This window comes from Emticicia fontis, assembly GCF_054779675.1.
The window spans coordinates 1-115343 of the sequence record NZ_BAAGXU010000008.1 but is presented as its reverse complement, the minus strand read 5'-3'; the positions used below and the strand labels follow the sequence as shown (position 1 = coordinate 115343).

The following is a 115343-nucleotide window of genomic DNA, read 5'->3' as shown; positions in this document are numbered from 1 at the left end:
AGGCCGCTTTCAAAACATTCTGAATAGTATCAGACCGACTTTTCCCTCTCGCCAAAGGGATTGTACAATAGGCACAAGGATAATCGCACCCATCCTGTACTTTCAGGAAAGTGCGGGTACGTTCATTTAAAGAATAAGAAGTATGGTAATCGATCGCTTCTTCAATTTTTGAATTATAAACTTTAGTGCTCGGCTCTTTGGGCTCTTTTACAAAATCACCGATTATATCAATCAATCTGAATTTCTCAGCTGCACCTAAGACAGCATCAACACCCTCAATCTCGGAAATTTCCTTTGGCTTTAACTGGGCATAACACCCAATTATTGCCACATAGCCATCAGGGTTGATTTTATTTGCTTCCTTGACAATCTTCTTGCATTTCTTATTTGCATTTTCAGTAACAGAGCAAGTATTAATTATAAAAATATCAGGTTGCTGATTAAACTCTACTTTCTGGTACCCTCGTTCTTCGAACATACGTCCGATAGTAGAGGTTTCTGAATAGTTAAGCTTACAACCTAATGTATAAAAGGCTACTTTTTTCATAAAAACAAATTTGAAGATGCAAATTTAATGAAATTTAATAGATTTGCCCTTATTCCATTGAAAACCAGTGTGATTAAAATTTCATCACTTCTAAAAACAATTCCATTTTATGTTAAAAAGTTCAAGATTTGATTTTCTGAAAGTAAAAGAAACTTCGATCCATAAATTTGATGAGACACGGTTTACTTATAATGTAATGAAGTATATTACTGGTTATGCGCTTACAAATGAGGAGGCGATTGAACGTTATTTAAGATATACTGATGACCCAATCTTTGGTAATTATTTTGTGATTGATAATACCAGTAAAAAAGTTATTGGATTGATAAAATTTGTAGAAGAACCTAAAGGTGTTATTGAAATTGGTTATAGTGTTTTTGAAGAGCATTGGGGAAAAGGTTATGCAACTGAAATGGCTGAAACAATGGTGGCTTATGCTTTGGAAAACCTGAACCCTGATAAAATCATTGGATATGTTGATGCCAGAAATCCTGCGTCAATGCGAGTGCTGGAAAAGATGGGATTAACAAAGGAAAGCCAGGAGATTGAGCGGAATGGTAATACTGTTTATCTATTTACAAGAAATATCAAGCACTAAAAAACAAAAACCTCATAACAGGGTCATGAGGCTTTGTAAACAAAATATTATTCGAAAAAATCTTAAACTTCTGCTGTTTTTACGGTTTTGATGATACGAGCAGCTACTTTGTAAGGATCTGCCGCTGAGTTTGGACGACGGTCTTCTAACCATCCTTTCCAACCTTTCTGAACCGCTGCAATCGGGATACGGATTGATGCACCACGGTCAGAAACACCGTAAGAGAATTTGTCAATTGATTGAGTTTCGTGCTTACCAGTTAAACGTAGGTGGTTATCAGCACCGTAAACTGCAATGTGTTCTTTCACGAATGGAGCGAACGCTTGACAAATGATATCATAAGTTTCTTTTTTGCCTGCAGTTCTCAAGATAGTGTTTGAGAAGTTAGCATGCATACCAGAACCATTCCAATCTGTTGCACCTAGTGGTTTACAATGCCAGTTGATAGCAACATTATATTTTTCACCTAATCTTTCTAAGAAATAACGTGCAATCCAGGTTTCATCACCTGCTTGTTTTGCACCTTTTGCGAATACCTGAAATTCCCATTGACCAGCAGCTACCTCAGCGTTGATACCTTCAACGTTCAAGCCTGCTTGTAAACAGATTTCAAGGTGTTCTTCAATAATTTCACGTCCGAAAGCATTGTTAGCACCTACTGAACAATAGTATTGTCCTTGTGGAGCAGGGTAACCGTTTGCAGGGAAACCAAGAGGTTTGTTAGTTTCAGGATTCCACAAGAAGTATTCTTGCTCAAAACCAAACCAGAAATCATTGTCATCATCTTCGATTGTAGCACGACCGTTAGATTCATGCGGAGTACCATCTGCATTCAATACCTCACACATTACTAAATAACCGGTTCCTAAACGAGCTGGATCTGGACAGATATACACAGGTTTCAATAAGCAGTCAGATGAACCACCTGGTGCTTGTTCTGTAGATGAACCGTCAAACGACCACATATCACAATCTTCCAATTTACCACTGAAATTTTTTTCTATTTTGGTTTTGCTGCGAAGGCTTTGTGTTGGTTTGTAACCATCAAGCCAAATGTACTCTAATTTAGCTACTGCCATTGTTGTAATTTTTTAAGATGTTTCGGTTATTAATCAAAGAATATGATACAAATATATACTCAAAAAACAATATAAGATTCTGTAAAGTCTAATTATTTTAGATTAAAATTGCATATTCTTTAAATAATACAATTAATTATCGAAATAATAAGATTGATCACTGGTTGGTAAATAAACAATATTCTTATTTTGTTATAAAAGTAAAAAAAAATGAATCACCACTACCTTTTTGAAACCTCATTTTTCAGAAAAAATAAAAAACTTCTATCATTTAACGCAAAATTGCACAAATAATTGTGAAAATTGTATTTTTGTTGGATTTGATTTTTTTAAGAATTAATACCTGTTTCAGGAATTACGATTTTAGGTAGAAATAACTATTTGCATAAGTGTTTTTTTATAGTTGTAAAGTATATTTTTGCCACTTATTCAAAAATGTGTTCGCCATAATGCTATCTAGTCTGAGTCTCTTTTCAATTGCTCGGTACTTCTACAGACTGACCTCTTAAAAAGGTAGTCACCGTAGTGACTACCTTTTTGATGCCGCTTGCCAACAGGGCATATAACGGTTAGTTTTACCTGTGTTATCTGTATTGATATTCTTTTTTTCTTCAGCCATAAATTTGTAATTATTCGAATCATAATCTATGGAATTTCCAACTTTACATCGGATTTTCAAAGACTTTAGGATGGTATTTCAAAAAATCATACTGATAAGAAGGAAGTTTAGTGGTCGCTTTGGTAATTGAACTTATTTAAACTTTTTGCTGAAGTGTTCTCGAAAATTGCAAATAATATAGATTTATAAAGTTTCTACAATAAAGAGACGACTGATATTTAATCTATTTAGACCCGTTCCAAATAAATTATAATTAAATTTGGATTTATTCTAAACAAGCCATACTTTTGTATCATTGTATTAAAGTCTTACTAAGTCAATTAGAAATGGAGTACCCTCAAGTAATGGAATCTTCTCAAGTAGAATTATATAGAACTAATAGAGGCCAAGCTTATCAGTGTAATCTTACAAACAGAATCTTTTTAGAATTTGGTGGGATGACTACCGCTTTCAAGGTTCATAACTTTATTAATTTTAAAAGACTAATTGACGGCATAAATATCATTGATAAACTTTACGATTTATCAGATGAAGCAGACTTTGATATTATCAATGCTCCCAATTCAAATCAAACCTTTACGCTACATCTTTGCGACCTTATTCATCTAAGAGAATTACTATCAGGTGCCAAATTTGCCTTATATGTAAACTCAGTTTTAAATGAAGTTTTAGGCGAATATGAGGTTATTTAGGCCTAATTATATTTAGAATATCTCTAAATTCTGCTTCTTTGGGCTACATTTCGAACAATTATACTAATTGGTTTGTAATATTGTTATACATTTGAAAAAACAATATTATAGATATGAAAGATTTAGTAAGACTTCGCACCTCTTTAAAAGAAGAAATAGAAACTGCATTAAACGGACAGATAAAAATGGAAGCCGAGGCTTCTGCCAAATATTTATCAATGGCCTCATGGTGTGAAAGAAATGGCTATCTTAAAAGCGCCGCTTATTTATATAAACAATCAAATGAAGAACGTGAGCATATGCTCAAAATCTTCCACTATGTGGCATCTGTGGGTGGTACTGCAATCAGCCCGGAGGTTGCAACACCACAAGTAGAGTGGGGTACTTTCCAAAGCATTTTCGAAGATGCGCTTCAAAGCGAAATTAATGTAACACACGCCATAAACAAACTGGTTACTAAGGCTCGCAACGCTGAAGATTATGCAACAGAGCATTTCTTGCAATGGTTTGTGAACGAACAGGTTGAAGAAGAAGCAAACGCTCGTCGTGCAATCGAATTGTTTGATGTGATTGGCAAAGATGGTACTGGCCTTTTTGTTATCGACAAAGAAATCGGTAAAATTGGTAGTGGTGAAGTAGAATAATATTAGTTGTTATCAATGGAAGCACGGACCTTAGTCCGTGCTTTTTTTGTTCCTAAAGTGCTATATGTTTAAGTTTGTTTATCTATTATTTGAATGAATATTGGTTTTAATATCTAAATTATAATTTAATTAAAGAATTTTTAACTATTGATCATTTGAAATGTAGATAAAATACTTTATGTTTGCTCTGTCTTCGCAATACCTTTCAATCGGGTTAACGGTTTTTGTTTAAGATTGCTTAAATAAATTAAAAAGGAATCGTGTGCAAATCACGAACAGACGTGCTACTGTAAATGAATGTTCTTAATAGAACAAGTTTTGTCAATTGTGCCCATTGTTTTCTAGATGAGAAGGGCGACGGAATAATATTCATAAGTCAGGAGACTTGCCGTTAATCTTAATGACTATGCCTTCACGAATAAGGCTTTGGTCAAGCATTGATTTTATAGAAATGATTTTCGATTATCAACTGTTGAAAAACAGCTTGAATGGCATCGCTTTTTCATGACTGTAAAGATTCTCTTTCTGATAAGAGGATATTGGTAGGTTCGAGGTATTTAAAAACCTTTAACAAATCAATTAAAATGTTTACTCAAAATTTAGGTTACCCACGTATCGGTAACAAACGCGAATTAAAGAAAGCTTCGGAGGCTTTCTGGGCAGGTAAGGCTTCTCAGGCTGAATTATTAGAAACGGCTGCACAAATCAGGTTAAAAAACTGGCAAACCCAAAAAGATGCAGGAATTGACCTGATTCCATCAAACGATTTTTCCTTATATGATCAGGTACTGGATATGACATTGATGCTAGGTGCGATTCCGACAAGATACCAGGCTTTGCAAAATGATGAGCTAAGTCTGTATTTTGCTATAGCTCGTGGTGTACAAAAAGAGGGAATTGATATAAGTGCGATGGAAATGACCAAATGGTTTGATACTAATTACCATTATATCGTTCCTGAATTTGTAAAAGACCAACAATTCAGTTATTTCTCAAAAAAGGCAATTAACCAATTTAATGAAGCAAAATCAGTCGGTATTTTAACTAAACCGGTTTTAATTGGCCCTATTAGCTATTTATTATTAGGCAAGGAGAAAGAAACTGGTTTTAATAGAATTGATTTACTAGACCAAATTTTACCTGTTTATATCGAAATCTTAAAAGAACTTTCTGCCTCAGGCGCAGAGTGGATTCAATTAGATGAACCATTTTTAGTAATGGATTTTACTGGTTATCAGCAAATTGCTTTTCAAAAAGCTTATCAAACCATTAGAGAAGCTTTACCTCAGCAAAAAATCATTGTTACTACTTATTTCGAAGATTTAGGAAACAATACATCTTTAGCTCTTTCTTTGCCGGTTGATTGTCTGCATATTGATCTGGTAAGAGCTCCTCAACTATTGGATACTATTTTAGCGGATTCTTCTTTCAAGAATTCAAATAAGATTCTTTCTTTAGGTGTAATAGACGGGAGAAACATCTGGAAGAATGATTTTACTAATTCTTTAAATGTAATTGGAAAAGCAGCTAAAGCATTTGGAAACGATAGGGTTTGGATCGCTCCCTCCTGCTCTTTATTGCATACACCTTGCGACTTAGATTTAGAGAAAGACGAGGAAACTCTACCAACTGAAATCAAAAACTGGTTGGCTTTTGCCAAACAAAAACTTTCAGAGGTTGTAACGCTGGCAGGACTTTCAGACTCAACCAATGCTAAGCAATACTTTGCGCTGCTAAGTGAGAACCAAATAACGATTGAGCAAAGAAAAGTATCGGCAAAAATTCATAAGCCACAGGTAAAAGAAAGAGTGAAAGAATTAAAAGAAAGTGATTTTAATAGAATCAATACTTTTGAAATCAGACAAGAAACACAGGCAAAAGTATTAAGATTACCAGCTTTTCCTACAACTACAATAGGCTCTTTCCCTCAAACAACTGAAATCAGACAACTAAGAGCCAGATTAAAGAAAGGAGAGTTGACAACAGAGACATATGATCAGTTGATTGAAGCCGAAATCGAGAAATCAGTTCGCTGGCAGGAAGATTTAGGAATTGATGTATTAGTACACGGAGAATTTGAGCGGAATGATATGGTTGAATATTTTGGTGAACAACTCTCGGGCTACGTATTTACTCAAAATGGATGGGTACAAAGCTATGGTAGCCGTTGTGTAAAACCACCTGTTATTTATGGTGATGTTGAACGCCCTGAAGCGATGACAGTAAGATGGTCAGCCTTGGCACAATCAAAAACTAATAAATTGATGAAAGGGATGTTAACCGGCCCGGTAACTATCTTACAATGGTCGTTTGTCAGGGATGACCAACCCCGTTCTGAAACTGCCTTCCAGATTGGTCTGGCTATTCGTGATGAGGTACTGGATTTAGAAAAAGCAGGAATTAAAGTAATTCAGATTGATGAACCAGCCATCAGAGAAGGACTACCTTTAAGAAAATCCAAGTGGAATGAATATCTACGATGGGCAGTAAACGCTTTCAGGTTGAGCGCAGCAGGTGTAGCAGATGAAACGCAAATCCATACCCATATGTGTTATTCAGAATTTAATGATATCATCGAACATATTGCTGCTTTGGATGCTGACGTGATTACTATTGAAACTTCACGTTCGCAAATGGAATTACTATCAGCCTTCGCAGATTTTAAATATCCTAATGAAATCGGGCCAGGTGTATATGATATTCACTCGCCAAGAATTCCAAGCACTGAAGAAATGGTCGTTTTACTAGAAAAAGCATTAGAGGTAATTCCTGCCAGAAATCTATGGGTAAATCCTGATTGTGGATTAAAAACCAGAGGTTGGCATGAAACAGAAGAGGCTTTGAAACATATGATTCAAGCTGCCAAGTTTATCCGAAAATCTGTTCAGATAAATTCATAAGCATCAAGGGTAGGCATATGCCTACCCTTGATTTATTGTTCCAAAATAATTTTGTCAAAAAACCTTTCGGCTTTTTTCTCTGTCATTTCTCCATGCCATAGATTTTCTGGCTGGAAACTCACCACAGGAGCATGATCACAATTATCAGAACAGTCCATTTTTATAAGAACTACATCGCCTTTCAAATGATTTTCTTTGATTTTATCTTTAAAAACCCGACGGATTTCTTTGCTGTACTTGCCACATTTACTTCCATCACAAACGAAAATAGTATGCCTGGGTATTTCAATTTTGCTCATAGCTATTTATCTAAATAATCCTGAAACATTCTTTGCATAAGTGCTTTGCCCTTATCAATATCACGTGTATTTAATGATCCATTTAACTGAATCATTTTTTTACCTACATTATCAAAAACTAATTCTTGTTTAGGCTGAATAAAACCAAACCCATTATTAAACGAAAAGAATGCCCAGGGTTTTGTTTTTAAATCAAAAATATTTTTACTCCAGTTATACGCATAAGCATTTAAACCAACCTGGTTTAATAAAGTGGACGAAATATCAATTTGCGAAGCAATCTTTGGCATTTCTAAGCCTTGTTTGGCTAAAGCTCCACCCAACCACAGCATCGGAATCTTGAAGTCATCGGCTTTTTTTCCTGTTTCCGGGATTCTATGTCCGTGGTCTGCAATAATGACAACCAATGTATTAGGCCACCATGATTGCTTTTTTGCTGAATCGATAAAGTCTCCTAACGATTGGTCGGCATAATGCATGGCATTCATAAATTTAGAGCGTTCGTCATCCCCCTCAAATGTATTCTCAGTAGGAATCTCGAAAGGTTCATGACTGCTTAAAGTCAGTATTGTTGAGAAAAAAGGCTGATTGACTGTTGAATGGTCATTTAAGAACCTTTTAAAAACTATATCATCATGTGCTCCCCATTTCGAATTCCAGTATTTTGAATCAAAATCCTGTTTACTGATAATTTTCTGAAAGTTGGCTGAATAGAGGTATGATTTAATATTGGCAAATTCTACCTCGCCTCCATAATAAAAATCGGTTGAATATCCATTACTTTCAAAATCTTTACTAATAACTGGTAATTTTGAAGATTTGTTTGGCTCAGTAATAATGGAAGCAGTTGGCTGAGCAGGATATCCACTTAAAATGGCTGGAATACCCTTATCTGTTCTATCTCCGCTGGCATACATATTTGAGAAATAAATGCCCTCTTTTTTTAGGGCATTAAATCTTGGGGTTACTTCAAGCCCGTTAATTTTGAATTCAGTTGCCTTTTTAGTAAAACTTTCCCAAATGATTACCAATATATTTGGCTTTTTAAGATCACTTTTTAAAACCTTATTTGTAGCATTAGACCCTTCATAGAGTTCCTTAATATTATTGCTTAATTCTTCTTTAGGTAAATAAGTATAAGGATTGACTTTATCATATGAACCATTTACTAATGAACTAAAGAAATTCCAGGTTGGATTAACGGCAGAAATATTGGCAAAATTATTTGTAGAAAAATACACTGTGCTTTGGTTCATGGGAGAAATACCAAGGCTACCCCTGATCGGAACAAATAAAGCCAAAGTACATAAAATTGAGACTGGTATAAAAGGTAAATTATCAATATGATTCCAGTTATCAATATTTTTTGTAATAATTCTATAAACGATTAAAGACGCCACAATCAAGAGTATCAGAAAACTAATAAACAACTGCAAAAGTGGCGATGAACTTACAGATGCCCATGCCTCACGAGGTGTTTTCAGGTAACGTAACGGAGTAGCATCCAGATGATAACCCCAGGTATTAAATACCTGTAAGTCTATAACAATTATCAGATTGGCAATTAGAACTAAAAGAAAGGTATAAGTGAAAATCCAGTTTTCGAGCCTACTCTTTTTAATGAAATTAGAAAATGCAACCAGAAAAAATGGAATGACTGAAAGGTAGGCAGCCATTGAAAAGTCCATTCTTATTCCATGCCAGAAAATCCCCCATATAGTCTGGAGCGTTAATAACTTTGTGTCTTCAATATGATACCCCAAAAAAATTACTCTGGCAACCAGAAAAAAAATTACCCAAAAACCATAATAAATAAGTAAAAATTGTAAGCGTTCTTTCATTGAATCGGTTCAGTAAATTAGTGTCTATTCAGGTTCTCTTCTCAAATCAAAATTTACGAAAATTGCCCTGTTAGAAGTTTAAAGCCATATTTAATTAATTAGCAAAAGTTGTAAAAGTTTTTTTTATCAACGTTCTTTCCTATTTTTAACCCCAAATATAGGACATCTCAACAAAACTACTAATAAAAAATGGCAAGATTAAGATTTAAGGCGGTTGATGAAGCACAAAGCCGCCAAACTATTAAAGTAGATATACCTGCCGGTAAAGTAACAGAATATTATGGTGCCAATATTTTCAATGATGATGTAATGCGTGCCATGCTTTCTCCGGAAGCGTATATGAAAGTAACTACTGCCATTAAAAGTGGTGAGAAAATAGACAGAGAAATTGCAGACGAGGTAGCATCTGCTATGAAGTCCTGGGCAGTTTCAAAAGGTGCAACGCACTACACACACTGGTTTCAACCTTTGACTGGTGGGTCAGCTGAAAAACACGATGCTTTCTTCGATATTAATATCGATGGTAAAGCACTTGAAAAATTCAAAGGAAGTTCATTAGTACAACAAGAACCAGATGCTTCTTCTTTTCCGAGTGGTGGTATCAGAGCAACATTTGAAGCTCGTGGATATACCGCATGGGATCCAACTTCGCCGGCATTTATTATTTATAATGAAGCAGGCACAGGTACCCTTTGCGTACCATCCATCTTTGTCTCATATACAGGTGAACTTTTAGATTCTAAGTCGCCTTTGCTCAAATCGTTACATGCTTTAGATAAAGCGGCTACTGATGTAGCGATTATTTTCGACCGTCATGTCGAAAAAGTTTCAGCTACTTTAGGAGCAGAGCAGGAGTATTTCTTGGTAGATAAAGCCTTGTTTAATGCTCGTCCTGACTTGATGATGTCAGGAAGAACCGTTTTTGGTCATGCTCCTGCTAAAGGCCAACAATTGGAAGATCATTACTTTGGAAGTATTGCTCCACGTGTGAATGCTTTCATGGTTGATTTTGAATTTGAATGTTTGAAATTAGGTATTCCGATAAGAACGCGTCATAATGAAGTGGCCCCTGCGCAATTTGAAGCAGCTCCAACTTTTGAAGAGGTAAATCTGGCCTGCGACCATAACATTCTGTTGATGGATGTAATGCGTAAAGTATCTAAAAAACACAATTTCGAGGTGCTTTTCCACGAGAAACCATTTGCAGGTATCAATGGTAGTGGTAAGCATAACAACTGGTCGATGGGTACAGATACGGGTGTTAACCTATTAGGGCCAAGTACTAAACCAAAGGAGAGTCTTCGTTTTGTAACATTCCTGGTTAATGTTATTAAGGCTGTGCATGACAACGCAGATTTATTAAGGGCTAGTATTGCAACAGCAGGTAACGAACACCGCTTGGGTGCCAACGAGGCACCTCCGGCCATTGTTTCCATTTTCTTAGGTTCTCAAATGATTAAAGTACTTGAGGATATTGAAAACAAAGAAATAGTTTCGATTGAAAAAGGCGAGAATGCCTATATCAAATTGGGTTTAAATAGAATTCCATCTATTCTTTTAGACAATACAGATAGAAATCGTACCTCTCCATTTGCCTTTACCGGAAATAAGTTTGAGTATCGCGCTGTTGGTAGTTCAGCCAATTCTGCCCAGCCAATGATGGTGTTGAATACGATTGTAGCTGATCAATTACTTAAATTCAGAGCGGCCTATGATGCTGAAATGACAGAACACGAAGGCAAGAAAGAAGAGGTAATCGTAAAAATTCTGAAAGGATATATTAAAGAATCTAAAAAGATTTTGTTTGAAGGAAATGGTTATTCTGATGAATGGAAAGAAGAAGCAGCCAGAAGAGGACTATCAAATGTAGCAAGCACACCTGAAGCCTTAAAAGCCTATTTAAGACCTGAATTTACAGAGATTTTTGAGAGATTAGGTGTATTAACTGAAAGAGAGATTCATGCCCGTTATGAAATTGAACTAGAGAATTATATCAAGAAAATTCAGATAGAATCTCGTTTAATTGGTGATTTAGCTATGAACCACGTGGTTTCAACAGCAATTAATTATCAGGCAAAATTGGTACAAACTGCCAAGTCTTTAAAAGATATGGAATTGCATCAGGAAGCTGAGCCGATTATTGATATCATAAAAGAGATTTCTGCGCGTGTTTCAGAAATTTCGAAAAAGGTAGATCAAATGACGGACGCCCGCAAGCATGCTAACGCAGTTGAGGATTTGGAGCAAAGAGCTAAATTGTATGGCAATGACATCAAAAACTTCTTTGAGGAAATCAGATACCCTGTCGATAAATTAGAGTTGCTGATAGATGACGAGGATTGGCCACTTGTAAAATACAGAGAATTGTTATATATTCGCTGATAATTTGTCAGCCATATTGAATGAATAAAATAACAATCTGCATATATAAAAAAGAGTTTGTCCGATTAAATAGAGTTGGACAAACTCTTTTTATTTTAGGTCTACTCTTTTTGGTTTCATGGTCTTCGTCCTTTGCACAAGCGATTATTTATGATGAGTTCCCCATTGCTGCGCAAATCTACCAGCGTGATGAATTAAACAGAGGAATGGTTACAATTAAAGGTCGGCTGTATACAGAAGGTTATACAGATGTTGCGGTGATTGGGAAAAAGGATAAAAAGGATATTTATTATAAAAAACAAAAGCTTGTATTTCAGGCTGGCGATTTATTAAATGCCCCTTTCTTATTCCAACCCATTATTACGGCAGGACTGGTTGAATATGAATTTGCTTTATATGCATTTAGAGGGCAGGATTCGGTATTGGTTCGGGAGTCTACACAAGTTCTTTGTGGAGACAATATTATTATTTATGGACAATCTAATGCAGAAGCCAATGATGCTGCTGAGTTAGCTAAATTTAAGGATGAGTTTAAATTTGGACGCACCACCTTTGCAAATTTTCAGACTAACGATTATTCATGGTTTCCGACTATGAAATGGAATTACTATATGTCTGGTTTGATAGGATTAGAAATACAAAGGCAGCTAATTGATAAGTTTAAAGTGCCCATTGGTATCATCAATGGTGCTGTGGGGAATAAAAGTATTGATGAATTAATGATTCGTAATGAGAAAAATCATGAAGATCTTCAATACTATTATGGGCAGATGCTAAAAAAAGCAAATAAGGTAGGATTGAGCAAAACAGCAAAAATATTTATCTGGCGACAGGGAGAAAGTGAGGCATTTGAAGCGAGCAGGGCTGAAGTTTATCCTGCGAAATTTGCTCAATTAAGAAACCAAATTCTTGAAGATTATCCCGCAGTAAAGAAGATTTATGTTTTCCAGAATAATATTTATTGGACAGATAACAACAAAGCCGGCGATTTAAGAGATTTTCAGAGAAAAGTGGGTCAGTTATACCCTGATTGTGAAGGTTTTACGACTATTGGTACGCCCGGATTTGATGGATTGCATTATAATCTTGAAGGCTATCAACTAAATGGAGCTGAAATATCAAGGCTTATTGCTAAAGATTTTTTGAAAAGTACTGATACGCTTGAGGTTCATTGCCCGAATATCAGAAAAGCTTATTTTTCAGATAGCAAAGATTCCCTTATTCTGGAATTTGATAAGTTTCAGAAAATGCAATATCCAAATTATACTGTCAATAAAAATAATGGAAGCCCGGTATTTTTTAAAGACTATATATATCTGGATGGTGTAGCTGGAAAAGTAACAGGAGGAATCAGTGAAGGGAATAAAATAGTGTTGAAATTATCTGAGCCAAGTAATGCTAAACAAGTAACCTATTGCCCGGATAATTTTGTGCTTAATACAGAGTCGCTGATGGGGATACCTTATATTAAAAATTCGAGAGGATTACGGGCTTTTACATTCAAGAATTTTCCTATTACTCAGCATGTCAATGCGCCTAGACCAGTGCTTACAGCCAAATGGACCGGAGGGGTGTTAAAACGTGTTTCTTTAGAATGGTTGACTCAAAGCAATTTTATATATGGTATTGAGAAATCGGTAGGGACGCCAGATAATTTTGTGAAAATTGCTACATTAACTCAAGGGCCATTCTTGGATTTGAAAGTGAAAAAAGGAGTTAAATACTATTATCGACTGAATATTGATGATGAGCTTTTCAGTAATGTTGTTGAGGTTTTTATACCTTTAGATGTTATGAGTTTATCAACTTCAAATGATGAACTGGTAGTATATCCTAATCCTGTTTCAAAAGGAGCAGATATAAATATCAATATCCACATGCCGATTCAGGAATTGATACTGACCAATAATCAAGGAACAATCATTCAGAAGATTCAGGTGAATAGTGAAAATGTTTTGATTCCAACTGCTAAACTTAGTTCAGGAATTTATCTGCTGGAGTGTTTAGATAACTCAGGGCAGAAAATTACTAAGAAACTCGTTATTGACTAATTTGCTTATTAAATTTTGTATTCAATGTTTTTAAAGTTTTTCAAGAAGATACTTATCTTTTTATCGCCTGTTATTGTACTAGGTATTGGTTATTTCATTTTTGACCCGTTTCAAATCCTGAATATCTATCAGGCCTATCCTGATAATTATGCCAAAAGCTTGAACAGAGACCGTATCAGCACACAGGTTTTTCTGAATAACAACACCAGATACGATTATAAGTCTTTTATATTCGGTAGTTCTCGGTCAAGTGTTTTCTATACAAAAGATTGGGGTAAACATATCAATGATGAGACCCCTTACCATTTTGATGCATCATGTGAGACGGTTTATGGTATTGCTACCAAATTGGAGTTTATCGAAAAACAGGGTAATAAAATAGATAATGCTTTATTGGTTTGGGATAGAAGTATTTTTGAATATGAGCAAGATACTTTAGGATGTGTTTTTATTCAGGATTATCGCGTTAGTCAGCTACCTTGGTTAAAATATCATACGATATTTCTGAATTCTTATTTTTCGCAAGGCTTTTTTACTGCTTTCTATGATTATATGATTTTCAAGAAGTTTCGTAATTACATGAAGACTTTTCTTGAATTCAGAAAAATCAATTATACTCCGGTAGTTAATGACTTTATTTTTACTAGTTATATTAATGAAATTAAACAAGACTCAGTAAAATACTATACTCAACCTAATTTCTTTTACGAGAGAAGTTCTGAAAAACAATTGGTTGCTAAAGTAGTGAAACCGTATCAACTACAATATCTGAAAAGAATCAAAGCTGTTTTAGAGCGAAACCACACTAATTTTAAAATTATCCTGGGTCCAACCTACGACCAGAAATATTTTAATGCTGATGATTTAAAAGTACTCCAAAGTTTCTTCGGTAAAGAAAGAATTTATGATTTCTCAGGTCAGAATGAGTACACGAATGATAAAACCAATTATTATGAGATTTATCATTATAAGCCTAATGTAGCCAGAGATATTATGAATAAAATTTATTAATGTCTATAGAGAGATTTCCGCAGAGAATTTAACTCCGAATTTTCTAATATCAGGCTTGTCTAAATAGGTAAGTCTGTGCATAGCTTCTATCCGGAAGAACTTGAAAATATTACTTATGCCATATCCTAATTCAATATAAGGAGCTGTACCGAGCCTTGAAAAATTCCTGAATTCTGTTTCGAGCTTTTGCGGAGTAATGTCATAATTTTTATCAGTCAATGTACCCCACAAGAATTTTCCGGTTGTAAACGTCCGCCATTTCCACTTTTTAATCAATGGGAAACGATTGAAGAGCAATCCTTCGAAATCATGCGTATACCTCATTGTAAAATAGCGATCACTTATAAACTCAAAATTATTCATCAGGTTAAATGAATTGCCTACGATAAAGATTGTTTCATTTCCTAAATGACTTTTCAAAAGTGGGTAGGGGACTGTTCCTAAAATAGCTCCTGCTTCTGCCCGATAATAGGTTTTACCAAAATAGCCTAAATTTAAAGTATGGCTATATTTGGCCATTATATTATGATAGGTGAAATCACTACCTAATAGATTTTTCGCCCCTAGAATGTATTTGACTGTAATAGTGGGCGATTTTATCGTACCAAAACTTAGACGCTCGTTATCATTTATTACTGCCAATTCATCTCTGGCAAAAGTTATTTCTGATAAAAATTCAGAGGTATTAAAGTGAGTGGTCATAGGAGAGGAATCTCCTAATTCAGGTCGAAGTCTGTATTCAAATGGATAAAGTGGGTCAAAACTTCTTGTTCTGAATCCAACGGTAGTAAAAATCCCTTTAGAAACTTCTCTCTGAAATTGAATCTTATTTTCGTTTTCATAATAAGGGCGCATCAGAGTAAAGAAACGCATATAGGCTGAATAAACCGCACCTAACCCTAAGTCTTCTTTTCTCAATCCAACTTGTTCAATATCATGCGTAAACTTAAGATTCAGGGTCGTCCAAGGCTTCCGTGAAAAAATCTTTGTGATTTCTCCACCCATTTTCCATGCATCATCTTTAGTACCATAAGCCAGATAACCCTCTAAAACCCATTTTCTGCTAAACTCATAATTAGTTCTTAAGCCTAGCCTTAGTCTTACTCCTTCAACATTATTATAGGCTCCTGAATAAACCAAAGGACCTAACTCAATACCTGTAAATAATCTTGTATATCCACTTGTTAATATTTTGGCAATTTCAGTATAGGTCTTAATCGCTGGAATAGTCTTGATTGTGTCAATCATGGTATAAGCCAATTGCTCCTTGTCCGTAAAAGGCTCTGGCCTTACCGATTGCCAATATCTTTTATCAGTTTCGCGGTAATCTGGCGCAATCTCAATACCTCTATCATAAAACTTTACATCTTTTGGCCTGTTAATGACTATATCTTCATTATAGTTGGTAAATTTCAACAACATCCCTGCCGAACCCTTTGTGATTTCAGATACATCAACCACAATTCTGTTCTTAACGGGTATCCATATACTATCAATGGGTTCTAGTTCTTGCTGTATTTTAATTCGCTCCACAAAATTCAGATTGGCGTCTTTGGTTATCGCTGCATCTATCTGCGCAATGGCCCACGAACCTTTGTTAATCCACATAGTACCGGCGAAGGCTAAGTCCTGCTTTCTTTTTGGCGTAAATTCAATTCGATAACAAAAATCTTCGCCTATATAACTGCTGTCAGCCAGGTAATAATCATAAATTAACCGCCAGTCATCCGCAATAGGAGAGGCAAAGGTTTTATTTAGCACATCAACCTGATTGACATAAAAATTGTATTGCTGAAAAGTAGAACCAATCAACTGTGCTGTTAAACTTCCATCAGTTACACCAATCCCTTTAATATTTGTTTTCTCTATAATTTCTTTTGAAAGCCGTGGGTCATTTCTGAAATAATAATGCGACATAGATTCCGAAATAAATGTAGGCACAAGGGCTTTGCCTTCATCATCTGTCAGTGTTCCTAAGTCTTCAATTGCCTTGTTGACTTTCTCAGCTAATTTGCGTTTTCTTAATTTATCGGTAATATTATTAATATCGACTTCAATCTTGTTATAACTGACATAATCGAACGCACTGATTTTTTTGAAGTTATTTTCAGATTTAGCAGAAACTGCCTTTCGGATGATTGTCCATGCAGGATTTTCTCCGGCATGAACAGTTACTTCATGCAATAATATATCAGCCGGTTTTAGTTGTATGGTAATAGTTTGAGTAAGAGAATCTCTGCGAATGAAGATGGTCTTTGTTGTATAACCCATACAACTGATTAAAAGGGAATCAGAGGCAAGGCTAGGTGCTTGAAGGACAAAATTTCCTTCAAAATCTGTATTTCTACCTATAGTTGTGTTCTTGATACTAACAGCAGCGAAAGGAACGGGATCGTGTGTGACAAAATCGGTAACTTTTCCTTTAATTGTATAAGTATTTTGTGCGAAAACTAAAGTGGAGGATAAGTATATAATTAAAAAATATAGTTGCTTCATTTCATAACTTTTCAGTTCACTATTACATATATAATAAAACGAATCAGACCAAAGAATGGTTGCTTCTTTTTATGAAATACGCAGTATGTTGATAGATATTGTTTGAAAAATGCAAAAAAAAAGTTGGCAGCGAAAAACTGTCAACAAAAAAATAGCTTATGAAATTGTTAAGAAAATATTTGAATCTTACAAAACCATAATCTTATTTATGATATTCATTAATAAAGTCTCCCTTAGGCATAAATTCCAGGTCTTCCACTGATTGATTGAAATAATAAACCCAGGCTTCATAAACTTGCTTGTCATTTTTAAGAATAACATTTGACTTCTTGCGCACATATTCTGAATGAGCAGGATCCATCGGATTGTATTCTTCATATTTATCTAATAAAGAGAACAATTTTTCGGGTTCTTTTAAGCGATATAATTCGCCTTTGACATAGTATTTTTCTCCACTCTGGCAAGGGACTATACCCGGATAATAATCAACCATATACATCTTGCCTTCCATCATAGCCTTTCCTAAAGGTTCGGCAAATTTATTTATCCATTCGTGCGATTCAATATTACCGTACTCACTCAATAGAGTACCGTAGACAAAAAGATATTCGTTTTCAGTCATTTCTTTGGTTTAACTTGATGCTTTTCTGATGTTGCCATAGAAAAGTGTTTGTAACAGAATATTAGATTTATTATCTCCTAAGTCAGCAGCTATTTTAAAGCTTTTTTCAGCATTTTCAAAGTCGGCTTTTCTGAATTCCAGTTCACCTATAAATCGCATCACCTCTGCATTTTTGTCTAAATACATTCTTGATGCCCGTTTTAATTCAAAAAGTGATAAGGTGTAATCCTCAAGTTGATAATGAGATAAGCCTTTCCAGTAAAAAGTTTCAGCTAAGGCATTATCTAATCTCATTGATTTTTCAAAATCTGCTAAAGCTGCCTCCCAGTTTTCAAAGTAATAATGGCATTTACCTCTATATAGGTAAGCCGTAGAGGATTTGGGATATTCATGTACTTCCGCATCAAAATATCTGAAAGCGGCTACGTAATTTTCGGATTTGTAAGCTTCAATTCCTTCTTTGAATACAATTTCATCGTATTCCTGTGGCGAAATATCGTTACCCAATCTGATTCTCAGAAAGATATACAATAAAAACGGTATGCCAATCACTAGCGCCTCCATGATATTATTGTTTGTTGAGTTCTTCTTGAATTTTCTTAGGTAAATTACTTACTACTATCTCATATGATTCGTCAATCCACTCTTTCAATAAGTTATCTTTTACTGTGCCATCCACAGATACAGTATTCCAGTGACGCTTATTCATATGATAGGCACCAGTTACACAAGCGTACTCTGCTCTTAATTCTTCATTTTTTTCAGGAGAATTTTTCAAGCTTATTTTAAATCGTTCAGAGTCGAGACCTGTAAGTGCAAACATTTTATTGATTACTTTATACACGAGTGTGTCTGGCCCAAAAGGCAATTCTTCTGTAACGCCTTTTTTTGATAAACAATATTCTCTGAAAGATTCAATATTCATAATTGCTGCTTATCTGGTTGCACAACGGGTTACCATCACAATCAAACAAATCAAAAACATGATGATTGAAATTTTGTTAATTCCGTGCATCATTTTCAAATTGAAACTATGCGGGTATTTGCCTTCTTTGTCTTTGCGAAATACTCTGATAAAGTAGGCAAAAACAGGCCCGATTGAAAGAAAGTGTTTAAGTTTTTGTAACATCGCTTTTATTTTATCACTCGTTCATCAGTTCCATCTCTAAAACTTCAGGTTCTAACCAACGACCATCTTCTTTAATTAATTCTATCAATTCATTTACGGCATTATCTGCATGCACAGATTTCTTGACAACATTTTGTCCTCGATAGAGAGCAATTTTATCTTTTCCTATGCCTACATATCCATAATCGGCATCAGCCATTTCACCTGGACCATTTACAATACAGCCCATAATACCAATTTTGACACCCTTTAAGTGGTCTGTATTTTTACGGATCAGCGCAGTAGTTTCCTGTAAATCGAATAAGGTTCTTCCACAAGATGGACAACTGATATATTCAGTTTTACTCATACGAGTACGAGCTGCCTGAAGTATACCAAATGAAGTACTATTAGCTATGGCTGGGTTTTCAAATGTCAGCATAATGCCATCTCCAAAACCATCAACCAATAATCCTCCGCAATCAGTTGCAGCGTATAATTGCCCATCGATTTCTGAAATACTTTTATAATTTCTTTTAATAACTACCGGGTTTTTAATTCCTGCATTGATCAAATCGAAATACAATTTTCTTAATTCAGGCATGGCTGCCTCATTATTTGTTTCCACAATCAAAACAACCGAAGTATTCTGACGAACCGTTTCAATAAAACCAGCCTTTAAATCATCAATCGTAATTTTAACAAAATTAATGGATTTATGAAGGTGATTTTGTGAACTTGCTTCAACAAAAGCATTGGCATCAAATAAAGGGATTTTATTAGCTGTATCTTCATGCAATGCCCACACTTCTGCATCGAGAATTTCTTTCAAACCATTTGGCAGCATAAAAGGTATCGGCTTTTTACCGCTGTAAATGTAATCTGCACCAATATCATTCATCCGCCATTTATCAGGCAAAGGCAAGTAGAAATGCCCGATTGGTTTCAAATCCTCATGTTTCTCAACTGAAATTTCCGAAAAATCGGCAATTACTCTTGGCACATTCAAACCCCCGAAATTTTCAACCTCAATCGTTTCTCTACGTTGGTATTGATACGGATTGATAGGGTTATAAGTAATTGTCGGAATAAAAGTAGTTTTCTCTTTTCGATAAGTATATCTATCAACTAATGCTTTGGCTACCGGTGCCTCAAATTCAGGGTCTTCAGTTAAGCTAACGCGTACTGTATCACCCAATCCATCTTCTAATAGGGTTCCAATACCCATAGAAGATTTGATTCTTCCGTCTTCACCTTCACCGGCTTCTGTAACGCCTAAATGCAAAGGATAAGGCTTTAATTGCTCTGCCTCAAGTCTTTGAACCAATAATCGATATGCTTCAACCATTACCTGCGGGTTAGAAGACTTCATCGAAATTACTATATTGAAATAGTTTTCATCTTCGCAGATTCTTAAAAATTCCAAAGCGGATTCGACCATCCCCAGCGGAGTATCTCCATATCTACTTAATATTCTATCCGATAAAGAACCATGATTGGTACCAATCCGCATGGCTGTACCATACTCTTTACAAATCTTTACCAAAGGCAAAAATCTTTCTCTGATTCTATTTAATTCCGACTGATAATTTTCTTCGGTATAATCAATAAACTCAAAGCGTTTTTTATCAGCATAATTGCCGGGATTAATACGCACTTTCTCTACTATTCGTGCGGCTAATTCTGCTGCATTCGGTGTAAAATGAATATCTGCTACTAAGGGTGTAGAATATCCTCTAATGCGAAGCTCTTTTTTTATATTTTCGAGGTTTTGTGCCTCTTTTACACTTGGGGCGGTAATCCTTACCAATTCACAACCACTCTCAATCATTCGGATAGTTTGCTCTACTGAGCCAATGGTATCCATCGTATCAATAGTAGTCATAGATTGAACCCTGATTGGATAATCAGAACCTATCCAGACGCCACCTACTTGTACTTGATTCGTTTTTCTTCTGGAATACTCGGTTAACGAATCGCAATATTTTTTTTCTGATTCAGACATTAAATGTTTCAGTTTTACACGCAAATCTAAACATGAATATAACGTCTTTTATGAAAAAATGGTTGAAAAATTTAATATAAATTAAATCCGGTATTTTTTCTTTCTAAGAAAAGTACAACGAATATGTCTAAATTGTGATTTTATTATAGAAAATGTCAATTTTTTGAGATTGTAAATGATGTAAACAGGCATTTATTCGAAAAGTGCGATAATATTGGTAATTTTGTTAAAAAAGATAGTTTGATGGTTACAGATGTAGTAAAACTGCCCGTAATGGAATCTTTCTATACCTTGCAAGGGGAAGGGTATCATTCAGGTAAGGCAGCATATTTTATTCGTTTAGGTGGTTGTGATGTTGGTTGTGTTTGGTGCGATGTAAAAGAATCGTGGGATGCTTCCATACATCCTACATTTACAATAGATGAAATAGTTGAAGGAGCAAGTGATTACAAAGGTAGAATGGCCGTGATTACTGGAGGCGAACCTTTAATGTATAATTTAGATGATTTAACTATTGCATTAAAGCAGGCAGGATTTCAGACAAATATTGAGACCTCTGGCGTGTACACAATGACAGGTGTTTGGGATTGGATATGTTTTTCTCCCAAAAAATTTAAAGAGCCACATGAAAGTATTTATGGGGTGGCCAATGAATTGAAGGTAATTGTATATAATAAATCAGATTTTGCCTTTGCCGAAAAATTTGCCGATTTGGTGAATGAAGATTGTATGTTATTGCTGCAACCTGAATGGAGCAAACAAAGCCAGATGCTGCCTTTAATAATTGATTATGTGAAAGAAAATCCTAAATGGAAGGTTAGTCTACAAACACATAAATTTATGAATATTCCATAATTTAACTTTGTCTCATATTGATTAATAGAAATGCCCATGCTTTTAATAACCATGGGCATTTCTATAAAAAAACACTCAGATTATCTTTGGCCATACATCACAATAGATGCTTTGGCAAGTGTATTTGCGTTAATATTGAAACCCACCATTGCAGGACTTGCATTTTTGTCTAAATCTAATTTAGTTTTTAATGCATAAACTGTAATCAGATACTCATGAGGAGCACCCGGAGGAGGACAAGGGCCGCCATAACCTGGTTTGCCAAAGTCTGTGATACTTTGTACGCATTCTTTAGGAGCAATTGATTTGCTTATGTCTCCTGCACCTGCTTTTAATTCTGTTACATTAGCCGGGATATTAAAAACTACCCAGTGCCACCACCCACTACCGGTAGGAGCATCTTTATCATAAATAGTAATAGCAAAACTTTGTGTGCCTTGTGGTACACCAGCCCATGATAATTGGGGAGAAATGTTTTGTCCGGTACAACCGAAACTATTGAAAAACTCTTTTTGCGTGGCCTGTCCACCCAGATCATTACTCTTTAAAGTGAAGTTTTGTGCAAAAGAAAAACTGCTGATTAATAAAATTGCAAACAACGATACACTTACTTTTTTCATACTTTCTTGGTTTTTGTTATTAATTAAATTTCAACTCTTTGCCATGTGTGCTCCTGATTACCAATGGCAAAAGTGCTGGCAAGCTGTTTAAGAAGGTAATGGCGAGTTCTGAGGTTTTTTCTTTGCCAAATAATTTCTGTAATTGTCTTCCTCTCCAAAGTTGATTTCTGAAATTATCATTCCAGTTTGATATATATAACTTCTCTAATTCGGTTCTGTTAATATTTCCATGTAAAAATTCTGTTATCAATTGTGCAGCTAAAAAACCAGACCTGATGGCAATTGACATACCATTGCCTGCCAAGGGTGTAATTAAACCTGCCGAATCGCCTATCATGATAATATTTTCATGAACCCGGCTTTTAGTGACAAACACCACTTCATTAATTACTTCAGGTTTTTTAAAAAGGAAGTCGGCCTTCGTGAAAATTTCTTTAAGGAAAGGATTTTTATACAAAACCTCTTCTTCCATTTGTTTGATTCCATTTTTATTTTTCAGGTTCGAGGTTACACTCAGATAACAAAGACAATATTTATTATCTTCAATTGCTGAAATACCACAATAGCCGCCATTAAAATTATGCAGTGAAATTAAATCTTTGGGGTAATCCAGTGAGATATGGTACTTAATTCCTAAATAACTTGTCTTTTGCTTGGGGATAGGTCTTTGAATAATTTTATCAACTTTAGCCCTTTTTCCATACGACCCGATAAGCATTTTAGCCTGAAAGGTTTTGTTGGTATTGGTATCAACAAAAAATGTATCATTAATACGTTGCGTATCTTCTACGCTGGCATTTAATTCGAACTGTACCCCTTGTTTAATAGCTATTTTATAGAGTTCATGATCTAAGGTATATCGACTAATTCCAAAGCCACCCATCTGTAAAGGTGAGTGTAGTACTGTTCCTCTGATAGACGTAAGTTGAAATTTATCAATAGTAGCTGCTCCTAATTTATTAATATCTAATCCTATGTGTTCAAGATAAGGTCTGACTTCATTGGATATGTATTCTCCACATACCTTATGAAAAGGGTAAGTGTATTTCTCAATTACAATCACAGAAAATCCCTTTCCGGCTAGTTCAATAGCAACGGTTAATCCTCCAAGTCCTCCTCCAATTATTATGGCGTCATACATAGGAACCAGATTTTAACTTACTTTTTGTAATGCAAACTTAAGGAATTTTTTCCAACAATTTTCCCAACTTCTGAGCCCTGATCAATACCATCTCTGAAATGAATGCCTCCATAAACTCTGGAAATACTACATTCTTTTGCCGCTGCCCAGAAAGAATCGAACTTTTTCGGTGGGCCTACAAAATATTTTGAATAGTCTGTATAGCCTACAGAATCTCCCATTTTTTCTGTAAGAATGGTTGCCATGGCAGCAGATTGCGCTGAATGGCCAGATGGAAATTCCGGAAATGGGGGAGTCAACAAAGCTGCTTCCCATTTGCTGTCAATATATCTTTTAATATACGCAATTGGCCGGATAAAGTTTTGCTCATATTTGATCTTCCAGGTAGCTATAAATGTATCATTTAAACCTATCGTCAGATTACTATACAATTCGGTAGCCTCATCTAAACTTTTGGGGTTTTGTTTAAGCACTTGGGTAAGTATAGAAACTGAATGACCGGGTGCTGAGTAGGTAAAAGTAGCGGCATCGTCCCAGAAATTAGCAATCTGTAATTTCTCACTATTGGGTTTTACCTCTCTTGAAATAATATAGACTTCCATCGCCATTTTATAAAAGGGCGAATTCGGATAAATAGAAAATTCTACTTTAGGTTTGATATCTATACCATTCTGATTTTCTTTCAGGAAAGTTCTATTCTTACCCCAATTTGGATGCAGAGGTCCTGTATTTTCTAAATCTGCCACACGGTTAATCTCAAAACACGAAGTACAGACAGGCATTTTATAATTCATATCATAAGTCCGCATAAATGTATTATGCCCGCCATCTGTCATGGAGTAATTGTAAATCCAGTTAGCAATTTTCTCCCCATATTTCCACGATTTTTCTATTGTTTCGTGAGGGATTTTAGTTACAAAATGATTATTGACACTATCTTTCAACGCATAAACCTTTTCCATCCAGATAAATGGAGATGAAATGAATAATTTATCTACCATGTTAAAAATCGCACTTGAAACAGCGACCGATGGATTAAAATCAGTGTTATCAGCAAAAAGACTATCTGGTTTTTTCAGACCTTGAAGCTGGCCTGAAAGTGAGAAATTATCAGGGTATGCAGGTAGTATAGCCTCATAAGCAGCTATATTAATATAAGCCATGTTTCTTGCCGCCACATTCGGGCTATATCCCTGCGTTTGTTCAACTAGGTCAAAAATTAACTCGTGCCACCTTACTACTATGTCAGACGAATCATAGTTATATTTTCTTTCAGGTTCAACTCTGATGAAGGTCGGAGTCCCAACTTGTTGCGAAAGTGTTGTATTTACTTCGTCAATTACAGTATCTTCTTGTGAATTTGCCTGTGGTTGAGTTACCTTTACAGAAGTTTTAGGAGTAGTCGTCTTTTTTGTAGTGGCAGCAGGTTTATTTTTAGGTGTCGTTTTTGTCGGAGTCTTTTGTTGCGCAAATACTCCCAAATACAATAGGAATAATATACTACTTAAAAAAGATTTCTTCATAGTTGAGAGATTATTATAATAAAAAGACGAATATTTGAATCTGGATTCTATTCAAAACAAAAGTCTGATTTAGAAAAGGATTTTGCAACATTTATACCGATAAATTACACAATGCCCGACAAAAAACTATTTCTTCTTGATGCCATGGCGCTAATATACCGAGCGCATTTTGCATTTCTTAAAGCTCCTCGAATCACCTCTAAGGGTCTTAATACAAGCTGTGTTTTCGGATTCGCCAATGCTTTATTGGAAGTTATTCAGAAAGAAAAACCTACACATTTAGGAGTTGCATTTGATTTACCGGGTGGAACTTTCAGAAATGAGAGATTTCCTGAGTATAAAGCTAACCGTCAGGAACAACCAGAGGATATTACGATAGCTATTCCGTACGTAAAGAAATTAGTGGAGGCAATGGATATACCGTGCCTTAGTTTAAAAGGATTTGAGGCCGATGATGTGATTGGTACATTGGCTAAAAAAGCTGCGCAGGAAGGTTTTGAGGTGTTTATGATGACACCAGACAAGGATTATGGACAATTGGTTGAGGAACATATTTATCTCTATAAACCTGCAATCGGTGGCAAGGACGTTGAAATAATGGGCGTCAATGAGGTATGTAGCAGATGGGGCATTAAGCGGGTAGATCAGGTAGTTGATATACTAGGCTTGATGGGTGATGCTGTTGACAATATTCCAGGAATTCAAGGAGTGGGAGAGAAGACCGCTGCCAAACTAATTGCAGAGTATGATACAGTTGAGAATCTAATTGCGAATAGTGATAAATTAACTGGGAAATTAGGGGAATCGGTTAGAAATAGTAAAGAAATTGCTTTATTATCAAAAGAATTAGCAAAAATAGAACTAAACGTTCCGATTGACTTTGATGGGGATAAACTGAAAATAATGCCTCCGCATGTAGATATATTATCATCATTGTTGGATGAATTGGAATTCAGGACCTTAAGAAAAAGATTATTACCTGATGAACTATCAAGTACTCCGACTTCTGCTCCTGTAAGCAGAACAGCAGTATCAGGTGGAGATAAAAAATCGGCTATTGGTGCGAAATCAGGCCAACAAATATCTATGTTTGAGGCCGATACTTCAACTAATACTGTTTTGCCAGATGATTTGGGCGAAGAAACTTCATTCGGCCATCATTCATCTTCAAAAGAAACGATTGAGTCTTTAGTTCATGAATATCACCTCATGAATACACCAGAGCTTAGAAAAAGCCTGATATATTATTTATCAAAACAGGATGAATTCTGTTTTGATACCGAAACTACTTCAGTAGATGCCGTTGATGCTGAAATTGTTGGTATGTCATTCGCTTATCGCAAAGGTGAAGCCTATTATATCCCATTTCCTGAAAATCAACAGGAGGCATTTGAGATTGTTCAGGAGTTCAAAGAAATTTTTGAAAATGAATCTATCATGAAAATCGGACAGAACATCAAGTATGATATGATGATTCTGCAAAATTATGGGGTAGCAGTAAAAGGAAAAATGTATGATACCATGTTGGCGCATTATATCATTGAGCCAGAGCAAAGACATGGGATGGATTATCTGGCAAATGTTTATCTCAATTATGAGCCTGTTTCAATCGAAACCCTAATCGGCAAAAAAGGCAAAGGTCAACTGACCATGCGTCAGGCAGATGTTGAAAAAGTAAAAGAATATGCAGCTGAAGATGCTGATATTACGCTACAATTAAAAACTGTATTGCAGCCAAGATTGAGTGCCAGTGGACAACAGGAAAAACTATTAATGGATGTTGAAATGCCATTAGTTGAGGTATTGGCCGATATGGAAATGTCTGGTGTGAAAGTGAGTGTTGATACCCTGCATGAAATGTCCAGAGTTTTAGATACTGATATTCAGGAGATTCAGAGAAGCATTTATAGTCTTGCGGGTGGAGAATTTAATGTTTCTTCTCCTAAACAATTAGGTGAGATTCTATTTGAGAGACTTAAAATAGATAAAGGTGCCAAAAAAACTAAAACAGGGCAATATGCCACCGGTGAAGATGTTCTGTCAAAACTAGAAGGTGAACATGAGATTGTAAGAAAAATCCTTGATTTCAGAGAGTTAATAAAGCTGAAAAGTACTTATGTAGATGCTTTGCCTGCATTGATTTCGAAAAAGACCGGAAGAATTCATACTTCATACAATCAGGCGGTAGCAGCCACTGGTCGATTAAGTTCAACCAATCCGAACTTACAGAATATTCCAATCAGAACTGTTCGTGGTCGTGAAATTCGAAAAGCTTTTATTCCACGTGATGAAAACCATGTCATTCTTTCTGCTGATTACTCTCAGATTGAATTACGTATTATGGCTGCTTTTAGTGAAGACGAAAGTATGCTGAATGCCTTTAATCAAGGAATTGACATTCACTCAACTACGGCTTCAAAAGTTTTTAAAGTTCCTATTGGTGAAGTAACCGGTGATATGCGTAGAAAAGCTAAAATGGTCAACTTTGGTATTATTTATGGTATTTCTGCTTTTGGATTAGCCCAAAGATTAAGCATTCCTCGCGGAGAAGCCAAAGAAATCATTGATGCCTATTGGATGGAATTCCCAAGAATTAAAATTTTTATGGATTCTGCCATCAATAAAGCCAGAGAAACGAAATATGTTGAAACCATTTTAGGGCGTAGAAGATATTTAAGAGATATTAACTCTCAAAATCTGGTTGACAGAGGTTTTGCTGAACGAAACGCCATTAATGCCCCGATACAAGGTTCTGCGGCAGATATGATTAAGGTGGCTATGATTAACATTCATGAATTCCTGAAAAAGGAAAAATTGCAGTCAAAAATGATTTTGCAGGTGCATGATGAGTTAGTTTTTGATGCGCATCATAGTGAAGTTGATTATCTGAAGCAAAGAGTAGATGAACTAATGTGTACGGCTATTCCGTTACCAGTTAAGATGGAAACAGGAATGGGTGTGGGCAATAACTGGTTAGAAGCACATTAATGCTTCAAGAGTTTCGGTTTCAAGAATTTAAATAAGTATATTTTTAATAATTTATATACTTCCATCTGAACTCCGATTCAGATGGAAGTATCCTTTTTAAATGAATGTTGGTCTTGTAATTCTGGCAGCAGGTGGGTCTTCACGAATGGGTGTTCCCAAACAATTGCTGCATATTGATGGCAAATCTTTAATTAAACGCATGGCCGAAATGGCTATGGATACTAAAACTTATCCGATTGTTGTAGTTTTAGGTGCTAATCGTCCGATGATTCGTAAAGAATTAGAGCGTATGCCTATTACAGTTATTAATAATCCACAGTGGGAAAATGGTATGTCAAGTTCTATCAGAATGGGTTTGGTGGGTGCTTACATGACTTATAAAGAACTTGAAGCTGTTATATTTATTACGGCTGATATGCCATTGGTATCGGCCGAATTAATTGATAAAATAGTAAAGAGAGCAGAGGTACTCAATGATAACGGAGAATCTCCAGATATTGTGGCTTGTAAATATAATGGACAAGTAGGTATACCAGTATTGTTTAAAAGAAAATTGTTTAATGATTTATTGGAATTAAGCGGCGATAGTGGAGCAAAAAAAGTAATATTAGCCAATAAAGAACAAACAGCTACAATTGATTTTCCGGAAGGAAATGTTGACCTGGATACGATAGAGGAGTATAGGAATTTTTTGTCTAATTACAATCAGAACTAATGCGAGCAGTTGGTTATTATATAGCGTTACCCTTTTTATATTTTATTTCCATTTTACCTTTCCCGATTCTTTATCTGCTTTCAGATTTTGTCTATGTAATTATTTATTATGTAGTTGGTTATAGGAAATCAGTAGTTCGAACTAACCTGAGAAATAGTTTTCCCGAAAAAAGTGAGGCAGAGTTAATAAAAATTGAAAAAGCCTTTTTTCAGTATATCATTGATTTTTTTCTGGAAATGCTCAAATGTCTGACCATTTCTAAAGAGGCATTATTAAAACGAGTAAGTATTGAGAACCCTGAAGTAGTTGAAGACTTATATAAAAATGGACAAAGTGTCATTGTTTCTACCGGACATTATGGGAATCATGAATGGGTAAATCAGGTTTTACCATTTATGTTACCCTTTCAGATAAAAACCATTTATCGGACTCAACATAATCCTTATTTCGACCAACTATTTTTGAATTTTCGTTCTAAATACGGAGTTGAAATGATAGCGATGGAGGAGGCTTATAAAAAAATAAATACGAAAGGTGATAAGCCTTTTTTATTAATTCTGGCCAACGATCAGTCAGCCCCACCAGATAGAGCTTTTTGGACTACATTCCTGAATCAGGAAACTTCTTTTTTTACAGGAACTGAAATCTTTGCGCATCGCTTTAATGTCCCTGTGGTTTATGTATGTATCAAAAGAATAGCACGTGGCAAGTATAGAGCAGTATTTGATATTATAAGTACAACACCGAAAGAATTACCCAAAGGAAAAATACTTGAGCAACACGCCAGAAAACTGGAAAGAGATATTATAGGGGATCCAACGCCTTGGATGTGGTCTCATAAGCGTTGGAAATATCAGAAAATTAATGGTCAGTATATAGATGCAAATTATAAAGAATGAAAACAAAGTTTTTAATCTTGCGTTTTTCGTCTATTGGAGATATTGTACTCACAACTCCGGTTATTAGATGCCTAAAACAGCAATATCCTGAGGCAGAAGTACATTTTGCTACTAAGAAACAATTTAAAGTTCTGGTTGAAAACAACCCTTACATTGATAAGTTTTTCCTGTTAGAAGGTAAACTTGATGCGTATATCCAAACACTCAAGGCAGAAAAATATGATTATGTGATTGATTTGCATAATAATCTGCGAACGTCTATCATCAAGTTCCGGCTCGGTAAAAAATCATTTAGTTATAATAAATTGAATTTTGAGAAATGGCTCCTGGTCAATCTCAAAATTAACCGAATGCCAGAGATGCATATTGTTGACAGAAATTTAAAAACTGTCGAATCATTAGGAGTAAAAAATGATAATAAAGGATTGGATTATTTTATCCCTTCGAATCAACAAGTAAATCTATCCAATATTCTTGAAGGTGATGAACCATTTGTTGCCTATGCAATTGGTGGTCAGCATTTTACAAAAAAACTTCCAGTAGAACGAATCATAGAACTTTGCAATAAAATCAATAAAAAAATCATTTTATTGGGAGGTAAAGAAGATGAAGCAGCCGGAGAACTTGTGGTGAATGCACTTGGCAATAAAATTTATAATGCTTGCGGGAAATATAATCTCAATCAATCTGCTTCTATTTTAAATCAAGCTGAGTACCTTATCAGTCACGATACAGGATTGATGCACATTGCCTCAGCTTTGAAAAAGAGAATTATCTCAATCTGGGGTAATACGGTACCAGAATTTGGAATGTATCCTTATCAGACCGAATTCAGCATTATTGAAAATAAAAATCTCCCGTGCAGACCTTGCTCCAAAATAGGCTATAGTAAGTGCCCTAAAGGTCATTTTAAGTGTATGAACGAGTTAGAACTAGAAAACCTTAATTCGTAGTTCGTCATCAAGATTTTCTAGTTCTACTAGAATTCAATTATAGCTGATTAATTGATGAATCTGGGCATATTGCAAAAGCATAATCGTTTTTCCATCCTTTATCTCACCTCTTTCCATCATTTGGATGGCTTTATTGAAATCAAGTTCTAATACTTCAATATCCTCTTCATCAATTACGCCACCACCATCATTTATTTTTTGTTCATTGGTATATTCTGCCACAAAAAAATATAAAATTTCTGTAACAGATCCTGGTGACATATAGGATTCGAAAACTTTTTTCACCTGACTGATTTTATAGCCAGTTTCTTCCTCTGTTTCTCTTTTAATACAATTCTCAGCATCATCTTTGTCTAATAATCCGGCACAAGCTTCAATCAACATACCGTTTTCATTACCATTTACATAAGTCGGTATTCTAAATTGATTGGTTAGTATGACAGTTTTAGAAGTATTATTATATAGCAAAATGGTTGCACCATTCCCACGATCATAGGCCTCTCTGCTTTGTTTCTGCCAATCTCCATTCTTCTTTTGCCATTCAAATGTAACTTTGCGGAGTGTATACCAATTGTCGGATAAGATTTCGGTGCTTAAATTTCGAACTCGATTATTCATTTTGATTATTTTTGAATTATTTTGATTATTTTTGAGTAAATTTATAAAAATGATATGAACTTTCAAGAACGTAAGCAATTAATTATTGAAAAAGTAGAAACAAATGGGAGTGTTGATGTAAAAGAACTAGCCCTTTTATTAAACACTTCTGAAATAACTGTACGTAGAGACCTAGCAATTCTGGCAGAAAAGGGCCTGATTTTCAGGACTCATGGGGGAGCCATGAAACTCAGTTTAAGTTACGACCCAATCGATTTTGTTAATAAATCGGCTGTGAGAGGTGAGCAAAAAGATTATATCTGCCAGATTGCCTCTTCTTATATCAAAGAAGGAGATGTAGTTTTTTTAGATTGTGGAAGTACTGTTTACAGGATTTGCCCCTTTATCAGAAATATGAAAATAAAGGTGGTAACTAATTCCATTCCTATTGTAAACGCTTTGCTAAATTCTTCCGTCAGTTTGAATTTCGCTGGTGGTGAAATTGATATGGATCGGCAGGCAAGTCATGGATCTATCGCTGTTGAACATTTTGCCAGATATAGAGCGGATAAAGCTTTTTTGGGAGTTGATGGTATTTCCTTGGCTAATGGCCTGAGTGCTTCAAGTGAAAAGGAAGCAGAAATCTCAACAATGCTTGCCAAATACGCCAAAGAAACTTTTCTCTTATGCGATTCAAGTAAATTCGAAAAAGATAAATATCTGCCCTTTGCGCCAATTAATATGGCAGATTATCTGATAACTGATAGTGGCGCAAATGATGAATTAGTAAAGAAATATGAAAACCTGGGAGTGAAGGTATTAAAGTAAGAGGCTTGTTATTTAAAGCCTCTTACAAATGATATCATCTTAGAAATTACAAATATCTCAACCACTTAATATCTTTATGAGCAGCTTTATAATTGCTATACCACTTGCACAATGGATAAAGACTAATCACAACTGCCAGCCAAACCAGATAAACTCCTCCCAGTTCTAATCCAGATGGTTTTTGTGGACGACCAAACTGGAATGGACCAAATACAAAATCTTTATACTGAAATCCCTGCATATATAGCATCACAAACATGATGGAATGAATCAGATACCAATGGATGAGATAATAGAAAAGGGGCACTTTCCCGTAGACTGTCATAATATCTATAAATTTATTTTTGGCTCCATCGCTAACTGAAAGAATAATAAAGCTTATGCCTAAAGTAGCTAGGGTGTATAGAAGCGATGGAGGATATTTAGTTAAATTCATAAATGACATGAAAGTAAAAACAGCGTCTTTTTGGGGTGACCAAGGCACCGGATCTCCATAAATATTAATAAAACGGATGATTGCAAAAAGTGCCAATGAACCTAAGCCTAATTTTAATAAAGTAGCTTTTCTGTCCGATTGAGTTTTGTTAAAAACTACTCCGCCCATTCCATATCCGGCTAACATAATTCCTAGCCAGGGAATAGGAGGGTAACCAATAGCAAATGTAGTATTTGGGGTAACCTGGAAAAGTGAGAAACTAAATAATGGCACAAAATAAGAATAAGGGGTTTCATTAAAGGGTAAAAGCCCCAAGAGATTATGACCAAAAATAATAACCAAGCCTATACTCAGAATAGTTTTGGGTGTCAGCTTCATCAGGAATGAAAGAATTATAAAACCCAAGCCTATGGCACCAATCACCTGAAAGAAAAACATTCTGAATTTAAAGTCAAACCAGAGCGCAAAACCGATAATTGTAAACTCTAGGATAATTAACCATATCCCACGGCTTAACATAAATCTTTGGGACTCTTTTAAAGACGCGTTTTGGTTCTTATAAGATAAATAGGCTGATGTGCCTGAGAGAAATACAAAGGTTGGCGCACAAAGGTGCGTAATCCATCTGGTAAAAAATAAAAATGGAGTAGTTACAGTTAAATCAGTGGGATTGATACCGATATGTAGTAAATCACGGCAATGATCAATAGCCATAATTACCATGACCAATCCACGGGTGAAATCAATGGAGTTAATTCTTTTCATATTGGAGATAGATTAGCGTAATAGGTTTTTCAGAAATTGTTTACCAAAACACAATTTCGTAATTAATCTTCTCCAAACAAAATGTCAATATAGAATTAGATCTCAGAAATACAGAAAATTTCTATTTCAATAAGCGGAAGGAGTTGCCGATTGGCTTCCCGGTCTCTTCAGGTATGTTGGATAGTCTTTTCGGTTTTTTCAAAGAAATAACTTTAAACAGGTTCTATAGTTGGAAACTAATTATCTGGTTGTTAAATAAAACGAAAATTTTGTTATTCTATTTAACAACCGGAAAAGCAACAACTCGTAACTTACTACAACCGTAAGGAATCAAAGTGATTGATTCTTCTTTTTCGGCCACTTCACCCAAATAAACTCCATCGCGGGCAGTTATCGGTTGGCGAGCTACACCTTCAACAATTTTCCAGCTTGGAATTTTCTTGCCTACTGTTTTAATCTCTATCGGTGCATTGGTACTATTCCAAACAAAGGCATCAGATTTAGGCTTGATGTTCACACTAGAGTTTTCAACGGTTTTTTTGATCACTGAGAGTGGCAAACCATAATTCCAGTCACTTTTTGGTTGAATATCATAATAAATCCCTTCTTCTTTAATTTCTTTCTTGGTCCACTCTTCTTCAATTTTCAAGGCATACACCAGTGGACCTCTTTCGATAGCGCGCGAATTTTTTGCCCAGTTTGAAGTTGTTACTTCCATAGGTAATTGTAATGTCAGTTTATCGCCATTTGCCCATACCCTTTTAATTCGGGCAATTTTACCACCTTGCTCCGTTTTTAATTTCTGACCATTCAGTAATAAAGTCGCCTCTTTACACCAAACAGGAATGCGAATTTCTAGAGGAAAATCAACCGATTTAGGAGTGCTAATTGTGAAATTTATCTTGTCTTCAAAAGGATAATTGGTTTCTTCATCTATACTTACCTCTGTACCATTGCCTACTTTTGCCTTGATTGTATTAGGTGCAAATAATAAAGCAGCCAGGCCTTTGTCTGGAGTCGCATACCAAAGGTGAGAAGTAAATTTTGTCCAGCCCTGGTGCATATTGGCGGTGCAACAGGTATAGCCTGCATAAGGGCCAAAAACATTACACATGCCACGCCAGAAAGGCAATGAAAAATCAAATACTCCCCGACTTACCTGTACCTGATTGGCTATTTGAAAATACTGTCTTGAATTATAGTCATCAGTTGTTTGGGTAGGTAAGGCATTATAAGTCATGCGCTCAAGCGCATCTATATAGGTTTGATCTCCTGTAATACCAATCATTTGTTCCAATGAAAACATCGTTTCAACAATAGAACAAAGTTCAATACCTTGTGTCGGGTCATTTCCGTGTAAATCTTCATCACCTGAAAACATACCATGAGGTAATCCATGAAGCGTCATTAAATCAGACCAGCCTGTTTTCAGGCTTTTTAGTAGCTCAGGATTTTTTTTGGATTGGTAATAAATTGCAGGAAGTTTAATTCCCATGCCAACGTTTACTGCATGGCGGTTCATCCATTTTTCATCTGTCTGGTTAGCTGCTGCCTGCATTACCCAGTTTCGTTTGCCTAAAAGGTCTGTCCAGGGCGTAGTTTGTTGGTAAAGGGTATCACCTAATTCCAATAAAAATTTATCACCTGTAATATTATATAACCAGTAAACCGACATCAGGTTATCACCACCTCTGGCTTGTGCCCAATCAGTCCATTTTACTAATGGGCAAGTTTTAAGATTCTGATGCTGATACTTAAAATAATTTGTTAAGCATTTAATGACTCTCTTATCATTAGTTGCGGTATAATATTGTTGTAAAACCTTTATCATTACCATTTTAGGCCACCAGTCTTCTCCTTGTTGACATGCCGATAATGTCTTGCCTTCTCTTTCATCTTTGGTGAGACCGCCTATATAACCATTCGGACGTTGGTGGTCAATCACCCAGTTTACATACTTCTGAACCTTATTTTTTAATTCCTGATCGTCTAGTAAATAAGCCAAAGGCAGAGCGCCATCAAGCCAATAAGGGGTTTCTTCCCAAGCATCGCCTTTACCACCTAGCCAACCATTGTCATTCATGATTTTCGGGTAATACTCATCCAAATGACCAGTCGTCCCATTTTTCATGATTGTCAGCTGTGTGTGTAGCCAGCCTTTAGGCTTAATTGCCCCAACTGGCAGTTCAATATATTTAAGCGGTGCGAGTGGAGCCTTATTGGCAATATAGAAAGAGTTTTGTGCTTGTGTTTGAATGAAAATGAAAGGAATTGATAGACTAAAGAGAATTTTCTTGATCATAGCTGAAAGGTTAAGTAGGTAGGGGAATTAAATCTTTAGTTTTAATAGGTTGAATTTTACGCTGCTCAAAACTGAGCAGCGTAAAAATAAAAGATTTTTCTTAATTCCTATTTGCTTGATCTTACTACTTTTGAAAAATCAAGGTATCTGTATTTTCCTAATACACTTTGTTGTAATGTCAATTCATATATTCCGCCATCATAGTTTGCTTTTGTACTGATTTTCTCAACTTTTAATGCTGGTAGTTTTGGGGTATTTTTCTCATTCAATAATTCATAAAAAACTCTACCATTCATTGAAGATGGGATTGGCAACTGATGTAAATGCAGGATTGTTGGAACAAGGTCCACATTAGAGGTTGGTAAATTACTCTCATATGATTTTCTGAAACTTGGTCCGGAGGCCAATAGCGCAATATGCACTTCATAAGGACTTAAACTACCATGCCCTGCAACACCTTTCGCAAAACTTGTACCGGCATAGCCTTTGTCATTTTTATTATCATTCCAGTTATAATCTACCAAGATATCGGCTGTTCTGTTAGCATGATTCCAATGAATGGCATCGTAAGAAAGAGTTCCGAATATGAAACCTTTAGAATCACCTGGTTTTATGGCTTTCGTATAAATTCCGCCAATCCATTCCTGACTTTGTAATTTGCTTACTATTTGTTGAATTTTGGCTTTATCGTTGTTTTTTACGTAAATAGCTCCTTCAGAAACTATCACGTCTTCACTGTCTTTACCTTGTTTTAAACCCTCAATAATTAAAAAGTCGGCTACATTAGTCTTACCGATAAAAGTAGCAAATCCGTGATCAGCTGAAATGATGATATTAAAATTATTTGTCAGTCCCTTCTCCTCAATATCTGTTAGAATCCGTCCAAACTGTTCATCGACTATTTTAATTGACTCCATGGCATAGTCAGAACCAATGCCAAAGGTATGAGCTGCTCCATCCGGGTCAGAAAACCATACAGAACTTACCAAAGGGCCATCTAATGTAATGCCGTATTTCAATATAGCATCGGTAATCCACTTGTGTTGCTGTAAATTAGGTTTAGGCTTGACACTTTCCGGAACCGCACCTATTTCTCTCAGCACTTTTTCTTTTAATGATTCCGGCAAAATCATACTTGTATTAATAACAGCACCGCCACCTATTGTATGATTCTGTAATAATGCTGAACCAGTAGAGCCTGAGCTAAAGACAATCATCTTTTTACCTGCTTTAGTCAAGATTTCACCTAAAGAAATAGCAGTGAGCAGATTTCCATTCTCTGATTCATTGATTTTATTCAGATTTTCAGCATCACCGGTATTCAAACCTTGCTTCTTATCAACTTTGGGAAAATAAACGGTATTTCCCATTAACCCATGTGTTTTTGGATAGCTACCAGTTGAATAAGAAGAAGAATTAACCCTTGTTACAGTAGGAAATACGCTATGATGATTTTTGCCATAAGCTCCTTTCTTACTGAAAGCATAAAGGTTAGGCATATTTTCAGGAGTGATATAGTCTGGTCGCAATCCATCAAAAAATATAACGAGCGTTCGTAATTCTTTTGGATTTTGTGCCTGGACAAGCTGAATATTTATTAAAAGAGAAAATAGAATAAGTGCCGTTTTGAATCGGATTTTCATAGTAAAGAGGTTTCAAAAGTATTACAAAATAAAATCTGAGTAAATGAAACTTCAGACCCACTAATGTACGCCATTCAAACCGATTGAGGCTATTTTATTAAATGAATTATCTGTTAATTTCATCAAAATCCCCAAGACCGGCTCTGATTACCTCAAAGTCATCATCAATCGCTAAAATAACAGTTGAAGGCTCAATTCCACACCAGCCACCGTCAATAATTATATCAGCTTTATCTTTATTCTGGTCGTAAAGCACTTCTATTTCATTAGGATATTCAATAATATCATCAATATCATCCTTTACTGAGGTGGTAATGATAGGATTCCCCAGCATTTCTATGATTCTTTGCGGGATTTTATGATCAGGCACCCGAATACCAATTGTTTTACGGGTAGTTTGCATGATTTTGGGTAATTCCAGCGTAGCAGGAAGGATGAAAGTAAATGGCCCAGGTAAAGCCCTTTTTAGTAAACGGAAAGCATTATTGGATACTTTCGCATAAGTGGAAATATTGCTTAAATCATGGCAGACTATTGAAAAATTATTGTGTTGAGGTTTGATGCCTTTAATTTTGCAAAGCCTTTCAACACCTTTTGTACTGAATATATCACAACCCATCGCATAGACAGTATCGGTTGGATATATAATGATGCCCCCATCTTTGAGGCAATCAACTACCTGACGAATCTTGCGTTCATCAGGATTAGTCGGGAATATTTCGATTATTTCAGCAGACATATCTTTTATAATTGTGTGGGCAATATAATTTAGCCTGTTAATAAAACAAAAAGGTTCGGCGTAAAGTTTACGACCGAACCTTTCAGCGTTTTCTAAAAACACGTTTTATTTGCTTTTCTTCTCTTTTTTGCCTTTTGAAGCCTGTAAATCAGTTGCTTTTGCAGCATTCATTTCAAAGTAGTCGACTGTTAAACCTGCTAAAGATTTCATACCCAATGTAAAGCCTGACTCATCTATATAGAAATCAGGAGTATGGTGAGGTGCCGGACTGGTTTGACCTTTTGGTTTACCACCTAGAAAAAAGAATAATCCCGGAACTTTTTGTTGGAAGAAGCTGAAATCTTCTGCTCCAGTTTGTACTGGTTGAACATTTACATTTTCTTTTCCTGCAATACCCTCTAATGTACCAATCATTTTATCTGTCAATGCTGGGTCATTATAAGTTACAGGGTAACCCGTGTCAATTTTTACATCAGCAGTCGCGCCTGCGCTTTCCGCAATATTAACAGCTACTTCATTGATACGACGGTGTACCAACTGGCGTTGTTCTGTGCCGAAAGTACGGATAGTACCAATCATTTCAAGCGACTCAGGAATAATATTCTGACGAATGCCTCCATGAATAGCACCAACTGTAACAATTGCCGGATTTTCTGTTATGTTCACATTTCTACTCACAATCGTTTGTAATCCCATCACTATCTGCGCTGCTGTTACGATTGGATCTATACCAGACCAAGGATTAGCACCATGCGTTTGTTTTCCTTTTAATTTGATTCCTAATTGATCAACAGCGGCCATTGTGGCACCCGGACGATATCCTATTTTTCCAACTTCTGTTACAGAACTGATATGTAAACCAAAAATAGCATCAACTTTGGGGTTTTCCATTACTCCTTCCATTACCATCAATTCAGCGCCGGATTTACCATCTTTTAATAATTTAGCGTCATAAACTCCTTCTTCAGCTGGTTGAAAAATGAATTTTACCGTTCCAGCCAAATCATTTTTCATAGATGACAGGATTTCTGCAACTCCCATCAAAATAGCCACATGAGAATCATGACCACAAGCGTGCATTACCCCTGTTTTCTGGCCGTTGTATTCTGTCATTACTTTTGATTTGAAAGGCACATCAACGCGCTCAGTCACTGGCAGGCCATCCATATCAGCGCGTAATGCTACTACAGGGCCGGGTTTGCCTCCTTTTAAGATGCCAACTACTCCGGTTACTCCAACTTTCTCTTGAACTTCGATACCTAGTGAACGCAAATGGTCAGCCACTATTTTAGAAGTTCGGAATTCAAGGTTTCCTAATTCCGGGTTTTCATGAAAATCGCGACGCCAGGCCACCACTTTCTTTTCTAGGGCATCTGCGCTTGAGCTGATTTTTGGTTTTAATGCTGATTGCCCCATGGCAAGACCGCACGAAACGGTTAAAAGACTAATCAATAGATTTCGCATTGATGAAATTTAATTTAGGTATTTTAAATGATTTAAGGCGGTCAGAAAAACTAAGTTACTGATAGAAATTGAATAAAGCAAGCTTATTTAATTGCTTCATAAGCTTCAATCATCCGATCGGTTGAAAGGATGTCAGCACCATTATTTACAAATCCTTTGTAGATGTGATCGCCTTTGGCAATTGCCATTTTGTCAAGGTTACCTAAGGTACCTAAAATTGTACAAATTCCTTTTTTATGCAAGAACTCATTGAATTCTTTGTTTGGTTCTCTTGTACCGATAAAAGCTACCATGTTTTTATCTGGGATACCTGCTTGTTGGTGTCTCTCATATTCTTTCAAATCTCTGATCGTAACCGAAATCATTAAATTCGGATCTAGTTCATAAACCTTTTTGGCCTGGTTTACATCATAGGTGATAATTACACAATAATTTTCAGCGTGTAATTTTTGAACCATTGCCACTACCTTTTCGTAAGGCGTATTACGTTTTACGTCTAAAGTATAAATTACTTTGTTTTTTCCCCATTTTATCACTTCCTCTAGCGTTGGAACTTTAAAGTTTGTCACTGTTCCTGCATTGTCTTTTAGCTTCACATCCTTAAATTCATCCCATTTCTGGTCAATAATTTTGCCCTTGCCAGTAGTGGTTCTGTCAAGAGAGTTATCGTGCATCATCATTAAGACACTATCTTTTGTGATTTCAATATCGCATTCAATAATTGTCGGGATCTTACTTGCCAGAAATTCAAAAGACTGGATGCAATTTTCGGGATAACCAGGAATATCTCCACCACCTCTATGAGACGAAATCATTGCTTTAAAGCCTGGCTTATATTTTAAGAACTTAACTAAACCCTGGCTCGGGACATGAATATAAGATTTTTGAGGAACAGGCTGACATGCTACTACTAAAACCAGTAGAATAGAATAAAAGAATTTCATTGGAATGTTGATAATTAATTGAAGTGTAAACTTATTGAAAAAACACAAGAGAGTCTTGGTTTGTCAGTGTTTTATATTGATTAAAAATTTCTTTGGCTGTTGATAAACCATTTTCTCCATGCACCATTAAGCAAACTGTTCCACCACTGCCACCACCTGTTATTTTGGCTCCATATACCCCAGAATTGACTCCTATAGCATGAGCCATATCTACAATTTTATCAGTAAATTCATTGCCTAAACCACATTGATTATAGCTTTGGTGGGATTGAAACATCAATTCGCCCATTAATGGTAATAGTTCATGATGATTTTTATTATCAAGGTTTTTCAGCATTTCAGTAAATAACCTTACCCGATGATTTTCATAGATAGGATGTTGCGTGCACGCTTTGATATTATAATAGGTATCGGCTTTAATATTGGCTAATGGATCTGTTACTACGCCAAAATCATTCAAATAATCTTTCCCATACATAGAGTTAAGATTTTTAGCATGTTTGGATTCGTATTGTGAGGGAGAAATATTACTCAAATAACCAGAGTAGGGTAGGTGGTGATTTTGGGTACTCGTTAAATCTTGTTTGGTAACACCTTGTTTTTGAGCGATAATTGAAAATCCCATAGAAGCGGCTGTTCGAACTTCACCATAAGAGGCTCCACTGACCGCATGTCTGACACCACTATCAATGCCAACAAAATACAAATTGTCTGGTATTTTGATAGATGAAAAGACTTTATCTGGTTGGCATAGTATGGGCAATAAATATTTATCCTGACCAAAGTAAGAAGCCAGCTGATCCATTAACCCACAAGGAGCACCAACAACCAGGTTTTCGGCTTTTTGTGCTAAAATGGGTAGTTCAGTTCCTATAAAGTCAATTGAAAATAATTCTCCTAGTGCTTTTAAAGTTGCTACTTCTATAGCTGCTGAAGATGAAACTCCTTTACCGAATGGTACGTCTGATTTTACAAGAATATCAAGTCCACTTAAATTCAGATGTTTTTCATTCATCAAAACTAAAAAACAACCAACAATATAAGTGGCCCAGTCACCACCATCAATTTGCTTAAGATATTGATTCGCTTCTTTATAATCTTTTGGTAATTCTTCTAAATCAATAAATAATTCGTTGTTTTCGGATACATCCAAGCTTTTGATATGTAATTGATTATAGCCTCTGTGTCCAATAGTAACAGTTGCTTTTTCTTTAATCGGCATCTGCAAAACCATTGAGCCAGAGTAATCGGCAATCCCACCCATTACATCCAATCTTCCGGTTGAACTTGCCTGAATCAAGGGTTGATTATCACCAAAAAAGTTTTTAAAAAGAGTAGAGCTATTAGAGTTAATTTCCATAAAGAAGCCTAAAAATAAAAGAGATGCTTTGCTGGCATCTCTTTAAAAGGATATTTTCAATTATAATTTTTCGATAATGATTGCGCTGGCGCCGCCACCTCCATTACAAATAGCAGCCAAACCATATTTGCCATTTTTCTGGTGAAGCACGTTGATAAGGGTTGTTACAATTCTTGCACCAGAACAACCTAGTGGATGCCCAATTGAGACTGCCCCACCGAATATATTAACATTATCATAGGATAAACCTAATTCTTTGCAAAAGACCATCGGTACTACCGAAAATGCCTCATTCACTTCAAAAAAATCTATATCTGCGACAGTCAGTCCTGCTCTTTTTAATGCTTTCTGTGCCGCAAATACTGGTGAGGTCGTAAACCATTCCGGTTCTTGTTCGGCATCAGCATAAGCAATAATTCTGGCAAGGGGTTTTAAGTTTTGTGAATGAACTGTCTCAGCAGATGCTAAAACCAAAGCTGCTGCCCCATCATTAATGGTAGAAGCATTAGCTGCAGTGACAGTACCATCTTTAGTGAAGGCAGGTTTCAGGTTGGGGATTTTTTCAAAAATCACATTTTTGTATTCCTCATCCTGACTCACAACCTTGATATTGCCTTTTTTATCAATAACATCAACCGCAGTTACCTCATTTTCAAAATATCCCTTCTCCCATGCTTCGGCAGAGCGTTTATAAGATTGTATAGCATATTCATCCTGGTCCTGACGACTGATATTATATTTAGCTGCGGTAGAATCACCAAAACAACCCATAGCCTGTGGTTGATAGGCATCTGTCAACCCATCTTTTGCTAAACCATCAATCAAGACGCCATTCCCATACCCATATCCGTAGCGAGCTTTTTCTAGGTAGAACGGAATCATTGACATATTTTCCATTCCTCCGGCAACCACTACCTGATTTTCTCCTAATTCAATCGATTGGCTACCAAAGATAATAGACTTCATACCCGAAGCACATACTTTATTGACCGTAGTTGTATTGGTTTTAGCCGGAAGACCACCATAAAGCGCGGCCTGACGAGCTGGTGCTTGTCCAATATTTGCCTGACAAACATTCCCAAAAAACAATTCATCCACATTTTCCGGTTCAATAGTTGCTTTCTTCAGGGCTGCTTTGATAGCCGTGGCACCTAAATGGGGTGCTGCAATAGTAGACAATGCTCCACCAAAACTTCCGATGGGAGTTCGTACAGCAGAAATGATATATGCCTTTTCCATGTGATGTGAATTAAAATAAAACTGTTACAGGTAATCCTGTAACAGTCAAACAAATAAACTGTATCATTAATTGCTTACCAGCTTTTTTTCTTATGGCCACTTGTGGCATAATATAAAATAAACAGATAAAGAGGAATCATCACTGCATAAGCTTGCTGAGGGCTTTTAACTGCATCAGCCACTGCACCATAAATTAGCGGTAAAATTGCGCCACCGGCAATCATCATAATAAGCCACGCCGAAGCTATTTTTGTGAATTTCCCAAGGCCATCAATTGCCAAAGGCCAGATAGCAGGCCACATGATAGCGTTAGCTAAGCCTAGTACAGCAATACAAATCACAGAAGTAAATCCACTGGTAAATAATGCTAAAACTGTCACAATCAGACCTAAAATAGTAGATAGTTTAAGCCAGGTTTGTTGCGAAACATATTTAGGAATAAGGAAGATACCTAAAACATATCCCAGCATCATCAACCAAAGAGTATATGTACCGAATTGACTTGCTTCTTCTTGCGGAAAACCTAATGAAACCCCATAGCTAATGATAGTATCACCTGCAATCACTTCAACCCCTACATAACAGAATAAGGTAATTAAACCTAAAACGAGATTCGGGAATTCAAATACACTTTTTTTCTCACCAATAGACTTTAAATCAGTGCCTTCTTGTTCTTCACTTACTTCTGGTAGTCCTTTTGAAAGTTGAATCAAAACGGCCAGAATAACAAGCACACCTGTCAGAATCAGATATGGTACCACTACTTTATCTAAATGATCAGATGTAGCAGCTGCTGCGGCTCCTCCTGCCAATAAAATGCCACCAAATACTTTTTGGCTAATAATACCTGCTGTTTTATTAGCAATACCCATAAAACTAATTCTTTGTGCCGCACTTTCTCTCGGGCCAAGAATAGTTGCATAAGGATTTGATGCTGTTTGAAGCAATGTCAAACCTATACCAATCGTAAACAGACCAATCAGGAATAAAGGATAAGATTCAGATTTGGCGGCCGGAACAAAAATTAGAGTACCAATTGCCATGATTCCTAGTCCAAGAGACATCCCCTTTTTGAATCCTACTTTTTTGAGTACAACAGAAGATGGAATAGCCATGATGGTGTAAGAAATAAAGAAGGCAAATGTAACCAGATAAGAACTGGTATTACTTAATCCGAATGCCTGTTTGAAAAAGGAAATGAGTGTTCCATTTACCCAGGTAACAAATCCAAATACAAAAAACAGAATACCAATCAGGAAAAGAGGCCCAAGGTAGCTTTTATTATTTTGTTCCATATCAATAGGGTTAAGAAATCAGTTTGCTGATTTGTAAGACAAATTTGTTTAGGTTATAATTAATTTTAATAATCATCATTCAATCCGAAAGTTCTCTTTCTGGTGCGCCATTTACCTCTGGTAAAGTCAGGTATTTCTACAGAAGAACTTCCTCTGGCAATTGATAATTCAGAAAGTGGGCTGATAGCACTCCACGCTGCTGCATCATAGACATCAATGGGTGGAGCTACTTTTCTTTTTATTGATTCAATAAACGCTCTGATAACGAAAAAGTCCATTCCTCCATGCCCTGCATTTACGGCATCCTGCTCGAATCTTTTCCATAATGGGTGGTCATATTCTTTTGCATAATCGGCAAACGGCTCCCAAGTATCATGCTTTTTAGAAGTACCTTCAATATAAATCTGGTTTCCGTCATTCATCCAGATTCCTTTGGTTCCCTGAGCTCTGAAACCCAATGAATACGGGCGAGGACTGCTTGTATCGTGGATAATTACAATATTTTCGCCATTGGCACATTGAATTGTGGTAGTTACAATATCACCTAATTTGAATTTTACCTTTGCATTTGGGTGGTTTTCACCTCCATTATCAACTATATAATTATGCATACCACGTGCTTTGGTAGCCATTGAAGTTAGATACAAAAACTGGTTTCCGTAATTAATATCCATCCAATGGGCTACTGGTCCTAATCCGTGTGTCGGGTATAAATCTCCATTTCTATCAACTGAATGCTGTGTTCTCCAGCGAGCTTCACTAAATCCTTTCTCCCCAAATTCAACCCCTTTTCCATAAGCACTTTTACCATCATTCAGTTTTACAAAACGTAAATCGTGCTGATAGCCGCAATGTCCATAAAGCATTTCACCGAACATTCCTTTTCTCACCATGTTCAACACAGCCATGATATCACGTCTATAACAAACGTTTTCTAATATCATACAATGTGAACCTGTCTGCTCAAAAGTATCAACCAAATCCCATGATTCCTGTAATGTTACTGTGGCAGATACTTCAACTCCTGCATACTTCCCTGCTTTCATTGCTGCAATAGCCATCGGCACGTGCCATTCCCAAGGTGTGGCAATCACAACACCATCTATATCATCCCTTTTAACCATATTCTCAAAATCTCTTTCACCTTTGGTATAAGCCACAGGAGTAGGTTTATTGAATTTCTGGATAATTTTGTTAGCTTCAGCAATAGAATTTTGGTCAATATCGCAGATGGCTGTAACTTCAACATCCGGTCTATACATTACTTGTTGAAGATGGGTTCTACCTCTCAGACCCACTCCAATAAAACCTAATCTTACTTTTTTTTCTTCGGTAGGATTCTTTTTTACAATAAATGGTACGGTTGAAGTAGCTAAGCTGGCAGATATAAAGTTGCGTCTATTCATAGTCTGGTTAAGAAAGATTTTCTGCAAAAAAATAGACTTATTACGCAATTTCAAAAGTTTAAGGTATAAATATTATTTTATTCATGGCGTATTCACTTATTTTTGTACCAGAAACCCAGCGTGGAATTTGATGAGCGATACAAATAAAAAAACTGACTACAAACATTTGTCTATTGACGAAATTGGAGAAAATCATTTTTCTTCGAATCCTGAAACACCGATGCGTGAAGATGCCTTCGAATTTGATGATGAAACCAAAATAGAGTTGATAGAAGCGCATTTCAGAGAAATTATGCATATTCTTGGCCTTGACCTTCTGGATGAAAGCCTGAGAGGAACACCTCATAGGGTAGCTAAAATGTATGTCAAGGAAACCTTTTCAGGGTTGAACCCTGAGAACAAACCAACCATGACTCTTTTCACCAACGAGTATAATTATAATGAAATGCTGGTTGAAAAGAATATTCAGTTTTATTCCAATTGTGAACACCATTTTGTGCCGATTATTGGCAAAGCACACATTGCATATATTTCAAGTGGCAAAGTAATAGGCTTATCTAAACTTCATCGTATTGTGAATTATTATGCACGCCGTCCGCAAGTTCAGGAACGAATGACCATGCAGATTGGAATTGCGCTTAAATCAGCATTGATGACCGAAGATGTGGCTGTAATTATTGATGCAGACCATCAATGTGTTTCTTCAAGAGGGGTAGGTGACCAGTCAAGTTCAACCATAACGGCTTTTTATGGGGGTGTTTTTAAGGAAGAAAATAAAAAGAATGAGTTTCTGAAGATTTTAAGCCTATAATTTCATAAAAGTCAAGGAAACATACCACTCGATAAATTGATGGTTTAAAAATTTGGAGTAGAGAAAAAGATTGTCTAGATTGGCATAACTTTTCTAACTTATTTATTACCAGTTATTTACCTCCTTAGCTTTATGAAAAAAACTCTACGTATTGTAGGCTACATTTTGCTGTTTGTTGTTGTAGCCATCGCTGCCGTTTTATCTTATGTGAAATTTGCATTGCCAAACATTGATGCCCCAGAAGACCTGCATGTGGAAGCAACTCCCGAAAGAGTTGAACGTGGCAAATACCTGGCTTACAATGTAACTGTATGTATGGATTGTCACAGTGCCCGGGATTATAGCCTCTTTTCAGCACCCTTAGTTGAAGGATCAGATGGAAAAGGGGGTGAGGTATTCGACCAGAAATTTGGTTTTCCAGGTAAATTTATTGCAAAGAATATTACGCCGTTTAATTTAAAGGATTGGACTGATGGAGAAATCTACCGTGCCATTACCTCAGGTGTTAAGAAAGACGGGACACCGATTTTCCCGGTAATGCCTTATGCGTATTATGGTAAAATGGATAAAGAAGATATTTATTCTATTATTGCATTTCTTCGCACTTTAAAACCTATTGAGAATGTAACAGAGGCACCCAAAGCAGATTTTCCGATGAATTTTATTTTGAATACCATTCCCACTGAAGCCAATCATAGCAAAATGCCAGATTCAAACAATGAAGTGGAATACGGAAAGTATCTGGTGTATAGTGCAGGTTGTTTTGAATGCCACACCAAACCAGATGATAAAGGTAAAAAAGTACCGGGAATGGATTTTGCCGGTGGTTGGTCATTTAATATAGGTGATGGTAAAACAGTTACTTCTGCTAATATTACTCCAGATAAAGAAACAGGTATTGGTGGTTATACTAAAGAATCTTTTATTACCAGATTTAAAACTTATGCAGACAGTTCATACAAGGCTCAACCAGTAGGCAAAGGTGAGTTTAATACAATTATGCCGTGGATGATGTATGCTGGAATGACAGAAAAAGATTTAGGCTCTATCTATGAGTATCTAAAAACAATCAAACCAGTTAAAAATCAGGTTGAAAAGTTTATTTATAAGCCTGTCGCCAATTTATAATTGATAAAATTATAATCGTATTATCAAGAGTAGCTCTTAAGGCTGCTCTTTTTTTGTTTACCGTTTCTAAAGATAAATCAACCATTTATAAGTCCTTCGAAACCATCAATCAATTGCAAGTTTTAAGGTTTTTGTTGTCAGTGTAATTTTGATTCAGAAAATCAAACAAAACTTATATAAAAGCCATGAAAAAACTCATTGTACTGTCGGTTCTTGTACTGATCTCTATCGCAGCGAAATTCCCAAAAAACTCAAAGGCGGAAATTGTCAGAAAAGGATTCTCCGCAGCAATCAATAAAGATGTTGATGCATTTGTAAATATGTGTGATGAAGACGTGGTTATTAGTTTTCATTCTGACGACTCTGAAATACCAAACTCAGTATTTAAAGGAAAAGAAGGAGCAAAGTCGTTTATGAAGCGCAGAAACAGTTTTGAGGTATACAATTTTACGAATATGCAATTTAAAGAATTAGGAGAGAAGGTGATTATTACGGGTCGATTTGAGGGTAAATTGATAGGAAAACCATCTTATACTAAAGAGTATGTTGGAGTAGCGGTTTTTAAAGGAGATAAAGTATTATATTATTATGCATTTTAGGAACTGACTTGGTTAATCAGCAAATTGGCTTAATGAAATAATAATGATTTCGTTAAGCCAATTTGCGTTTTATAGATTTATGAGATTAAAATTTTTAGCCATATTACACCAAATAAAATTTCTACATATATTTCATACAAAATTGCCACTTATCTATAAAAAGTTCGTAGGTTTCCGCAAGCAAACTACATTTGACCCATTATTTTAACTAAACCTTTATAATCTTATGAGTGCTATAATCGCAATTGTCGTCATAATTATTGTTCTTTATTTATCGGTAGTGATAGTTCAGCAAGGAAATGTGGCTGTTATTACTGTTTTCGGTAAATACCAGCGAATCATGACACCAGGTCTTAATTTTAAGATTCCGTTTATTGAATTCGTTTTTCGTACTATTTCTATTCAGAACCGCTCAGCAGAACTACAATTTCAGGCTATTACAAACGATCAGGCGAATGTATATTTTAAAGCAATGTTATTATATACGGTAACTGATCAGCAGGAAGAATCAATTAAAAATGTGGCTTTTAAATTCATTGACCAGGCCAACTTTATGCAGGCTTTGGTTCGTTCAATTGAGGGATCAATCCGTAGTTTTGTAGCAACCAAAAGACAGGCTGAAATTTTGAGCCTTCGCACGGAAATCGTATTAGATGTAAAAGAAAATCTGGATCATATTTTATTGGGCTGGGGTTATCACTTAATTGATCTTCAAATAAATGATATTACTTTTGATGAGGAAATTATTCGCTCAATGGCAAAGGTAGTGGCTTCAAGTAACTCAAAAGCTGCCGCTGAAAATGAAGGGCAAGCCTTATTAATTACCAAGACAAAAGCAGCAGAGGCTGAAGGTAATTATATCAGAATCCAAGCAGAAGCAGAACGTGAGGCTTCAAGATTAAGAGGTCAAGGTCTGGCGCAATTCAGAGAAGAGGTTGCTAAAGGTATGGCTATAGCTGCGAAAGAGATGGAAAAAGCTAATCTGGATTCTTCGCTAATCTTATTCTCACTCTGGACAGAATCATTAAAACACTTTGCAGAAGAAGGCAAAGGAAATGTTATCTTCCTGGATGGTTCTGTTGATGGGATGGAACGAACAATGAAGCAAATGCAGGCAATGCATCAGAAAGATGCCAATGCCAAGGCTGGTATATAAATTAGGTAAACAAAAATGGGAGTCCGAAAGGCCTCCCATTTTTGTTTTGAAAATACTCTAAAATATATCGTAAATCAATTTCATGCCAATCCCGATAAATACTATTCCTGAAAAATATTTTACTCTCTGAATAGTAAGGTTATTCATCCTGTTTTTTATTTTATCAGCAAAAATGGCGAACGCCGACTCCATGGCAAAGATTACGATAACACAAGAGGCAAAATAAGCTGTTTCGTCATAAATATCATATTTATAACCTTTTAAGGTTGCAGAAACAACCATCCAGGAAATAAAATTAACAGGATTAATAACATTTAGTAGGAAGCCTTTTCCAAAAAAATAAAAAAATCGGGCTAATTTGAAATCCTGTATATGAGAGATGGGCTTTGCATTACTGAATTGTGCGACACCTAAACCTACCAATAAAAGGGAGCCAAAAATTCGAGAAAAGGTTGCAAAATGAGGAATCTCAGGAAGAAAGGAGGTGCCAAAATAGGCAATGACAATCATAATTATATCTCCGAATACAACACCCAAAGATATTTTTACACCCGCCATATAGCCGTAATCAATACTATTTTGAATTAATGCAAAAAATACGCTTCCAAATCCGAAACTTAATACTAATCCGGTAAAAAAACCTAAGGAAATCGCTTCTAGCATATTGGTGTTATTTGGGTTTTAATTTATAAAAGATTGGGAAATCGTAAAATCATCGTTTTTAATAATCCAGCTACACTCATTGAATCTGTAATTTTATCCGCCATTACCATTTGATAAGCTTCTTTTATTGGCACCATTCTTATTTGCAACTGTTCAGTTTCTTCTGGCTGGCTCTCCCTTTGTGTTAAATCTTCAGCTAGGAAGATAAATGCCTCTTCTTTACATACGGAGTTTGAGGTATGGAGTCTGGAAATCATTGTCCATTTTTGTGCAATTAATCCAGTCTCCTCAAGAAGCTCCCTTTTAGCTGTTTCAAGAATGTCTTCGCCTTCAGGGCTTCCGCCTTCAGGTATTTCCCAGGAATATTCTTCGATTGGAAATCTGTATTGACCTACTAACCAGGTATTTCCTTCTTTGTCAATAGGTATAATCCCGATTGCGATGTTTTTAAATTCAACAGTGCCGTAAATACCTTTTCCACCGTTTGGATTTAGTACATTCTGATGAACCACTTTTATCCAGTTGTTTTCATATTTCACCTCCCTATCGAGGATTGTCCAAGGGTTAAGATTCTCATTCATTCTGCGAAATTAGAATATTTTGCCCAAGGTTAAAAATTAAGTAAATAATTACCGGAAATAAACAACAAATATGGTTTTATATTTTGACTAAACCCAGATAGAATTATTCATTTTTGTTCCTGATTGTATTATTTATGATGTTGTTTGCCATCAATTATAGCAATTATCTGTATGAGATTCGATAGAGAGCACAGATGATTATTCAAGCGCAATAGTTCAATCTTAACAAGAATAGGATTCCAATAAAGTTGGCCTTATGATGGGAACCTTTTTAAATAAGGTCGATATGAGAGGCAAGTAAAGCCTGTGCTAAGACTCTTTATTTATTTGAACCTAACAATGACTGTCTACCACCTGGGTTTTAGGAACTCAAAAAGTGATTTATATGAGCTAATTTAAAAAGGTTGAATAGTTTTAATTTATATTTTGGGATTACCGACTTGTAAATTTAATTTTTTTGTTAACTACAATCAATTTAAAACGTTTGCATAAGATTTTGGCTGTTTTTCTGTATGTACCTATTTTTATATTTACTCTTAATATAATACTATTGTAATAGTTTTTAATATTGCGTTAAAACTTAAGCCATCCAACCCTATTTTTTTAATGCTTCTGAATTTCTTAGGTCTTAAGAAATTCTTTGTTCAATTTTAAAAATAGAAAAAGTAAAACTTTATATTTGAATCGTAATATTATTGCACTGTTTTTATTAACCTAATTTTATATTTTTTCATGAAACAATCCTACTCTATTCCTATTAGGGCAAGAGCTCTATTGCTGCTATTTTTTATCCTCGGGTCTGCTGCTTTTGCCCAAAGAAAAATTACAGGTAAAGTTGTTGATGCCGATGCCCAAATTGGCCTTCCAGGGGTAACAGTCCTAATCAAAGGAGGTACAAAAGGTACTTCAACAGATGCCAATGGTAATTATTCATTAGATGTTCCGCAGAATGGCGGCACAATCGTTTTTTCGTCCATTGGTTATGAATCGAAAGAAGAAGTAATTGGTAATCGTTCTGAGATTAGTGTTTCGTTGAATTCAGATACGAAATCTCTTAACGAGGTTGTAGTAACGGGCTATGCTTCGCAACGTAAGAAAGACATTACAGGTGCGGTAACTGTGGTAAGTGCTAAAGAATTGACAGCAACGCCTGCTGCCAGTGTTACACAAATGCTTCAGGGTAGAGCTGCAGGGGTAGTTGTTGGAAACGACAATTCTCCAGGTGGGGGTACCATGGTACGTATCCGTGGATTTGGGTCAATCAACAATAATAGCCCACTTTATGTAATTGATGGTGTGCCGGCACAAGGTACATTGAATCAGTTGAACCCTAACGACATTGAGTCAATGCAGGTTTTAAAAGATGCCTCTGCTGCATCAATCTATGGTTCTCGTGCTGCCAATGGGGTTGTTATTATTACAACTAAAAAAGGTAAACCAGGTGAGCCGAGTTTTACATTTGATTTTTACACTGGTACACAAAGACCAGGCAAAATGCTTGATTTATTGAATACAAAGGAATTAGGGCAATACCTTTATGAGGCAGAATTAGGTGCAGGAAGAAATCCTTCTACAACTTCTCCTTCTGTTCAGTATAAATTTGGTCCTAATGGTGAGCAAACTGTTGCAGATTATATTTATCCAAACGTATATGGCGCTCTACCAGCAGGTATTACCTATACCAACGATATTGCTGACCCAAACCTAGGTAAAACGGCATTTAATATTACAAAAGCTAATAAAGAAGGAACTAACTGGCAAGATGTAATCTTCGATCCTGCTCCAATTTCAAACTACCAGATTGGTGCAAGTGGTGGTTCAAATAATGCAAAATATGCGATTTCTGCTAACTATTTCAAACAAGATGGTATCTTAAGATATACCAAATACAATAGATATTCAGTAAGAGCAAATACTGAATTTAAGAAAGGTAGATTCACTTTGGGTGAAAACTTAACGGTATCGTATGACGAAAGACAAGGTATTACTAACAATGACGAATCAAACCCGATTATGTTTGCGATTCGTGTTCACCCGATTATTCCTGTATTTGACATTACTGGCGGGCCTGCTGCATTAGGTGGAACTAATTTATCAGATTATAACGGTTTTGCAGGTAGTAAGGGTGTAAACCTTGGAAATGCACCCAATCCATTAGCAAGATTGTATCGTGAGAAAGATAACATTACCAAAGGTACTCATATCTTCGGAAACGTGTTTGCAGAGCTTGATATCATCAAAGGTCTGAAAGCCAGAACAAGTTTAGGTCTAGAGTATAATCAATCGAACAGATCTGAATATTTTCACCGTGATATTGAAGCCGCTGAGGCAAGAGCATCAAATAGCTTGAACGTTATTAATAACTTTGATAGAGCAGTAACCTGGTTTAATACTTTAAACTATAGTAGAGAGTTTGGATCACATAGCTTAAATGTTTTGCTAGGTACAGAAGCCATCACCAATTATTCATTTGGTTTCCAAGCTAATAGAAGTAACTTCGCATTTGATGCTTTAGATTATCGTTATCTTGATGCTGGGTCTGCTGCAGGTTTGAATAACTCAGGAGCAGGTGCTAATATCTTTGCCTTGTTCTCACAATTTGGTAAAGTTAACTATGCGTTTAAAGATATATATCTTGCAGATTTTACCTACCGTCGTGATGGTTCATCTCGTTTCTCGTCAGAAAACAGATACGCTACATTTCCTGCATTTTCTGTGGGTGTTCGTTTGTCAGAATATGCGTTCATGAAAGATCTTAAATTTGTGAACGACATGAAGATTCGTTTAGGTTGGGGTAAAACCGGTAACCAGAATATTCCACTTCCTTACAATGCTTATACACAATATGCTGCAAACCCTATTCAGAATGCCTATGATATCAACGGTACAGGAACATCAATCGTAGGAGGATTTGACCTTGTTCAGTTTGGTAACCCTAAAGGTAAATGGGAAACTACAACCTCAACAAATATTGGTTTAGATGCGGTATTGTTTAACAGCAAACTAGAAGTTATATTGGATTTATACAACCGTGTTACTTCTGATATGTTAACTCAAATTGCAATTCCAAGAACTTCGGGAACTGGTACTGTGCCTTATACCAATATTGGTGAAGTACAAAATAAAGGTTTTGATCTTGGTTTAAACTACAGAGATAAAGTAGGTGATTTCAGATATACAGTGGGTGTTAATTTTGGACATTATAAAAATAACGTTGTTAAATTAAATAATGATCCTAACGCGACAATCTTTGGATTCACTACTCGTCTTCCGGCTATTTCTGCTACTAAAGCCGGTTTGCCAATTGCAAGCTACTATGGTTACTTTGTTGATGGCGTTATTAAAGATGATGCCGAGGCAGCTGCGGCTCCTAAATTTGGTACCTATACAAGAGCTGGAACTTTCAAATTCAGAGATATGAACGGTGACGGTGTAATTACTGCGGCCGATAGAACGATCATTGGTAACCCTCATCCTGACTTTACTTATGGTGTGAATATCAACTTAGGCTATAAAAACTGGGATTTAACATTATTTGGTCAAGGTACACAAGGCAACGAAATCTTCAATTATGTTAGATATTGGACAGACTTTAACACTTTCCAGGGTAACAGATCAAAAGATATGTTGTATAATTCGTGGAAAAAACCAGGTGATGATGCTAAATTACCTCGCTTAAATGCAAGTGACGCTACCAGCCAGCAAATCTCCTCTTACTTCATTGAAGATGGTTCTTATTTCCGCTTGAAAAACGTGCAGTTAACTTATTCAGTTCCGACAGCATGGGTTAAGAAAATTGGCTTAGGCTCAGCTCAGGTATATGTTCAGGGACAAAACCTGTTGACTATTACTAAATATACTGGTCTTGATCCAGACATTAACTTGAGAAGATCAGGTAATGATAACCAAGATATTCATATGGGTATTGATGAAGGGGCCTACCCAGTAGCAAAATCGTATTTAGTAGGTCTACGTTTAGGTTTCTAATCATTAAAAATTTTTCAAAAAATAGAATGAAAAAATTACTTATCATAACAATATTGATCGCAACAAACTTTGCCTGTTCAGACAAGTTTTTCGATATAAAACCGCAAGGTCGTGCTTCGCTAGACCAGCTTAAGAATAAAAATGGTGTTAATGCACTTTTGGTTGGTGTTTACTCTTTGCTTGATGGTGTAGGATCAGGGAATACTGGCCGTACCTCAACGGCTTCAAACTACGTTTTTGGTGGTGTTGCTTCTGATGATGCCGTTAAAGGTACCGATGCTGGTGACCAGCCAGAGCAATCATTTATTGAACAATATAACTGGTTAGCAGATAACACCTATTTCCTTGGAAAATGGTGGGGAATGTATGATGGTGTAGCGCGTGCGAATGAAGTAATCCAAATCGTTGGAAGCCCTGACATTAAAGATATGACTGACGCCGAGAGAAATCAGGTAGTTGCAGAGGCACGCTTTTTAAGAGCTTACTTTCATTTTGAATGTAAGAAAATGTGGAATAAAGTTCCTTACATTGATGATAAAATTTATGTAGCTGATGATCCGAACTCTACAAAAGTTCCAAACTCGGAAGACATCTGGCCAAAAATTGAAGCTGATTTCGATTTTGCGATGAAAAATCTTCCACCTGTTCAATCACAAAAAGGTAGAGCTACCCAATGGGCTGCAAAAGCTTTCTTAGCTAAAGCTTATGTTTTCCAAAAGAAATGGGCACAGGCAAAAACTTTGTTAGATGATATATTGAATAATTCTGGTAAAAAACTGATGACGAATTACCATGAGAATTACAGAAATGGTACTTTCAACAATAATGGTGAATCTATTTTTGAAGTACAGTTTTCTATAAATGACGGTACAAATGGTGACAATGGTAACGTAGGAGACAACCTTAACTGGCCTTATTCATCAACTGCTCCGGGTAGAGGTTGTTGTGGGTTCTATCAACCATCACATAACCTGGTTAATGCATTTAAAACTGATGAAAATGGATTGCCGATGATTGGCTCCAAAGTAGATGGTTCGGAAGATACTTTTAATCAGGTAGATTTACCTAACGATCAGGGAATCACAGCAGCTACTGCATTTACTCTTGATAAATCTATTCCGGTTGATCCACGTTTAGACTGGACAGTTGGTCGCAGAGGGGTTAACTTCCTTGATTGGGGTGGAATGCCGGGTTCTTCATGGGTTCGTGACCAAACTTACGCTGGTCCTTTCATTGGTAAAAAATGGATGTATTATTTAGCAGAAGAAAGTAGCAGTACACACTCAACTAACAAACGTAGTACAAATAATAACTACAGAGTTATCAAATTGTCTTCAGTAATCTTATGGTTAGCCGAATGCGAAATTGAGCTGGGAAATTTGGGCAGAGGTGAAGAATTAGTTAATATGATTCGTAACCGCGCAAAAAATGGCAGTGTTCAGGATGCATCGGTAAATTATAAAATTGAACTTTATCCATCTGGAACCTTCACTTCAAAAGGTGCTGATTTTGCAAGAAACGCTGTTCATATGGAATCTCGATTGGAGTTTGCTATGGAAGGTCATCGTTTCTTTGATCTGGTTCGTTGGGGTATTGCAGAAAGTGTATTGAACAAATATGCTAAAGAAGAGGCTGTTCCAGGAAAAGAACCATCGGGCAGAACATTCGGAAAACGTGGTTATATGGCTGGTAAGGTATTTACATCTAAAAACAACTACTATCCACTTCCTCAAGATGAAATCTTGAATAGTCAGAAAGATGGCAAACCTACTCTTGTTCAGAATCCGGGATATTAATAAATATTCATTTTAATTATAAAATAGCCAAAGTCGACGACTTTGGCTATTTTATTTTTTTCTGAATCTTAGTATCTTTGAGAAAAATCAACCTTAACTATTTAATAAATCCATTTTAATGCCTATCCTCGCCATTTCAGAGTGGACTTCTTTTTTTGGCCGCTTTCATCCACTTTTAGTGCATTTACCAATCGGTTTCCTGATTATTGTTGGTGTTTTTGAAATCCTGAAAATTACTGGGCGTTTAAGCATTAGTCAGGACATTATTAAAGTGATTCTTCTTGTCTCGGCTATAAGTGCCACGTTTGCCTGTATTGCCGGATATTTCCTTTCATTAGAAGGAGGCTACAATGAAGAAATGCTTGAGGAGCATAAAATGCAGGGAATATGGCTGGCAGTTTTCTGCTGGATTGCCTGGCTAGCAAAAAATACATGGTTAAATGAAAGGGTAGGGATAAATAAAGTGCTTTATGCGCCTGCCTTAATACTTTCATTAATCTTAATGATGGTAGCGGGCCACCATGGCGGAAATCTAACACATGGTGAAACTTATCTGACTGACAATACACCACAACCTTTCAGAGCTTGGTTGGGTATGCCAGAAAAAACTGAGAAAGAATCAGAAAGCAAAGCAACTCAACCTAAGATTCAGAATATAAATGAAGCTATGGTGTATCAGGATATTATAAGGCCGATTTTTAAACAGAAATGTGAGCAATGTCATAATGCCAATAAAATGAAGGGTGATTTGAGAATTGATGAGATTGAATTGTTTAAAAAAGGAGGGAAGCATGGATCCATTTTTGTTGCGAATAATGTGGAGGAAAGTGAGTTTATCAAAAGAATTCTTTTGCCAGAATCTGACGATGATCATATGCCACCTAAAGGTAAAACTCAAATTTCTGAGAACGAATTGGCCTTAATGAAATGGTGGATAGAGCAAGGCGCTCCATTTGATAAGAAAGTTTCACAGGTTCAAGTTAGTGAGCCAGTTAAACCGATTCTTGCAAGTCTAGGAGGAACTGGAGGTACTTCAACATCTGGAGGAGTGCCGCAAGACAAATTTAATATTGAAGAAAAACTTTTGAGTGTAGCAACCGATGCCATTAGTGACAATACTTTAGCTGAATTGAAAAAATCAGGAGCCTTAATTCTTCCTTTTGCTCAGAATAATAATTACGTAGAAATTAGTTATATTAATAATTCAAAATTCTCAGATAACGAGGCGAGTGTTATTCCAAAAGCTTCAGACCAAACACTTTGGTTAAGATTAAGCGATACTCAAATTACTGATAAAGCATTAGCTGAAGTAGCTAAGCTTGAAAAACTAACCAGACTGCATTTAGAACAAACGAAAATTACAGACAATGGTTTAGGCCAACTAAGCACTTTGAAAAATCTAGAGTATCTCAACCTGATAGGCACAAAAATCTCTGATGCAGGCATCAAACAACTGGCCTCTTTGAAGAACCTGAAAAAACTCTATCTATGGAAAACGAATGTAACACTAAAAGGAGCAGAAGAACTAAAGAAGAGTTTACCAGATGTTAAAATCGATTTAGGTATGAGTGAACAACAGATTGCAGATTTTCTGAAAGCAAAACCAAACGAAGGTAGCGACGATTTATACAAGAAAAAATAAAGGTTGGGTTTAACCCCCAACCTTATCATAATTCTTTTTAACAAAATCTTCCCACTCATCTACCAATTTTCCTTTTAATACCCTAGGAAATTTATGCTGTCCACCTTCTTTACCTCTTAGTTTCATCCATTCGTAAAATGCCTTTGTTGGTAAAACTCTTAAAAATACATTTTTCAATGCATGACCTCTTTCAACTGCATAATCGTCATTGAGCTCAAATAACTTTTTATCAATTAACTCGCATAATTGCTTTTCATCCACTTTGTCATCAGTAGCTACATACCATTGATGAGCGAATAATGGCGGGTGTTTTATGCCTATTACTGTAAATTCACGAATATCAATTCCTAAATCTTTCGAAACTAATTCGATAGCATTATTCATATTATCGACTGACAAATGCTCTCCGCACAGGCTTAAAAAGTGCTTCGTTCTACCTGTAATCTTTATCTCTGCCCGGTTTTTATTCGTGAATTTTACCGTGTCACCAATCAGATAACGCCAGGCACCAGCACAAGTGGATATTAATAAGGCATAATCAACATCTTCTTCAACCTGATGAACCATCAATGTTTGTGGCTTTGCAACTACATTCCCATCTTCATCAAAATTATTTTCATTAAAAGGTATAAATTCAAAGAAAAGTCCCTGATTTAGCACCAATCTTAAATTCCCATCAGGGCGATCCTGATAAGCGAGGAAGCCTTCTGAGGCCATATATGTTTCAATATAAATAACAGGCTTCCCAAATAACTTTTCTAATCCCTGTTTATAAGGCTCTAAAGAAACACCCCCCCAAGCAAAAGCTGTTAGGTTTGGCCACAGTTCATGAATATTCTTAAGATTATATCTCTTGATGATCTTTTCAAGAAGGATGGTATGCCAGGCTGGTACGCCAGCTAAGAAACCAATATTCCAGTCTTTGGCATTTTCAGTAATCTCTTCAAGTTTATTGCCCCAATTTCGCTCAGCTGCAATTTTTTGACCCGGCTTATAAAAGTTCTGAAACCAGAATGGAAGAGTGCCGGTGGTAATACCGCTCAAATCTCCTTCATAGTGCGAATCAACTTCATTAAGGTCTGTACTGCCACCAAGCATTAAGTATCCTGTCTCGTAAATATTTGATGGTAATTTGTTATAATGACCTAAAGAGATAATTTGGCTTATACTAGTTCTCTGGATTGACTTTATCATATCCTTAGTTACTGGAATCGCCTTTGATGCTGCATCAGAAGTACCTGAGCTCAAAGCAAAGTATTTGATTCTTCCCGGCCAACATACATTCTTTTCTCCATTCCGTGCTTTATACCACCATTCAGCGTAAAGCTTATTATAATCATATATAGGAACAAGCTTCTGAAATTTCTCATAAAACTCTGTTCCTTTTTCAAAAATAGCGGTACTAAGTATTTCATCGAAATGGTATGCTTCTCCAAACTGGGTGTAGCGAGCCTTAGCAATTAGTTTCGTAAAGGCCTTCTTTTGCCATTTCAGTGGTTTAACTTTTCTTATCTTTTGTATTGTACTCGTAAACTTTATACTTCCTTTCAATAAACTTCCTAAAACTGCCATATTAAATAAATATAAGGTATTGAAGTGTAAATCATATCAATCTTGGTCAATTTAGAAAAACTGACAATTAAAATTGTTAAATACTACAGACAAATCCTACTTTTAAAGTTATAGTTTCCATTTTTTTAATGCCTTAATCTCAGGATAGGCCGTCCTGTCAATTTGAACAGGCACAATCGCTACATAATTATTATCCATTGCCCAAATATCTGTGTCCTCACTTTCTGGTTCACGATTCACAAAGTCTCCACCCATCCAGAAATAAGGGCGTCCATATAGATCAGTTCTGGCATCAAACTCTTCTCTCCAATAGCCATTAGTCTGACGACATATTTTAATGCCTTTTATTGGGGTATCTGATTTAGCAGGGAAATTTACATTTAAAGCAGTATGCGAAGGAATACCATTTTTCAATGATTTCTCAACAATCTTTTTCAATGAGCGTTTGACGTGGCTGAAATCAGCATCGTATTTGAAATCATTTAATGAAAACCCGATTGCAGGAATTCCCTCGATGGCAGCCTCTACCGCTGCGGACATGGTACCAGAATACAGAACTGATACCGAGGCATTCATGCCATGATTTATTCCACTAACAACTAAATCAATTTTTCTTCCTCTCAGGAAATGGTGTTTGGCAAGTTTAACGCAATCGGCAGGGGTACCTGAACATTCATATGCTTCAATTTCTTTGAAAATCTTAGATTTTTTTATGTGGATTGTGCTATCTACTGTGATGGCATGCCCCATACCTGAGTTCGGACTATCTGGTGCAACAACAAAGACGTCGCCTAACTTACTTACAATGTCAATTAAAACAGAAATCCCTTTTGAGGTTATACCATCATCGTTTGTTACTAAAATAAGTGGTCTCATATTTGTTTTTTAGTGTATATCAAACTCATTTACCCTTTAATACAAGTAATAGGAAAGATTGTAATTTTATGCAAATTAACAAAATGTTATGTTAGCAGAGTTTATATTTGCAAAGAAAATTCTCTTACACATGAAGCTGACTTATCAACACGCTACCACAAAAGACATTGCTATTATTCAAGAAATTGCTCGAAAAACGTGGTTTACTACTTATGAACCCATTTTAGGAAAGGAACAACCGCAATATATGTTCGATTTAATTTATAGTCTGGAAGGACTGAAAGAACAAATGAATGAGGGACAAGTATTTGTGATTCAGTATGCTTTGGATGACCAAAACGAAGAAACCCCGGTAGCTTTTGCTTCTTATTCATTGAAAAACTCAGATGAGCAGGTTTATAAATTGAACAAGCTCTATTTAAATCCTGATTTGCAGGGTGGTGGACTTGGAAAAAAACTATTGACTGAGGTTGAAAATCAGGTAAAAGATTTAGGCGGCAATTGTCTTGATTTAAATGTGAATCGCTACAACAAGGCCAAACTCTTTTATGAAAGAATGGGGTTTGAGATAATTGCTGAAGTAGATATTCCAATAGGTGAATATTTCATGAATGATTTTGTCATGCGAAAGAGGCTATAGCCTCTTTTCTTCTTGGCAAGCAATTATTAATTTTTCAAGTCTTGAGAGTTGGGTACTTATTTGTTTAGCACTAACCACCCAGTTAGTCATTTGTTTACGATAATAGGGTGGCTGCTTTTGGAAGAACTCCCAGGCTTTCGAGTTTGATTTAAATTGAGTCTCATTTTTGGAAGAAAATTGAATATTTTGGTCTATTTTTTCGTATGTATAGGCTTTAGATTTATCTTTCAGCTTTTCATAGGCTAATAACCCAGCCTTTTGAACTAATCCTTTTGGAATCATTTCTTCCATTTTATTAACATTTACTGCGCTCCAGATGCTTGTTGATCTGCGAGGAGTAAAACGTATACAATAACTTTCATGGTTGACAGATTTTCTGATACCATCAATCCAACCAAAGCACAAAGCTTCATCAACCGATTGAGACCAGGTAAGACTAGGTTTGCCCGAATCAACCTTATAGAATCCAACGACAAGTTCTTTTTCTTTCTCATGGTTTTCTTCCAGCCATTTACGGAAATCAGATTGATGTGAAAAAAACTTTGGCTTCATATTGAAATTTACTTATTGCTTTTTTAAATATAAAAATACCTCAAATCACTTTAAAATTAAACTGATTTGAGGTAAAAGATGAAGATTTTAAAGCTTATAAGCCCAAATCTTCAACTATATGTAAGTTTTTAGTGTTTTTTCTGGTTCTGAACGCAATTTCAGGTTTGTAGCCATCAGTTGTTTTAGCATAATAACCAGTACCATCATAAAAACGCTTTCTTGGGTTTTCTTTGCAGGCAACTGAGCAAGCACCTTCTAGTTCAACACCACATTTTTCACAGATAGGCACGTGCTCATTACAATCCGGATTTGCACAATTGACCATTCTGTCACAAATGGTTCCGCAAACATGACATTTAGAAATCACTTCCGGGTTTATTTTATTAACCTCGGTTGTCAGACGATTATCAAAAACATAACATTTACCGTCAAAATTTTCTCCACCTTCTTCTAAACCGTATTTAATAATACCACCATGTAGCTGATAAACGTCTGTAAAACCCTGAGAGAGCAAATATGCACTTGCTTTTTCACATTTAATGCCACCAGTGCAGTAAGTAATTACTTTTTTATCTTTCAAATGCTCAATTTCTTTCATATGGTCTGGAAGTTCCCGCAGATTTTCCATATCGAAAGTAATAGCTCCTTTAAATTTCCCAACTGAATGCTCATAATTAGAGCGCATATCTACCAGAACAACATTCGGGTCGTTCTGAATAATTTCTTTAAATTCTTTAGGCTCCAGATGTTTCCCTGTTCTTTCTAGTGGATTAACTGGTAACTCAGAATGAACAATTTCTTTTTTGATTCTCACATACAATTTATTAAATGCATGTGTAGGATGATTTTCAACTTTGAAATCGACGGCAGCAAAACGAGGGTCAGATTTAACCCAGGTCATATACTTTTCACAATCCTCAATTGAGCCTGATACTGTCCCGTTAAGTCCTTCGGGAGCAATAATAATACGGCCAAGCAGATTATTGTCTATACAGTATTGATGATGAATATCACGATACTCAACCACATTTACGATAGGGGAGTATATATAATATAATAGAACTGAATACTTACCCTGTACCAGGGCCGAAGCTTGATTTGAAGTGTTGTTTTCTGTTGTTATTTTTTCTGTTTTCATAATAAAATTCAATATTTCAAGGCGCAGACTTGATTTGAATACCGCAAAATTACAAAAGTTATTTTTGATGTTCTATGATTTTCGTCATTTTAGCATTTATTTTGAAAAAATATCTACTTAAAAAACATCAATAAATGCATATTGCGATTACCGGGAATATTGGAGCAGGAAAAACTACATTGGCAACAAGATTAGCAGAACATTATGGTTGGGAAGTATTATATGAAGCTGTTGAGGGTAATCCATATCTCCCACCATTCTATGAAGATATGGAAAAATGGGCTTTCCATCTGCAAATTTATTTTTTGAATAGTCGTTTTGAACAAGTTTTAAAAATAAAAAAAATAACTGAAGACAGAACAATTATTCAAGACCGGTCAATCTATGAAGATGCGTATATTTTTGCACGAAATCTCTATGAATCAGGTAAATTCAATGAGATAGATTATCAGACATACAGAAGTATGTTTAATACAATTACTCAGGCAATCTCTCACCCTGATCTTATGATTTATTTAAGAGCAGATTTGCCTAAGTTGCAGCGACAAATAGGCAAACGAAATCGCGATTTTGAAAGAAATATTGATCCTGAATATTTGATCAAACTAAACGCATTATACGAAGATTTTGTAAATCTCTACACTCACGGAAAACTCCTCATTATTGATGTCAATAATTTGGATTATGCCGAAAACGAAAAAGATTTTATAAGCATAATTGAATTGATTGATAAAAATATCAATGTTGGAACTCAATTAGAAATTAACCCTTTATAATCTGGGTAAAGAATCGTGATAAACATTTATGCAGTTTTAAACCGATTCTTTTTTCGGATTTTTAAATTCCAATATGATTTGAGTTTATCAAAATAAACGTCATAAATATCGCTATCGAATAACCGGGCATCATTGGTTGCTTTATACAAAAAATATATACCAAATGCCAACAAAACCGTATCAGGCATCCAAACGCCTACAATTACGTACCAAATATTTTCTTTAGCATATTTATCACCTAATTGCATCAGTACGTACATGAGTATAAAAAAGGTTATAGAAAGCAAAACTGGCATTCCAAACCCACCTTTTTTGATAATTGAACCTAACGATGATCCTATCAAGAACATAACAAAGCAGGCAAAGGCCATTGTAAACTTATGCCAAAGCTCCACGTCTGCTCTGTTGGCGTCTTTTACTTTACTCTTCTCAATGTCGTTATTGGTCTTATAGTGGTCTTGCACACTCTTTGCCTGGGTAAATGCCGTCTCGAATGATTCCATAATTTTAGATTCTTCATGTAATGGCTTCATTCTTTCATCTACCCATTTACCAGGTAAAATTATTCTCTTACTTGAGGTATCTTTAATGATTCGTTTTAAATGATGATTATAAAACTGATCCATTGAAACCAATTGGACCTTTTTTGCCGTAGCTATATCTTTATGAATTGAATCTACTTGTTTGGAAAGCGCAGCTACATCTTTCATGTATTCATGATATTTGAATTGAGATTCATCAGTTCTTTTCATTCCGAATGATTCAAGAGCAAATACAAGCCTGTTTTTTTTAAAAGAGTTTTTTACAAATTGCGTTTCATTATAATTACCCCCACCAGGGTTATTTTTGTAATCCATATAATTGACCCCATTATATAGTTCAAACACCAGATAATTATTATCCATCATTGTATACATTTTGCCAGAGTCAGCCAATGTTACATTAATATTGCCCTCATTGGTTGTATGGTTATAGATAGTAATTCCCTTTAGAGTTTTTCCATCAGGATACTTTTTTATCACCTTAATTTTATAACCTGGCAACTCACCATAAAAAATTCCTTCTTTTATATTTAAAGTTACTTTGGTGGTTTTAACGTCATACAATAAACTATAACCCTTTAGGTTTGCCCATGGACTTACCGTATTATTAAACCAGAATGAAAATATGCTGACACCAAATGCAAAAAGTAAAGTTGGTAGTAATACTCTCGAAATTGGAATTCCAGAAGCTTTAATTGCAGTCAGCTCAGAATGTTCGCCCAGATTTCCAAAACACATTAAAGAGGCCAGAAGTGTTGCTAACGGAAGAGAAATAGGGACTGTAATTAAAGAAAAATATACGAATAACTTACCAAACACATCATAACCCAGATCTTTACCTACAAAATCGTTAAAGTAAAGCATCAAGAAACGCATTAAAAAAATAAAAACTACCACACAGGTAGTTAATATAAAAGGTCCTATAAAAGACTTTATAACCAAAAAATCAATTTTCTTCATCCAATACATAAATCATTGCCCGCACAAAATTCTTAAATGAATTTTGTTTGCGCAAGTGTATTAAGCATATTTAACAAATCAACCACCAACTATCTCACGTAATTTATCAATCATTCCGTCCCATAAGTCTTCTAGTTCAGAAGCATCATCATTATCTGAATTATCTATAATTTTAAAGAAAGTGGCATTTGTCAGTTCGCTCTGTTCTAATTTGAATTCAACATAGTTTCCCTTCTGGTCATCATTAAGAAAATCGAATTTAGTGGCTTTGTTCATTCTCTGTGAGGTTAGACGAGCAGGATGGCTTTCATTATCCCAAACAAAATCAAAATTGCCATCATTCACATATTTAACTTTAGATGCAAACCATTGTTGCAGTCCTGAGGGTGTGCTAATGTATTGATATAAGACTTTTGGTGACGCCTTAAACTCATACTCCCGAGTAAACTTAAATTTTCCCATATCAAAAAGTTCGTTAATCATTCATACCCAATTCTATTCAGTATGAATGAATGATTTTATCAAGAATTAATATGATTTTTCTCTTAAAATTCACTTTGTTGAATTTTATTTTTTGCAATGTAAGAAAATTTTTCCTAATTTTGCAACATAATTTAAAAACGAAGGCAATAGCAGTTCAAAATTTTTAAATTATATCATACTTTTTAGCGGGATAGCTCAGATGGTTAGAGCGTAGGATTCATAACCCTAAGGTCGGCAGTTCGATCCTGCTTCCCGCTACACTGATAACCAAGCAGTTACGAATAAAAAACGTAACTGCTTTTTTGTTTTGTCAAAATTCCATCATTTACGTAAATACAAGTTTACGGATGTTAGCAGGCCTGATGGTAATAACTGCGAGTCCTTTCTATAAAAAGGCATGGTAGTGAAAGTTGTTTTCTTCGCGTCAGGCTGTGCATCGCCAACTAAACGATTTACCCATAGATTGGTAACCTTAACCTGAATGCTATTTTGATCCGATTTCACAGCTTCCGAAATATCCATTCTAAAAGGCTTTTTCCAGAGAGTACCTAAATTCTTGCCATTAACGACGACTTCTGCTATGTTTTTCACTTCGCCCAAATCAAGTATATACTTCCCAAGTTTATCAACTGAAGGTAAACTGAATGTATTTTCGTAAGTAGCAGTACCTGAAAAATACTTTACATCATTATCAGTGTTTTCAGTCCAGGAATTTAGTTTTGCAAAATTTACAATTTTACCATTGAAATTTACATTCCAGTTGCCGGATATAGAAGCAAGCATTTTTTCGCTAACTGCTGCTTTCGTATGGCTTGGGGCTGCTCCTTTACCTCTAAAAACAATGAAATAGGCATCCCATGATTCAAACTTCAATGGGATAATGGTTCTGCCACCTACTATTTTATAGGAAACCATTTCTGTTTTTCCGGTTTGTGGGTTCCATAATTCCGGTACTTTTCCATTGACTCTGAAACTTATTTCAGCATCAGTTGGCTCATCTCCCCGGTTATTGACCCAATAAATATCCTGATCTGCACTTTGTCGATGGCGGTATAGAATTTTATTCGTTGCACCACTTATAATTACATCTGGTTTTAAATTAAGTTTATCTAAGGTTGTTATATTACTCTTCGACCAGATTTCCTCAGCTAATTTCTTGAACTCCAATTCATTATCAGCTAAACTTGGCGATTTTTCAGGCTTTTTGCCTATTACCTTTGCTCCACCATCGACCAAATCTTTGATTTTTTTCAGAACTGATAAGGTCATAGCCTTTGTAGACTCATCCAGCATCAATACTTTATATGTATTTCCACTATTGGCAACAAGTTGACCATTTTTAGTGCGTATGGCATTTAATAAGGCCGATGAGTTTACATAATCAAATTCAAACCCTTTAGGAATGTCGGGTAATTTTTCTTTGCTAACCCATGTTATATTCGTATTTTCACCATATAGATATAAAATATCGGCTACGTTTTTGCCTTGTTGAAGCAAATAACAACTTCTGCCTAAATACTCCATCCAGGCTTTCGCCCCTGCACCCGCCCATGTTTCCTGACGGGTAAAATACTGTCCGAATGGTCCAAGAGAAAAACCGGGTTTTTTATCGTCCAGCGGCTGGTGCACTGAGGTGTGAATAACAAAACGATTTAAGCCGGATGCCAATTCAAGGTCGGCTGTGCGTTTTAACTTTTCAGGATGCCATGAAAAAGCATTTTGTACAGCAGTCATGGATTCAGCAGCTACAAAGGGTTTACCGTAAATATTGGCAACCGAAGCAGACTCACGAATATCAGCTTCGCTACGAACTTCCTCATTTTCACCTCCTGCCAAACTGCCTGGCGTCCACATAGCTGACATTGGAACTTCTGCATTGCGTTTTACATCCATACCATCAGCCAGATAAATGCGTTTACCTTCGTGTGATTCAGTATAACGCTTCATCCCACGTTTATGCAATTCTTCACCAATTACATCATAATGATTCTCTGCTATCATTTCACCAATGGTCTTGCGGAAGTCCCACAAAAACTTCTCGGTTTCCTCTGCACTTTTTACCACTCTTCCAGTTAAAACAGGAATCCATTTAATTATATCATACCCGCGCCGTTTTCTGAATTCTTCTGGAAATGTTTTAGTCCAGTTCATGTGTCCCGCTTCATAACTATCCAACACCATAAATTGTAGTCCTTTCGCTCCCATCATCCCACCTGTGGCATTTTTATACATATCCAGATAGGTATTAATATATCTCCTTACTGCTTCTTTGTCTAGTTTATCTACTTCTAAACCTGTTGCTTCCGGCGATGCTGGGTGATTTTGACGGCCAGTTAGTGAATAACCTAAGCGAACGACCGTCCAATTGCCGGTTGGAGCCGTCCAGCTTAAAGTGCCATCCGGGGTCATTTTTGAAGTCAGATCTATCACATCGTTTGCGGCAATAGCATCAGTATTATCAGGTAAATAAGAAGTGGTGGTTTCTGTCCAAGGTAAGAAACCTGCTTTATCTTCAGCTTTATCAATGCGGCTGGTAGTATGTAAAACGAATTCTGCTATACTTACCCCCTCCGGTCGCGGAGGAGGTACATTACCCCCCATCATGGCTGCAAATCCGGCAGAAGAGGCAAGGGTTTTATATACAAACCGAAAATATTTTGCCGTAATTGGCGGAAAACTAACTGTAGTCTGTGGCACAGCACTACCATGTATTCTGGTGATTTCTCTGAAATTAACACCATCATCACTTACTTGTAAAGATCTGTTTTCAGGGCTACCATTAAATTGTTCTAAAGGGCCATGGTTAGCCCCGACAACTGACAATGCTTTGAAGGTTTGCGGCGAATCAAACTCATATTGAATCCAAATATCCTCATCTATGGCTTTAGGGGGTAATGGTGTTGATTTGCTTAAATCACCATCAGTCAATTTTTTAAGGTCAAATTCTCCTCCACTTGAGGTTACCTTCGGATTGAGTTCTGCCAAAGTTTTTTCTTTAGCAGGAACCCTATAAGCAATTACTAAGGCATCTCTATAAAAATCAGGTTTTGCCCCTACAAAGCCCCCTGATAAACCTTCACCAAAAACCTCAACATTCTGAAAATTACTAAGCGCACCTGATGGTTGTGGTAATTTTCCGACAAACGGTTTTCCTCCTTCAATTTTTAATTCTGTCCAGACATATTTTTTCATACCATCTTCCGGTTTCACCCAAGGGCCGCCCGTTACACTCCAACCTGGCGAACCTGCAATAGCCATTTCAAGGCCGTTTTTATCAGCATATTCGGTTGTGAATTTGAAAGCATCTTTCCAGTCAGGCTGCATAAAAACCAACTTTTTAGGTACCACTACTGGTGTAAACAAATTGGCATCAAAATTCTGAAAACCACCTATCCCTACCTGTTTCATCCAGTCTAAGTCTTTCCGGATGCCTTCTTTAGTAATATTCCCATTCATCCAATGCCACCAGACTCTTGGTTTGGCTGCATCAGGTGGTGCTTGAAAATCTTTTATCTGCTGACTTTGGGAGAATGAAAGTCCGGGGATAAGAAGAATGAGGATGATAATTTTTTTCATACAATAATAGGTTAGTATGTAAATAAAATTATTTTAAAAACTCACTGATATTACTTTTGGTAACTAACTGAAACGGAATCATAACTTCTTTTTTTACTGGCTCTTTTTTAGCTAATTTTAATGCTGTTTCAATAGCACCTGCTCCTTGTTGCTTCGCATTCTGAAAAACTGTGGCGTCTAAAGAGCCATTTTTAACGGCTTGTAGCCCATCCTGAATGGCATCGATGCTTACCACAAGCACCTTATCTTTCATTCCTGCCGCTTGGAGTGCCTTTACTGCCCCCAAACCCATTTCATCGTTATGTGCGAACACTGCGTTTATTTTTGAGCCATAAGACTGAATCCAATTTTGCATGAGATCCATTCCTTTGGCTCTATCCCATTCGGCCGTTTGACTCGCTATTAACTTCAAGTCAGGATATTGCTTCAGAATTTCTTTGGCTCCTTCTTCTCTTTGAATTTGTGCTGCCTGACCCATGAAACCATTAATCATCATTACGTTTCCTTTGCCACCCAGTTTTTCTGCAATATGCTTCATGGCAATTCTGCCGGATTCTCTATCATCTGAACCCACAAAAGCAGTAGGGGAGGTGCTCGTAGCGGAGTTAACATTAATGATGGGTATTTTCGCTGCTAAGGCTTTAGTAACTCCTGGCGAACTTGCCTCTAACTCGCATGGATTCATGATGATAACATCTACTTTCTGAGAGATAAAGCTCTCCACCTGTTCTATTTGCTTTAGAGGTGAATGTTCTGCATCAACCAGAATCAATTCTATCCCAAGCTCATCTGCCTTTTTCTGCATCTCATCACTGATATTGACAATGAATTCGTTTTGCATACTGAGCATGGTGGCGCCTACTTTGATTTTTGCCTTTTCTTCTTTTTTAGCCGAATTACATGATAGAAGCAATGAAACCGCGGCAAAAAGGATGATTTTTTTCATATTAATCTTTAATTTTTTGATTCCAACTATCTAATAAAACTGCTCCAATAATGATAACACCCATCACCACTTGCTGATAATACGAACTCACATTGAGGAGGTCTAATCCATTATTTAAAACGCCTATCAAGATTACACCAAACAATGTTCCCTGAATACTTCCTACACCACCTGAGGTACTTGAGCCGCCGATTACTGACGCTGCGATAGCATCTAATTCAAAGCTCATTCCGGCATTAGGTTGGCCTGTGGTGATTCTTGACGTCAGCAAGATACCTGCTAAACCAGATAATAATCCACAAAGTGCATATACTGCCATTTTAACCTGATTGACATTAATCCCTGATGCCCACGCTGCTTGCTGATTGCCCCCAACGGCATATACATAGCGCCCGAAGATGGTTTTTTTTAAGACAATTGAGCAAATAATGAACACAACAAATAAAATAATAATCGGGAATGGAATGCCCAGGATAGCACCACCACCGATAAAATTAAATGACTCAGAAAGATTAGATATTGGACGACCTTTGCTGATAATTAATGCTAAACCGCGACCAATGGTCATCACCCCTAACGTAACAATGAATGGGGCAATTTTACTTTTAGTGATTAGGAAACCATTTAGCAATCCAAATAATAATCCTGCGAATAATCCGCCAAGAATTGGAACAATGACAGGATAACTATCCTCTCGGGCTAATAAGGCTGCTGCCACACCAGAGACCGCCACCACTGATCCAATAGAGAGGTCTATCCCTCCTGTTATAATCACGAAAGTGACACCAAAAGCCAATAAGGCATTGATAGATACCTGAGTAAAAATAATTAACCAGTTTGAGAGTGTCAGAAACTGGGGACTGCTCAAACTTAGGGTAATACAAACGGCCAAAAAAGCAATAAGAATGCCGTATTGTCTTAGGTTTTTAATGTATTGCATACTGCATGACTTTTTCCTGGGTAGCTTCTTGTCTGGACAATAGGGCAGTTTGTTTGCCTTTTGACAATACAAGTATCCGGTCGCTCATGCCAAAAATTTCAGGCAATTCAGACGAAATAAGGATAATTGCTAACCCTTTACTCTTTAATTCATTGATTAATTTATAGATTTCAAATTTTGCTCCGATGTCAATTCCACGGGTAGGTTCGTCTAAAATAATGATTTGAGGCGAAGACGATAAAACTTTAGCAATAACTACTTTCTGCTGATTGCCGCCACTCAGATACATCAATTTCTGATGCACGCTTGACGCTTTAATTTTTAGGTTGTTTTTCATCTGATTGGCCAATGCTTCTTCTTGCGTATCAGAAACAAACCATAAATTTGACAGGCTTGGTAAAGATGATAAAGTGATATTTTGCTTGACAGATAATTGTGGAATAAATCCTAATGCTTTGCGGTCTTCGCTCACATAACCTATACCTAATTTCATGGCAGCTTTTGGTGAAGGTATTACTACTTTCTTTTTATTAATAAAAATCTCACCTTCTTCAAATTCGTCTAATCCTGCTATGGCTCTGGCAACTTCGCTGCGGCCGGCGCCAACTAATCCGGCAATTCCTAAAACTTCTCCTGATTTTACTTCAAAGTTGATGTTTTCAAATTTTCCTGTCTGGCTTAAATTATTGACTCTGATGATGTTTTCACCAATCGCATATTCGGTTTTAGGAAAAATGTCTTCAATTTCTCTACCTACCATCATAGAAATTAGGTCTTTAATTGGTAGTTCTTGTGCAGATTTTGTAGCAATGTATTGCCCATCACGTAAGACTGTAATTCTATCTGAAATCTGATAGATTTCGTCCATTTTGTGGGAAATATAAATAATGGCGACCCCTTTGCTTGTTAAGTCTTTAATAATAGCAAAAAGCGTAGAAACCTCTTTATCAGAAAGCGCCGAGGTGGGCTCATCCATGATGATGATTTTAGCATTGTTTGAGATAGCTTTGGCAATTTCTACCATTTGCTTATCGGCAATGCTCAGGTGTTTCATTTTGGCATTCGCATCAATATTTACATTTAGCGTCTTTAATAACTCTCTGGTTTTTTTGTAAATATCTTTATCGTTTAACCAACTGAAACGATGGATTTCTTTTCCAAGAAAGATATTCTGCGCAACGGTTAATTCAGGAACCATCAATATTTCCTGATGAATCATTGAGATTCCTTTCTGCAACATTTCGTGAACATTGCTATGCTGTATTTTTTCTCCGTCTAAAATAATTTCACCTGAATCAGCCGGAAGCAATCCCATCAGAATCTTCATAAAGGTAGATTTCCCTGCACCGTTTTCTCCCATCAGCGCATGAACTTCTCCCATTTCAAGATTAAAAGTAATATTGTGTAAAACTTTCACTCCTGAAAAAGACTTACAAAGATTTTGTACCTCAAGGATTCTCTTCTGACTCATAGATTAAAAAATGCTGACAAGATTTGAACCTTGTCAGCATTATCATTTTATTGCTTTGATTTATACAAAATCACCATCTACGTTGGTATCTTTCCAACTTCTGCTATTAGCCGAATTAATAACGGCTTCGCATACTTTCTGGGTTTGCAACGCCTCTTTGAAAGTTGGTGAACAAGGCTTTCCTTCTTCCAGGCTTTTTAAGAAGTCGGCTACCTGATGGATAAAGCTATGCTCATAGCCAATGCCTAAGCCACCAACCCACCATTTATTCATATATGGTTGGTCGCCGTCTGTGACGATGATTGAACGCCAGCCACGCACAATAGAATCGTCGCGGTGGTCGAAATATTCCATGCGGTTCAAATCATGTAAATCCCAACGAATAGATGCATCAGCACCATTGATTTCAAAAGTATACAACGCTTTGTGACCACGTGCGTAGCGCGTCGACTCAAAAAGCCCCAGTGAACCATTCGCAAAGTGACAATGGAAGATACAGGCATCATCGATACCTACGGGTTGAACTTTACCTGTTAACTGGTGCATACGTTCTTTTACGAATGTTTCAGTTACCGCGGAAACATCGGTAATAGCCCCATTCAACCACATGGCTGTATCAATACAGTGTGCCAATAAATCTCCGGTTACACCAGAACCTGCGGCTTCTGAATCCATTCTCCATAAGCCTGTTCCCCCTTGCGGAAGGTCAGCACTGATGGTCCAGTCTTGCAAGAAATTAGCGCGGTAATGATATATTTTGCCTAATTTGCCCGAATCAACAATTTGTTTGGCTAGTGTTACCGCAGGTAATCTGCGGTAGTTATACCAAACTGTGCTTTGTACTCCTGCTTCTTCAATAGCCTTAACCATTGCTTCGCCCTCTTCCAGATTACGTGAAAGTGGTTTTTCGCAAAGAATCATTTTTCCTGCTTTGGCAGCAGCGATAGCGATTTCGGCGTGGCTATCGTTAGGTGTACAGATATCTACTGCATCGATATCATCGCGTGCGATCAATGTTTTCCAATCTGTTTCGATTGATTCATAACCCCATTGGTCGGCGAAAGCCTGTACTTTTTCGGCATTTCTTGAACAAACTGCCTTTAAAACAGGAGTATATTCTAATTCCGGAAAAAAATTTGGCACACGGTTATATCCATTGGAGTGGGTTCTACCCATAAAACCTGTTCCAATTAATCCTATTCTGAGTTGTTTCTTTGTTGACATTGTTTACGTTGATTTTCGATTTATTCTACCCATCCATGTTGCTGACGGACTTTTATCATAGCTGCCAGAATATCGTTCCATGTTTTTTGTTGCGTCATTACATCATTGGCGAACATACAACCATCCCAACAGATATGTCTGAATGCTTTGGTCAATACACCAGCCTCATCGCGTAGCCAATAGCCTGCATCATGAGCAATGTCTAATTTACCATTAGGGTCGGTTGCCTGACAGTGGCGACCTGTTTTATCATGTGAGCCTGAACCATAAACAGTACCGTCATTTTGCGCCACATGGAAGTCAATCGTCCACGGGCGAAGCGCTTTGGTCAGCTCTTTCAATCCTTTAAGGAATGTTACTCTATCACCCCATTGAAAATCTTCCGGCAAGATGCGGTGTTCGGGAGCATTATAGCCCAATAGGTAGAGTGTTGTATGCGACATATCAGCCTGGAAACCAATATTCGGGCGACCCACTGCTTCTAAGGTTTCAAGCATGGTTTTCCATGAATGCATACCTCCCCAACAGATTTCACCTTCTGCCGCTAGCTTTTCGCCATAATCGGCTGCTACATCGCAAGCTTCTCTGAAAGTCTGAGCGATTAATTTTGAATTACCCGTCGGGTCATTAGCCCAGTCATGTACACCACTTGCCGAGTCGATTCTGACAATGCCATTCGGACGAATGCCCATAGCACGTAGTTTCTGACCGATTTCGCAAGATTTACGCACCATTTCTACAAATTGCTTACGCTCATCGGCTGAACCCATCGCAGGACCACCCCAGATAGGCGCAACCAGACTTCCTATTTCAAGATTATGTTTGGCAACTTTATCGGCTAATCTTTTTACGCCATCATCTGATGTATCTAAATCATAATGAGGGTCGAAAAGACCTAAATCAACACCATCGAATTTTACACCATCTACTTCAGCAGCAGCGGTCATTTCAAGCATGGTGTCTAATGAAATCGGTGGCTCTGAATCCGGCCCTTTTCCTACAATACCAGGCCAGGTAGCGTTATGAAGTTTGGGATAATTATTTTCCATGAGTTTATAGATTTTGAGGTTGTATTTTTTGTGTTTTATATCACCAGGTCAGGATTATTCGGGCCAAAGTGCTTCAACATCACAATCGGGTCGCAAGATGAATGGTTGACTATGGTAACTCCTTCAACGGCTGCTTTTTCTGTAATGAAGAACTCATCATTCGTCAACTGTCCGTAACGTATTAATGATGGGGTTTCAATATCCCAAACACCCATTTTTCCATGTCCCTGCATCATAATTATACCGTAAGCGGCACTATCTTTAATGGTTACCGTTTGTCCCGGAAGGATAGTTAATTCTTTTGCCGAGAAAGCTTCTGAACGATAGCATACCCAACTTTCATTATACCCCTCTGCTTCCATTTCAGCTACATCTTTTACCGGTCTTGGTGCCATGAAACGGGTTTCTAAAAGATTTGGGTTTGTATTCAATTCCCAGTCAATTACACCCATCAATTGGTCATAGTTACCAATCTGGTCTGGAGGGGTACCATTCCACAATAATTCTTCCGGAATGATAGCTTCATTTACCAAAGACTGATACATAGCAAATACATCAGATGCTTTTTGTGGCTCGTAAGTACACATACTACCTGGTGCATGCAACATGCCAGGAGGAACATCCCAACCCGTACCCGGAATCAATGGAAAAGCCTGAGAAAACATGGTTATTTTGTTATCACCTTTGGTGAAATTCATCAGACATTCTTTGATTTGCTCTTTGGTTGTGCCCGGAGCAATACCAAAAAATGTATATGGGAAATCTCCACCGTGGTTATTCAATTGTGGCGGGAAATAATAGGCTTCCGGTTTGCCTAATTGTCCGATTTTAGCAGCTTCTTCGTCATTATGGTGAATATGGTGTGGCAATGGCCCCATATTGTCAAAAAACTTCGAATACATCGGCCAGCTTTTATATTCGTCCCAAAGGCGGCTTCCGATTATCTCCGCACCCAGTTCATCTATAGCGTCTTTGAGTAATACTTTTTCTCCTTCGTTTAAAACCACAAAGCTCAAACCTTCATTTTCTCCTGTTAACGGGCCGTTTTTGGCTGGGGTAGTTGATGAAAGCCAACGCTCATCGATACCGCCACGCACGCCGCCTAATACATAATAATCATCTGGATGTAATTTGATTCTTCGTCCGGGAACACAAAATGAACGAGGAACCCACGTCGGAGCTAATCGTAAAATACCTTTTCCTTGTTCTAATGCTTTTTGTGCTAAACTTAAATTTGACATAATGTAATTTTGGGGTTGAATGTATTTTGTAGGTTTAAATCTCTAATGCTCTTAATTCTAAATCAAATTTTCGGATTTCATAAGGATTCAGAAAAATCAGCTCTTTGTTTGCTCGGGCCTGTGATTGTCCGATTGGTGGATTGGTAGCAGGTTCTATACCAGTAACGTACTCATTTTTACCCCAATGCTGCCAGTTGATTAGGTGAGGTAACTGATTTTTATTGAAATTGATTTCAAATCTTAATCCGATTTTTGGATTATACAGACCGCAAGAACATTGACCTACTTCGTTAGCTGCTGGGTCAATAAATACTACCTCCTCTCCAGGTCCTAAATGATCTTCAATTGGAGCTGGACATTTCTTGAAATCATTATCTTCTTTGAATATCCGCGCATTTTCAGGACCAAAGCGAGTTCGCCACTTACCATCCCATTGAATTTCTGTGCCTTCATCAACTAATGGATAACCAAAATTGAAATGATATAGTAACATAAATGGGGTAGGGGTATTGCCGCGGTTGATTACTTCGTCATGAATTCTAATTGTAGATTCACCCAATTTGCCCGAAATTGTTCTTCGTAACTCTAAACTTGGCCCAAACACCTTGGTTTCTTTAATAATTCCTGTAATACTCATTTCCATTTTCCCGGCATTAGGGTCAGGCTGAATAATTGATTCTATTTCTACAGGCGTATTAGAGATTTGTCCGTGAAGACCTCTTTCTCCAAATTCATCTTTTTCAGGGCCACCTACGTGCGAAAGTCCGCAGGTTGTGAGTAAGCCTCCGCCAAAGGTTCTCAGCCAATCAATTCCTTTATCCGATTGTGGTTGTGGAGCAGGGAAACCCCCATGACTCAACCATGCCAGACTATGTTGATTATAGAAGGCATCGGCAATGTCCATCCCTCTATCTAAAATAACTTTGTATCTTAATCCTGTTCCGGTATTTATCCAGGCAATTCTATTTCCACGCCCTAGTCCGTTGTCTAAAATAGAGGTTTCGATACCACCAAGTTGAGCCGGATTTGAGATTTTATTTCTCCATCCTCCACTTGATAGTGAAGATTCTACTTTTTTTACATCATTCATATTTCTGATACTTTTCTTTGGTGCTCGTCAAGCATTACTTGGGCATTGGGTTAATTGACTATTCTTTCGCTTTATAGGTGGTTAAATAAAAAAGTTTACTTGTCTCATCTACATTACTATGAATCTTTCATACGCTTCTTAAAAGCTGTTGTGTTTCAGAATGAAAGCAGAAAGTTTATAACTGTTTTAATCTTAGATTGCGATATTGTACTTTCATTGGTGGCCCTACATGTACTTGCACACCAAGAATGCCTTTCGATTTCCCATTTACTACATCTTCGTCAGTCACATCGCTCATCAGAATGTCATTGATATAATGTTGTAAATGATTACCTTTAATAATTAAGTGAAAGCTATTCCAGTCTTCGCTTTTGATTTTTGTTTTTAAGGCTTCATTTTCTCCCAGACTTCCTGTAACCTTTCTATCTGTCCAGGCATTTCTTTGTACTTTTGCTCTTACGTCTTCAGGTTTCATATTACTAGTTTGTGGATTAATGCTAGCAATTTCTCCACGGTAGGCTAAGGTTGTGCGTCCTCGCTCTTCATAATTCTGACCTGTATAACGATTGGCTCCATCAATATCTGCCTGATAACCTCTCAATGCGTACGGAATATCTACTAGTTTTTCACTACGATAGTTTATGCCTGAATTTCCTTTTTCAGTGATATTAAACTCACCTTTCAGTTCGAAATCTCCTGGCTGTCCACCTGTCCATACAATAAATGAATTGGTTTTAAGAAGGGTTTCAGGGGTAATTTCTCCTACAAGGTTGCCATTTTCTACTCGCCAATACTTTGTATCTCCTTCCCAGCCATTCAATGTTTTTCCGTCGAAAATAGACTTAAAACCTTTCTCGCTTTGGCTAGAATTGGATACTTTGCAACCCGTTAGCAAGATAATGAAAAGTAAAATTAATTGGCTTGATTTAGAAATATTTTTTGTTTTCATTGTATTATTTTTGTTTCAAGGAAGGTTTAAGCGTGACACGCTTGTCTGTCTGTCTGCCACGCTATACCTCCAAAATCATTATTTTTGTGCTTCAGCTTTTGCTGTAAACATTGGATTACTTGCATTACCTCCAGCCATTAAATAAGCCATCAGGTCTTTGAACTCTTCTTCGTTCAAGCTATTGATTAGCCCTTGAAACATAATTGATACACTAGATGTTTTTTTGGAAACCACATTCTTTTTCAATACTTTTTCAAGAACATCTGGTGCATAAGGATTCTGTGACACATAATAGGCTGCATTATCTTCATTTACCAAACGACCCACAATTGAGCCACCATTTTTCAAACTGAATTGGGTAGCAGCATATTGGTCAGATACAGCTTTGTTTGGATCAACAATAGCTTCCAATATATCCTTGGCTGAGAATCTTGTACCAACTTGTGTTAAATCTGGGCCGGTTGCACCGCCTTCGCCTTTCATGGTGTGGCAAGCTCTACAAGTTGTGGCTGCAAACATAGCTTTGCCTTGTTCAAAATTACGTCCGGTTAAACCTTGCTCTATTAATGGCAGGCCATTTTTTAAATTCCAGAAACGACCAGGGCCTTTTGGTGTTGCTGAAGTAATTAAATCATTACCTGATTTACTTAACATCTCAGCGCCCGAAAGTTTATCAAAATAATCTTTTTTAGAGTCAGGCACATTTTTCAAGGCTAATTTACGTGATCTGTCAATAAAACCTACATAACTGCGCCCTCCTTTGTAGTTGAAAGCATTGCTAAACCATTTGAAGTAAGTATCCTGTTCTTCAGGTGTCCAACCTGTTTTCGCCATTGTCAGCACATTGGCATAGTATGTGTGCTGTGCCGGAGGAACATTTGCCAGCATGGCTGCAATATCACCACCATATTGTGAACTTCTCAAAATTAAATCGCTTGATGCAGTGGCAGTTTCCTGCATGAGGGCATTTGTACCTGGTTCTTCTTTGATTTTCATCAAAGCCAATGTCTTCTTGATTGCACTTGGCTCGTCTAAATAATGTAAAAGCTTACTCAATGAACGGTTTAACTGTGCTGAATTTGCCGGATAAAGTGGATTCAGGAATGCTACAACTTTTGGCTTTGTAGTAGCATCAGGTTGCCCCATTCTTAAAAATGTCAACTCAAATGCACGGTATACATCTAATTGTTGTGCTTCGTTCAAGGCTTTTATATTGATTGCTAACAAGGCGTTCAAAATTTCATTTTTCTTATCGCCTTTACCCATTCGTATCAAAGAGATAAGCGCTTGTGTTGAAGCAACAGGGTCTTTTTCTTTCAGCGCTAAATCCTGCCATTCAGCAACCGGTTGGTGCTCAAGCGCTAAACGAGCGGCATAACGGATAAATCTGTCAGGGCTTTTCAATTGTGGCCATGCGGTTGTAACGGCTTCTTTGTTTGGTCCACCCACGTGAAATTTCTCCAGATTCCTTCTTAAAGTGTTAGCCGCATTAACAGGAGTTGGTGCAACAGGAGCGGTACTTTCTGAGCCAGTATAGTAGACACGGTATAAATCTGATTCTAATCTACGACCACCAGCAAGGAAATATAAAGCACCATCAGGGCCTATAGCTCCATCAGTCAAAGGTAATGGCAGTCCTGAAAGGAATTCTTCTCTAGTGGCTGTAAAAGATGAGCCCGACGGTTTCAGGTTAATGGCGTGCATAATTCCAAAACTCCAGTCGAAAGCTAATAGCGTGTTTTTATATTTGGCAGGGAATTTTGCATCTTTCAAATGCAATAAGTTAGTTGGTGAGCCTTGACCAATGTTTAAAACAGGAGGCAAATTATCAGGGAAAGTTGGCGACCATTTGCTGTTACCTGTTCTCCAGCCAAACTCACTTGCGCTAGTAGCATGACAAATACGAGTTGGACGGTACCAAGGTAAACCAAAATCCCATTCCATATCTGCATCGTAAACAAACAAATCGCCGTTTGCATCGAATGCCATGTCAAATGCATTTCTATATCCAGCACTTACCAGTTCCCAGTTTTTGCCTTCAGGGTCAGTGTGGGCAATCCATCCTCCGGGAGCCATACGATCGTTCGCATGTCCGCGAGGATCTTTGATTAATGGGAATAGATTGTCTTCCTGCCAATTAGATGGCAAACGATAAGAATCCATCGAAGGCACATCGGTATGGTTTCCTGAAATAACATACAATGATTGTTTATCAGGAGAGTAAATAACACTGTGAGGGCCATGTTCGCCATCACCATTCATTTCTTTTAACAGTGTGATTTTGTCAAACTGGTCGTCGTTGTTGGTATCTTGTAAGCGGTAAAGACCACTTTTCCGTGGAAATATTCTATTATTTTTACTATTGTTAATCATTACGTAGAGACTGTTAAATGCATATAACAGACCGTGTGCGTAACCCATACCAGTCGTATCAATATTTGGGCTAATCCCAATCTGTAGTTTTTCGACTTCAGTCTTTCCATTAGAGCCAATAGCAGGAATTTTCAGTCGGTACAATTTTCCATATTGATCTGAAGCAATCATTCGACCCTTATCGTCAAAGGTCATCGAAACCCACGAACCTAGATTGTTTTCTGATGGGCTATAAAGATGCTGTGCCGAAAAACCTTCAGACAATTTTAACTTTTTAATTTTGGGATCATCGTTATCAGCTACAGATGGAGGTGGATTTCTAAGTATGGTAAACGACCCAGCTACTGCCACAGCCAATACCCCTAGAGAGAATAAAATTGTTCGTTGATTAGATACCATAGTTTTAGAAGTTAAGGCGTAATAATTTGAGGACTTTAAAAACACTGCATAAGATAAATATAATAAATATTAAATAGTGAAAATATGAGGTATTAATAAGGTTAAAACTATCAATAAGCCTGTTCTTAATACCCCTATTTGCCCTAAATTACATATTTATTTTCTACTTATGCAGTATTTTAACTATATCAAAAAATAAGGTAATCAAAAATAAGGTGATAAAGCTGCTTCATCTGCCGGAAGACCATAAAGCAATGTGATATTATTAAATGCGTTACCACGTACTGTAGCACCTTCTGGATAATAATAATCAACTGGATTAGCTTTGATTCTATTACCGTATGCGGTAATTACTTCAATGGCAGTACCTGTACGTACTAGGTCGAACCAACGTTTGTTTTCAAACGCTAACTCGCTTCTACGATCCTGATAGATTTGTTTTCTTAAATCTATTTGAGCTGTTATAGTAGCATCAGGTAAGCCTGCACGGCTCCGAACCTGATTGAGATAAGGCAATGCCTCTGCTGTTTTGCCTTGCTCCATCAGTGCTTCAGCTAGGAATAAGAGTGCCTCCGCATAACGATAGATCGGAAAATTATTGCCAGTATTACCATGCAAAGAGTGTGTTTTTGCAAATTTTTTGTTGTAAGGGAACGTTTTATTGGCTCTCAAACTACCATTAATAGTAACATAAGCAATAGTTGCATCTTTGCGTTTATCTCCAGCTTCAAATGAGTTAATCAAATCAGGGGTTGGTGCACCATTACCTTCACCAGTCAATGGTTGAGGATTAGATGTTCCGGTGATTGGTCTTAATTCATCTGAACTCATCGGGCGAGGAAGGTAATTATAAATTATAGCTCCATTATAACCTGAGGCTCCTTCCTGATACTGTACTTCAAAAATAGATTCGATATTATTTTTGTTTCCAGTATTGGTTGAGAAAGCATCGTTGAAATCTGGCATCAATTTGTATTCGCCACTTGTGACGATTTCTTTCAATAATTTCTCAGCTTCTGCCCAGTTTTTTCTTACCATATATACATTAGCCAATAACATTCTTGCGGTCCCAGATGTAACTCTGCCAGCTTCTTGTTTCGATTTTGGATAAAGGCCCGTAATAGCTGCACTAGCATCTTTAATAATCTGTGCATAGATGGCTTCAGAATCGGATAATTCCAGCGTAGCCTCCTTACGATTCGTTACAGGTGTGAGGTGCAAAGGTGCTTTGCCAAAATAACGAACTAATTCAAAATAGGCATAGGCTCTCAAAAATTGTGCTTGCCCTTTTAGGTTATTTTTAGAATCTGCACCAAATTCAACTTTATCAATGGAAGCCAAAATCTGATTAGCACGAGCAATTATCTGAAAATCTAATCGATATTGATTCAGAACGTGAGTATTTGAAGTAACCCCATTGGCAGTTGGAACTGCAAAATCAGCGATATCTTCCTGTTGCTCAGTCGCGCCGAAAAGAATATTTCTGTAATAGTAGGCATTATCAGAATGCATTTCACCTAAAAGCCATGCACGGTCGTTCGTTATTGCACGCAGAGGCACATAGGCTGCATTCACTGCTTGTTGGAAATCAGCTTCCTTAGTAAAGAATATGGCAGTACTAAGGTTAGTTTCTGGGACAACCGTCAAAAAGTCTTTGCAACTCGTTAACCCAAAAAACATAAACAATACTATTATTATCTTTTTCATTATCTTATTGTCTTAAGGATGTTTACGTTAATTAAAAGTTCAAGTTTATACCAAGTGTGTAAGTTCTAGGAACCGGGTAGTTCGATAAATCAATACCTTGACTTAAGTTTCCACCATTACCATTTCCATCACCTTGCGCAGAGGTTTCTGGATTTGGTCCACCCCAATATTTGGTAAACACATATAACTGTTGAACAGAACCGTAAATACGAGCCGATTTGAATACTTTATTGCCTCTTGGAATAGTATAGCCAACTGTTACGTTTTTAATAGTGAAGAACGAAGCATCAGCAATAAAACGGCTGTTCATCCAGTCTCTTTCAATACCCGTAATATTACCACCACCCACTGTAGTTCCATACATTCCTTTTCCTGGATTAGCTTCTGAACGGAAACGATATTTTACTCCTTCTACAAGATTAAAAACCCCGTCAAGATTGGCAGTACTATAAATGTGACGAACTAATAATTGATTTCCTTGAGAACCTGAACCAACGATACTCGCATCCCAATTGCCATAAGTGAAGTTATTGACGATTCCATAAGTAAATTTCGGGAAAGGATTGCCAATAATTACTCTATCGTCAAAATCACCACCATAAGTAATTATACCATCTCCGTTTGTATCCTTTAATTTGATGCTACCCACAACTGAGCGGCCTGGTACCTGTGGAGAGTTTTTCAAATCTTCAGCATTCTGATACATACCTAATGAAACCAGCCCGTAGAATTGGCCAAACGGTTTGCCAACTTGTGTGATGTGGAATGTTCCGTAAACACGGTCAATACCATCAGCTAGGGCAACTACTTTATTTCGGTTAATTGAAATATTAGCATTTGTGCTCCACTTCAATTTTCCTCTGGTGTTCTTTGTATTTAATGCAAACTCATGACCCCAGAATTTAATCTCTCCGATATTATCATTGAAGTTACTGAATCCTGCCTCTTGAGCGATTTGTACACTATAAAGCAAGTTTGTGGTACGTTTGGTGTAATAATCATAAACAAACGTAATGCGGTCATTGAATAATCCTAAGTCAAGACCAAGGTCTAATTGTTTGGTAGTTTCCCAACCCAGATTATTATTTGCTAACGAAGTTACAACGGCTCCAGGTGCTACGTTATTCCCAAAAACTGCATTTACTGTATTATTTATCAATGCATAAGGCGTATAGTTACCAATATTATTATTACCAATTACACCATAACTCGTTCTTATTTTTGCAAATGATATCTTAGGCATCGATTTTATGAAAGATTCGTCTGAGAGAACCCAACCCAATGAAATGGATGGGAATGTACCCCAACGGTTTTCAGAACCAAATCGAGAAGAACCATCACGGCGAACCGAGGCAGTTAATAAGTATTTACCCTTATAGTTATACGTTAATCTTGAAAGTACTGAAGTCAATGCCCATTCCTGCACACCACTATTTGTTCCACCGCGGTTAATATTAATAGCACCCTGAATTGTTGGAAGACGGTCATCAGCGTAAGTATCAGCCTGAATACGAGTACTTTCTTGTTGGAAACGTTGTTGTGTAAAACCAGCCAAAAGCTCAAAACTATGGTCATTGAAGCTTTTTGTATAGGTTGCCAGGTTTTCATTCAACCAGGTTAGGTTCTCAATATTCTGTCGTATGGACACTGCTGTTGTCGGAATAGGAACATTGATAGCACTGGTTGCAGTTGACGGGTTGAAGAAGAAAAACTTGGTACGCAGCATCTCAACGTTGAACGTTGATTTCAAAACAAGATCTTTGATTGGTCGATACTGGATATAGGCATTTGATATTAAATTGGTAGTCGTTGTTTCGTTAACCAATTCATTTGCGGCTCTTACCCAGTTAGGATAGGCAAAGATATTTCCTGTGCTGGCAGGGAATTGATTGTACAAAGTCAATGTTTTGCCATCTGCCTGATAAATTGGCATGATTGGCCAGGTATGTAGAGCATTAAACAAAATACCTGTGCCTCTGTCCCCATCGGTTCTTGGTGTATTATCAAACACATATTGAGGGGCAACGTTAAAGCCAACAGTTACTTTATCAGAAATATCATATTCCGAATTCATTCTTAATGAATATCTTTTATAGGTATTATTAAGTACAACACCTTCCTGATTAAAGACCCCTCCAACAAACGAAGTTCTTGATTTTTCTCTGTTCGAAGTAACAGTCAGATTATAACTTTGCACAGGGGCTTTCCTTAACAAAGCACCATACCAGTCATTGTTTTTATCTCTGTATTGAGATGGGTTCTGAAACTCAACCGGAACTGCCTGTTTGGCATCTTCGTAAGATTCTTTTTTAAATTGTGCAAATTCCTCTGCATTTAACATTTTAATTCGACCCCTTTGTGGTACCTCTTGAATACCAGCAAAAACATTGAAACTGACATTAGTGCCAGCTGTTCTACCTTTTTTAGTGGTAATCAAAACAACACCATTTGCGGCTCTTGAACCATATAAAGAAGTAGAAGAAGCATCTTTCAGAATAGAGATGTCTTCAATTTCATCAGGGTTCATTGCACCGATATCTCCTGTGATAGGAAATCCGTCGATTACGTAAAGCGGGTCACTACCTGCCGAAACTGATAATTGTCCACGGATACGGATATTCATTCCTTGTCCTGGTTTACCAGTGGTCTGATTAATTTGTACACCAGCCAATTGTCCTTGGAGTTTTTGTCCGATCTGAGATACAGGAATATCCTTTATCTCTTTGGCTCCAATGTTTTGAACTGCCCCTGTAACATTCTTTTTTAACTGACTACCATAACCAACTACCACGATTTCTCCCAGGAGTTTTTCATCAAGTTCTAAGGTTACATTAATGTCGGAGTTATCACTTACGGTTACTTCTTTGGCTGTAAAGCCAACAAAACTAAATACTAAAACTGAGCCTTTATTAGCATCAATTTTATAAGTTCCATCTGCGCCTGTCTGAGTTCCTTTACTCGTTCCTTTTATTGAAACGTTTACACCAGCTAATGTGGCTCCATCAGAACCAGAAACAGTTCCTTTTATTTGCGAAAAGGCAAAGGATGAACAGAATAGAACTAGCAAAAAGGCTCCACTCATTGCGCAAATCCTACTCAAATGAATAGTAAATTTCGACTTCATAAATACGCTTGATTTAGGGTGAATAAAAGTAGATATTGTTTAGTAAGACATAAATAATTTGTGATTTTTTATAAAATTATTTATTCCACTAACCGAATGCGTCCTGTACACTTCTGTATTTGACAAAAAGAGTTATATTCTTTATCAGAATATTGCTATATTTTAACTCAGGATATAATTGAAATAGTTTTATTTAATCTTTCGATTTTGTAAGAAGAAGAAAATCAGAAATAAGGAGAGTTGGATATTGAAATTTGATTTTAATTAATTTAGAATCTGAGCATTCAAAAGCAAAAAGCAGTGATGATCAAATGATTGCCACTGCTTAGTAAATAAATATATATGTCTAAATTGAAGCTATAGATATTATATGAATAGGAGAAATATATTATTATTTATCAAAAATGCTTTCCCATATGACATCGTAAACATCGGTCGCCGCAATTTCTGTATTGGATTTATAATTACTTATTAATATTGGGTAAAATTCTTTACCGATATCAAGTGTCCCATGAGAACCTTTAATAAGATTTGCATTTAAGGGAATTACGTCCATCCTATATCTAAAGCCTAACAATTTACGCGCTAATTTATAGGCTGCACGTAATTTTATAAAAGGGTTGGCAGGGTTCATAAACATCTCAACCGGATCATAACCTGGTTTATTATGTATATCTACGCTTCGTGCAAAATCTGGTGCAACCTTATCATCAAACCAATAATAATAGGTAAACCAGCTATCTGCCTTTGACATCAAAACTAAATCTCCTGCTCTTTGGTGATTAATATGATGTTTACGTTTTTCCTCATCGTCCATTATCAAAGCTATTCCTTCGACTTTTGACAAAATTTCTTTAATTCTTTCCTTTTGTGTTTGATCATTAATATACAAATGAGCAATTTGGTGGTCAGCAGCAGCAAAGGCTTTTGAGGCTCCACAATCCATTAGTTCAAGGCCACTTTCAACTCTTATAGATAATAATCCGTTTTCGCGCAGAATTCTATTAATATGTATCGGGTTACTGACGTTATTTATACCATACTCAGAAAGCAAAATAACATTCGCATTTTTGGACTCATAATACGTAACTAATTCTTCAACTAAGGAATCAATCTCATGTAAATCTTTAGAGATTTTCTCAAAATCAACACCAAATTTTTGGAGGCAATAGTCTAAATGGGGTAAATAAATTAAAGTTAGTGTCGGGTCATTGTTCTTATCAACCTCTAATGTGGCATCAGCAATCCATTTTGAGCAATCAATGCTTGTATTTGGTCCCCAGAATTTAAATAATGGGAATGTACCGAATTTGGCTTGTAATTTATCTCTTAAATCAGCAGGGTAGGTATAGCAATCTGGTACTTTTACTCCATCAGAATGATATTGTGGTCGCGGTGTTGCTGAGAAATCAGCTGATGAATACATATTATACCACCAGAACATTTTAGAAACTGTAAAGTCAGGATTTTTTTTTCGTGCGGCTTCCCATATTTTTTCTGCTTGTACCAGTTTATTAGATTGTTTCCAGAATTTCATTTCACTGGCATCATGGTCATACCAACCATTTCCGACGATTCCATGTTCATCAGCATTCTTACCTGTAATATAACAACTTTGTGAAGTTGTAGTAACTGCAGGAAAGGCAGGCTTTATATGTGTTAATTGATTTTTAGAGATAAATTTCTGGATGAAAGGGGTATGTTCACCAATCACACTGGTGCTTAATCCAACAATATCAATAACAACCGTTTTTTTCATAGATTTATTAAATAAATAACCCTGAACTCAAATAAGAATATTTTTAAAATTTTCTGAATGAGTACAGGGTTGAGTGGTTAATGTCTAAATGAATTATAAAAGACTTTTTACCCATTTAATTTCCCTAATAATAGATTCATTAAGGGGTGCTTGAAATTCCTTAGGTAAAACTCCCCATGTATAGGTTTCTATTTCAAGATGTTGAGTAAATGGCTTTTCTTTGTGTAAATTAATTGTGTCTACTATATCAGATTGTGTTGAACTTAATAATCCATATTGTTCCATGAATAAAGGTACATGAAAATGTACACGCCATGACTTAGTATTATTATCAAATCCTGCGATTGCTTCATTCAAATCGGGGAATTTAACAAAACTACCATCATTTTTCTGAGCTACAACCTGATGTAAATAAATAGGTTCGTTATATTGAGCAATAGTTTCCAGCTTTTCCTGAACATTTTTAGAAAAATCAACTTTTAGCGCTGAACTGATTTGAATTTTGCCGACTTTCAATTGCTCAGTTTCTAGTTTTGCAATTACCTCTTTTGGTGATTCAAAACCAACCGCAAAATGACAAACATCATAACATAACTGAATATGAGTTTTGATTGCTTCAATAGCTAGTTCATCAGAAAGCCCTTTAACTTTTAATTGCTCCACTCCTAAAGGAAGCAAATAGTTTTTATACCAGCTGATAAATTCATCAGAATTTTCAAGAATCCCATCAGGCTCGGGCTCAATATCCAAATGAAGTGTTTTGCCAGTTTTTTCTTTTAAATCTATTAACGCCTCAACTACAGAAATCATGTTTTTGGTCGCTTTAATCGTTGCATCTTCTAATGCATTTTCAGTCAACCACCAAAAACGATAGGATAGTGGGGAGGTTGAAACTCCGCCTTCTGTTAAGTTCTCAGGTAAAAGTTTGGCTAATAACTGAAACAGCCTGATCGTATAATCTGTCCTTTCCTGCGTTGTCCAATCCGGTGCATGTACTTTGTCTTTTACAACTGAATGATGAAAATTTCCAAACGGAAAACCATTCATAGTAAAAACATAGCAATTATTATCTGCAAGCCAATTCTTGAATGAATCAAAATTCTCATTTTCAGATAAGTCAATACTTGCCTGATTAGCCAGTCGAAGCCCGATTCCCATTGGTGAATCAGGATTAACATCTGATTTGATTTGTGGGATACTACTTTGTAAGACCGCAAAATGCTCTTTCCAGTCTTCACCGGGATGAATATTACTACAATAGCTTAAATGCCCGTATGGAGTTTGCATAGTTTAATCAATTGTTAGTTTCAAACGGTCAACGGCAAGCTTCATCAATTCAAAATCTATCTCATGCACTTCTTTGCCTTTACCTAATTTTTCTAATACAGTTATGGTTAATCTACCACCTAAATGCTCTCTGAATTCATTAAGTCCTTGCCAAAGATTTAATTTATCATTTTCCGCCAAAGACTCATGGTAAAGAGTAAACCCTAAGGTCTTCAGCACATTAATTATTCTATTGGTATCTTCTTCCGAAATCAAGCCTAGTAATTGTGAATAGATAGAATCAAGGGCTATTCCAATCGCTACAGCCTCCCCATGACGAATTTCAAAATTGCTTAGATATTCTAATTTATGAGCGGCCCAATGACCAAAATCTAAAGGTCTCGCAGAGCCCATTTCAAAAGGATCTCCACTTGAAATATGATTGGTATGAAGAGCGGCAGAACGAAAAATCTGCTCATTCATTACCTCCATCTCACGATAGGCCATTGCCTTTGCATTGCCTTCTAACCATTCGAAAAAGTCCAAATCTTTAATTAAAGCTACTTTTATAGCCTCAGAAATGCCTGAACGCCAGTCTCTGTCTGATAAGCTGGTTAAAAAACTTGAATCATTGAAGACTGCAACCGGTGGAGAAAAAGTGCCTAAGAAATTCTTCTTTCCAAGAAAATTAACACCATTTTTTACTCCCACACCTGAGTCGTTTTGTGAAAGAACTGTGGTTGGAATACGAATATGTTTTACACCACGATGTGCGATACAAGAAGCATATCCTACCATATCTAAAAAGGCACCTCCACCAATAGCTGCTACAAATGAATGACGGTCAATACCATATTCGTTTATAGCAAGAAGCGCTTTATCTAAATATTGAGGGTCATTTTTTACCAATTCACCGCCCGGCAAAACTAAAATTTCTTCTGCCAGAGAAATCAGTTTTTGATTTTGAAAATATCGTTTAATCGATTCAATTAAATAAGAATGATTTTTGGCAACTCCTTCATCAATCAGAACCAAAATCTTTTTTTGAAAACTTGTATCTCCAAAATTTGATAAGAAATCGATAAACTCTTTATTGTCAGACGAAAAAAGATTTTGCGTGAAAATTATATTGAATGAATAAGGTACCTGAAAAGCTTGTTTAATAGCACTCATTGCTCAGTTGAAAATAAAATAATCATAAATAAAATTTGGCTTTTCTAAGTCACTGCAAAAATTTTTGCCAATTTGATTGAAATGGGTAATAAACAAACAACTGCTACTGCAAAAATTATATTTCCTGAAACACTCACCCAAGCCGCGTTCATCACTATTAGGGATAAAACCCCAGCTTTAACTGCCTTTCCAATGTTTGGCCCAATTGGATTGGCAATGGCACCTAATAAAGGCTTGAAAATCAAATACATATGCACAGCTACAAACGGAGCTGCGAATAAAATATTACCTAATTTAAAAGAAATATAGAGTTGAAAGCTATTGACAAGAATATAAAGAAACGCAGCAAAATAAAGCGTATTCTTGTTGCCTCCATGTACTTCGCCCCGACTGATCATAGTTATAGCCGCAATATAGCATATTGGTAAAAGGCTGATTAACCACCATTCTCCAATAACGTTTTCTAAAATACTCATTCCTAAAATCAAATTGCCGCCGCGGCAAAGCCCCATGTTTATTGGCCCTAAAAAAGAATGATGTTTGCCAAATTTATCATAAACTAATGCACAAATAGCCACTAAGAATGCAATACCAGCACTTAAAGGGCTATTAACCAGTGCCGCAACTACACCTGTAAGTAGCAATGAACTACCAAAAATAGTTGCATTCTGTTTACTGACTTTACCACTTGGAATAACTCTTTCCGGGCGCTCAATCCGGTCTAATTCTAAATCAAAAATATCGTTGAAAACAATCCCGCCACCATATAATCCGATTGTAGAAATGCATAAGAATACAGCCTTCCAGATGTCAATTTGTTCTAATGAAAATGAAAATCCGGCAATAGCAATTCCTGCCAGAATATCGGATATGGCAGTAATAATGTTAGCAGGTCGGGTTAGTTGTAAATAGGGTTTTATATTCAAGGCCTTACTATTTGCGTAGTGATTGATGAAATCACTAAAATTTAAATATTCGTAGATGTTACTCCAAAATATTTTAAGTTCACTCTAACTGATAATAATCGAATTTTTCTCGACTCTTGGTATTTGTCCACCTCGAAGCACGGTATTTCCATTAAATTTCAAACTCTGGTCAACTTCCATAGGTGTTTCAAAATCATTAATATTAATCTGTCCACTTTGTGCAAATGCATCAATTGCATTTTGATAAGTGACTAATCGTATATCTTCATCTGAAATACCTTTGATTTTCATCAAAGCGGCTGTTTTGGGTACAGCCAAAGGATCACTTATTCCCCAATCAGCGGCTGAGTTAACCATTATTCTTTCAGAACCGTATTTTTTTACAATTTCTACCATTCGCTCATTACCCATCTTGGTAAATGGATAAATAGTAAATGCGGCCCAGAAACCTTTTTCAAGCACACTTTCAACCGTTTCTTCATTATTATGGTCAATAATGACCATGCCTGGATCGATGCCATGCTCTAAAGCAATTGACATACTCAATTCTGTTCCCTTTTTCTTGTCACGGTGAGGGGTATGAACCTGCACTGGTAAGTTAGCTTCTTTAGCTAATTCTAATTGAAGTCTATAATATTTTTCTTCAGCCGCCGTCTGATCATCAAAGCCAATTTCACCAACGCCAACAACCCCTTCTTTATAAAGGAATATTGGAAGTATTTCCATTACCTGCTCTGCTAAAGACACATTATTTGCTTCTCTGGAGTTCAATCCAATAGTGCAATAGTGCTTAATACCAAATTGTGAAGAACGAAATCTTTCCCAACCAACCAAACTACTAAAATAATCTTTAAAAGATGATAAACCTGTACGTGGCTGGCCCAACCAGAAGGCAGGTTCAATAATAGCTACTACGCCTGCATCAATTAATGCCGTATAATCGTCAGTTGTCCGTGAGGTCATGTGAATATGAGGGTCGAAGAATTTCATCCCTTTAATATATTCAGTATAATTCACCTCAACATTTTTTGCTGTATTTAGCTCCTCTGCACTTCCTTCAAAATGTGAAGGATTCTGTGTTATTTCTGAATCTTTTTGACACATCTTTCCTATATTTTTGTAATACTCCTTTATCAGTTTTCTAGCATTTGCCAACTGATTGTATGATTTTTTACTTTCTCTGTTAAGTACTGATACTTTTCAAGTTCTTCTTTCGCAGCAATAAAATCTGTTTCGCTACAAACTAAAGCTGCCGCAATTTTATCATCTTCTCTAGTAGAGGAAAATAAATGCTTAATATCCTGTAATATTTTATCATTTATAAATTTTGAAACCAAGCGCCATGCCTGTGCCGGAATCACTCTTCCCGCAGACCAGCGCTCATGTGCAAGGTTTGAAATAGAGTCTGCCAGTTCTTCATTTGCTCTCTCATTTAACCCTTTAATTTTATTAATTGGCTTATCATTAAAAATGCACTTTAGCACCAACTGGTTCCATGCAAGGTCTGAAAAATGATTTTTTGGGAAAGAATTCTGAAATGCAATGGCATCAAAGATAACCCCGACATTAGATCTGACTGCATTAGTGGCCCGAAGCATCCAATGATCCTGATACTCAAGAAAAGGTAATGCTGAAATTAAAGCAATAGCTTCATTGTTTTCAGCAGTATCAAATAGGTTGTCAAGGGCTATTATATATAAATCTTTATTAGAGCTATCAAATTTTGTAAGAAAATACACTCTTACCAACCTGTCTAAGGTCCAGCCTTCAAATGAAACATCATTGATTGACTCTAGATATTGAACTATATCTTTACTGATAAATCTTGGGGTAGCAACAAATGCTGTTTGCAAAGATTTTAAACTTCCGTTGGCTTTGGTCTCAATCCAGCTCATCTCTTTAGCAGATGCTTGATTTTGAATTTTATCAAGCAACAAAGAAGAATAGTTCATTTGGTCAGGTACATTATATTAATTTCAAGCAAATCTAAAGAAGAATTTTGAGCTTCTTATCCTGTTTATACAAAAATTAAGATTAATGTCGACCAATAAGGTAATTTTGTACTCCTATCTTGAGATTTAGATTCGACAATCATAAATTTTTTAATTAGGGACCTCTTAAAAAAAAAGTCAATAATTTTTAAAATATTTAATAAAAAGACAATATATTTAATAATTAATTTACTGAGTGAATGTGTACTTTTGTTACACTCGTCATGCTACTTAGAAGCTAAAATTTACCTAATCAACACTTGAATTGTTTCCTCAGCTCTTATTCTATTAGGAAAAAAGATTGAACCCTTATGACCTTACATCGATACATATATAAAGAATTCACATGTTTTCAAGTGATTACATTAATTATTTAATAGAAAGAGGCAACGATGAACAAACCCAATTATTAAGCACCGTACGAAAACTACCCATTGATTTTTTTGATACCCTTTGCGCATTTTTAAATACGAGTGGAGGAGAGGTTCTCTTTGCCTATTCGTTTGAAAATGGAGTTACCGGGTTGACAGAAAATGAATTTAATATTCTTGAAAAGAATATTATAGGCGGAATTAATAATGCCAATAAAATTCATCCCAAACCTAGAATGGTAATAAAGACTATTTTTTATCGCCATGAAAGAATCCTTTACTTAAAAATCCCCAATAGCCAGTCGGTTCACACAACCAACAATGGGCATTATATCTATGAGAGAAGAGATACTTTAAATATTCTAGTGGATAATATCTCAGACCAGCTCCGAATACAGGAGAGGAAGAGATTCTACTATCCTGATAATAAAATAATTAAATATATTGAGACTGAGCATTTTAATATGGATGTCTACAATAGGGCTATGAATTTAATTTTGCAGACGCGTCCATCTCATCCTTGGCTAAATATGGATTTCGAGAATGTAATGAAAAGTTCAGGTCTGTGGAGAATAGATTTAGAAACCAAAGAAAGTGGGTATACAGTTGCTGCAGTTTTACTACTAGGAAGAGATGAGGTGATTCGGGCAATGTTCCCAAGTTTCCGAATAGATGCACTACGCGAAAAAGATGGTTTCGATGGATATTACGATAGAGAAACTTTTACTACAAATCTGATTGATACATATTATCACTTAATGGATTTTGTACACAAGCATCTACCGGATTTCTTCGTAATCAATAATACTACCAGAATAGGGATTCGCGATTTAATGTATAGAGAGGTATTCATTAATTTCCTGACTCATCAGGATTATAGCTCAGGCTTACCCGCTAAATTTGCTATAACACATATAGATGGAACTTTCACTGCCAATAGTAACAGAACGAGTCTGAATAAAAATATAGACCCGAACAATTATCAATCGATTCCCAAAAACCCGATTATAGGTAGATTCTTAAGGGAATTAGGTCTGGCTGAAGAATTAGGTTTTGGATTGAAGAAAATAGCAGCCTTTGTCAGTCAATTTTCAGACGAAAAACCCCAATTTCATGACGGTCCCACTTTTCTAACATCCATTCCACCTATAACAAAGAAAAATATATTGGAAGAGGAGTTAAAAAAGAAAGATGATTATCTCGAGGAGGAGCCCTCAATGATTTTTCCTCCTAAAACTACTTCTCTTAGACAATTTCCTGTAATAAGCAATAGTTTGCCAATTGAAAAACCATCAAATAACCCTCTCTCTGTTTTTGAAGATTTAAGCGAACAAAAGAGAGAACGACTTACCAGTATAGTTTTATTTTTAAATCATACAAAGCATAGCACCACACAGGTATTAATAAAACAGTTAGGCGTTTCCAGAGAAACAATTGCAAGAGAAATAAAGATTTTGAAAGAGCATAGATTAATTGAGTTTAGAGGAGCTTTAAAAAATGGCTATTATTACCTTACTGAAAAAGGACTAGCAATTGCCAAACTACTTTCAGAAAATAAAGAAGCTTAATTTAAAACTAGATTTTGATATTAACATAGGATGTTTTTTCATTCAAGGTGCTTGTATTAGCATGCTTGAAAAGTTCCGTATTTTCAGTTAGAATCTCATTAAAGAAAGCAACTCTCCTTAGTAAAGTCCATTTTTCAGGATGGAGATTAAATAAGTATTTTATTGCCAATCTCTGCTGATTAATCTTGCCGTTTTTATAGATCTTGTATCGGCTTAATGTAACACATTCATTAATTCTCTTTCTTCCTCTTGTAGATTTCTTTTCTGCAATGGTTGTATGGAATTCTCTATACGCCAATTTATCAAGGTCAATAATTTTTATTACATCAAAATCAACAAAGTAATCTCTGGCTGTTTTTTCCAGAAAATCCAGATTCTTCCTAACTGTGCTGATTGTTTTGGTATTCAGGTGTATTTGATATAGAGTAGCCTTACGACTATCTTCTTTTACCTCGAAACCTTTTTGATAATTATTAAACAGTTTCTCAATTTCGAAACCATCAATAACAGAGAACGCTGGTTTCTTTAAATTCATTAGGTAAACATTTACAAAATGCTCAACTGAAATAATTCCATCTGGCCAATCTTGCTTTGAAAGGTACTCAATAGCCGATTCGTCCAAGACCAGATTCACTTCTGAATTGATTAATGTGTAATGTATAATATATTTAAAGTCTTCAAGTCTTTCATGAAACATCGGAATTTTTAAAACCTCACCTTGCATTAGATAATTTAATAGATGCCACTTAAACTCACCCTTGTTGATCATGGTGTGCAAGTTCTTAGTGCTACCTACAATAAGATTAAAATCTACTTCAACCCAGTGTTCTTTCGTTGAGCCTCCAACGGGTATCAGATAACCATTTTTTAGGGCCTTGAATAAGAGTTCTTGGTTAGCAATGCTTAGCTGTTCAATATGATTGATAAAAAGAAAACCCTGATTGGCTTGTTCCAATTTTCCGATTTTCTGTTTTCCTTCATTAGTTACATATCGGTTGTTGAGTATTCGTTTATATTGCCCGAAAGCATTTGTTTCAAAATCTTCTGAACTGATTTTTGAGCAATCCAATTCAATAAATGGTACTTCGTAGGGAAGGTTTCGGAATATATATATATAACTGGCGAGGTCTTTAATCTCAAGACCAGATTTACCATAAATCAAAATATTGTTACCCGAAGAAATCGCTTTTGATGTTTCGTTAAAAAAGTTCTTTGCTCTTTCACTTTTACCTAAAAAGGATTTTTCAAAATTGGGAATTCGTTTCAACACCTCTTCATCATGAATATCAATATCTTTAAGAAACAACGAACGGAAAATCTCGCGTTCCTGAACAAATATTTCTCTTTCAGATTTTAAACAACTAAATAAATAATTTATAATATGGTGTTTTTTTGATTCAACATCTTTAGAGACCTCTGATTTTGCCAAAATTAGTTCTTCATTTAATTTGATAATTTTTTCTTCAAACTTATCTTTTATCAGATTGTTTCTTTTCAGACACTGTTCAATTCTGAATAAGATAGCTTTAAAAGCTGCGAACTGGCTTTTAGTGTCAATCTGGTAACGTTCGATGATGTCAAACAAACCTCCTTTCTGATAAAGACTAAAAATGTCTTCGTAATTATCTCGGGGAGATATGATCATGATAGTTGGAATCTCCGGAAAATTCCGGTGCAGCCCCCAGGCAAATTCTATACTTTGCTTGGTAGAAGAGAAAAAATGTTCGTCAATGATAATCGCATCAAAGTCATTATTGGGACTATCCAATAAATCAAAGATTAAGGCAGGATCTAATTCAATATGTATGGCATGGTTTTTTCTTAACCATATTTGGAAATCGGTTCGTTCATGGAAGAACTTTCCAGTAAGTAGTAAATTCATTTGGGATAAGCACGTGTAAGGTTTTAAACAATGAAAGCGTCGCTAAATTGCTTATTGAAAGGTATTTACGATAGCAATTTTGAAGCGATTAAATTACTTGAATTTAGCAATGGATTCATTGTTTTTGGCCTTGTTTTAGTTTTCATTATATAGGATAGGAGTAAATTTATTGTATTAAAAAGTTTAACACAAATATTTATAATGTCAATTGGTAACTGACATTATAAATACACAATAAATTTTTTGAATTGTTTTAAAATGAATTTTGCAAAGAAAAAAAAATACTTCAGTTGCTATTGCGTAATTAATTATTATTCAGCGAGTTAGCTTAATAAAAAGATTAAGAAATAAATGAATAAATAAGATTCTGTAGGATAATTTTGAAATTTTTAGCAAAGAAGGATAAATTTTTATATACAGAATAAAAAGACGAAAAAATGCAGATTTTTTAAATAATTAGGGGACACAAAGATAGGAAATTGTAGAAATTAATAAGCAGATTTTTTAAATACTTTATCCAGGTGAACCATGATTCTTTCTAAATCATGCTGATTGAAAAATTCAATGACAATATTGCCGGATTCTCCATTCTCTGACTTTAATGCGACGTTTGAGATAAGATTTCCTTCGAGAGATTTGATACTGGAGCTGAAGTAATCGCGAAGAGAAGAAGATTGAGGAGAGGAAGTTTTAGTGGGATTTTTCTTGGGTAGGTTTTTAGCTAACTCTTCTACTTGTCTGACGGAAAGTCCATCATTTAAAATTTTTCGTAGAATTGCTAATTGTATCTCGGGCTTTTCTAATGAGATGAGGGATCTTGCATGCCCCATAGATATTTGCCCGGATATAATTGCTTTCTGAATTTCTGACGGGAGTCTCAATAGACGAAGATAATTATTAACCGTGCTCCTGTCTTTTCTTATTCGCTGAGCCAATCCTTCATTGGTCAATTGGTATTCAATAATCATTCTTTCAAAACTCATGGCGACTTCTATGGCGTTCAGATTTTCTCGCTGGATATTTTCTACTAAAGCCATTAGTGCAGATTCTTCGTCACTAGCATACCGTATGAAAGCCGGGATTTTCGATAAACGGGCTAATTTGCAAGCCCGTAACCTCCTTTCTCCAACAATTAATTCATAATAATTTCCTTTAATTCTTACTGTGATTGGTTGAATTAAACCATGTATTCTGATTGACTCTGATAATTCCTGAAGTTGCGCGTCTTTAAAATCCTTTCTAGGTTGATTAGGATTAACCCGGATTAATGATATATCAATGTTTTCAACCCCTTGAAAATGTAGTGAAGGGGTTGAACTCATTTCAATGTCTGATAGTAGTGCTGATAATCCTCTAGGTTTTCCTATATATTTCATCATTCTTTCAGGACTTTTTTATTATTCCGAAGTAAAAATTCTTTAGCCAGATTTAAATAAGCAATAGCTCCGGCATTTTCAAATAATAAATCGCTACTTCCGTTTACACCATATTTGCGGTCAACAAAGAAAACGGGCATTCCAAAACTTGGTGCATCTGCCAAACGTATATTACGTGGTACAATAGTAGTATAAGCTAAATCGTCAAAAGCCGTTTTCAATTCTTTCACGACTTCTTGTGATAAATTTGTTCTGCCATCATACATTACAGGCACGACCCCCTCTATTCGTAAATTGACATTAATTTTTTTCTGAACTAATTTGATAGTATCAACTAATTTGGCCAGACCCTCTAATGCGAAATATTCACATTGTACAGGAACTAAAGCAGAGTCGCTTGCTACTAATGCGTTAATAACTAATAAGCCTAAAGAAGGCGAGCAATCCATAAAAATGAAATCATATCTATCAGCGAGCCCTTCAATTCTTTCGCGCATAATTGCTTCTCTACTCATTTCATTAATAATCTCAATTTCAAACCCCGCCAGATCAATGTGAGAAGGAATCAATTGAAGATTTGGGATATTTGTTTGCTGTATTGATTCCTCAAAAGTAGATTCGCCTACCAACAAAGAGTATATATTGTTTTTTTCAAATTCTTTCGGATTCAAACCAAACCCAGAAGTTGCATTGGCTTGAGGATCACAATCAATCACTAAAATATTATAATCTAAAAGAGCTAAGGCAGTAGAAAGATTAATGGCTGTTGTCGTTTTTCCTACACCACCTTTTTGATTAACAATCGAAACTATTTTTCCCATTTATGTTAAAATTTATTTGAAATTTAAACCAACAGGTTTATTTAGTGATTGGCAAATTTCTGGTTTTAAGTTTCTGTTAATTTGTTCAGTAATTCTAGACCGACATTCGTACTGATTTATTTTTAGATATGCGTAGTGAATTCGAGTTTAAATCATAATAACCGCTATCTAAAATATAGTTTAATAGAAAAATTTTAGCTGTAATTTTATAATCCTGTAATCTTAATTCTTCACAATTATCATCTCTTTCAGTAAATAAAGAAGTTAATTTACCTCTTTCTGATATTAATTCAGTCAGAAGTTCATGTGCTTTTTCTACTTCCAATTTATATTTGGCACTTTCAGGCAATTGAAAATTTCTTTTAATTTTTTCAAATGAGAGCCCCAATAGATCAGCCAATAACTCAATCTTTGCTTCATGTATATGAATCGTATAAGATTTTGTGATTTCATACGCATAAATTCTTAATCTGGTATTTCTTAAATCTCTGTAATCCTCTAATATATCCTGTAGCATTGCCATGATATGAGAAGAAGTAAACCTATATAATTGAGTCTGCATATCATTTTTAATGTATGTAATTCTTAACTATTAAGTTTTCGTGGATAGAGTTAATAACTTTTAGTCTTAGACTAGTTCACCGATTGACTGATTATAGAAATCCAAACTCAACTGCTTGCTCTGATTTACCTCAAAAAATCGGAGGTAATAGCCATTATTATCATGTATTAGAAATTCCCGAAATATACCATCCAGCGAATCAGCAATCGGATTAATTGTGTCTACTTTCAACCTTATTGCTTCCCAGAGTTTTTCTAATTCATATACCTCAAAATTGATGTAATAAGGATAGTTAATAACAAACCTGGGATTTGTAGTGAAAATAAAAGTAGTTGAGTTAAACGAAAATTCGACATGCTTATCTGATAGGATATCGCAATTGATACCCAATATGACAGAATAGAAATGCTGAGTCTCTATTAGATCAGAAGTGTATAATTGTAAGGAAATATTTTTAGCCCAGTGTTTTTCCATTTGTTGTGATGTTTCAAATATCTGCTAAAACTTCAAATAGTAGAATCAATGATGAAACGAAACAGGTCTTTCAAATAGAAAATTAGTATTCATTGTAAAGGTATTGTTTGGCTCTCGTTTTCAGGGTCTGTAAATTTATCCAATCAGCAGGGCCTATACAAATATTTATAATGTCATTTTTAGGGCGACATAATAAATACATAATAAACAATAAAAATACATTAGAGTTTATATCGAATAAGAGAAATAGCTTAGCTGCTTTTTTCTTTTTAGTTTGATTTTAAAGTTGTGAATTGCACAAGCCAGATACATGACCAAGTCTCTCCAAGCGTGGAGGTGCGAACGTATCTTTTCTTTGACAATTCTTAATATTTTTACGCCTCTTATAGCGTGTTCTACAGAAACACGCTCTTGAGACTGGGTTTTATTATATTGCTTTTGGTTGTTATTTAAATCAAGATTTTTAGGCTTTTTAATAGGCTGATAGATGATGACATTTTCAGGCTCAAATCCTTGAAAACCTAAATCTTGAATCAGTGTAATGGTTTGTTGAAAGTTAAAATCTTCTTCATCTGCCATTTTTTTATCATGAATGCTGCCTTCATAAGTAGGGCTTAAATACCGAATATAAGTATCTGGCTCACTTATGATGAGGTTCTTAATAGTATGAGCTTTTTTTTGCCAGAATAATACTCTTGTTGAGTTTGATAATCTATACTACGATAGACTTCTCTTTCTGTGGCATCTATCAGAATTTTATCTAGATTTTCAATACATTTAGCTATTCGCTCTGATTTACGCTCAGGTAATACATTGCCTTTAGCCAGCGTTTCTAACAAAAAGTTACTAGCTAGTTTTAACCACATACTTGATTTAGGCTGTGTTAGACCAAAACTGGTAGCAAAAACTATTTGCAGTGGATTGGTTTTCAGATATACTAAAATGAACAATAATAAATCTGACCATTCGACAAATACACTATTTTTACGAGACTTAGATTGGCGCTGACGAATTTTACCCTCAATAGTGAAATGTATAAAATGGGTTTCTACTACTTGATTGAATTCCTTGGCTAATGTCTCAAATTCTAGTTTGTTTAATCCTATATGAGCGGAGATAATTAAGTCATCTCCTTTTAAATCTTGGTATCTAAGGCGTTTCATATAGCAAAAATACTACTTATAAAAGCCTTTAATATCTTATTCGATATAAATTCTATTTAAAAAAAAGAATTAATTGAACAATTGAGGTTGTAAATATTCAATTATATCGTTGAATATCAATTTCTTATAGATTTGTAATGAAGAATGAAAGACTAATAGGTTACTACTGAATATTTTTTTTATTTCCTAAAATACGATGATTAAGCCATTGAATGAAGCCCTACAAGGTTACCTTCAGTATCTGTGAAGAATGCCATTTTTTATTTGTTTTGTATAGACCTTATTGATGTCTGTTATAAAAGTAAGTCTTTAGCTTACCCAAAAATGAAGCAAATATTAAGTAATGATTAATTCAGAAATTGAAGAATTGTTGTCCAATTTTTAATAAGAAGTAGATTGATTTGCAATTACATAGAATAGAGATTTTAGAGGTGGTATTAAACAACCAGGTATTTTCTAATTAACATGAGCATATGAAGATAAGTACTGTCTTCTTCGTATTGCTTTTCATCCGAATAGTCTATCTCTTTCAATCGGTCTTTGTCTTTCCTTTCAAGCCACCAATTTCGTAATTCTATTATATACTTTCTCACTGTCCTGTATTCATCATTACAATCCCAATTGATTACTTCAAGCACTTTGTCTTTCTCGAGTGCATCCATAAAAATTTGAAAAGCAATATGAAGCAATAGGGTATCTCTCTCTATCCAGCTATAATTAGGTAGTGAATCAATTTGAATAGGATTATTCGAAAAGGTTAGTTTTCTTTTCTTAGTTTCCACTGAGTAATCAGATATTGAGTATGAATTTATCAGAAATTCAAAAAAGTATCCGAATTATAAGAAATAAAAATAAAAATTTACCGTATTTCTACAATTTATTAATGTTGAAATTAATAATATAACAAAAAGAGGAATAAAAAATCAGAAAATATTGATTTTCGTATTTCATGAAATTCATATATCGAAGAATCACAACTTAACTTTCTGGCTATCAACAATCTCAATATTTTAATGAAGTATCTCAAAAACTAATTTCTGCAAAATATCTCCTTCCGATTCTTCACCAGTTTCAACACCTTTCGATTTTAAATCAGCAATTTTTATCGAATGAATCACAGAGGTTAATTTATGTAAAGAATAATTCCGAGCAGCATTCAGATAATCTTTTGCAAAAAAACTATTGACTTTTAACAAAGAGGCAACTCCACTATCTGATTTATCATTTGAAGCATGCACTAAAAGTACTTTGCTGAAAAAATTATAAAGGATGATCAGAATTGGCTGAATTGGATTATCCTTGGGATTATTCCCAAAATAAATGATAATCTGATTGGCCTTTACCACATCTCTTTGAATCAACGCCTTTTGTAGTTCAAATACATTATATTCTTTACTAATTCCGACAAATTTCTGGATCGTATCCGCATCAATTCCCTCTCCCAATTTAACGTTTAAAACTACTTTATCAATTTCTGAGGTAATTCTTTTTAAATCATTGCCTATATGTTCAATTAATAATTGAATTGCTTTCATGCTAATTTTAACCCCTTTCGAATGACAGTAATCAGCCAGAAATTCTGGTAATTGATTGTCATAAAATTTCTTGGAATTAAATAATACACCATTTTTGCCAAAAGCTTTTACCCAGACTTTTCTTTCATCCTGAGCATTACTAAATGCCAGAACCAAAATTGTAGAAGATAATGGTTGTAAAGCATAGTCTTCTAACAGTTTCTGAGACTCTTTTTGGTCAATTCCTTGAATGTGCTGGGCATCTTTCACAATGATCAGCTGTTTTTCGGCCATCATCGGAAACCGACGTGCATAATTTAGTAATGCTCCAACATTCAAGTCTTTACCGAAAAGAACAAATTCATTAAATCCCTTTTCATGAGCTGGGATTGCCAGATGTTGAATCTTATCAATAATCTGCTCAATATGAAAAGGCTCTTCACCATGAAGAAAATATAATTGCTTAATCGCATCTTTCTTTATTGACTTAAGAATCTCTGACATCGGTTATTTGATAATTATATAGTTATGTGAATAGTTTTTATCGGTTAAAAACATAGTACATTGGTCAATCATTTGAGGAAAGAAGATTTTAAAATTCTCGTCAAAAAAATCATAATGTTCTTTCAGGTCTTTGACCGCACCTTCCATATTCGAGCGAAAAGCTGTTCTCTGAGCAACGCCTGATAATGATCTCTCAATTCCCCAGAACTCCCCGTAATTTTTTAACCAGTCATATTTAATCATGGATTCAATCATGGGTTTCATTTTATCTGGCAGTACTTCCCAATGATTCAGAAATGATTGATGAACTCTTTTCCTGAAATCGTCAAAAGGTTCGATAGAATAGGAGTACCAATGTTTTGCCAAAAAATGGTCAAAATAAATATCAATTACAACGGAAGCGTATTTATGGTAGTTCTGATACAAAACAGATTTACAGATACTTGTAACTGCATGAGTATCCATAAAGCTATCAATTAGCCTATGTAGAAGAATGCCATTTTTGATGTTTTCTGAAAAATGCTGATTACGAGGATGTTCGATTCTACCTACGACATAGTCTTCCAACAGATTCCCGACTAAAATTTCCTCATTATCACCTGAAAGAAATAAATGTGCTAAAAAATTCATTTTTAAGGGGTAGAATTTGTACGTTTGTGGCAAAGTTATGAAATAAGATATAATAAAATATTCAAGTTTTATAAGATTTACGTCCTTAGTGACAAATAAAATTTAAGCAAATGAAAGTTGAAGCAAAAAAAGTAGTTACGGCTGTTTATGAATTGTATGTGGGGGAGAATGATGACAGAGAAATCATAGAAGTTTCTGATGAAACAGATCCGATTGTATTTATACATGGCATGAGTGGACTCCCTGAGGCGTTCGAACAAAACCTAATTGGCCTGAGTGAGGGTGATACCTTTGAGTTTTCTGTTAGTGCTGAGGATGGTTACGGTGAAGTTGATACAGAAGCTTTGATTGATTTTCCGATAGAAAATTTTAAAATTGAAGATGGTAAAGTTCCAGATGGAATGTTAGAAATTGGGAATTTCATACCATTTTCTAATGATGAAGGTCATCGAATGAATGGAAGAGTAGTGGAAGTACATCCGGACTTTGTGATGTTAGATTTTAATCATCCATTAGCGGGTGAAACTTTACATTTTAAAGGAAAAATATTGGCCCTCAGAAATGCCAATCCTGACGAAATAGCACATGGACACGTTCATGGCCATGGGGGTGTAATTCACTAATTACACCCAAATTCTATTACTTCAATACCAAATTTTCTTAAGAAATCTACTCCTTCATCGCTAGGAATTCCTTTGTACTTTGCATAAGATTCTAGGAAAAAAACTTTTTTGATTTTCATCGAAAAAATTACTCGTGCACAGGCAATACAGGGTGATAGTGTTACGTAAAGCGTACTCCCTTCCAGATTAGCGCCATTTTTTGAAGCGTATAAAATCGCATTTTGCTCAGCATGAAGTGCTAATGAACAACTTCCTTTAGAATCTCTAGGACAACCTTCCTCTGGGAAATCTTCATCACAATTGTGGGTGCCAGATGGCGGGCCATTATAGCCTATCGAAATAATTCTGGTATCTTTTGTTAAAACAGCGCCTACCTGAGCCTTTACACAATGTGAACGCTGTGCCAGATCTTTGGCAAGGTTCATGAAGATTTCATCAAAATTCGGCCTGTCTTTTATTAATTTTTCCATTTTAGGATTTTACTATTCTTTCAGTATGTCTAGGTGCATTCAAAAATGATAGGCAAAACTAAAGAGAAAATAATAAATGACAAAAATTAAGAATCTGGGGGTTTAAAAAATAGCAAGCCTCGTAACGACACTTTCTTGCTTGGAGACTACGTTCACAAAATAGGCACCAGCAGGTATATCAGGAGTCTTCAGTGTTACAATCGTACTTGGATAATCGCTGAATGATGCTGAGTAAATATTTCTACCTTTTATATCAATGAGCGAAATTGTAAAATCCTGAAAATCCGGCAATAAGACCTGAACCTGAATATTATCTTTAGTAGTTGGGTTTGGAATAAGTGCTACATTAAGCGCATTTGATGGTGGTAATTGAAATTTTGCATAATTAGCCACTCTCTTACGTCTTTGACTTAATTCAACAACAGCCCTCATTCTCTGTTTCTGCCCTTCAGTAAATATGTTCATACATGAATCAGGTGAGTAATCCATATAGTCTTCAATTAAATTTCGAGTCCGAGGGCCATTACAGTTCGAAAACATATCTCTACAAAAAATTGTACTATTGGATTCACTGGTTGGAGGAGTATCATCTACGTAATCTGTTCCACAATATTCATCTCCCCACGTATGTATCAAACCCAGCCAATGACCAATTTCATGAGTAGCGGTTCTCCCGAAACTATAAATTCCTTCTGTGTTAGAACCAGATTTTTTTCCAAACACTCTGTAGTCAATAAATGCACCATCAATACTCTCTGGTATCTCATCACCTAATCCATCAATTGTTTCTGCGTAAGGAAATTCTGCATATCCAATATAAGGACTTTGGTAGGCGGTAACCCAAATGTTCAGATATTTATTACTGTCCCAATAAACGATATTAGATAGTTTTTTACGATCATTATCATTTAGAAGGCTGAATTCAGCTGTCGAGTTATAATGTCGTGTTATCCCTGATGTTGGATTGCCATCAGGGTCTTTAGAAGCAAGAAAAAATTCTATTTTAGTGTCGGCTCCTATCGGATTATTATTATAACCCATCGTTTGCTCCTTTCTTCGATAATCTTCATTCAAAACCTTAATTTGTGAAAATATCTGTTCATCAGGAATATTGTTTTCGGCAATAGTCCCCCCCAATTGATTATGAATTACATGCACAACCACAGGAATCCGAATGATTTCTTCATCAGCTACATTTAGCCGACTTTTGCTATTACCAACAGCCTGAAAGTTTTGAAGAGCTTGTTCAAAACGCAATTTTTTTATTGCCCTTGAAGGATCATTTAGCAAACGAATAGAATCGCTGGCAGCATTGGCGCAAAAATGTTTTTTTTGAGCCAATGCATGCAAGCAAATCAAGAAGAATAGAGGGATATATAACGCTTTTTTCATGCTTTAATGACGTGTGATTGGTAGTCTATGGTTGCAAGCATGATAATTAAAGATTTTACTTGCTCTCTGCTTTTTCGTAAGCACTTAGGATATCTCTAACTAATCTATGGCGTACCACATCTCTTCCATCTAATTCAACAAAACCTATACCAGTTATGTTTTTAAGAATATCTAATGCGTCAGCCAGACCAGATCTCTGATTCTTAGGTAGGTCTATCTGTGTTTTATCACCAGTGATGATTGTCTTTGAAAGCGGCCCCATGCGGGTTAGAAACATTTTAATCTGCATTGGAGTTGTATTCTGGGCTTCATCAAGGAGGATAAAAGCATTATTTAGGGTTCTACCTCTCATGTATGCCAAAGGAGCAATTTCAATAGTTCGGTTTTCCAAATAGAACTTCAATTTTTCAGCCTGAATCATATCATCAAGTGCATCATAAATCGGTCTTAAGTATGGATCAATTTTTTCTTTTAAATCACCAGGCAAGAAACCCAAGTTTTCACCAGCTTCAACCGCAGGTCTAGTAATGATAATTTTCTTAACTTCCTTATCTTTTAATGCTTTTACAGCTAAAGCAACCGCAGTGTAGGTTTTACCCGTACCAGCAGGACCAGTTGCAAAAACAATATCATATTTTTTGGCTGCTTCAATCATTTTTTTCTGATTGGCAGTTTTAGCTCTAACAACTACGCCTTTGGTTCCATAAAGAATTACATCATCGTCAGTTGCTTCATGATTGGCAGTTTCAATATCTTGTTGAATATAGTTTTTGACTTGTTCATTACTCAATCTGCCGTATTTCTGATAATGTTCAAGTAATGACTCTAAGATATCAGAGATTTTATTGATTTCAGTGTTGTTTCCTTTGATTAAGATCTGATTTCCTCTTGAAATAATTTTGCTTTCCGGAAAAGCCGCCGCTACTACTTTGATATTACTATTTTCTACTCCGAGAAAATCTATCAATGACACTTCGTCTAATGTGAATACTTTTTCTGTCAAAATCCTGATAAGTTTGGTTATTAGTTTAATAATTGGCCTATTGTATTAAACGTTAGACCTGAAATTTTAGTTTTATCTAAAGAATTGAATTTGTTTTCCAAAAATCAAAAATTATTCACAATATCAAACGTTTTTTCCACAAAAAATTAATACTCTTTAAATTAGATATTGATAGTCAGTCGTTTATCTTTATTATATCAATATCAGAAATTAAAGCTTTGTTTTTTGAGAAAGTAATTTTTCTTAACATTGCATTAATATTATGGATCAAATATACCCAAATAATCAATCAAGCAGAAACCAGAACCAAAGAGGATTTGGGAAAAATCTTTTTTTGGAAACTGCTCGTAGCGAATCTGGTAAGCTTCCACCTCAAGCAACAGAGTTGGAGGAAGCTGTTTTGGGTGCTTTGATGATCGAGAAAGACGCTCTAACTACTGTGGTTGATATTTTGCAACCAGCCAGTTTCTATAAAGAATCACATCAAAGAATCTATAATTCTATATTAATACTCTTTGGTAAATCTGAGCCAATAGATTTATTGACTGTAACTTCACAATTGAGAGCGCTTGGAGAACTTGAGTTTGTTGGAGGAGCGCAATACCTTGCCAGATTAACCAGTAAAGTAAACTCAGCCGCTAATATCGAATGGCATGCCCGTATTATTTCGCAGGCTGCTATTAAAAGAGATATGATTCGGGTAGCTGGAGATATTCTCCGCGATGCCTTTGAAGATACTACTGACGTTTTTAATCTTCTTGATAGAACAGAACAAACTTTTTTTGAGATTTCAGAAAGAAATATCAGGAAAAGTTATGCGGATGCCAGTTCAATCATGCGAGCTACGATTGAAGAGCTCGAAAAAAAGAAGAATAATAAAGATGGTTTAACAGGAGTAGCTAGTGGTTTTACCGAGCTTGATAGAATCACCAGTGGTTGGCAAAATACTGAGTTGACTATTATTGCAGCTCGCCCAGCGATGGGTAAAACTGCGTTCGTGGTATCTGCGATGAGAAATGCGGCTGTGGAGTGGAATACACCAGTAGCTATCTTCTCGCTTGAGATGTCATCTACTCAGTTAATGCTTCGTATGATTTCTGCAGAGGCAGAAATTGATAGTGAAAAACTTCGTAAAGGATCTCTTGAAAGCCATGAATGGCAACAATTGCATCATAGAATTGACCGACTTTCTAAAGCACCTATTTATATTGACGATACACCGGCTTTATCAGTTCTTGAATTAAGAGCAAAATGCCGTCGTCTGAAAGCTCAGTTTGACATCGGTTTAGTAATTATTGACTACTTGCAACTAATGACTGCAGAAGTTGGAGGAGGCAAATCAGGTAATCGTGAGCAGGAAATTGCGACTATTTCACGTTCATTGAAAAACCTGGCGAAAGAAATCAATGTACCTGTTATTGCACTTTCACAATTAAGTCGTGCGGTGGAAACCCGTGGTGGTGACAAACGCCCTCAACTTTCCGACTTACGTGAGTCTGGGTCTATCGAGCAAGATGCAGATATGGTAATGTTTTTGTATCGTCCGGAATACTATAAAATTACCCAGGATGAAAATGGTAACCCAACTGCTGGTGTAGGTGAGGTAATCATTGCTAAAAACCGTAGTGGTACTGTTGATACTGTTAGATTAAGATTTATTGGTAAGTATACCAAATTTACTGATTTGGATGGGTTCTATACACCTGTTCAGGAAGGTTTCACAGACTTTAATAGCCCTAAGCCTTTCCCTTCAACTAATTCTTTAGAAAACTTTGAACAGGGAGGCGGCAACCCTAATACTGGTGGAGGTTCTATGACCTTTGGCAGCAAAGCAAATCAGGCTCGCAATCTGGATGAGGAAACTGAATTCCCATTCTAATCTCTTTTTTAATTGGTTTAAATCTTTTATTTATTACTCAATAAGTTTCAATTTATTGAGCAAAATCCGATTGTCTATATTGTGGCAACATAAAATAGTGATATTTTTTGTTATTTAAAGTATAATTTTGCGTAAATTGCTCAGCCAAATCTGAAAGGCAGTGTCAATGAAAGCAAAATTTTATAAAGTTTTTATCTTTTTTCTCTTTTCTGTTTCTTCATTTAGCCAAACAAATTTTTGGACAATCAGTGGAAATGTCACTGATGATAAGAAAACTGTTGTTCAATTTGTGAAGGTTTTTGTTAATAATACAACAATTGGTACTTCTACTAATGATAAGGGAAATTTTCAGCTCAATATTCCTGATAAATTTTCTCAAGTTGAACTGATTGTCTCTATAGCAGGCTATAAATCAATCAAAAGAAAGATTAATTACTCCTCTGAAATTCAGGTCTTTAGGTTTCAACTAGCAGGTAATGATATTTTGAAAGAAGATATTATTACTACTAAGCATGATAAGGATTTTGAGAATAAATGGAAGGTATTTGAACACGCACTTTTAGGAGACTCGAAATTTGCTAAGGACTGCGAAATTCTTAATCCAGAAGTAATCAGATTAGAATATAATAAGGATAAAAAAGTAATTGCCAATGCGAACGAACCAGTTCTAATAAAGAATTATGCACTTGGATACAAAATTCTGTTTCAGATGGATAAGTTTGAGTCTGACGGGCTAACTTTAGATTTGTCTGGTCAAAAGTTTTTTGAGAAATTAAATCCGAATAACATCAGTCTAAAGAAAAAATGGGACAAAAATCAGAAGGATGTTTTCAGCGATTCTTTCAGGAATTTCCTGATGGTATTAACTCGTAATAAATTAGAGGAAAATGATTTCGAGGTTTTTAAAAGAACTTATATTAAAACTCTAGATGACGGGCAAAAAACTTTAACTAGCGAAGTTAAAAATGGAGTGCTGGTACCTGTCAATGCCAATGCAATCTGCACGTATGATAAAGATGTAGAGAGTTTTTCTCTACATTCTGAATATTCATTATTAGTCTTTGTTAAAAAAAGAATTGACTCAAAGCCGCTTTACACTGATTATCCGTATAAATATACGGAAATTGTTTTGCCTAAAGGCTCTGCCAGATTTACAGATAATGGTTGGTTGACAAGACCAAATGGAGTAATCTTAAAGGAATTTTGGAGCTTTGGAGGCCTTGCTACTCAATTACCATACGATTATAATATAGAAGGTTCAGAGAATGAAACAATTGATCAACATCACTCAATAAAATTGAGTAAAACTGATAACTAACCTTATCAAAAGTTTTAATATAAAATGATAGAGCCGCTTACAACTTTAGAGTAATAAACGACACTATCTTTATGAGTAAATCGATCCTTTTTTAAATCTCTCTCAATTCCAGTTTTGCAATGTTTTCTACATGATGTGTATGAGGAAACATATCAACAGGTTGCACAGTCACAATATTGTATTTGGCACTTAAAATAGACAAATCACGGGCTTGTGTAGCCGGATTGCAACTTACATAAACAATTCTTTTTGGAGCAACTTCTAATATTGTATTTGTTACAGGCTCGTCCATTCCGGCTCTTGGAGGATCAGTGATAATTATATCAGGTTTGCCTTTACTTGCAATAAATTCCTGAGTAAGAAATTTCCGCATATCACCAGCAAAGAATTCTGTGTTAGCAATGCCATTTACTTCTGAATTGATTTTTGCGTCTTCTACTGCATCCTCTACATATTCAATACCAATGACTTTTTTGGCCTTTTTAGCTACAAAATTGGCTATAGTGCCTGTACCAGTATATAAGTCATAAACTAGCTCATCACCTTTTAAATCTGCATATTCTCGAGTTAGCTTATATAGTTCATAAGCTTGTTCAGAGTTTGTTTGATAGAAGGATTTTGGCCTGATTCTGAAAATCAAATCTTCCATTCTTTCTTCAATAAAGGGTTTGCCGTGATAAGTATGCACCTCTAAGTCAAAAAATGTATCATTTCTTTTCTGGTTCAATACATAATTTAAAGAAGTTATCTCTGGAAAGCTTGTTTGAAGGTGTTTCAAAACTTTTTCAATCGCTTCCTCATTATTTTGCGCAAACTGTACCATTACCATTAGGTCTCCGGTAGATGAAGTACGGATCATGATATTTCTCAAAAAACCTTGATGAGTAATATGATCATAATAAGAATATTGATTTGCATTAGCTAAATCTCTTAAAGCAAGTCTTATCTGATTTGAGGGGTCTTTTTGGAGATAACATTTTTCAATGGGCAATACCTTTTCAAATCGTTTAGGGACATGAAAACCTAAGGCATTTTTATCTAAATCTTCTCCATTATTAGCTTCCTCACGAGTAAACCATCTACTATTGGAAAAAGTATATTCAAGTTTATTACGATAAAACTGCACATTTTCAGAGCGCAAAATCTGATTAATAGTTGGTAAATTTAATTTACCTATACGATTTAACTGGTCATTAACTTGTTGCCATTTCAAATCCAGTTGTTTCTCATAAGGAATATGCTGCCATTTGCATCCACCACAAACACCAAAATGTTGACAAAAAGGTGTAATTCTTAATGGAGAGGGTTCTAGCAATTCCAGCACATTAGCTTCTGCATAATTCTTCTTCCTATTATTCACCCACAGTTTTACTTTATCTCCTGGTGAAACATTGCTCCCTTCGATAAAAATTATTTGTCCATTATGCCGTGCAAAACATTTTCCTTCTGCTGCAAAATTTTCTACCTCAATACTTTCGATTACGAATGTTTTGTTTTTGGCCATCTGTCTTTCTGTCGTTTCTGTTAATATTTTCAGCAAAAATATTTAATTGAGCACTAACTTCAAAATTCAACCTTTTGTAATTAAATTACGTCTTACTTATAATTATGCCCTAACGTTCAAGAATCATTCCCACGAGCCTATGAAAAAGTATCTTTACCTTATATTTTTTCTTGCCATTACTTTCCGGTCACTTGCTTCTCATATAGTCGGCGGTGAGATTGAATTAGTTAAAGTAAAAAATCCTTCTCCAGGTATTACTCACGAAGTTACTTTAAACCTGTATTTTGATGCAATTAATGGACGTCCTGCAGCTGAGGATATTTCTATTACTTTAACCTTTATTCGTAAAAGAGATTTAGCCAGAATAGGGGAGGCGGTTTGTCAGAGAGTTTATCGTGACTTAATCCAATATATTGATCCTGCCTGTGCTAAAGGAGATCTTCAAACCCTTTTGATTAAATATAAAGCTAACTTAAATTTAACAGAAGCTTCCTTCTCGGATCCTGGAGGCTATGCAATTGTGTGGGAAAGATGTTGTCGAAATGTGATTATTACTAATATTCGTAATCCTAGTGCTGCAGGGATGGTATTTTATACTGAATTTCCACCTGTTACAGTTGCTAACAATTCACCTCATTTTAAAGATGTTGTGGCTGACTATCTTTGCATTAATCAGAATTTTGAAATGGATTTTAGTGCTACCGACTCAGATGGAGATAGTTTGACTTATGAACTAATCACTCCTTGGGCTGGATATGCAACTACGGGAAATCCTAATCCGGTGAGTATTGGTAGAAGTAGTTACCCAGAAACTTCCTGGGTAGATGGAATTTCCTTAAGTAATGTTATTCCGGGCGATGAACCCCTGAGGATTGACCACATTACTGGTGTACTCTATGTTAAACCCAATAAACTAGGTCTATATGTTTTTTCGGTAATGGTTAATGAATTCAGAAAAGGCGTGGTGATTGGGCGAGCAAAAAGAGATTTTCAGTTGAAAGTGGTAGATTGCAAAATTAACTATCCTCCACAATTGATGGTTAGAAATCAAGGCGCCAATACTTTTTTTAAAGAGGGCGAAATTATTAATTTGAAAAAGGGTGATAAAAGATGTTTTGATATTTTATACTTTGACCAAGATCTTAACCAAAAACTAACAATAACAGCTAGAGGAGTAAATTTTGATACCAAAAAAATCAGTATGCCTGCAATCACAAACGTAGTGGTTCAGAGCTCTGATACGTTAAGAAGTTCGTTTTGCCTGGATGAGTGTATCATTACAAAAAATAATGTCGCTGCCGAGTTTATTATTAGTATCAATGATAATGGGTGTCCGGTACCTCAAATCAGGAGCTACCGGATGAAGATAAATTTCGAAGATATTGCTAATAATCGACCTGTTATCACCACCTCTCTTACAGATTCTCCAACAATAATGTATGGTGACACGCTGGAATTTACCGTTTTTGGGGATGATGCTGACCTTGATACTCTTTCTTTGGCGGGCTCCGGAAGGAACTTTAATTTGGGTAGTTTAGGCTTTACTTTTCCTTCACAAACGGCAATAGGAAGCGTAAAATCTACTTTAAAATTTATTCCGAATTGTGAAGCGGTCAAACAAAAACAGGTAATATTGGATTTCTCTGCAAGAGATTTAAGATGTGGTGTAAGTAACCAAACAGCTTATGCTGTTCCAGTTACCATTCAATCAATACCCAATAATGCGCCCACAATTTCTACGAGCTTGACCGACAGTGTGGTGGAGGTAATTCTGGCATCATCTAAGCCTACAGAAGTAAAATTTGAAGTTGAAGGACGGGATATTGATAAAGAAAAAATAGAGCTAACAGCTATTGCCGATGGGTTTGATTTGAAAAATGTAGGGATGACTTTTGAAAATAAACAAGGCATTGGGCCACTCAACAGTATTTTTACCTGGAACCCAAACTGCAATTTATTGGCTGGTAAAAACTCTAATGAATTTAGAGTTAGGTTTCTCACTCGTGATAATGCGTGTGACCAGAAGCAAGATACGATAAGTGTAAAATTTCTGTTGAAGGACAATCTCTCTGCAGAAAACCCTATTGAACCTTTCAATACTTTTACACCAAACGAAGATGGATTCAATGATTATTTTACTATTGGAGAAATACCTGAAAATAATTGTAAACGACAATTTGTAAAATTTGAGGTGTTTAATAGATATGGGAAATCTATATTCATGACTTCAGACCGGAATTTCAAATGGAGTGGAGACAAAGAACCTTCAGGTGATTATTTTTATGCTTTATATTTTACTGATGAGATTTATAAAGGCGTCATACACCTAGTGAGGTAATAGGTTAATGAATCAATAAAATATCACTTTGTTTCAGATAACAGAATTTGCCGTCCCATAAAACCTGATACCAGATGTCCTGTGAATTAATTACATTCAATCGATGCCCTTCACTTATACTCCCTACAATATGCGAGCCAGCAGAAGGATAGTCTCGTAAATATACGTGCTCATTTTTGATGATAACTGTGCGATAATTATTGGGTAGATTTATTAAGACTATTAAAAATATTAAATAAATCAGAAATATAACCTTATGAAGGGTAGGTGTAAACTGATTATTGATTCGCTTGAAAATAAATACAGCAAAAACATACATCCCTACGAGTAGAAAGCCTATCCATACATAAATGGAGTATTGTCTGAAATAATAGAGGAAATAATTTAAGTCATTTTTTTCGTAGCCCTTGTATCCGTTTTCTGTAGCAATGGTATATATCTTCTCAAATACGCGCTCATCTGCAAATCTAAACGAGTATAAATTGAGGTAATATAACTCCTTAACATAGTCTCCTTTATTCTCATAAATGTTGGCAAGCTTCAAATAAATTTTAGGATTGAAATTGGTCGAAGAAATCAGAATTTTTTCATATTGTTCGGCTGCCTCATCAAATTTTCGCTGTTTGAATAAAGAATCTGCAGAAATATATAATTTTCTTTGGGCTTGACTATCAAGTGTTTGCAGTGAAAAAATAACGATTAAAAAAAGTATTTTCAGAAATTTCAGAAAGTATGTTTGCATCATAATATCAAAAAGTGTAATTTTGCACCGCGATTCAGGAAAGAGGCTAAGACCTCTAAAGTGAAAGAGAAAGCAAAAGTAGTAAAAATTTATTTTTCTTCCATTTCTTCATTTACTAATTCCGATTTAGCACCAAAAGATTCCGTAGCTCAGCTGGTAGAGCAATACACTTTTAATGTATGGGTCCTGGGTTCGAGTCCCAGCGGGATCACAAAAGGCCAAATCAAAAGATTTGGCCTTTTATTTTATTCGAAGCACTCAAGAATAATTAATTCTATACTTTTAGCGACCCACGGAAACCTCTTGCTGAATAATAAGAGTCCGCACCATTGTGATATACAAAAATGTGGTCATATCGGCGGTCACAAAATAGAGCACCTCCAAGTTTTCTGATTTTTTCTGGTGTTTGTATCCAGCTTGAGGTTTTCAAATCGAAATGGGATCAACCCTAAAAGTTGTGGGGAAGTAAAATAATCTTGACCTTTGCATTTTAAGAA

The 115343-nt window shown here is 35.9% G+C and carries 92 protein-coding genes, 2 tRNA genes, 1 pseudogene and 1 riboswitch (1 of these 96 running past the window's edge); of the genes and pseudogenes, 29 read left to right on the top strand and 66 right to left on the bottom strand.

The genetic code is table 11. The annotated features are described in order from the left end of the window. Positions 1-547, bottom strand: partial view of a MiaB/RimO family radical SAM methylthiotransferase gene (gene mtaB, locus ACYVFA_RS06170; RefSeq protein WP_460470934.1) — the beginning only. The gene continues 782 nt to the left of window position 1, outside the view; only the first 547 of its 1329 coding nucleotides appear in the window; the start codon lies at positions 545-547; its stop codon lies beyond the left edge, outside the window. A 109-nt stretch (positions 548-656) separates the two neighbouring features. Here mtaB and ACYVFA_RS06165 point away from each other — a divergent pair, with 109 nt between their 5' ends. Continuing rightward, positions 657-1145: a GNAT family N-acetyltransferase gene (locus ACYVFA_RS06165; RefSeq protein ID WP_460470933.1), complete on the top strand. Its 489-nt coding sequence runs from the start codon at positions 657-659 to the stop codon at positions 1143-1145. A 62-nt stretch (positions 1146-1207) separates the two neighbouring features. On the opposite strand, the gene ACYVFA_RS06160 is transcribed toward ACYVFA_RS06165, so the two are convergent. Next, on the bottom strand, positions 1208-2224 hold the full coding sequence (locus ACYVFA_RS06160) for a glutamine synthetase (protein WP_460470932.1): 1017 nt from the start codon (positions 2222-2224) through the stop codon (positions 1208-1210). A gap of 945 nt (positions 2225-3169) precedes the next feature. On the opposite strand from ACYVFA_RS06160, the gene ACYVFA_RS06155 reads away from it, so the two are divergent. The 3 genes from ACYVFA_RS06155 to metE all read left to right on the top strand — a co-directional run bounded on the left by ACYVFA_RS06155 (position 3170) and on the right by metE (position 7079). Further along, positions 3170-3535: a hypothetical protein gene (locus ACYVFA_RS06155; RefSeq protein WP_460470931.1), complete on the top strand. Its 366-nt coding sequence runs from the start codon at positions 3170-3172 to the stop codon at positions 3533-3535. 113 nt (positions 3536-3648) lie between these two features. Next, positions 3649-4179, top strand: a complete 531-nt coding sequence (locus tag ACYVFA_RS06150) for a ferritin (RefSeq protein WP_460470930.1) — start codon at positions 3649-3651, stop codon at positions 4177-4179. 201 nt (positions 4180-4380) lie between these two features. Continuing rightward, a riboswitch (cobalamin riboswitch) is annotated at positions 4381-4586 on the top strand. Positions 4587-4763: 177 nt separating this feature from the next. Beyond that, positions 4764-7079, top strand: coding sequence for a 5-methyltetrahydropteroyltriglutamate--homocysteine S-methyltransferase (gene metE, locus ACYVFA_RS06145; RefSeq protein WP_460470929.1), 2316 nt, complete (start codon positions 4764-4766; stop codon positions 7077-7079). A gap of 32 nt (positions 7080-7111) precedes the next feature. Here the strand turns inward: metE and ACYVFA_RS06140 are convergent, their stop codons facing one another. Both ACYVFA_RS06140 and ACYVFA_RS06135 read right to left on the bottom strand, forming a co-directional pair. Continuing rightward, positions 7112-7378: a (2Fe-2S) ferredoxin domain-containing protein gene (locus ACYVFA_RS06140; protein ID WP_460470928.1), complete on the bottom strand. Its 267-nt coding sequence runs from the start codon at positions 7376-7378 to the stop codon at positions 7112-7114. 2 nt (positions 7379-7380) lie between these two features. Then, on the bottom strand, positions 7381-9219 hold the full coding sequence (locus ACYVFA_RS06135) for an LTA synthase family protein (protein ID WP_460470927.1): 1839 nt from the start codon (positions 9217-9219) through the stop codon (positions 7381-7383). 189 nt (positions 9220-9408) lie between these two features. On the opposite strand from ACYVFA_RS06135, the gene ACYVFA_RS06130 reads away from it, so the two are divergent. The 3 genes from ACYVFA_RS06130 to ACYVFA_RS06120 are packed head-to-tail and all read left to right on the top strand — an operon-like array spanning position 9409 to position 14663. Then, on the top strand, positions 9409-11601 hold the full coding sequence (locus ACYVFA_RS06130) for a glutamine synthetase III family protein (protein WP_460470926.1): 2193 nt from the start codon (positions 9409-9411) through the stop codon (positions 11599-11601). 20 nt (positions 11602-11621) lie between these two features. Next, positions 11622-13652 carry a T9SS type A sorting domain-containing protein gene (locus tag ACYVFA_RS06125; RefSeq protein ID WP_460470925.1) on the top strand — a complete coding sequence of 677 codons (2031 nt, stop codon included), beginning with the start codon at positions 11622-11624 and terminating at the stop codon, positions 13650-13652. 24 nt (positions 13653-13676) lie between these two features. Next, positions 13677-14663, top strand: coding sequence for a hypothetical protein (locus ACYVFA_RS06120; protein WP_460470924.1), 987 nt, complete (start codon positions 13677-13679; stop codon positions 14661-14663). 3 nt (positions 14664-14666) lie between these two features. Here ACYVFA_RS06120 and ACYVFA_RS06115 read toward each other — a convergent pair whose 3' ends face one another. From ACYVFA_RS06115 to ispG, 6 genes are all read right to left on the bottom strand, one after another. Beyond that, on the bottom strand, positions 14667-17159 hold the full coding sequence (locus ACYVFA_RS06115; protein ID WP_460470923.1) for a DUF5686 and carboxypeptidase-like regulatory domain-containing protein: 2493 nt from the start codon (positions 17157-17159) through the stop codon (positions 14667-14669). Positions 17160-17361: 202 nt separating this feature from the next. Further along, positions 17362-17781 (bottom strand): gamma-glutamylcyclotransferase family protein, encoded by a 420-nt coding sequence (locus ACYVFA_RS06110; protein WP_460470922.1) that lies wholly within the window; start codon positions 17779-17781, stop codon positions 17362-17364. A 9-nt stretch (positions 17782-17790) separates the two neighbouring features. Further along, a complete protein-coding gene (locus tag ACYVFA_RS06105) occupies positions 17791-18345 on the bottom strand; it encodes a tetratricopeptide repeat protein (protein ID WP_460470921.1) in 555 nt (184 codons plus the stop codon). A 4-nt stretch (positions 18346-18349) separates the two neighbouring features. Continuing rightward, positions 18350-18706, bottom strand: a complete 357-nt coding sequence (locus ACYVFA_RS06100; protein WP_460470920.1) for an MmcQ/YjbR family DNA-binding protein — start codon at positions 18704-18706, stop codon at positions 18350-18352. A gap of 9 nt (positions 18707-18715) precedes the next feature. Further along, positions 18716-18910, bottom strand: coding sequence for a DUF6728 family protein (locus ACYVFA_RS06095; RefSeq protein ID WP_460470919.1), 195 nt, complete (start codon positions 18908-18910; stop codon positions 18716-18718). Between the two features lie 13 nt (positions 18911-18923). Further along, entirely contained in the window at positions 18924-20894 is a 1971-nt protein-coding gene (gene ispG, locus ACYVFA_RS06090) for a (E)-4-hydroxy-3-methylbut-2-enyl-diphosphate synthase (protein WP_460470918.1), read from the bottom strand. 243 nt (positions 20895-21137) lie between these two features. Between ispG and ACYVFA_RS06085 the strand changes: the two genes are divergently transcribed. Beyond that, positions 21138-21749 (top strand): 7-carboxy-7-deazaguanine synthase QueE, encoded by a 612-nt coding sequence (locus ACYVFA_RS06085; protein ID WP_460470917.1) that lies wholly within the window; start codon positions 21138-21140, stop codon positions 21747-21749. An 80-nt stretch (positions 21750-21829) separates the two neighbouring features. Here the strand turns inward: ACYVFA_RS06085 and ACYVFA_RS06080 are convergent, their stop codons facing one another. Genes ACYVFA_RS06080 through ACYVFA_RS06070 form a run of 3 tightly spaced genes read right to left on the bottom strand, consistent with a single transcriptional unit; the run spans position 21830 to position 25033 of the window. Continuing rightward, on the bottom strand, positions 21830-22369 hold the full coding sequence (locus tag ACYVFA_RS06080; RefSeq protein WP_460470916.1) for a YbhB/YbcL family Raf kinase inhibitor-like protein: 540 nt from the start codon (positions 22367-22369) through the stop codon (positions 21830-21832). A gap of 19 nt (positions 22370-22388) precedes the next feature. After that, on the bottom strand, positions 22389-23510 hold the full coding sequence (locus ACYVFA_RS06075) for an NAD(P)/FAD-dependent oxidoreductase (protein ID WP_460470915.1): 1122 nt from the start codon (positions 23508-23510) through the stop codon (positions 22389-22391). Positions 23511-23527: 17 nt separating this feature from the next. Further along, complete coding sequence (locus ACYVFA_RS06070) at positions 23528-25033, bottom strand: vanadium-dependent haloperoxidase (RefSeq protein ID WP_460470914.1); 1506 nt, start codon at positions 25031-25033, stop codon at positions 23528-23530. A gap of 111 nt (positions 25034-25144) precedes the next feature. Between ACYVFA_RS06070 and polA the strand changes: the two genes are divergently transcribed. The 4 genes from polA (at position 25145) to ACYVFA_RS06050 (ending at position 30588) form a co-directional block, all read left to right on the top strand. Continuing rightward, a complete protein-coding gene (gene polA, locus ACYVFA_RS06065) occupies positions 25145-28021 on the top strand; it encodes a DNA polymerase I (protein ID WP_460470913.1) in 2877 nt (958 codons plus the stop codon). 100 nt (positions 28022-28121) lie between these two features. After that, entirely contained in the window at positions 28122-28736 is a 615-nt protein-coding gene (locus tag ACYVFA_RS06060; protein ID WP_460470912.1) for a nucleotidyltransferase family protein, read from the top strand. Further along, complete coding sequence (locus ACYVFA_RS06055; RefSeq protein ID WP_460470911.1) at positions 28736-29635, top strand: lysophospholipid acyltransferase family protein; 900 nt, start codon at positions 28736-28738, stop codon at positions 29633-29635. Before ACYVFA_RS06060 ends, ACYVFA_RS06055 begins: the two co-directional genes overlap by 1 nt. Then, positions 29632-30588, top strand: a complete 957-nt coding sequence (locus ACYVFA_RS06050) for a glycosyltransferase family 9 protein (protein ID WP_460470910.1) — start codon at positions 29632-29634, stop codon at positions 30586-30588. Before ACYVFA_RS06055 ends, ACYVFA_RS06050 begins: the two co-directional genes overlap by 4 nt. A 33-nt stretch (positions 30589-30621) precedes the next feature. Here ACYVFA_RS06050 and nudK read toward each other — a convergent pair whose 3' ends face one another. Beyond that, on the bottom strand, positions 30622-31206 hold the full coding sequence (nudK, locus tag ACYVFA_RS06045) for an NUDIX hydrolase (RefSeq protein WP_460470909.1): 585 nt from the start codon (positions 31204-31206) through the stop codon (positions 30622-30624). Between the two features lie 54 nt (positions 31207-31260). On the opposite strand from nudK, the gene ACYVFA_RS06040 reads away from it, so the two are divergent. After that, positions 31261-32013 carry a DeoR/GlpR family DNA-binding transcription regulator gene (locus ACYVFA_RS06040; protein ID WP_460470908.1) on the top strand — a complete coding sequence of 251 codons (753 nt, stop codon included), beginning with the start codon at positions 31261-31263 and terminating at the stop codon, positions 32011-32013. 46 nt (positions 32014-32059) lie between these two features. Here ACYVFA_RS06040 and ACYVFA_RS06035 read toward each other — a convergent pair whose 3' ends face one another. The 10 genes from ACYVFA_RS06035 to ACYVFA_RS05990 form a co-directional block, all read right to left on the bottom strand. Next, positions 32060-33214 (bottom strand): DUF1624 domain-containing protein, encoded by a 1155-nt coding sequence (locus ACYVFA_RS06035; protein WP_460470907.1) that lies wholly within the window; start codon positions 33212-33214, stop codon positions 32060-32062. Positions 33215-33491: 277 nt separating this feature from the next. Next, positions 33492-35516, bottom strand: a complete 2025-nt coding sequence (locus tag ACYVFA_RS06030; RefSeq protein WP_460470906.1) for a glycoside hydrolase family protein — start codon at positions 35514-35516, stop codon at positions 33492-33494. A 107-nt stretch (positions 35517-35623) separates the two neighbouring features. Then, on the bottom strand, positions 35624-37159 hold the full coding sequence (locus ACYVFA_RS06025; protein WP_460470905.1) for an alkaline phosphatase family protein: 1536 nt from the start codon (positions 37157-37159) through the stop codon (positions 35624-35626). 106 nt (positions 37160-37265) lie between these two features. After that, positions 37266-37898 (bottom strand): L-threonylcarbamoyladenylate synthase, encoded by a 633-nt coding sequence (locus tag ACYVFA_RS06020; protein ID WP_460470904.1) that lies wholly within the window; start codon positions 37896-37898, stop codon positions 37266-37268. 105 nt (positions 37899-38003) lie between these two features. Continuing rightward, a complete protein-coding gene (locus ACYVFA_RS06015) occupies positions 38004-39362 on the bottom strand; it encodes a zinc-binding metallopeptidase family protein (protein WP_460470903.1) in 1359 nt (452 codons plus the stop codon). An 83-nt stretch (positions 39363-39445) separates the two neighbouring features. Next, positions 39446-40306, bottom strand: a complete 861-nt coding sequence (locus ACYVFA_RS06010; RefSeq protein ID WP_460470902.1) for a glycerophosphodiester phosphodiesterase family protein — start codon at positions 40304-40306, stop codon at positions 39446-39448. A gap of 31 nt (positions 40307-40337) precedes the next feature. Continuing rightward, the gene (locus ACYVFA_RS06005) at positions 40338-41666 is read right to left on the bottom strand and encodes a galactokinase (RefSeq protein WP_460470901.1); all 1329 of its coding nucleotides are present in this window, start codon (positions 41664-41666) and stop codon (positions 40338-40340) included. A gap of 60 nt (positions 41667-41726) precedes the next feature. Further along, positions 41727-42905, bottom strand: coding sequence for a thiolase family protein (locus tag ACYVFA_RS06000; RefSeq protein ID WP_460470900.1), 1179 nt, complete (start codon positions 42903-42905; stop codon positions 41727-41729). Between the two features lie 74 nt (positions 42906-42979). After that, positions 42980-44200 (bottom strand): sugar MFS transporter, encoded by a 1221-nt coding sequence (locus tag ACYVFA_RS05995; protein ID WP_460470899.1) that lies wholly within the window; start codon positions 44198-44200, stop codon positions 42980-42982. A gap of 65 nt (positions 44201-44265) precedes the next feature. Further along, on the bottom strand, positions 44266-45606 hold the full coding sequence (locus tag ACYVFA_RS05990) for a Gfo/Idh/MocA family protein (RefSeq protein ID WP_460470898.1): 1341 nt from the start codon (positions 45604-45606) through the stop codon (positions 44266-44268). A gap of 130 nt (positions 45607-45736) precedes the next feature. On the opposite strand from ACYVFA_RS05990, the gene folE reads away from it, so the two are divergent. The 4 genes from folE (at position 45737) to ACYVFA_RS05970 (ending at position 49300) form a co-directional block, all read left to right on the top strand. Next, on the top strand, positions 45737-46417 hold the full coding sequence (folE, locus tag ACYVFA_RS05985) for a GTP cyclohydrolase I (RefSeq protein ID WP_460470897.1): 681 nt from the start codon (positions 45737-45739) through the stop codon (positions 46415-46417). A 132-nt stretch (positions 46418-46549) separates the two neighbouring features. Continuing rightward, positions 46550-47545 carry a c-type cytochrome gene (locus ACYVFA_RS05980; RefSeq protein ID WP_460470896.1) on the top strand — a complete coding sequence of 332 codons (996 nt, stop codon included), beginning with the start codon at positions 46550-46552 and terminating at the stop codon, positions 47543-47545. Positions 47546-47730: 185 nt separating this feature from the next. Further along, positions 47731-48144 carry a nuclear transport factor 2 family protein gene (locus tag ACYVFA_RS05975; protein WP_460470895.1) on the top strand — a complete coding sequence of 138 codons (414 nt, stop codon included), beginning with the start codon at positions 47731-47733 and terminating at the stop codon, positions 48142-48144. A 226-nt stretch (positions 48145-48370) separates the two neighbouring features. Further along, on the top strand, positions 48371-49300 hold the full coding sequence (locus ACYVFA_RS05970) for an SPFH domain-containing protein (protein WP_460470894.1): 930 nt from the start codon (positions 48371-48373) through the stop codon (positions 49298-49300). 57 nt (positions 49301-49357) lie between these two features. On the opposite strand, the gene ACYVFA_RS05965 is transcribed toward ACYVFA_RS05970, so the two are convergent. Beyond that, complete coding sequence (locus ACYVFA_RS05965) at positions 49358-49963, bottom strand: LysE family translocator (protein ID WP_460470893.1); 606 nt, start codon at positions 49961-49963, stop codon at positions 49358-49360. A gap of 23 nt (positions 49964-49986) precedes the next feature. After that, complete coding sequence (locus tag ACYVFA_RS05960) at positions 49987-50544, bottom strand: NUDIX hydrolase (RefSeq protein WP_460470892.1); 558 nt, start codon at positions 50542-50544, stop codon at positions 49987-49989. Positions 50545-51276: 732 nt separating this feature from the next. On the opposite strand from ACYVFA_RS05960, the gene ACYVFA_RS05955 reads away from it, so the two are divergent. The 3 genes from ACYVFA_RS05955 (at position 51277) to ACYVFA_RS05945 (ending at position 57969) form a co-directional block, all read left to right on the top strand. Further along, on the top strand, positions 51277-54531 hold the full coding sequence (locus ACYVFA_RS05955) for a SusC/RagA family TonB-linked outer membrane protein (protein ID WP_460470891.1): 3255 nt from the start codon (positions 51277-51279) through the stop codon (positions 54529-54531). A 26-nt stretch (positions 54532-54557) separates the two neighbouring features. Further along, positions 54558-56327: a RagB/SusD family nutrient uptake outer membrane protein gene (locus ACYVFA_RS05950; protein WP_460470890.1), complete on the top strand. Its 1770-nt coding sequence runs from the start codon at positions 54558-54560 to the stop codon at positions 56325-56327. A gap of 118 nt (positions 56328-56445) precedes the next feature. Continuing rightward, complete coding sequence (locus ACYVFA_RS05945) at positions 56446-57969, top strand: c-type cytochrome domain-containing protein (protein WP_460470889.1); 1524 nt, start codon at positions 56446-56448, stop codon at positions 57967-57969. Between the two features lie 9 nt (positions 57970-57978). Here ACYVFA_RS05945 and ACYVFA_RS05940 read toward each other — a convergent pair whose 3' ends face one another. Continuing rightward, the gene (locus ACYVFA_RS05940; protein ID WP_460470888.1) at positions 57979-59541 is read right to left on the bottom strand and encodes a GH3 domain-containing protein; all 1563 of its coding nucleotides are present in this window, start codon (positions 59539-59541) and stop codon (positions 57979-57981) included. A 108-nt stretch (positions 59542-59649) separates the two neighbouring features. Next, positions 59650-60417, bottom strand: a complete 768-nt coding sequence (surE, locus tag ACYVFA_RS05935) for a 5'/3'-nucleotidase SurE (RefSeq protein ID WP_460470887.1) — start codon at positions 60415-60417, stop codon at positions 59650-59652. Positions 60418-60547: 130 nt separating this feature from the next. Between surE and ACYVFA_RS05930 the strand changes: the two genes are divergently transcribed. Beyond that, entirely contained in the window at positions 60548-61057 is a 510-nt protein-coding gene (locus ACYVFA_RS05930; RefSeq protein WP_460470886.1) for a GNAT family N-acetyltransferase, read from the top strand. On the opposite strand, the gene ACYVFA_RS05925 is transcribed toward ACYVFA_RS05930, so the two are convergent. Both ACYVFA_RS05925 and trhO read right to left on the bottom strand, forming a co-directional pair. Next, positions 61052-61609, bottom strand: a complete 558-nt coding sequence (locus ACYVFA_RS05925) for a YdeI/OmpD-associated family protein (protein ID WP_460470885.1) — start codon at positions 61607-61609, stop codon at positions 61052-61054. The genes ACYVFA_RS05930 and ACYVFA_RS05925 overlap by 6 nt on opposite strands. Before the next feature lie 94 nt (positions 61610-61703). Beyond that, positions 61704-62747 carry a rhodanese-related sulfurtransferase gene (trhO, locus tag ACYVFA_RS05920; RefSeq protein ID WP_460470884.1) on the bottom strand — a complete coding sequence of 348 codons (1044 nt, stop codon included), beginning with the start codon at positions 62745-62747 and terminating at the stop codon, positions 61704-61706. A 134-nt stretch (positions 62748-62881) separates the two neighbouring features. On the opposite strand from trhO, the gene ACYVFA_RS05915 reads away from it, so the two are divergent. Beyond that, entirely contained in the window at positions 62882-63523 is a 642-nt protein-coding gene (locus ACYVFA_RS05915) for a deoxynucleoside kinase (protein ID WP_460470883.1), read from the top strand. Between the two features lie 26 nt (positions 63524-63549). Here the strand turns inward: ACYVFA_RS05915 and ACYVFA_RS05910 are convergent, their stop codons facing one another. Then, positions 63550-65025 carry an LptF/LptG family permease gene (locus ACYVFA_RS05910; RefSeq protein WP_460470882.1) on the bottom strand — a complete coding sequence of 492 codons (1476 nt, stop codon included), beginning with the start codon at positions 65023-65025 and terminating at the stop codon, positions 63550-63552. A gap of 78 nt (positions 65026-65103) precedes the next feature. Next, the gene (locus ACYVFA_RS05905; RefSeq protein WP_460470943.1) at positions 65104-65487 is read right to left on the bottom strand and encodes an START-like domain-containing protein; all 384 of its coding nucleotides are present in this window, start codon (positions 65485-65487) and stop codon (positions 65104-65106) included. 205 nt (positions 65488-65692) lie between these two features. On the opposite strand from ACYVFA_RS05905, the gene ACYVFA_RS05900 reads away from it, so the two are divergent. Then, positions 65693-65766: transfer RNA gene (locus tag ACYVFA_RS05900), tRNA-Met, on the top strand. Positions 65767-65829: 63 nt separating this feature from the next. On the opposite strand, the gene ACYVFA_RS05895 is transcribed toward ACYVFA_RS05900, so the two are convergent. From ACYVFA_RS05895 to ACYVFA_RS05810, 18 genes are all read right to left on the bottom strand, one after another. Then, the gene (locus ACYVFA_RS05895; RefSeq protein ID WP_460470881.1) at positions 65830-69084 is read right to left on the bottom strand and encodes a glycosyl hydrolase family 2 protein; all 3255 of its coding nucleotides are present in this window, start codon (positions 69082-69084) and stop codon (positions 65830-65832) included. 28 nt (positions 69085-69112) lie between these two features. Beyond that, positions 69113-70030, bottom strand: a complete 918-nt coding sequence (locus tag ACYVFA_RS05890; protein WP_460470880.1) for a sugar ABC transporter substrate-binding protein — start codon at positions 70028-70030, stop codon at positions 69113-69115. Position 70031: 1 nt separating this feature from the next. After that, positions 70032-70970 carry an ABC transporter permease gene (locus ACYVFA_RS05885; RefSeq protein WP_460470879.1) on the bottom strand — a complete coding sequence of 313 codons (939 nt, stop codon included), beginning with the start codon at positions 70968-70970 and terminating at the stop codon, positions 70032-70034. Then, positions 70957-72441, bottom strand: coding sequence for a sugar ABC transporter ATP-binding protein (locus tag ACYVFA_RS05880; protein ID WP_460470878.1), 1485 nt, complete (start codon positions 72439-72441; stop codon positions 70957-70959). The genes ACYVFA_RS05885 and ACYVFA_RS05880 overlap by 14 nt, the downstream gene beginning before the upstream one ends. 60 nt (positions 72442-72501) lie before the next feature. Then, a complete protein-coding gene (locus tag ACYVFA_RS05875) occupies positions 72502-73665 on the bottom strand; it encodes a Gfo/Idh/MocA family protein (protein ID WP_460470877.1) in 1164 nt (387 codons plus the stop codon). A 20-nt stretch (positions 73666-73685) separates the two neighbouring features. Further along, positions 73686-74714, bottom strand: a complete 1029-nt coding sequence (locus ACYVFA_RS05870) for a sugar phosphate isomerase/epimerase family protein (RefSeq protein WP_460470876.1) — start codon at positions 74712-74714, stop codon at positions 73686-73688. Positions 74715-74749: 35 nt separating this feature from the next. After that, entirely contained in the window at positions 74750-75955 is a 1206-nt protein-coding gene (locus ACYVFA_RS05865; protein ID WP_460470875.1) for a hypothetical protein, read from the bottom strand. Positions 75956-75989: 34 nt separating this feature from the next. Beyond that, complete coding sequence (locus ACYVFA_RS05860; RefSeq protein WP_460470874.1) at positions 75990-77045, bottom strand: aldose 1-epimerase family protein; 1056 nt, start codon at positions 77043-77045, stop codon at positions 75990-75992. A gap of 175 nt (positions 77046-77220) precedes the next feature. Next, positions 77221-77994 carry a 3-keto-disaccharide hydrolase gene (locus ACYVFA_RS05855; protein ID WP_460470873.1) on the bottom strand — a complete coding sequence of 258 codons (774 nt, stop codon included), beginning with the start codon at positions 77992-77994 and terminating at the stop codon, positions 77221-77223. Positions 77995-78072: 78 nt separating this feature from the next. Further along, positions 78073-80766, bottom strand: a complete 2694-nt coding sequence (locus tag ACYVFA_RS05850; RefSeq protein ID WP_460470872.1) for a c-type cytochrome — start codon at positions 80764-80766, stop codon at positions 78073-78075. A 204-nt stretch (positions 80767-80970) separates the two neighbouring features. Continuing rightward, positions 80971-82473 (bottom strand): RagB/SusD family nutrient uptake outer membrane protein, encoded by a 1503-nt coding sequence (locus tag ACYVFA_RS05845; RefSeq protein ID WP_460470871.1) that lies wholly within the window; start codon positions 82471-82473, stop codon positions 80971-80973. Between the two features lie 31 nt (positions 82474-82504). Further along, positions 82505-85555: a SusC/RagA family TonB-linked outer membrane protein gene (locus ACYVFA_RS05840; protein ID WP_460470942.1), complete on the bottom strand. Its 3051-nt coding sequence runs from the start codon at positions 85553-85555 to the stop codon at positions 82505-82507. Positions 85556-85988: 433 nt separating this feature from the next. After that, positions 85989-87356 carry an alkaline phosphatase family protein gene (locus tag ACYVFA_RS05835; RefSeq protein ID WP_460470870.1) on the bottom strand — a complete coding sequence of 456 codons (1368 nt, stop codon included), beginning with the start codon at positions 87354-87356 and terminating at the stop codon, positions 85989-85991. Positions 87357-87449: 93 nt separating this feature from the next. Then, positions 87450-88643 (bottom strand): metabolite traffic protein EboE, encoded by a 1194-nt coding sequence (eboE, locus tag ACYVFA_RS05830; protein WP_460470869.1) that lies wholly within the window; start codon positions 88641-88643, stop codon positions 87450-87452. Between the two features lie 3 nt (positions 88644-88646). Beyond that, positions 88647-89795 carry a 3-dehydroquinate synthase gene (locus ACYVFA_RS05825; RefSeq protein ID WP_460470868.1) on the bottom strand — a complete coding sequence of 383 codons (1149 nt, stop codon included), beginning with the start codon at positions 89793-89795 and terminating at the stop codon, positions 88647-88649. Between the two features lie 44 nt (positions 89796-89839). After that, a complete protein-coding gene (eboC, locus tag ACYVFA_RS05820) occupies positions 89840-90721 on the bottom strand; it encodes a UbiA-like protein EboC (protein ID WP_460470867.1) in 882 nt (293 codons plus the stop codon). Positions 90722-90805: 84 nt separating this feature from the next. Further along, positions 90806-91825 carry a TatD family hydrolase gene (locus ACYVFA_RS05815; RefSeq protein ID WP_460470866.1) on the bottom strand — a complete coding sequence of 340 codons (1020 nt, stop codon included), beginning with the start codon at positions 91823-91825 and terminating at the stop codon, positions 90806-90808. 29 nt (positions 91826-91854) lie between these two features. After that, a complete protein-coding gene (locus tag ACYVFA_RS05810; protein ID WP_460470865.1) occupies positions 91855-92673 on the bottom strand; it encodes an EboA domain-containing protein in 819 nt (272 codons plus the stop codon). Between the two features lie 385 nt (positions 92674-93058). Here ACYVFA_RS05810 and ACYVFA_RS05805 point away from each other — a divergent pair, with 385 nt between their 5' ends. After that, positions 93059-94651, top strand: coding sequence for an RNA-binding domain-containing protein (locus ACYVFA_RS05805; protein WP_460470864.1), 1593 nt, complete (start codon positions 93059-93061; stop codon positions 94649-94651). A gap of 7 nt (positions 94652-94658) precedes the next feature. Here the strand turns inward: ACYVFA_RS05805 and ACYVFA_RS05800 are convergent, their stop codons facing one another. The 10 genes from ACYVFA_RS05800 to ACYVFA_RS05755 all read right to left on the bottom strand — a co-directional run bounded on the left by ACYVFA_RS05800 (position 94659) and on the right by ACYVFA_RS05755 (position 103577). Then, entirely contained in the window at positions 94659-96533 is a 1875-nt protein-coding gene (locus tag ACYVFA_RS05800) for a DNA-binding transcriptional response regulator (protein WP_460470863.1), read from the bottom strand. A gap of 488 nt (positions 96534-97021) precedes the next feature. Beyond that, positions 97022-97912 (bottom strand): ParB/RepB/Spo0J family partition protein, encoded by an 891-nt coding sequence (locus tag ACYVFA_RS05795; RefSeq protein ID WP_460470862.1) that lies wholly within the window; start codon positions 97910-97912, stop codon positions 97022-97024. After that, positions 97909-98730, bottom strand: coding sequence for a ParA family protein (locus ACYVFA_RS05790; RefSeq protein ID WP_460470861.1), 822 nt, complete (start codon positions 98728-98730; stop codon positions 97909-97911). Before ACYVFA_RS05790 ends, ACYVFA_RS05795 begins: the two co-directional genes overlap by 4 nt. A gap of 94 nt (positions 98731-98824) precedes the next feature. Then, the gene (locus tag ACYVFA_RS05785) at positions 98825-99292 is read right to left on the bottom strand and encodes a hypothetical protein (protein WP_460470860.1); all 468 of its coding nucleotides are present in this window, start codon (positions 99290-99292) and stop codon (positions 98825-98827) included. Positions 99293-99358: 66 nt separating this feature from the next. Next, positions 99359-99766 (bottom strand): hypothetical protein, encoded by a 408-nt coding sequence (locus ACYVFA_RS05780; protein WP_460470859.1) that lies wholly within the window; start codon positions 99764-99766, stop codon positions 99359-99361. A 228-nt stretch (positions 99767-99994) separates the two neighbouring features. Continuing rightward, a complete protein-coding gene (locus ACYVFA_RS05775) occupies positions 99995-100393 on the bottom strand; it encodes a transposase family protein (RefSeq protein WP_460470941.1) in 399 nt (132 codons plus the stop codon). Between the two features lie 17 nt (positions 100394-100410). Further along, positions 100411-100929 (bottom strand): helix-turn-helix domain-containing protein, encoded by a 519-nt coding sequence (locus ACYVFA_RS05770; protein ID WP_460470858.1) that lies wholly within the window; start codon positions 100927-100929, stop codon positions 100411-100413. Positions 100930-101366: 437 nt separating this feature from the next. Then, the gene (locus tag ACYVFA_RS05765; RefSeq protein ID WP_460470857.1) at positions 101367-101711 is read right to left on the bottom strand and encodes a hypothetical protein; all 345 of its coding nucleotides are present in this window, start codon (positions 101709-101711) and stop codon (positions 101367-101369) included. A gap of 228 nt (positions 101712-101939) precedes the next feature. Continuing rightward, a complete protein-coding gene (holA, locus tag ACYVFA_RS05760; protein ID WP_460470856.1) occupies positions 101940-102947 on the bottom strand; it encodes a DNA polymerase III subunit delta in 1008 nt (335 codons plus the stop codon). A gap of 3 nt (positions 102948-102950) precedes the next feature. Beyond that, on the bottom strand, positions 102951-103577 hold the full coding sequence (locus ACYVFA_RS05755) for an acyl carrier protein phosphodiesterase (RefSeq protein ID WP_460470855.1): 627 nt from the start codon (positions 103575-103577) through the stop codon (positions 102951-102953). A 110-nt stretch (positions 103578-103687) separates the two neighbouring features. On the opposite strand from ACYVFA_RS05755, the gene ACYVFA_RS05750 reads away from it, so the two are divergent. Further along, the gene (locus ACYVFA_RS05750) at positions 103688-104200 is read left to right on the top strand and encodes an FKBP-type peptidyl-prolyl cis-trans isomerase (protein WP_460470854.1); all 513 of its coding nucleotides are present in this window, start codon (positions 103688-103690) and stop codon (positions 104198-104200) included. Here ACYVFA_RS05750 and ACYVFA_RS05745 read toward each other — a convergent pair. The 3 genes from ACYVFA_RS05745 to ACYVFA_RS05735 all read right to left on the bottom strand — a co-directional run bounded on the left by ACYVFA_RS05745 (position 104197) and on the right by ACYVFA_RS05735 (position 107065). Then, the gene (locus tag ACYVFA_RS05745; RefSeq protein WP_460470853.1) at positions 104197-104670 is read right to left on the bottom strand and encodes a deoxycytidylate deaminase; all 474 of its coding nucleotides are present in this window, start codon (positions 104668-104670) and stop codon (positions 104197-104199) included. The two genes, ACYVFA_RS05750 and ACYVFA_RS05745, sit on opposite strands and share 4 nt — an antisense overlap. Positions 104671-104772: 102 nt before the next feature. After that, positions 104773-106062, bottom strand: coding sequence for a M43 family zinc metalloprotease (locus ACYVFA_RS05740; RefSeq protein WP_460470852.1), 1290 nt, complete (start codon positions 106060-106062; stop codon positions 104773-104775). Between the two features lie 55 nt (positions 106063-106117). After that, positions 106118-107065: a PhoH family protein gene (locus ACYVFA_RS05735; protein ID WP_460470851.1), complete on the bottom strand. Its 948-nt coding sequence runs from the start codon at positions 107063-107065 to the stop codon at positions 106118-106120. A 262-nt stretch (positions 107066-107327) separates the two neighbouring features. On the opposite strand from ACYVFA_RS05735, the gene dnaB reads away from it, so the two are divergent. Together dnaB and ACYVFA_RS05725 are read left to right on the top strand one after the other, a co-directional pair. Further along, on the top strand, positions 107328-108944 hold the full coding sequence (dnaB, locus tag ACYVFA_RS05730) for a replicative DNA helicase (RefSeq protein ID WP_460470850.1): 1617 nt from the start codon (positions 107328-107330) through the stop codon (positions 108942-108944). A gap of 166 nt (positions 108945-109110) precedes the next feature. After that, on the top strand, positions 109111-110262 hold the full coding sequence (locus tag ACYVFA_RS05725) for a peptidase associated/transthyretin-like domain-containing protein (RefSeq protein WP_460470849.1): 1152 nt from the start codon (positions 109111-109113) through the stop codon (positions 110260-110262). A gap of 91 nt (positions 110263-110353) precedes the next feature. Here the strand turns inward: ACYVFA_RS05725 and rlmD are convergent, their stop codons facing one another. Next, positions 110354-111766 carry a class I SAM-dependent RNA methyltransferase gene (gene rlmD, locus ACYVFA_RS05720; RefSeq protein ID WP_460470848.1) on the bottom strand — a complete coding sequence of 471 codons (1413 nt, stop codon included), beginning with the start codon at positions 111764-111766 and terminating at the stop codon, positions 110354-110356. Positions 111767-111905: 139 nt separating this feature from the next. Here rlmD and ACYVFA_RS05715 point away from each other — a divergent pair, with 139 nt between their 5' ends. Next, the gene (locus ACYVFA_RS05715; protein ID WP_460470847.1) at positions 111906-114104 is read left to right on the top strand and encodes a T9SS type B sorting domain-containing protein; all 2199 of its coding nucleotides are present in this window, start codon (positions 111906-111908) and stop codon (positions 114102-114104) included. Between the two features lie 4 nt (positions 114105-114108). On the opposite strand, the gene ACYVFA_RS05710 is transcribed toward ACYVFA_RS05715, so the two are convergent. Then, positions 114109-114849 carry an SH3 domain-containing protein gene (locus tag ACYVFA_RS05710; protein WP_460470846.1) on the bottom strand — a complete coding sequence of 247 codons (741 nt, stop codon included), beginning with the start codon at positions 114847-114849 and terminating at the stop codon, positions 114109-114111. Positions 114850-114984: 135 nt separating this feature from the next. Here ACYVFA_RS05710 and ACYVFA_RS05705 point away from each other — a divergent pair. After that, positions 114985-115057: transfer RNA gene (locus ACYVFA_RS05705), tRNA-Lys, on the top strand. Positions 115058-115120: 63 nt separating this feature from the next. Here ACYVFA_RS05705 and ACYVFA_RS05700 read toward each other — a convergent pair. Next, a pseudogene (locus ACYVFA_RS05700) lies at positions 115121-115282 on the bottom strand (DUF4256 domain-containing protein); the annotation flags it as partial. Positions 115283-115343: the final 61 nt, after the last annotated feature.

Coding starts and splice junctions, on each gene's coding strand:
- nudK (WP_460470909.1), bottom strand. CDS start 31,206: ATGAATAATCGAGTTCGAAATTTAAGCACCGAAATCTTATCCGACAAT.
- ACYVFA_RS05950 (WP_460470890.1), top strand. CDS start 54,558: ATGAAAAAATTACTTATCATAACAATATTGATCGCAACAAACTTTGCC.
- ACYVFA_RS05905 (WP_460470943.1), bottom strand. CDS start 65,487: ATGGGAAAATTTAAGTTTACTCGGGAGTATGAGTTTAAGGCGTCACCA.
- ACYVFA_RS05885 (WP_460470879.1), bottom strand. CDS start 70,970: ATGCAATACATTAAAAACCTAAGACAATACGGCATTCTTATTGCTTTT.
- ACYVFA_RS06050 (WP_460470910.1), top strand. CDS start 29,632: ATGAAAACAAAGTTTTTAATCTTGCGTTTTTCGTCTATTGGAGATATT.
- ACYVFA_RS06165 (WP_460470933.1), top strand. CDS start 657: ATGTTAAAAAGTTCAAGATTTGATTTTCTGAAAGTAAAAGAAACTTCG.
- ACYVFA_RS05835 (WP_460470870.1), bottom strand. CDS start 87,356: ATGAAAAAAACGGTTGTTATTGATATTGTTGGATTAAGCACCAGTGTG.
- ACYVFA_RS06085 (WP_460470917.1), top strand. CDS start 21,138: ATGGTTACAGATGTAGTAAAACTGCCCGTAATGGAATCTTTCTATACC.
- ACYVFA_RS05860 (WP_460470874.1), bottom strand. CDS start 77,045: ATGAATGATGTAAAAAAAGTAGAATCTTCACTATCAAGTGGAGGATGG.
- ACYVFA_RS05980 (WP_460470896.1), top strand. CDS start 46,550: ATGAAAAAAACTCTACGTATTGTAGGCTACATTTTGCTGTTTGTTGTT.
- ACYVFA_RS05845 (WP_460470871.1), bottom strand. CDS start 82,473: ATGAAAAAGATAATAATAGTATTGTTTATGTTTTTTGGGTTAACGAGT.
- ACYVFA_RS05725 (WP_460470849.1), top strand. CDS start 109,111: ATGAAAGCAAAATTTTATAAAGTTTTTATCTTTTTTCTCTTTTCTGTT.
- ACYVFA_RS06020 (WP_460470904.1), bottom strand. CDS start 37,898: ATGTCTGCTGAAATAATCGAAATATTCCCGACTAATCCTGATGAACGC.
- ACYVFA_RS05930 (WP_460470886.1), top strand. CDS start 60,548: ATGAAGCTGACTTATCAACACGCTACCACAAAAGACATTGCTATTATT.
- ACYVFA_RS05840 (WP_460470942.1), bottom strand. CDS start 85,555: ATGAGTGGAGCCTTTTTGCTAGTTCTATTCTGTTCATCCTTTGCCTTT.
- ACYVFA_RS06030 (WP_460470906.1), bottom strand. CDS start 35,516: ATGATCAAGAAAATTCTCTTTAGTCTATCAATTCCTTTCATTTTCATT.
- ACYVFA_RS05750 (WP_460470854.1), top strand. CDS start 103,688: ATGAAAGTTGAAGCAAAAAAAGTAGTTACGGCTGTTTATGAATTGTAT.
- holA (WP_460470856.1), bottom strand. CDS start 102,947: ATGTCAGAGATTCTTAAGTCAATAAAGAAAGATGCGATTAAGCAATTA.
- ACYVFA_RS06075 (WP_460470915.1), bottom strand. CDS start 23,510: ATGTATGACGCCATAATAATTGGAGGAGGACTTGGAGGATTAACCGTT.
- ACYVFA_RS05780 (WP_460470859.1), bottom strand. CDS start 99,766: ATGGAAAAACACTGGGCTAAAAATATTTCCTTACAATTATACACTTCT.
- ACYVFA_RS06040 (WP_460470908.1), top strand. CDS start 31,261: ATGAACTTTCAAGAACGTAAGCAATTAATTATTGAAAAAGTAGAAACA.
- ACYVFA_RS05945 (WP_460470889.1), top strand. CDS start 56,446: ATGCCTATCCTCGCCATTTCAGAGTGGACTTCTTTTTTTGGCCGCTTT.
- ACYVFA_RS06015 (WP_460470903.1), bottom strand. CDS start 39,362: ATGCGAAATCTATTGATTAGTCTTTTAACCGTTTCGTGCGGTCTTGCC.
- ACYVFA_RS06055 (WP_460470911.1), top strand. CDS start 28,736: ATGCGAGCAGTTGGTTATTATATAGCGTTACCCTTTTTATATTTTATT.
- ACYVFA_RS05850 (WP_460470872.1), bottom strand. CDS start 80,766: ATGGTATCTAATCAACGAACAATTTTATTCTCTCTAGGGGTATTGGCT.
- ACYVFA_RS05770 (WP_460470858.1), bottom strand. CDS start 100,929: ATGAAACGCCTTAGATACCAAGATTTAAAAGGAGATGACTTAATTATC.
- ACYVFA_RS06160 (WP_460470932.1), bottom strand. CDS start 2,224: ATGGCAGTAGCTAAATTAGAGTACATTTGGCTTGATGGTTACAAACCA.
- ACYVFA_RS05965 (WP_460470893.1), bottom strand. CDS start 49,963: ATGCTAGAAGCGATTTCCTTAGGTTTTTTTACCGGATTAGTATTAAGT.
- folE (WP_460470897.1), top strand. CDS start 45,737: ATGAGCGATACAAATAAAAAAACTGACTACAAACATTTGTCTATTGAC.
- ACYVFA_RS05815 (WP_460470866.1), bottom strand. CDS start 91,825: ATGTGTCAAAAAGATTCAGAAATAACACAGAATCCTTCACATTTTGAA.
- ACYVFA_RS06150 (WP_460470930.1), top strand. CDS start 3,649: ATGAAAGATTTAGTAAGACTTCGCACCTCTTTAAAAGAAGAAATAGAA.
- ACYVFA_RS05805 (WP_460470864.1), top strand. CDS start 93,059: ATGTTTTCAAGTGATTACATTAATTATTTAATAGAAAGAGGCAACGAT.
- ACYVFA_RS05960 (WP_460470892.1), bottom strand. CDS start 50,544: ATGAATGAGAATCTTAACCCTTGGACAATCCTCGATAGGGAGGTGAAA.
- ACYVFA_RS06115 (WP_460470923.1), bottom strand. CDS start 17,159: ATGAAGCAACTATATTTTTTAATTATATACTTATCCTCCACTTTAGTT.
- ACYVFA_RS06135 (WP_460470927.1), bottom strand. CDS start 9,219: ATGAAAGAACGCTTACAATTTTTACTTATTTATTATGGTTTTTGGGTA.
- ACYVFA_RS05715 (WP_460470847.1), top strand. CDS start 111,906: ATGAAAAAGTATCTTTACCTTATATTTTTTCTTGCCATTACTTTCCGG.
- ACYVFA_RS05865 (WP_460470875.1), bottom strand. CDS start 75,955: ATGTCAAATTTAAGTTTAGCACAAAAAGCATTAGAACAAGGAAAAGGT.
- ACYVFA_RS05795 (WP_460470862.1), bottom strand. CDS start 97,912: ATGATGAAATATATAGGAAAACCTAGAGGATTATCAGCACTACTATCA.
- ACYVFA_RS06025 (WP_460470905.1), bottom strand. CDS start 37,159: ATGAAAATCCGATTCAAAACGGCACTTATTCTATTTTCTCTTTTAATA.
- ACYVFA_RS05890 (WP_460470880.1), bottom strand. CDS start 70,030: ATGAAAAAAATCATCCTTTTTGCCGCGGTTTCATTGCTTCTATCATGT.
- surE (WP_460470887.1), bottom strand. CDS start 60,417: ATGAGACCACTTATTTTAGTAACAAACGATGATGGTATAACCTCAAAA.
- ACYVFA_RS05710 (WP_460470846.1), bottom strand. CDS start 114,849: ATGATGCAAACATACTTTCTGAAATTTCTGAAAATACTTTTTTTAATC.
- ACYVFA_RS05825 (WP_460470868.1), bottom strand. CDS start 89,795: ATGAGTGCTATTAAACAAGCTTTTCAGGTACCTTATTCATTCAATATA.
- ACYVFA_RS05910 (WP_460470882.1), bottom strand. CDS start 65,025: ATGAAGAAAATTGATTTTTTGGTTATAAAGTCTTTTATAGGACCTTTT.
- ACYVFA_RS05925 (WP_460470885.1), bottom strand. CDS start 61,609: ATGAAGCCAAAGTTTTTTTCACATCAATCTGATTTCCGTAAATGGCTG.
- polA (WP_460470913.1), top strand. CDS start 25,145: ATGCCCGACAAAAAACTATTTCTTCTTGATGCCATGGCGCTAATATAC.
- ACYVFA_RS05990 (WP_460470898.1), bottom strand. CDS start 45,606: ATGAATAGACGCAACTTTATATCTGCCAGCTTAGCTACTTCAACCGTA.
- ACYVFA_RS06005 (WP_460470901.1), bottom strand. CDS start 41,666: ATGGAAATTAACTCTAATAGCTCTACTCTTTTTAAAAACTTTTTTGGT.
- ACYVFA_RS05940 (WP_460470888.1), bottom strand. CDS start 59,541: ATGGCAGTTTTAGGAAGTTTATTGAAAGGAAGTATAAAGTTTACGAGT.
- eboE (WP_460470869.1), bottom strand. CDS start 88,643: ATGCAAACTCCATACGGGCATTTAAGCTATTGTAGTAATATTCATCCC.
- ACYVFA_RS06105 (WP_460470921.1), bottom strand. CDS start 18,345: ATGGAGGCGCTAGTGATTGGCATACCGTTTTTATTGTATATCTTTCTG.
- ACYVFA_RS06000 (WP_460470900.1), bottom strand. CDS start 42,905: ATGGAAAAGGCATATATCATTTCTGCTGTACGAACTCCCATCGGAAGT.
- ACYVFA_RS05875 (WP_460470877.1), bottom strand. CDS start 73,665: ATGTCAACAAAGAAACAACTCAGAATAGGATTAATTGGAACAGGTTTT.
- ACYVFA_RS06110 (WP_460470922.1), bottom strand. CDS start 17,781: ATGACTGAAAACGAATATCTTTTTGTCTACGGTACTCTATTGAGTGAG.
- dnaB (WP_460470850.1), top strand. CDS start 107,328: ATGGATCAAATATACCCAAATAATCAATCAAGCAGAAACCAGAACCAA.
- trhO (WP_460470884.1), bottom strand. CDS start 62,747: ATGAAAACAGAAAAAATAACAACAGAAAACAACACTTCAAATCAAGCT.
- rlmD (WP_460470848.1), bottom strand. CDS start 111,766: ATGGCCAAAAACAAAACATTCGTAATCGAAAGTATTGAGGTAGAAAAT.
- ACYVFA_RS06100 (WP_460470920.1), bottom strand. CDS start 18,706: ATGAATATTGAATCTTTCAGAGAATATTGTTTATCAAAAAAAGGCGTT.
- ACYVFA_RS05955 (WP_460470891.1), top strand. CDS start 51,277: ATGAAACAATCCTACTCTATTCCTATTAGGGCAAGAGCTCTATTGCTG.
- ACYVFA_RS05740 (WP_460470852.1), bottom strand. CDS start 106,062: ATGAAAAAAGCGTTATATATCCCTCTATTCTTCTTGATTTGCTTGCAT.
- ACYVFA_RS05915 (WP_460470883.1), top strand. CDS start 62,882: ATGCATATTGCGATTACCGGGAATATTGGAGCAGGAAAAACTACATTG.
- ACYVFA_RS05800 (WP_460470863.1), bottom strand. CDS start 96,533: ATGAATTTACTACTTACTGGAAAGTTCTTCCATGAACGAACCGATTTC.
- ACYVFA_RS06125 (WP_460470925.1), top strand. CDS start 11,622: ATGAATAAAATAACAATCTGCATATATAAAAAAGAGTTTGTCCGATTA.
- metE (WP_460470929.1), top strand. CDS start 4,764: ATGTTTACTCAAAATTTAGGTTACCCACGTATCGGTAACAAACGCGAA.
- ACYVFA_RS05995 (WP_460470899.1), bottom strand. CDS start 44,200: ATGGAACAAAATAATAAAAGCTACCTTGGGCCTCTTTTCCTGATTGGT.
- ACYVFA_RS06060 (WP_460470912.1), top strand. CDS start 28,122: ATGAATGTTGGTCTTGTAATTCTGGCAGCAGGTGGGTCTTCACGAATG.
- ACYVFA_RS06130 (WP_460470926.1), top strand. CDS start 9,409: ATGGCAAGATTAAGATTTAAGGCGGTTGATGAAGCACAAAGCCGCCAA.
- ACYVFA_RS05745 (WP_460470853.1), bottom strand. CDS start 104,670: ATGGAAAAATTAATAAAAGACAGGCCGAATTTTGATGAAATCTTCATG.
- ACYVFA_RS06080 (WP_460470916.1), bottom strand. CDS start 22,369: ATGAAAAAAGTAAGTGTATCGTTGTTTGCAATTTTATTAATCAGCAGT.
- ACYVFA_RS05895 (WP_460470881.1), bottom strand. CDS start 69,084: ATGAAAAAAATTATCATCCTCATTCTTCTTATCCCCGGACTTTCATTC.
- ACYVFA_RS05755 (WP_460470855.1), bottom strand. CDS start 103,577: ATGAATTTTTTAGCACATTTATTTCTTTCAGGTGATAATGAGGAAATT.
- ACYVFA_RS06070 (WP_460470914.1), bottom strand. CDS start 25,033: ATGAAGAAATCTTTTTTAAGTAGTATATTATTCCTATTGTATTTGGGA.
- ACYVFA_RS06155 (WP_460470931.1), top strand. CDS start 3,170: ATGGAGTACCCTCAAGTAATGGAATCTTCTCAAGTAGAATTATATAGA.
- ACYVFA_RS05970 (WP_460470894.1), top strand. CDS start 48,371: ATGAGTGCTATAATCGCAATTGTCGTCATAATTATTGTTCTTTATTTA.
- ACYVFA_RS05870 (WP_460470876.1), bottom strand. CDS start 74,714: ATGGAAAATAATTATCCCAAACTTCATAACGCTACCTGGCCTGGTATT.
- ACYVFA_RS05855 (WP_460470873.1), bottom strand. CDS start 77,994: ATGAAAACAAAAAATATTTCTAAATCAAGCCAATTAATTTTACTTTTC.
- ACYVFA_RS06035 (WP_460470907.1), bottom strand. CDS start 33,214: ATGAAAAGAATTAACTCCATTGATTTCACCCGTGGATTGGTCATGGTA.
- ACYVFA_RS06120 (WP_460470924.1), top strand. CDS start 13,677: ATGTTTTTAAAGTTTTTCAAGAAGATACTTATCTTTTTATCGCCTGTT.
- ACYVFA_RS05880 (WP_460470878.1), bottom strand. CDS start 72,441: ATGAGTCAGAAGAGAATCCTTGAGGTACAAAATCTTTGTAAGTCTTTT.
- ACYVFA_RS06010 (WP_460470902.1), bottom strand. CDS start 40,306: ATGAAATTCTTTTATTCTATTCTACTGGTTTTAGTAGTAGCATGTCAG.
- ACYVFA_RS05975 (WP_460470895.1), top strand. CDS start 47,731: ATGAAAAAACTCATTGTACTGTCGGTTCTTGTACTGATCTCTATCGCA.
- ACYVFA_RS06095 (WP_460470919.1), bottom strand. CDS start 18,910: ATGTTACAAAAACTTAAACACTTTCTTTCAATCGGGCCTGTTTTTGCC.
- ACYVFA_RS05785 (WP_460470860.1), bottom strand. CDS start 99,292: ATGCAGACTCAATTATATAGGTTTACTTCTTCTCATATCATGGCAATG.
- ACYVFA_RS06140 (WP_460470928.1), bottom strand. CDS start 7,378: ATGAGCAAAATTGAAATACCCAGGCATACTATTTTCGTTTGTGATGGA.
- ACYVFA_RS05790 (WP_460470861.1), bottom strand. CDS start 98,730: ATGGGAAAAATAGTTTCGATTGTTAATCAAAAAGGTGGTGTAGGAAAA.
- ispG (WP_460470918.1), bottom strand. CDS start 20,894: ATGTCTGAATCAGAAAAAAAATATTGCGATTCGTTAACCGAGTATTCC.
- ACYVFA_RS05810 (WP_460470865.1), bottom strand. CDS start 92,673: ATGAACTATTCTTCTTTGTTGCTTGATAAAATTCAAAATCAAGCATCT.